Raw genomic sequence first — 115343 nt, forward strand, 5'->3', positions numbered from 1 at the left:
ATCAATCACAGAACGCTTCATGATCAGGCGACCGAATACAGAAGATTCGATATTACGGTCACGGTAGAGGCCACCGATCATCGGCACCATCTGTTCTGCTTTTTCTTCGCGCGCTTTCCAGTCGACGAAAACTTGTTCTTGGCTCACAGGTAACTCCAAATTTGTCAACGCTCAATTTTGGCTGGGCGCATTATCCCCTTTTCCACTGCCTTCGGCAAATCAGCCGTCATAGTCTTTTGGTAGGAAACCCTGACTGCGGTGCGTTTTCGTATTTCAGGCGGTAAACTATGCCGCCTTGCATAACCGTATTGGTTCTATTTTGGAGAGATGCGCGTGATCACACTGGAGTATCCGCTACCTGGCGGCGCTGGCGATATTAAACGGATCGGACAGGTAGAGGGCGCCGCACGCGGCTTACTGGCCAGTGATGCTGCACGGCGTTTCTCCGGCCTGACGCTGGTGATTACCAACGACAGCGACGAGGCGGAAAGACTGCATCAGGAGATCCGTTTCTTTGCGGGCAGGGATCAGGAGATATTGCGCTTCCCGGACTGGGAAACCCTGCCCTATGATAATTTTTCCCCCCATCAGGACATTGTCTCGGACCGGATCACCACACTCAGCCAGTTACCCCAGCTCAAACAGGGCATTCTGGTGCTGCCTTTCAGCACCCTCCTCCACCGCACCGCACCGCCCAGCTTCCTGACCGCCAACAGCCTGATTCTCGATATTGGCCAGACACTTAATATAGACCGTCTCAGAGACAGCCTGAGCGATGCCGGCTATCACGCCGTCGACACCGTACTGGAGCACGGAGAATTCGCTATCCGCGGCGCCATCATCGACATCTTCCCTATGGGCAGCGAGCTACCCTACCGCATAGAGCTGTTTGATGACGAAGTGGAAACGCTGCGCACATTCGACCCGGACAGTCAACGTTCGATCGACAAGATAGATCAGATCAGGGTACTTCCGGCCAAGGAGTTTCCGCTGGATAAAAGCAGCATCAGTGGCTTCAAGCTACGCTGGCGCGACCAGTTCGATGTCGATTACCGTCAATGCCCGACCTATCAGGATATCAGCGACGGCATCTCGCCACCGGGTATCGAGTACTACCTGCCGCTGTTTTTCGATCAGTGCGCCACGCTTTTCGATTACCTGCCGGGCAATACCCAGATTATTGTCGACCGCCAACTGGAAGAGCACTGCAAACGATTCTGGCAGGATGTCGAGGAGCGCTATGAACAGCGCCGCTATGACATCACGCATCCGATCCTGCAGCCCAGACAGATGTTCCTGCCGATTGACGAGCTGTTCTCCTGCCTGAAACGTCACGGCCGCCTGGTGATGCAACCTGACACACAGGAACAGGCAGCCGGCTGCGATAACCTGCCCTGCACTCCGCCGCCGGAGCTGACGGTCGACGCCCGCTCCGCCGAACCCCTGTCACTGCTGAAAAACTATCTCGGTGACAGCAACTGTCCGACGCTTATCTGTGCTGAATCAGCCGGTCGGCGCGAAGCCCTGCTCGAACTGCTGGGCCGCTCGGACATCAAGCCGGCTGAAGCTAAAAGCTGGCAGACCTTCCTCGATACTCAGCCAGAGCTGGCCATTACCGTAGCGCCACTCGAGCGCGGTATACACAGCCCGGACAAACTGCGACTGATCACCGAAACCCAGCTTTTCGGCCACCAGGTATTTCAGCGCCGGCGGCGCTCAAGGGAGCAGGAGAGCGCCGACCAGGTCGTCAAAAACCTCAGCGAACTGGAGATCGGCGCACCGGTAGTGCATATCGACCATGGTGTCGGACGCTATCTGGGCCTGGAGGTCATCGACCTTGAAGGCCAGAGCAATGAATTCCTGATGCTCGAGTATGCCGGCAACGCCAGGCTCTACGTCCCGGTTGCCAGCCTGCACCTGATCAGCCGCTATAGCGGTGCCAGCGATGAAACTGCTCCGCTGCATAAGCTGGGCAATGAAAACTGGGCCAAAGCGAAACGCAAGGCGGCCGAAAAAGCCCGCGATGCCGCCGCTGAACTACTCGATATCTATGCCCGCCGGGCAGCACGGAGCGGCTTCCGCTTCGAACAACCGGATGATCACTACCGCCTGTTTGCCGCCGACTTCCCATTTGAAGAAACTCCGGACCAGGCCACAGCGATCGACGCCGTTATCCGGGATATGACTGCCAGCCAGCCAATGGACAGACTGGTATGTGGTGACGTGGGTTTCGGTAAAACTGAAGTCGCGATGCGCGCTGCCTTTATTGCGGTGCAGAGCAACAAACAGGTCGCTATTCTGGTGCCAACCACCCTGCTTGCCCAGCAACACTATGAAAACTTCCGCGATCGCTTTGCCGACTGGCCGGTCAACGTCGAGCTGATCTCCCGCTTCCGCAGCGGCAAGCAGCAAAGCAGCACTATCAGCAAGCTTGAGAGTGGTAACGCCGATATCGTGGTCGGCACCCACAAGTTACTGCAAAGCGATATTAGCTTTAACAATCTCGGCCTGCTGATCATCGACGAAGAGCACCGCTTCGGGGTACAGCAGAAAGAACGCCTTAAATCCCTGCGCGCCGAGGTCGACATCCTGACCATGACGGCAACGCCGATACCACGAACCCTGAATATGGCGATGTCCGGCATGCGTGACCTGTCGATCATCGCCACACCACCGGCCCGCCGCCTGTCGGTGAAAACCTTCGTACGCCAGCACGACAATCCGACCGTCAAAGAAGCGATCCTGCGCGAACTGCTCCGCGGCGGCCAGGTCTACTACCTGCATAATGAAGTCAAAACGATCGACAAAGTGGCTGCTGAACTTGCCAACCTGGTACCGGAAGCCCGCATCGGCGTAGGCCATGGCCAGATGCGGGAACGCGAGCTGGAACAGGTAATGTCAGACTTCTATCATAAACGCCATAATGTGCTGGTCTGCACCACTATCATCGAAACCGGAATCGATGTTCCAAATGCCAACACCATTATAATCGACCGCGCTGATAAATTCGGGCTGGCACAACTGCACCAGCTACGCGGCCGGGTGGGACGCTCCCACCATCAGGCTTATGCTTACCTGATGACACCCCACAAGAAAGCTATGACCAGCGATGCCAGCAAGCGCCTTGAGGCGATCAGCGCCGCCCACGACCTAGGCGCAGGCTTTACACTGGCGACTCATGACCTGGAGATTCGCGGTGCCGGTGAGCTACTGGGCGAAGAACAGAGCGGCCAGATGCAAACCGTCGGCTTTACACTGTTTATGGAGATGCTCGAACAGTCGGTGGAAGCCATTAAAGAGGGCAAAACCCCGAACCTCGACCAGCCACTGAAACATGGCCCGGAGATCAACCTGCATATTGCCGCACTGATCCCTGACGACTACCTGCCGGATGTCCATAACCGCCTGATGATGTACAAGCGGATCGCCAATGCCAAGAGCGAAACTTCACTCAAAGAACTGCAGGTGGAGATGATTGATCGCTTTGGCCTGCTGCCGGCCAGCACACAAAATCTGTTCCGACTGACTAAACTGAAGCTTAAGGCCGAGCAGATTGGCATCGCAAAACTCGATGCCGCCGACAAAGGTGGTCGACTGGACTTTACGTCAGAGCCAAATGTAAATCCTTTGACGCTGGTGAAAATGGTTCAAAATCAACCACAAATCTATAAACTGGAAGGCGCCGACCGACTCCGCTTCTCTTTGCAGATGGATTCTGCGGACAAACGATTTAACACAATAGAAAAACTGCTTGGCGAATTAGCGGTCAAATAATCATGATTAGACTAGCGTTATTTCTTACAGCCCTGCTCTCATCAGGCATCAGTCTGAACCTGCAGGCAGCGGAAGCCCCATGGTATCAGGTTGAAGTACTGATCTTCGCGAACGAAGACCCTTCGGTGCTTGATGATGAGTTCTGGCCCACCGAGTTAAGCGTGCCTGATTCTCCGAAATCAATCAGCTTAAAAACCCCCACTACAACCGCCCAGTCCTTTTCGGCATTCGAACGCCTGCCAAGCAGCGCCTTACTTTTTAACAATGAAAAACAGCGCATCGGTCGCTATGACAGTTTCCGGGTTCTCTTTCATGCTGGCTGGCTACAGCCGGTAACCTCTGAAAGGTATGCCCGGCAGATACATATAAAATCCGGCGATATCCTTGATAACGGAATGTACGAGCTGGAAGGCTATATTTCGATCGACAAGGGTCGCTATCTCCATTTCCGGCCAGATCTCTACCACAGCCGCCACTTGAGCCCGTCTGAGGCAGAAGTACTGCAACACGCGGAAGAGCAACCCCCGCAGCAGTTTACCGCTCTGAATACAGAAGAAACGCCGCAGCCCCAGGAAGTCTCGACACCGAGCGCAGAGATACCCGGCATCACCAGTCAGGTATCCCCCTTCTCAAGCGAGTTCCTGACCGTCAACATGAACCAGGGACGACGTATGCGCTCGAAGGAGATTCACTACCTTGACCATCCACTGATGGGAATCCTGGTATTAATGATCCCTATCTCTGAAGCTAAAGTGCAGTAACCCCAGACCACCTCCTGCTGAAGCTACAGGCCCGATGCAGATGGCACCCGGGCTTGTAGCGAGTCACCATACCCCCGCCCTTATAAGACTAAACAGGACTGAAGATCTTGCTAGAGGGAATCGGCGATTAACATCGCCGCCAGCTGCCGACTTCGATCCAGGCGCTGATGATCCGGCGTGTTCGGCTGCCCACGCATAGCCGCAAGCCGGGAACTTGGCTCAATATTGTTTTGCTGCAGGTATTCCAGCACCTCGACCGCCCCCTCCCGGTTATTGCAGGGTAGCAGCGCATCACATCCAGCTTTTATTGCCGCTTCGGCACGCTCAGCATAACCGCCCACCACCCGCGCTGCCTTCATCGTAAGGTCATCGCTAAAGATCACCCCCTCAAATGACAAACGCTGCCGGAGTATCTGCTGCAACCAGTATGATGAGAATCCGGCCGGCATTGGGTCACATGCACGGTAGACCACATGGGCAGGCATAACAGCAGCCAGCCCCTGCGCCACCAGCGCCCTGAATGGCACCAGATCACGCTGCCAGATCTCATCAAACGTGCGTAGATCAACCGCCTCAGCCAGATGGCTATCGGTATCAGCCCATCCATGCCCAGGAAAATGCTTACCCGTTGCCTGAAGCCCGGCATCGCTCATGCCGGACATTATGGCTGCAGCTAACGTTGCAACCATAGCGGCATCGTCACCGAATGCACGATCGCCAATCACAGTATTGCGCCCCAGATCCAGATCCAGCACCGGAGCAAAGCTCAGATCCACGCCCAGCTGACCAAGCTCAGACGCTATCAGATAACCAATGTCCGCAGCCGCGATCCGTCCGGCTTCGGCGTCCCTTTGGTAGTACCGCCCCAGCGCAGCCATCGCCGGCAGTCGGGTAACGCCGTTTCTCAGCCGCTGAACCCGCCCCCCTTCCTGATCGATGGCAATGATGATTTCAGGGCGCAATGCGCGAATCTGCCGGGTCAACACACGGAGCTGATCGGCTGATTCAGTGTTTCGGCCAAACAGGATGACACCGCCAATCTGCGGTGCCTGCAATAACTGGACCTCAGCCTGGGTAAGCGAGGTACCATCCAGATCAAGGATCAGGGAAGCGGAATACATAGACTACTCGGTGATATGAACGCTAATACCGGCCTCAACCAGATCAAACAACTCTATCAGATCGTTGTTTCTCATCCGGATGCAACCATGCGAAGCCGGCACACCCATTGGTTCCGAGTCGGGCGTGCCGTGAATATAGATAAATCGCCGCATTGTATCGACTGAGCCAAGCCGGTTAAAGCCGGGCTCACAGCCAGATAACCAGAGGATACGGCTGAGTATCCAGTCTCGTGATGGGAATGCCTGCGCCAGCTCTTCTGAATAGATTTCACCGGTGGCGCGGCGGCCGACAAATACCGAATTAAGCGCTAACCCGGCACCAATCTTCGCCCTGATAATATGCTGCCCGCGAGGCGTACAACCACTGTTCTCCTGCTCACCAACACCATTGGCGGCAGTGGAAACCAGCCAGCTCCGGCAATTTTCATTATTTCGTTGTAAATCCAGTCGCTGATCCTTCACCGACAGATGGAGACTCAATACAGATACAGCACTCATCAGATACGGCAGAAATAGGTTTTTTCCGCACGAGCCTGCAATCCAGCAGCCAGCACAGGCACCATACGGTGCATTACCTGTTCAATCTCAACATCCTTTTCAGATTCCCGCTTCTCCAGCGCTGCGATGGTATGCACATTGGAAAGCGTAAAGGTGATTGATCCCAGCAGGAAATGAATACGCCAGAAAAATTCATCATCTTCCATCATTGCGGAACCATTGCGCATAATCGCGACAAAGGATGTCAGCCGGCCAGCATAACGTTCGATCAAGAAATCACGCAATTCACCCTGGTTCTTCATGTAGGCAAGTTCAAGCAAGCGCATAAATACCGGCAGCGCCTGAATATTGGTTTTATTCACCGCCAGCAACGCCCGCATCAACATCTCCAGCGCCTCTTCGAGGGTTGGTGGCTCATTACTGGTCGCAACATGAGAAACCAGAGCGTTGTCGATATGGTCACACAGGGGCACCAGCAACTTTTCCGCCACCGCCTGAATCAACCCCTTTTTCGAACCAAAGTGGTAGTTGACTGCAGCCAGATTGACGCCCGCAGCGCTGGTAATCTGCCTTACTGTAGTTTCTGTAAATCCTTGTTCAGCAAACAGAACCTCTGCTGCCTCTACTATACTTGCCGAAGTATCCTGCATCGTATCTCCCGAACCGGCGTTTAAAACTGGACGCCGAATCATTATAACCAGATGACCAAACAATGCACCAAACCTTTAACCGCACCACCCTCTTCGCCAGCCATCACAACACCTCGACCTCAGGCGTTCGGATTGCAAAATTCCATGCCCGGCGCGGAAACTATTCCAGCTAAAGAATAGCCCCCAGACACCAGGACTTACTAACCGGCACAAAAAAGCCGGGCTATGCCCGGCTTCTGAGGTAGTGACTACTTCGACGAGTATCGCGTCCTGAATAAACGCGTCGCCCAGCGGGTAGCCACACGATCCCCTGCATCAGCGGTAAAGTCTGCCAGCTTTTCTTGCAGAGATTTCTTCTCTTCGTACCGCACGATAAAGACATCGGCGTCCTCACAGGCCTCTACAAGAAGGTCGTCTGAGGTTGATATCTCATCTACCAGATTATTTTCCACAGCCTGGCGCCCGTACCACACCTCTCCGGTAGCAACCTCTTCAATATTTACCTGAGGCCGGAATTCACCAACGAACTCCTTGAACAGTACATGGGTATCTTCAAGCTCTTCAACAAACTTCTCCCGCCCTTTCTCTGTGTTCTCACCAAACACAGTCATGGTGCGCTTATACTCTCCCGCAGTCAGGATCTCGTAATCCACATCATGCTTTTTCAGCAACCGGTGGAAGTTAGGCAGCTGAGCAACAACACCGATAGACCCCAGTACAGCAAACGGCGCAGCCACCAGGCGGTCAGCAAGACAGGCCATCATGTAACCACCGCTGGCGGCAACCCGGTCCACACAAATCGTCAGCGGAATACCCTTACGCTTGATACGCTCCAGCTGAGATGAGGCCAGCCCATACTGATGAACCATTCCTCCCGGACTCTCCAGGCGCAACACGATCTCGTCATCCTTAGTCGCCATGGTCAGCACGGTTGTGATCTCTTCACGCAACAACTCCACTTCGGATGCACGGATATCGCCATCAAAGTCGAGTACAAACACACGCTTGCGGGTCGGCTCAGCCTGAGGATTCTTCTTTCTCGCTTTCGCTTCGGCCTTGGCCTTTTTCTTTTCCTCTTTATGCAAAGCCTTTAGCTGATCCTTGTCCAGTACAGACTCTTCAAGCGCAGCTCGCATATCCTCCAGCTCTTCATTCAGGCAGGTCACCTCTACATGACCGTCTTTACCGTCTTTCTTTCCTCGTGCTGCAAGCGCTACACTGCCGCCGACCACGATCAGAATCGCCAGTACCACGGTAATGGACTTTGCCAGAAACAATCCGTATTCACTCAAAAACTCAATCACTCAAGGCTCTCCGCAAGGATTCAGGTGTAAACAAAATGCCGGCTAATGTACCATAAACCCCGACACCATTCTTGTTCCGGACCAGTAGTCACTTCATGAGCACACCAGTTACCGTAAATAAAGTTATCGAAAAGCTGCCAGGCCGCTTCATCGCAGAAAATGCAGCGGATATGACTGCAATCTTTCAGTTCCTGATTGAAGATGACAGCAGCTTTTATATAGATATAGCTGATTCCAGCTGTGCAGTTGTCAGTGGTGAGCATATTGACCCGAATATTACGCTCATTACGGACGCTGCAACGGTTATTGACGTAGTCAATGGAGATATCGACGGGATGAGCGCCTTCCTTAAGGGCCGTCTGCGCGCCGAGGGCAATGTATTGCTGGCAACAAAGCTTGGAAAACTATTCTCCAAAGAAAAGCGTGATTAAGCCAACGCCAAGCCTGAGTACAACTAGCGTTGCCTGCCACAGCGGTCCGGCGGACAATCTGAAAGCCCCTGGAGCAACCAGCCCCAGTGAACAGCAGTCGCGATGACTCTCGTGTCAGCCATGCCAGCGGCGGCAGAAAACACCACGCCCGGCCAACACTGAGGCAAAAATCCACTCGCTATTTGTCTACCCAGCCCCCTCCGGTGGTAGCCAGCTGATCAGCCCACAATCTCACCCGAAGAGTAACCTGATACTCCTCTACCCATTCCTGACGGTGGCAGAGAAATACACCATAGATATGCAGCAAAATTTGCCAATTTTACGATTTATGTCACGACTTTAGGCGACATTCTCTCTTTTTCTTTTCCAGGTCAGCTGCTAGGCTATCGGCCGCTTGCGTAACTCAGACATAAAAAAGACTGTTCTGGCATAGGAAGAACAATCGATGACGAATACACTACCTAAGGCATTTGTTCGCAATTTTCTTGGGAACTCGCCCGCTTGGTATAAACAGGCGATTCTGGGATTTTTGATCCTGAATCCAATTTTGCTCTTCACCGCTGGCCCTGTAGTGACCGGCTGGTTGCTGATTTTTGAATTTATCTTCACGCTGGCACTGGCACTGAAATGCTACCCTCTGCAACCAGGCGGATTGCTGGCCATCGAAGCGATCATCATCGGTCTTTCGAGCCCTGAATCCGTTTATCACGAAGTCAATGCCAATCTGGAAGTAATCCTGCTGCTGATGTTCATGGTCGCCGGCATCTACTTCATGAAAAGTATGCTGCTGTGGACCTTTACTAAGATCCTGCTTAAAGTCCGATCTAAGGTCATACTGTCGCTGCTCTTCTCTCTCGCTTCCGCTATTCTTTCTGCGTTCCTGGATGCCCTGACCGTTACAGCCGTACTGATCAGTGTTGCTGTCGGCTTTTATGCGGTATATCACAAAGTCGCCTCGGGTAAGCCCTTTACCTCAAAGAATCACGATCACGCCAACGACGATAATGTAGTAGAAGCCAAGCGCTCAGAGCTGGAAGAGTTTCGCGCCTTCCTGCGCAGCCTGCTGATGCATGGTGCGGTTGGCACGGCCCTGGGTGGCGTATGTACACTGGTGGGCGAGCCACAGAACCTGTTGATTGCACAGAAAGCGGGCTGGGATTTCGTTGAGTTTTTCGTACTGATGGCGCCGATCACCATGCCCGTACTGGCTGCCGGCCTGCTGACCTGCATCCTACTGGAAAAGACCGCCCTCTTTGGGTACGGCTCCCAGCTACCGGAAACCGTACGTAAGATTCTGGAAGACTTCGCTGCGGAAGAAGATGCAAAACGCACCCTGCGGGAAAAGGCAACCCTGCTGGTTCAGGTTGTGGTTGCGATCTTCCTGGTGTTGGCCCTGGCCATGCACCTGGCCTCTGTTGGCCTGATCGGCCTGACAATCATTATCCTGCTGACGGCTTTCAACGGCGTGATTGAAGAACATCAGATTGGCAAAGCGTTCGAAGAAGCGCTGCCATTTACCGCACTGCTGGTGGTTTTCTTCTCGATCGTATCGGTTATCCATGACCAGCACCTGTTCCAGCCGATTATTGCATCCGTACTGGCGATGGATCCGGCGGTCCAGCCTGGTGTTTTCTTTGCCGCAAACGGCCTTTTGTCAGCTATCAGTGACAACGTGTTTGTAGCAACGGTTTACATCAACGAAGTTGTCGACGCTCTCAATGCCGGCGACATCACCCGCGAGCATTTCGAAGCGCTGGCAATCGCGATCAATACCGGTACCAACATACCGAGCGTTGCGACACCAAACGGTCAGGCAGCCTTCCTGTTCCTGCTGACTTCGGCTCTGGCTCCGCTCATCCGCCTGTCATATGGCACTATGGTTTGGATGGCACTGCCTTATACCATCGTGATGAGCAGCGTTGGTTTTTTTGCGGTATATCTGGTGCTGTAAGCACTCTACAGCCCGTTCGACACAATAAAAAAGCAGGCCTCGCTGGCCTGCTTTTTTTACGCCTGAAGATCCCTCTGGCCCCCAGTGCCTTTCAGACACCAGACTGGCGCTAACTCTGCCTTATTGAAGCGGCGTGTCCTGCGTCAGCCAGATACATTCGCCACCGCTTTTCTTATCCAGTACTTTAAGAAAAGCCTGATGAGCTTCCAGATCTGCTTCATCTGCCAGCAGCACAGGCAGATCATCCGCGTCGGTAACCCGGCGCACTTCTACAGGCTGCCCCCCATCATTATCACCATCCGAGGATGCATCCAGCGATAGCGCTCTTTGCCCACCCGTCAGCGCCAGATAAACATCGGCCAGGATCTCGGAGTCAAGTAATGCGCCGTGCAGCTCACGGTGCGAGTTATCGATACCGTAACGCCGACACAGTGCATCCAGGTTGTTCTTCTGACCCGGATGCTTCTTACGCGCCAACATTAATGAGTCGGTTATAGTACAGACATCCTCAACCCGCTGGGGCCAGTTATTACGCTCCAGCTCGGCATTGATAAAACCTACGTCAAAGGCCGCGTTGTGGATGATCAGTTCGGCACCATCGATAAATTCCATGAATTCGCGCATCACTTCGACGAATTTAGGCTTATCTTCAAGATACTCATTGGTAATACCGTGAACGGAGATCGCTTCTTCCTCAACCTCCCGGTCCGGCTTTACGTACTGATGATAGGTGCGTCCTGTCAGCTTACGGCGCTGCATCTCGACACAACCTATCTCGATAATGTTGTGCCCTTCCCTCGGCTCCAGGCCGGTTGTTTCGGTATCAAGTATAATCTGACGCATTGTGCTACTACTTCTCTGTTATCTTCCGTACACCCCGATTCGCCAACTCATCAGCCAGCTCATTTTCCGGATGTCCGCTATGCCCTTTGACCCAGCGCCAGTCGATCTGATGCTTCTGCACTTCAAGATCGAGCCGCTTCCACAGGTCTGAATTCTTTACCGGCTTTTTAGCTGAGGTAATCCAGCCATTGCGTTTCCATCCAGCCATCCACTCAGTTACGCCTTTGCGTAAATACTGGGAATCTGTTGTCAGCACCACCTGGCAGGGCCTGCGCAGCAGTGCCAGAGCCTCGATCGCCGCCAGTACTTCCATACGGTTATTGGTAGTGTTCGCCTCACCTCCGCACAAGCGCTTCTCTGCTTCGCCATAACGCAGAAAAGCCCCCCAACCGCCAGGCCCGGGGTTACCCTTACAGGCACCGTCGGTAAATATCTCAACGACTTTCACGGCTTTGCCCCCGCGCGGTAGGCTTGGCAATAGGCAATGTAATCAAATGCCTTTTACTCCATTCAGGTTTTATTGGCGTCATACCCACGACGTCCTTACGCGCCAGCATCAGATTAAACGCCCCAAACTCCGCAGGCGCATTCTTAAGCACTCGCCCGATATGACGGCTGCGGTGTCGCCACTTAGGACTGATAAAGGGGGCTTCAAAACAGTCAGACTGCTGCTTCAACTCAGTCAGCTCCAGTAGCTTAAACCAGTCGGAGAGGCGCCGATGACTGACAAAATGCCCACACCAGGGCACCAGACCCCGACGCCTGCCAAGACACTTACGATACAACCCCCACATACTCAGCGGATTAAAGCTGATCAGGAGCATATGACCACCAGGTCGCAAAACCCGGGCCGCCTCTCTGAGCACCTGATGGGGGCTTTCGGTAAAATCGAGTGCGTGGTGCAGGATGGCAACATCGATGGAGTGCTGCTCCAACGGTAGCTCGGTGTTGCTGGCGATTACGCTGCTGCCGGACAGTCCGAGCTGAAGCCGGGGAGCGACCATGAACTTCTGCTGCACATGACTTTCGCCGAACAGCACTGTCCGGCTATCCACCCCGATCTGTACCAGACGGTAACCAAACAATGTCGGTACAATCTGTTCAACCATTGCCCTCTCGGCTTCAAGCAGAGCCTGCCCCAGCTCGGAATCGAACCAAAGTTGTAATTCCGAAATCATCTCCGGTAACAGAGGCTGTTGCTGATTGCCCATCTATCACCTCATTGATCCTGTCGAAATTAAAATTTGCCGGAACCTGAGCCCCGGATAACCTCAATAGATTGCGCCAGTACGCAATGACTGCAGTGACCGACTGCTGCCCATTCACAAAGGCACATAGTATAGAGTAACCTCATTAACGAGTGTTGGGTAATTCGGCACCGTCGAAGCAGCGAGAGGATATCATGTTTAAGATCAACCCCATTCCGGCCTTTAATGACAACTACATCTGGATGCTCGGCAAAGCCGATACAAACAGGGTGATCGTGGTCGATCCCGGCGATGCCACACCGGTCCTGCAGCGGCTCGATGAAAACAACCTGGTGCTTGAAGCCATCCTGATTACGCACCACCATCATGACCATACCGGCGGCGTAGCCACACTACTCAGGCACTATGAAGTTCCGGTATATGGACCTGAAAATTCGCCTTTCCAGGGCATCAGCCATCCCCTCGCTTCAGACGACCAGATCAAATTACTGTCAGAAACAATAGAAGTACAAAGTGTCCCGGGGCATACACTGGACCACATCAGCTATTTTATTGACGGCAATAAACCACAATTACTTTGTGGAGATACTCTTTTTCTGGCCGGCTGCGGCCGCCTGTTTGAAGGCAGCGCCAAACAGATGCTGGCGGCCATGGAGTATTTTAAGTCCCTGCCAGAAAGTACTGAAGTCTATTGCACCCATGAATATTCTATATCCAATCTCGAATTCGCCCGTGCGGTTGAACCAGATAATAAGAATGTCTTAAATACGCTAAAAAACTGTAAAGAACTTCGCTCCGGACAAATGCCTACACTACCCTCAAACATAGGGCAGGAGAAAAACATCAATCCATTTATGCGAACTCAGTTTGAGAACGTAATCCGGTCAGCTGAAGCGTTTAAAGACAGTAAACTGAAAACCGAGGTTGAGGTTTTCGCTGCCATACGAGAATGGAAAAATAACTTTTAGTGCAACAATGAACCAAGCCTGAACTGTGACTGAGAATAACCACGGAAGGAATCCTGTCACCAAGTTGACCTGTTTTCACGCGCTACCTAGAATGGTTCGATTTGCCAAAACTCAAAGTAGGCGCGCGAAATTTCCATGCATTTCAGAAGACCCGTAGTTATCAGCGTATTTTTCGGTATGGTTCTATCTGGCTGCCAGGTAATTCCTAAAACGGAGTTACCGGCACCAGACAAAGCTTTCGCCGCCAGCGCAGTCAAACCGATGCCGACAGAGGCCGTTACCGACCTGCCGGACCCTGTCCTTAAAAACGTTTCAAAAGCCGAGCCTGCGCAAGAGCAGCCCGAAGAAACAGATCTGTGGCAACTCACCCGCGACAACTTCGGGCTTGACCTGTCACGTCAGCACCCACGCATCGAAAAGCAACTGCGCTGGTACGCAAAACATCCAAAGTATCTGAGTCGTATCCATAGCCGGATGCAGCGCTACTATCCCTACATACTCAATGAAGTACTGAAACGGGATATGCCCTCTGAAATCGCGCTGTTGCCGATTGTCGAGAGCGCCTATGACCCGTTCGCCTATTCCCACGGACGTGCCGCAGGCCCCTGGCAGTTCATACCCTCGACAGGAAAACACTTCGGCCTGAAAAAAACCTGGTGGTATGACGGCCGCAGAGATATCGTCGCCTCAACAGAGGCGGCCCTGACATACCTGCAACAGCTGCATAAGCGCTTCGGCAGTTGGGAGTTAGCGCTGGCAGCCTACAACGCCGGCGGTGGTACGGTGAATCGCGCTATCCGTAAGAATCGCGCTAATGGCAAGAGCACCGATTACTTCTCTCTGCGCCTGCCAAAAGAAACACAGGCATATGTACCGAAGCTGATCGCAATGGCACGACTGGTGCAGTCCCCGCAAAAATATGCCATCACGCTGAAACCACTCCCAAACAAGCCTTACTTCAGGATCGTGGAGACCGGAGGTCAGCTCGACCTTGCCCAGGCCGCCGATATGGCCGGCACCACTACTAAAGAGATCTATCTGCTTAATCCCGGATTTAATCGCTGGGCGACAGATCCTGCCGGCCCGCACTACCTGTCCATACCCGCCGCCAGTCACGATAAGTTCCAGGCCAGCCTGGCAAAGCTTCCGGCTAACAACCGCATTAACTGGAGCCGCTACAAAATTCAGCCGGGTGACTCGCTGATCACCATTGCACGCAGGCACCACACCACCGTCGATGTCATCAGGAAAACCAACAACATCAACGGCAACCGGATCCGCTCCGGCAAGACCCTGCTGCTACCGACCGCCAGCAAGCGATCCAGTGAGTACGTACTCAGCGAATCACAACGCTTAATCAGCAAACACAAACGCAATCAGAAAAAGGGCAGTAAGCAGAAAGTTGTTCACAAAGTACGCAGCGGAGACAGCTTCTGGACTATTGCCAAAAACTATAAAGTCGGCGTTCGCCAGCTGGCCAGCTGGAATAACATGGCACCGGGCGATCCGCTGGCTGTCGGTAAATCACTGGTTATCTGGAAAAAGGGTAAAGGAGATGGCGGCATCATCCGCCGGGTTGGCTATAAAGTGCGCTCGGGCGATTCACTTGCACGAATCGCCGGCAAATTTAATGTCAGCGTGAAAAACATCCTGAACTGGAACGGACTGGATGCCAAGAAATACCTGCAACCCGGTCAGAGCCTGACTCTTTACGTAGACGTTACCAAAGCAAATTGAGGCTGAAAATGGACCTGACAGCTATAGTAATTATTGTAATTTCGACGCTGGCCGCCATATTTTTTAAATGGTACCTGTTCAGGCGCATCAGGGAATGGATGGATCAGGATCTTATTAAAGGCCTGGCAAATGGAAGTGATCAAAAACTAGCCTATCTGCAACTGAAACTGCAGGGCCTTAAAGATCAGGGAGTGAAACGGCGTGACTACCAGACACGACTGGAACACTTTGCTGAAGAATTTGAACAAAATTGATCGCCACTAGTCTCAATCCGATAAGAGCATCCTCAGACGGGTTGAAACTGACATTATCCTTGCCGGTGAAGGAACACAGATGAAGCTGATTAAATCGATACTTACAGGCACCCTGTTAACCGTTGCCGCTATTGCCGGTACAGCCTATGCCAGCTCATTGACTCAGCATGGCATCGCAATGCATGGCGACCTGAAATACGGCCCAGACTTCCCCCACTTCGATTACGTCAATCCCAATGCGCCAAAGGGCGGAAAGGTTATTCAGTCGACCATCGGTACCTTCGACAGCTTTAACCCCTTTATCGTCAAAGGCAATACAGCTCCCGGACTGGGACTGATGTATGACAGCCTGCTCGCCAGAGCGAACGACGAACCGTTTTCTCTCTATGGACTGATTGCAGAGAGCTTGGAAGTGGCACAGGACCGCAGCTGGGTGATATTCAACCTGCGCCCCGAAGCCCGTTTTAACGACGGCAGCCCGATCACGCCGGATGACATTATCTACACCTTCAAACTGCTGCGTGAGCAGGGCGCGCCGGGATACCGGGCATACTATGCCGATATCAGCAGCATAGAAGCGATTGACGAAGACAGCGTTAAGTTCACCTTTAGCAACAGCAATAATAAAGAGCTGGCGCTGATTGTCGGTGAAGCCAGTATCCTGCCAAAGCACTACTGGCAAAAGCGCGAATTCCAGAAACCCAGCCTCGACATCCCCCTTGGCTCAGGCCCTTATACCATCGAAAAATTTGAGCCGGGCCGCAGCATTACCTTCCGCCGTAACGAGGATTACTGGGCCGAGAACCTGCCGGTTAATATTGGCCGCCATAATTACGATCAGATTCAATACGATGTCTATCTGGACGGCACTGTAGCACTGGAAGCCTTCAAAGCCGGGGAATTTGATTTCACCCAGGAAAACTCATCCAAACGCTGGGCCACAAGCTACACCGGCCCGGGCTTTAAAAGCGGCAAGATCATCAAAACCGAGCTGCCTCACCAGAACCCCACGGGTATGCAGGCATTCGTGATGAACACCCGCCGCCCGCTGTTTACCGACAGCACTATTCGCCAGGCACTTGGCATGGCCTTCGATTTCGAGTGGACCAATAAGAACCTTTTTTACAACGCTTACACCCGCACTCACAGTTTCTTTTCTAACTCAGAGATGGCAGCCACTGCGCTGCCTACACCCGCAGAGCTGGAAATACTCGAACCGATCCGTGACCAGGTGCCGCCAGAGGTATTCACTAAGGTCTATCGCGCGCCTACAACCGATGGCAATGGCAAGATCAGACGCCAGCTAAGGCAGGCACTGCGAATGCTTAAGGCAGCAGGCTGGACGCTGAAACAGGGCAAACTGATCAACACAACCTCAGGCAAGCAGTTTAAGTTCGAGCTGCTGATGTTCCAGCCATCGATGGAGCGCGTTGCGGCACCTTTTCTGCGAAACCTCGAACGCATGGGCATTGAAGTCTCCATCCGCATGGTCGATGTATCCCAGTACATCAACCGACTGCGCAGCACCGACTTTGATATGGTGGTTTACAGCTTCCCGCAGTCCAACTCCCCCGGAAACGAGCAACGGGACTTCTGGTCTTCGGCTGCTGCCGACTCACCGGGCAGCCGAAACCTGATTGGTATCAAAAACCCGGCGGTTGATCATCTGGTGGAAAAGCTGATTCAGGCCTCAAGCCGGGAACAGCTCGTTCTGACCAGCCGGGCTCTGGACCGGGTTCTGCAATGGAATCATTACGTGATTCCACAGTTTCATATCAGTTCCTACCGTATCGCCTATCGCAACATCTTCGGTATGCCCGAGCAACGCCCGGCTTATAGCCTTGGCTTCGATACCTGGTGGATACGCCCTGAAACACTGGCCAGTAAGGACTCTGCGACTGACTGATGCTTGCCTATATAGCACGACGCTTGTTGCTGATTATTCCGACCCTGCTCGGAATTCTCGCCATCAACTTTATAATCATACAGGCCGCTCCGGGCGGCCCCGTTGAGCAAACGATCGCCCAGTTGCAGGGACTCAACACCAGCGCGACAGCCCGGTTTGACAGCAGCGGTGCAGGCGAGGTCTCCAGCCAGTCGGAAAGCGGGTCGCAGTCGCGCAGCTCACGCGGACTGGACCCTGAGCTGGTCAGAGAGATTGAAGAGCTCTATGGCTTTGACAAACCAGCCCACGAGCGCTTCTGGCAGATGCTGAAGAACTATCTCAGCTTCGATTTCGGTAAAAGCCTGTATAGCGACAAACAGGTAATCGACCTGATTATCGAAAAGCTACCGGTCTCGATCTCACTGGGTCTCTGGAGCACCCTGATAATGTATCTGGTGTCGGTACCACTGGGCATAAAGAAAGCGGTGCGCGACGGAACTCCCTTCGATGTCTGGACCAGTTCGGCAATTATCATCGGCTATGCGATCCCGAACTTCCTGTTCGCTATCCTGCTGATCATTGTCTTTGCCGGCGGCACCTATCTGGACTGGTTTCCGCTACGTGGCCTGACGTCACCCAACTTCGACCAACTGTCTCTCTGGGGCAAGATCACGGATTACTTCTGGCATATCAGCCTGCCGGTACTGGCCTCGGTGATCGGTAGCTTTGCTACTCTGACCATGCTGACCAAGAACAGCTTCCTCGATGAAATAAACAAGCAGTATGTGCTAACTGCCCGCGCCAAGGGCCTGAACGAAAATCAGGTGCTCTACGGTCATGTATTCCGCAATGCAATGCTGCTGATTATTGCCGGTATGCCGGCTGCACTGATCGGCATATTCTTTACCGGCTCTATGCTGATTGAAGTGATATTTACCCTCGACGGGATCGGCCTGCTGGGTTATGAGTCAGTGATCAACCGGGACTATCCGGTGGTCTTTGGTACGTTGTTTATCTTTACCCTGCTGGGACTGATATTGAAACTGATCAGCGATATCACCTATACGCTGGTCGACCCCCGTATCGATTTCGAAAGCAGGGAGCAGTAATGATCAAGCTCAGTCCAATCAACCAGCGACGTGTTGAGAACTTTCGCCGTAACCGGCGCGGGCTTTGGTCGCTCAGGCTGTTTCTGTTGCTGTTTGTCCTCAGCCTGTTTGCCGAGTTCATCGCCAACGACAAACCGATCCTGGTCGGCTTCAAAGGCGAGATCTATACGCCGGTTCTCAAAAACTATCCGGAAACCGAATTTGGCGGCGAATTCGAAAGCTGGACCGACTACAAAGATCCCTTTATTCAGGAGCTGATCAATCAGGACGGTAATGGCTGGATACTCTGGCCCCCTGTCCGCTACAGCTTCCAGACCATCAACTATGACCTGCCGGTACCGGCCCCCTCCCCGCCGACCCGCGACAACCTGCTGGGAACAGACGACCAGGGACGCGATGTACTGGCCCGGGTGATTTACGGCTTCCGTATATCCATACTCTTCGCCATCGTACTTACCTTGCTAAGCTCAGTGATCGGCGTGATTGCCGGCGCAGTACAGGGGTTCTATGGCGGCCGGGTCGATCTCTACTTCCAACGCTTTATCGAGATCTGGTCAGGCCTTCCGGTACTGTTCCTGCTGATTATCCTTTCCAGCATCGTCGAGCCGAACTTCTGGTGGCTACTGGGTATAATGCTGCTGTTTTCCTGGATGAGCCTGGTGGATGTGGTCCGCGCCGAGTTCCTGCGCGGCCGGAACCTGGAATATGTCCGCGCCGCCCGGGCCCTGGGCCTGGGTAACCGGATGATCATGTTTCGCCATATCCTGCCCAATGCGATGGTGGCGACCCTGACCTTTATGCCTTTTATCTTTAATGGCTCAGTAGTGACACTGACGGCGCTGGACTTCCTCGGTTTCGGACTCCCCCCGGGCTCGCCCTCACTGGGAGAGCTGGTCGCGCAGGGTAAAGCCAACCTGCATGCCCCCTGGCTTGGGATCTCCGCATTCCTGGTCCTGTCCATCATGCTGACCCTGCTGATCTTTATCGGCGAGGCAGTGCGAGACGCTTTTGATCCACGGAAAAATTAATCATGAGCACACCCCTGATCACTGTTAACCGGCTATCGGTCGACTTCCGGCAAAAAGAAGGTGCTGTGCATGCAGTCAAGGATGTCAGCTTCAGCATACCGCGCGGAAAAACCCTGGCACTGGTCGGCGAATCCGGCTCCGGGAAATCGGTCACCGCGATGTCGATACTGCGCCTGTTGCCCTACCCTAAGGCAAGCCACCCAAGCGGAGAGATTATCTATGACGGCATCGACCTGCTGGGACAGAGCGAAGACCAGATGCGCCAACTGCGGGGTTCCAGGATCAGCGTCATTTTTCAGGAACCAATGACATCGCTCAATCCGTTACACCGGGTAGAGAAACAGATCACTGAGACCCTGCTGATCCATAAGGGCCTGAGCGGTGCCAAGGCCCGCGCAAGGGCGCTGGAGCTGCTGGATCTGGTCGGCATTCCCGATCCCGAGCAACGCCTCAACAGCTATCCTCACGAACTGTCAGGTGGCCAGCGCCAGCGCATAATGATCGCGATGGCGCTGGCCAACGACCCTGAGCTGCTAATCGCTGACGAGCCTACGACCGCCCTGGATGTCACTATCCAGAAACAGATTCTGGAGTTACTGCAGTCACTGCAACAGAGACTGGGAATGGCGATCCTGCTGATTACCCACGACCTTAATATAGTCCGGCAGTATGCGCACCAGGTCTGCGTTATGAGCCAGGGCGCTATCGTAGAGTGTGCCGACACCCACAACCTGTTTACCCAGCCTCAGCATCCCTATACCCGGATACTACTCGATGCAGAGCCCAGCGGCTCACCGAAACCACTGGCAAATGACGCCCCGGAGCTACTGAGCAGTGAAGCGCTGAAAGTCTGGTTTCCGATTCGTAAAGGCCTCTTTAAACGCACCGTCGACCACATTAAGGCGGTAGATGGCGTCGACATCTCCCTGATGCGCGGAGAAACCCTGGGCATCGTGGGAGAGTCCGGATCAGGTAAGACAACAACCGGGCTGGCGCTGCTGCGCCTGATCGGGAGTCAGGGCAGAATCCGCTTTGCCGGCGAGGCAATTGACCACCTCAATCAGAAAGAGGTCAAGCCGCTGCGCCGCCGCATGCAGGTGGTTTTTCAGGATCCGTTCGGCAGCCTGAGCCCCCGTATGTCGGTTGGAGAATGCATCGCCGAAGGACTGGAAATCCATCAGCCTGACGACAAGGCCCGCCACGGCGAGATGATTGAAAAGGTGCTGCAGGAAGTCGGGCTTGATCCGGAAGCCCGCCACCGCTACCCACACGAGTTTTCCGGCGGCCAGCGTCAGCGCATCGCGGTTGCCCGGGCACTGGTACTGAAGCCCGAACTGATCATTCTTGATGAACCCACATCTGCACTGGATCGGACGGTCCAGAAACAGATTATTGAGCTGCTCAGAGAGCTGCAACAACGCTATCAACTGAGCTATATCTTCATCAGCCACGACCTGGCCGTTGTCCGCGCCCTCAGCCACCGGCTGATGGTGATGTACCAGGGACAGGTCGTCGAACAGGGTGACGCTGCCAGCATCTTCAGCCAGCCGCAAGCCGACTATACCCGGCAGCTGCTGGAAGCAGCGTTTAGCGAATAGGCCCCAGCACCTGCACGCCCCTGAGATAGCAGAAGCCCGGCATTAAACAGCCGCGGAATAAACGATCACTGAAGCGGGACTCAAGCCATAAAAAAACCTCAGCCATTGGCTGAGATTTTTTGTTACGACCGTTAAGTGTGACGATCAGAGGCGCTCAATCTCAGCTGCCTTGACAGCCTGAGCGGTAAAGTCACGGTAGTCTGCCTGACCAACCTGAGACCCCAGAATCATGCGCAGGCTATTCAGTTCAGCTTCTGCCAGCGCTGTGGTGTCACCATCCTTGACGGCATGCAAGGCAACGATGATCTGACTTCCGTCGGCCTGTGGTACGGCAGAGTAGGTAGCCTTACCGGATTGCGGATGCGCCAGTTTAAAGACCGCCTGCGTCAGCTCGATCGGCGCTTCGCTCTGTCCCCGGCCAAGGGCTTCAATGCGCTTGACCTCAACCCCTGACGCAACAGCTTCGATAGCGTCGCCGGCGCGCAGACGTTCAACTTTGTCCTGTCCCTGAGCCTCCAGCTGCTTCGCCGTCAGCTCTGCCACCAGAGCATCACGCACCAGATCCCGGACTTCATCCAGCGACTGGTTACGTGGCGGCTGGTGCTGCTTCACGCGTACAACCACGGCAGCATTAGAACTCAGCTCAACGGGCGTACTGTTGACAGACTCCTCAAGCAGCTCTTCACTGAAAGCGACTTTCAGCACCTTAACGTTGGAGCTGACAGGATCGCTGCCACCTTCACGACTAAACAGGCCTGTCGTCTTGATCTCCAGGCCCAGTGCTTCAGCCGGCTCCACCAGATCGCCTGCAGAGAAACTGATATCGGCCAGCTGCTCAAGACGCTCGACATAGAGTTCTTCCGCCTTGTTCTTCAGCAGATCCCGTTCCAGCTCGGCTTTAGCCTCAGTATACGAAGGTGCCGAAGACGCCTGGGTGCCCAACAGCTTAATCAGGTGATAACCAAACTCGGTGCGCACCGGCTCAGATACCTGATCCACCGCCAGCTCATAGAGCGCAGCCTCAAATGCCGGATCAAAGACACCTTTACCATTCATCCCCAGGTCACCACCGCTCTCGGAAGACCCCAGATCATCGGACGCTTCGCTGGCCAGTGCGGCAAAGTCTTCACCTGCCGTCAGACGCTCAGCCAGGGACTGCGCTTTAGCCAGGGCTGCGGCATCGTCCAGCTCTTCGCCGATCTCAACCAGAATATGGGCTGCCTGGCGCATCTCGTCAGCGCTGTAATTATCCAGCATCACCTGGTACTGCTGACGCAGCTCGTCCTCGGTAACCTCAATCTCTTTTGCCAGCTCAGCCTGATCCAGCAGCAGGTATTCCAGCTCGACCTGCTCATCCGTCATATACTGAGCCTGGTCCCGCGCAAAGCGCTCGGCTACCTGTTCATCGCTTACCACCAGTCCTTCACGCACTTTGTCAGCCGACAGGGTGAAGTAACTGATATCACGAGTCTGACGATCCAGCGCAAGAACCTGCTTAACCTCGTCTTCCAGCGCAAATGCCGACATCAGGTAAGCCGCTCGCTGTTGTTCGATCAGCTTTTCCTGACGCAGCAGCTGGCGATAGGTAATGGGTGTAAAACCAGAGCTGCGCAGCGCAAGCTCAAACTGCTCACGACTGAATTTGCCATCCTGCTGAAAGGCAGGAGTAGAAACGATCAACTGATCGATCATTCGATCAGAGAAAGTCATGCCCTGTTCTTCCGCAGCCTGAACCAGAACTGATTGCTCGATCAGACCTTCCAGAACCATGTTGCTGATCAGGCCATCATCCAGAAGCGTTGGGTCAGCGTTTTCGCCCATCTGTGCCAGAATCTGGCGACGCTGCAGCTCAACACCCTGATACAGCTGCTGTTCGCTGATTTCTACCCCATTAACGGTCGCCGGGGCACTGGAACCGCCGGTCAGGCTGACCAGAGATTCGACACCAAATAGCGCAAAGGTAATGACGATCAGGCCAACAATTACCTTGGCAATCATCCCCTGCGAGTTTTCCCTGATGGTTTGAAGCATGTTGCCCTCAACATTCTGGCAATCAAAATATCAAAAAAAAAGCGCATCGAAACTGATGCGCCTTTTCTAATCTGGCGGAACGGACGCTATAGCGCCTCTATCCATTCCGGTGAAAGAAATCAGATAACAATTAACCTGCTTTTCCTTAACCAGTATTGGCGGAACGGACGGGACTCGAACCCGCGACCCCCTGCGTGACAGGCAGGTATTCTAACCAACTGAACTACCGCTCCGATGTATAAATAATTAAGACCGTGACGCGATCAGGTCTTAGCTATTTACAGCGTCTTTCAGCGCCTTACCAGGCTTGAAAGTCGGCAGTGTAGCCGCAGCGATTTCAATCGGCTGTCCAGTCTGTGGATTACGACCGGTGCGCGCAGCACGCTCTTTTACAGAGAAAGTACCAAAACCTACCAATGCCACTGACTCATTCTTTTTCAGTGCTTCAGTAATCGCCTCTAGTGTAGAGTCCAGAGCGCGACCTGCCGCAGCCTTAGGAATGTCGGCGGAAGCTGCGATAGCGTCGATCAGTTCAGACTTATTCACATTGTTCCCCTTATCGAATCAATATAATTTTTTGTACCGTTATCCATACCCAGCAAGATGGTCTGGCACTTTATACCAACTGGCAGAAAGGAGTGTCAAGCTAGTGAAACACCCTTCTACCCCTTGATTTCTCTAGTGCGGCTTTATTTGTTCCCGCTCAGATTTTGCCGCTTTTTCTTTTCCTGCCACTGCTTTTTCTTTTTTTGCAGAAGCGGGTTCCGGATGATATTTGAGCGCTATCTCCAGAACTTCATCAATCCATTTTACCGGACGTATATCGATATCTGCTTTGATATTGTCAGGGATCTCTTTCAGATCACGCTCATTCTCCTGTGGAATTACCACAGTTTTAATTCCGCCGCGATGAGCTGCCAGCAGTTTTTCTTTCAAACCGCCGATTGGCAATACCTGACCACGCAATGTGATCTCACCTGTCATAGCAACATCAGCCCGTACCGGCACGCCGGTCAGCACGGATACCAATGCAGTGCACATTCCAATACCGGCGCTTGGGCCGTCTTTAGGCGTCGCACCTTCAGGAACATGGACATGAATATCATTTTTCTCATGAAAATCCGGTGCTATACCCAGTGCTTCTGAACGGTTACGTACTACCGTCAAAGCTGCCTGGATTGACTCCTTCATTACATCGCCCAGGCTACCGGTAGTAACCTGACGCCCTTTACCTGGAACAACTGCACTTTCGATACTGAGGATATCACCGCCCACCTGAGTCCAGGCCAGACCGGTTACATGACCAATCTGATCCTTCTCTTCAGCGATGCCAAAACTGTGCTTACGCACGCCGCAGTAGTGCTCCAGCTGTTCAGGGCCAACATTGTCGTTCTGTTTTCGCCCCAACGCCAGTTCTTTTACGGCTTTTCGGCAAATTTTTGCGATTTCGCGTTCAAGATTACGAACTCCGGCCTCGCGGGTGTAATAACGGATCAAATCGCGTACAGTTTCGTCCGCTATTTCCAGCTCGTTCGCTTTCAGGCCGTTATCTTTCATCTGCTTAGGCACCAGGTAGCGGCGCGCAATATTCAGTTTTTCATCCTCGGTGTAACCCGGAATGCGGATGATCTCCATACGGTCCAGCAGAGGGCCCGGAATATTCATGGAGTTAGATGCGCAGACAAACATCACATCGGACAGATCGTAATCCACTTCGAGGTAGTGGTCGTTGAAGCTGCTGTTCTGTTCCGGGTCCAGAACCTCCAGCAGGGCAGAGGCCGGATCGCCGCGGTGATCCATTCCCATTTTGTCGATCTCATCCAACAGGAACAGTGGGTTCTTCACACCGACCTTAGCCATCTTCTGGATCAGCTTACCCGGCATAGAACCGATGTAAGTCCGGCGATGACCGCGGATTTCAGCTTCGTCACGCACTCCGCCCAGTGCCATACGGACATATTCACGGTTGGTCGCACGCGCAATCGATCGTCCAAGGGAGGTCTTACCAACCCCCGGAGGCCCCACCAGACAGAGGATAGGCCCTTTCAGCTTTTTCACCCGTTTCTGTACAGCCAGATACTCCAGGATACGATCCTTCACCTCTTCCAGACCGTAATGGTCTTCGTTGAGGATCTTCTCGGCCCGCTTCATATCATGACGGACTTTAGAGCGCTTGGCCCACGGGATCTGCAGCATCCAGTCGATATAGCCACGCACGACGGTGGCTTCGGCAGACATTGGCGACATCATCTTGAGCTTGTTCAGCTCGGCCATTGTCTTGTCGAACGCTTCCTGCGGCATTTTGGCTTCTTCGATTCGCTTCGCCAGCTCCTCGATATCACTGCCGCCGCTTTCATCCATATCGCCGAGTTCTTTCTGAATCGCCTTCATCTGCTCATTCAGGTAGTACTCGCGCTGGCTTTTCTCCATCTGCTTTTTAACGCGGCCACGAATGCGCTTTTCAACCTCAACCAGGTCGATCTCGCCCTCCATCAGAGCCATCAGATGCTCCAGACGCTCACGATTATCGAGCATCTCAAGGATCTTCTGCTTTTCGTCGAGTTTAAGCGACATATGGGCAGCAATGGTGTCAGCCAGGCGACCTACATCGTCGATGTTCTGCAGTGAAGAGAGGACTTCAGAAGGGATCTTCTTGTTAACCTGAACAAAGCGTTCGAACTGTTCCAGCACAGTGCGTTTGTACAACTCGTCTTCTGCGCTTTCCAGCTCAGCAATCGGCAACACACCGATGGTCGCTGTATAACACTCAGCACCATCATTTAATTCTTCAATACGGGCACGATAATCACCCTCTACCAGAACCTTAACCGTACCGTCTGGCAGTTTCAGCATCTGCAGCACGCTGGCCACAGTACCAATAGAAAACAGATCTTCTGCTGAAGGATCGTCTTCCGACGCGTTCTTCTGTGCAATCAGCAGTATTTGTTTATCGCGACTCATCGCTAGTTCCAGGGCCTGAATCGATTTCTCACGCCCGACGAAAAGCGGAATCACCATGTGCGGGTAAACCACCACGTCCCGCAGCGGAAGAACCGGCAGCTCGGTGGTTACCTGATCTTGAATATCATCTGTATGCGCCATGATGAGTGTAGCCTCTTGATGCTCGGCAACCGCCGTTCGCAGTTGCACAAAACTTGAAAAACTCTAAACGATTATTGCTACATGGGGATGCCGTACTTTAAATACAAGCAGTTACGGCAAAAAAACTTAAAGCTAATCCGGGAGTTAGAAGAATAATCGCTAAGCGAACACTTTCACTTATAGCAGCTAGCCAGCAGCTGCACAATGAAATTGTCTCCCCTGGAGACCAGAGATGACGGGCCTTTCAGGCCCGTCACTGCAGATAGGTGGAAAACGGCCTTACTTGTAGTAAGCGTTTTCGGTCTGAGAGTGATCGGTGACGTCGCGTACTGCGACCAGAGAGTCAATCCGTTCTACCAGGGTTTTCTCTACCCCATCCTTCAACGTCATATCGACTGCGCTACAGCCCTGGCAACCACCACCAAAGCGAAGTACGGCAATAGAGCCCTGTTCCTCTTCAATAACTTCGATCAGGGAAACTTCACCACCGTGGGAAGCCAGCCCCGGATTGATCTCAGAATAGAGGATATAGTTGATCTGATCGGCCAGAGGACTGTCTGCGGAAACCTTCGGCATTTTCGCATTCGGCGCCTTAATGGTCAGCTGCCCGCCCATACGGTCTTCAGAGAAGTCGATTGTCGCTTCTTCAAGATAAGGCAGACTGTTGCGCTCGACATAGACCCGGATCTTACTCAGATCGTTGCACTCATCATCTTCCACCACCTCTTCCGGGCGACAGTAGGCCAGACAGGTTTCAGCGTAAGGCGTACCCGGCTGGGTGACGAAGACCCGCACTGCAATGCCTTCTACGTCCTGCTTGGACAGCAGATCAGCAAGATATATTTCGGCGCCTTCTGTAACGGTAATGTTCATATGGATATTGTCCTGTCAGACTCGTTTTTGTCCTGCCTGCAGCATACACGGAATCTAATTCCCAGTAAATTGGTCAGCTATTAAACAAAAGCCAACGAATGGCCTTTCTGATAGACTCTGCGCCTTCTTCAGGACCGGCTGTATCTGCATAGTGAAACGTTACAGGACTATCTTCTCACTGGGTTTACCCATAATCGGCGGGATGCTGTCCCAAAGCGTCATTAATCTGATCGATACCGCGATGGTCGGTTCACTGGGTGAAGCCTCACTTGCCGCCGTCGGCCTGGCCAGCTATCTCAATTTTGTTGCGGTCAGCTTCGTCCTCGGCCTGTCTTCAGCGGTACAGTCGCTGGTCGCCCGACGCCGGGGCCAGCAGCGCTTTGCTGAGATGGCCGTACCGGTTAACAGCGGGCTGCTGCTGTCGCTGCTTTTCGCCCTCCCCCTGTCACTGCTACTGATCCAGCTCTCTGCGCCGCTGACGGCATTGCTGAATCAGGATGAGGCGGTACTGGATATTGCCGAGCAATATCTCGACTATCGGCTGCTGGGGCTGACGGCAATCGCCATGAACCTTTCTCTGCGGGGATGGTGGAACGGCACCCTCAGACCGGGGGTCTATTTACGCACGCTACTGGTGTCTCACTTGCTGAACGTTGCCATCAGCTACTGCCTGATTTTTGGCAAACTGGGCCTGCCCGCGATGGGTGCCGCCGGTGCAGGACTCGGTACTGCGCTGGCCCTTATGCTGGGCGCCGGTATCAATCTGGTGCTGGTCTGGCGGGATGGCAATCAGCAGCGCCTGCTGCGCTTTCAGGGATCGGTCCGGCGCTCTGTCGCCACAGTGCTACGACAGAGCATCCCCCATTCGACCCAGCAGGTGTTTTTTTCTGCGGCACTGATGGTGCTGTTCTGGATTATCGGCAAACTGGGCAGTGACGAGCAGGCGATTGCTCATGTGCTGATCAATCTGGCTCTGTTCCTTATCCTTCCGGCCGTCGGTATCGGCGTGGCAGCAACTTCGCTGGTCAGCGAAGCTCTGGGGAGCGGCGATACCCGGCGAGCCCGGCAGACCGGCTGGGACGCTGTGAACACAGCACTGATGCTGCTACTACTCCTGAGCCTGCCCATGTGGCTGATCCCTGAAGCGCTACTGGGATTATTCCTGCACTCGGCGTCACTGGTAGAACAGGCAGCACCTCTGCTACAGATCACCGGCCTGGCAATCTGCCTGGATTGTGCTGCCCTGGTGCTGACACAGGCCTTGCTGGGTGCCGGGGCGAACCGCCTGGTTATGTTTATTACGACCAGCGGTCAATGGTGTTTTTATCTGCCTCTGGCCTGGCTTGCCGGGCCACAGTTTGGCTGGGGACTGACCGGGATCTGGATAGTACAGCTGATCCACCGCTGCCTGTCGTCGGTCGCCTTCATCTATATCTGGGCCAGGGGAGACTGGAGTAACATCAGGATATAGCAAAGCGGCATAAGGACAGGGCTCTGCCAATCAATGCCAAAGATCGCCTCGGGCTTCCGACGCCAAGCTTTGATAGACTTAGAAATCTGGATGAGGCCTCACAATTAGAATCACACCAGCTTGGCAAGTGATCAGATTCCCCATAATCGGATAGTTTTTCGGGCGCATTGATGGAAGAGCACAACCTGGTTTTTTCGTTTTTTCTGATTTTCACCGGTGCAGCCGTTCTGGCATCGGTCGCACTCTATACCCGCCAGCCACTGCTGGTCGCTTATATAGTCCTGGGGGCCATACTGGGGCCTTACGGTATGGAGCTGGTCACCGACACCCGGCTGCTCTCTGAGATCTCCCATATCGGGATCATTTTCCTGCTGTTCCTGCTCGGTCTCGATATGCAGCCATCGCACCTGGTGCATATGCTGAAAAAGGCTACCCTGGTCGCCGTGGGAAGCTCGGCAGTGTTTCTCGCACTGGGCTACGGTGTTGGTATTGGGTTTGGCTATACCCAAACAGAGTCACTGATTATCGGTGCCGCCCTGATGTTCTCCAGTACCATTATCGGTATCAAGCTGCTGCCGACAACCGTACTGCATCACCGCCACACCGGTGAACTGGTGGTGGGCCTGCTGCTGTTGCAGGATGTGATTGCCATTATCGTGTTGCTGTTCCTTTCCAGCGGAGATAACGGTGACAGCGGTCCGTCCTGGATGATCTATCTGAAGACATTGTTTGCACTGCCGCTCATCATCATCAGCGCCTTCGCCTTCGTTAAATATGTTCTGCTTAAGCTGATTCTGCGCTTCGACCGCTTCCATGAGTATATCTTCCTGCTGGCAATCGGCTGGTGCCTGGGCCTGGCAGAGATCGCACAACTGATGGGACTGTCGGCCGAAATGGGCGCTTTTACCGCAGGCGTGGCATTGGCAACCAGCCCAATATCACAGTACATCGCCACCAGCCTGAAGCCATTGCGTGACTTCTTCCTGATTCTGTTTTTCTTCTCGATCGGAGCCAGCTTCAACCTCGGACTGGTTGAACAGATACTACTGCCATCGATCATTCTGGCGATGCTGGTGCTGAGCCTGAAACCGGTGATCTTCCGTTACCTGCTCAGCAGTATCTCGGAGTCGCCAAAGCTGGCCTGGGAGGTAGGGTTTCGTCTGGGACAGATCAGTGAGTTCTCACTGCTAATCGCCTATATCTCCACCAGCGCCCTGCTGATTGGTGAAGAGGCATCGCATGTTATCCAGGCGACTGCCATTCTGACCTTCCTGCTGTCAACCTACGTGGTGATCTTCAACTACCCGTCGCCTATCGCTGCGTCGGACCGGTTACGCCGGGATTGATACGGTCACCTGCTGGCAACAGGCTCAAGGCGGCAGCCAATGCGGCAACCGCCCTGCCCGTTAATCAGTAGGCGCTGCGATTGCGTTGCTGCCACATCTGTTCAGCCTGGTGCAGCCGCTGCGTGTCGCTGTCATCCCCTCCGCGCAGCAGCTTAAGCGCCAGTGCCAGGGTTGAGACAATCGCCTTTTCACCGTAGGGATGATCCGACTCACCGCGCCAGAGCTTAATCAGCGCCGCAGGGTCCAGTGCTTTCTCATTAAGGAAGCGCCGTTCCACGATCCGCGGCCACTCCTCTTCACTGGCCTCCCCCGCAATGATCCACTGCAGAGTGCTCTCACCATCCGGCTTTGCCTCGGCTTCGCCGCCATCTCCCTTGATAATCAGGTTCCGCTGCATACCCAGAATCTGGGCCGCTTTCTGGCGCATCGGGCCGTAAGGCGGATGGAAGACACCGGCAATGCTGCACTCGCTGTCGAGCGGATTCAGAATCCGGCAAAGCGTATGCACCGGCGAGCGCAGCCCCATAATGGAACGCAACTGAATAATCTCACCCAGCGGTGCACAGAGCTGGTCGATCGACATATAGGCAAAGTTACGCTGCTGCAGCTGCTCAGCGACCTGCCGCCAGTCGTCACAGGTGGTAAGGCCGAACATCGATAGCATATCTTCCGAATACAACCGTGAAGGCGTATGCCCCCGGGCTCCGTGCATAAAGATGCGATAGCCATTCTCTGCAAGGCATAGGGCAACCAGCAAAAACCAGGGATGACGACGCTTCTTACCGGAATAGCAGGACCAGTCCAGATCGGCAGTAAGATCCTGCGGCGCGCTGTAACGTTCTCGCACCGCTTCGGCAAAGCCGGCCAGTTCCTGGGGTTCTTCCTCTTTGACCCGCAGCAGCATCATAAAAGCCCCCAGCTGCTCCGGCTCCACCTGATCATCCAGTATCATGCCCATTGCATCCCGGGCTTCCTCCCGGTTTAGGGAACGACTTCCCTGCTTGCCTTTACCTAAGATACGCACATAGGGCGCGAACGGATGCTCCTGACTCATAGACCTGCCTTATTGATTACACTAGAGTTAGCGTCCTCACTATACACCGATCCGCCACCTGCGATGAAATACCAGCTCAACCTGTTCTTTAACGCCCTGACCTTTTACAGCCGCCTGCCCGCTCCGGGATGGGTCGAGTATTCCGATCGTAACCTGCAACGCAGCGCCCCCTATATCAGCTGGGTCGGTTTGCTGATCGGCGCCCTTGCCGCCTTCAGTTACTGGCTCAGCACCCGGGTACTGCCAGAGGATATCGCCATCGTGCTGTCGATGATGGTGACGCTCTGGGCCACTGGTGCTTTTCATGAAGACGGCCTGGCAGACTGCGTTGACGGCCTGGGAGGCGGCTGGACTACGGAGCGGGTCCTGGAGATTATGAAGGATTCCAGGGTGGGCAGTTATGGCGTCATTGCCCTGATCATCGCGCTGCTGATGAAATTTCAGGCCCTGAGCCATATCAGCCTACTTATTCCTGTACTGCTGCTGAGCCATTGCCTGAGCCGTTTTATCGCCCTCAGCCTGATGTACACCGAACCCTATGTCCGCAGTCACGACAGTAAGGCCGGGCGAGCCACCACAACACCGGATACAGTGACTCTGTTGACCGCGTTGCTGCCGGTAGCCTTCTGTTTTCTGCTATTACAATGGCAGGCTCTGCTGGTGCTGGCACCACTGCTGCTGCTACGCCAGTGGCTGGTCGGGCTTTTCCGCCGCCGGATCGGGGGCTACACCGGGGATTGCCTCGGAGCCTGCCAGCAACTAAGCGAGATCCTGATCTACCTGTTTTTCTGCCTGCCCTGGTTTCTAGTCCCTGCCGGCAGCTGATAGAATGCGCCGCTTGTTATTCCGGAGTCTCCCATGAAGCGAAGTCGAGTGCAGTTTGGCCGCCCCAAGAAAGCCAGCCCTAAAAACATCACCAGCGAACCCTTTCAGCTGGATATTGACGGGCTGAGCCACGAGGGACGAGGCATCGGCCGCCATAACGGCAAGACCTGCTTCGTCACTAATGCGCTGCCTGGGGAGACGGTTATGGCCCGGATCACCCAGACGCACCGCCGCTACGATGAGGCGGAATGCATCGAGGTGATCACCGCCTCAGCGGATCGCATCGACCCGGTTTGCGCGTACTATGGCACCTGCGGCGGCTGTAACCTGCAGCACCTCAAACATGACGCTCAGATTGAAGCGAAACAGGCGCTTGTACTGGATCAGCTGAACCGGCTCGGCAAAGTATCGCCGCTGGAGATTGAGCCCGCCATTGAGTCAACAACGCTGCACTACCGGCGCAGTGCCCGGGTCGGCATCAACCAGCTGCAGCGGGATGGCAGCCCGATTGTCGGCTTCCGTCGCCGCAACAGCAGCAAGCTGGTCCAGATAGACCAGTGTCCGGTGTTACTGCCAGCTGCGGAACGGTTACTGCAGGCGTTGCCGCAGCTACTGGCTCAGAGTGACAATTTCAAGGGCATCACCCACGCGGAAATCACTCTGGGTGACAGAGAATACGCCCTGACCCTGCGCATCAAGCAATCCCCCTCTCCGGCACTGATCGAAAGTATCAGGGTCAAGGCGGAAGCTCTGGGCTTCCGCCTCTATATCGATAACGGTAACAGCACCACGGCAGTGGCAGCAGAGGCAGAACTCAGCTACCAGCTCACCGATCCGGCGCAAACGCTCAGCTTTCGCCCTGGCGATTTCCTGCAGGTCAACGCCGAGGTCAATAAGGCCATGATCAGCCGGGCGATCCAGTGGCTCGCCCCGACGGCAGAGGACCGCATACTGGATCTGTTTTGTGGCATCGGCAACTTCACCCTGCCACTGGCAGCCAGAGCAGGGGCTGTTGTCGGCGTCGAAGGCAGTGCCGAGATGGTACAGCGCGCCACGGACAATGCCGAAAACAACAGTCTGGGCAACTGCAGCTTCTATCGGGCAGACCTCAGTACCGACCTGAGCCGGCACGACTGGTACCAACAGGGATTTACCAAGATCCTGCTTGATCCGCCGCGCACCGGTGCCCTGGAAGCGATCCGCCAGCTCGCGCACTACAATGCCCGCGAGCTGCTTTACGTATCCTGTAATCCCGCCGCGCTGGCAAGGGACGCGGCCGAGCTGGCTGCACTGGGGTATGTGATGGAGAAGTTCTGCGTCATGGACATGTTTCCGCAAACAGCCCATGTTGAGTCTCTGGCCCTGTTCCGGAAAGCCCGATGACGATAGAAGTGCTATACAGCGACAGCTCGCTGGTGGTGGTTAACAAACCCTGCGACATGCTTTCGGTGCCGGGACGCGGGCCTGATAAACAGGACTGCCTGATTAAGCGGATTCAGCAACAGTTTCCCACCGCGCGCATCGTACACCGGCTGGACTACGCCACCTCCGGCGTGATGGTACTGGCCCTGAGTGCAGCCAGCCATCGCGCCCTGAGCATCGCATTTCAGAATCGCCAGACGGACAAGGCCTATCAGGCGGTCGTCGCCGGCGAAGTCCGGGAAAGCCATGGCGAGATTGAACTGCCATTGATCTGTGACTGGGAAAAGCGGCCATTACAAAAGGTCTGTTACGAGCACGGTAAGGCAGCTCTGACCCGCTGGCAACGCCTGGATAGTGAAGCGGGCAATAGTCGCCTGAAGCTTATCCCGGTTACCGGTCGTTCACACCAGCTCAGGGTTCATAGCCTGGAGATGGGGCACCCGATCATTGGCGATCGCTTCTATGCACCGCCGGAGATCCAGCAGCAAAGCCCCCGCCTGTTGCTTCATGCCGAGTACCTGCAGTTTCCGCACCCGGACAGCGGTGAAGCAATATCGATTGAAGCGCCCTGTCCGTTTTAGGCCTCTGTTGCGGACAGGACGAGACCGGCCTCCCGCACAGTGTAGCCGCCGCGGTTAGTTGACCTGGCGGATCGCCTCCCCGTTAAAAAAGGCGCTGATATTCTCCGCAGTCTGCGCCACTATGCGCTCCCGAGCCTGACGGCTGCCCCAGGCACTGTGCGGCGTGATAATCAGGTTGGGAATATCTGCGGCCAGCAACGGATTACCATTGCGAGGTGGCTCCTCGGTCAGTACATCAGTCGCAGCCCCCGCCAGATGCCCCCTGCGCAATGCATCAGCCAGCGCCTCCTCATTTACCACACCACCGCGGGCGGCATTTACAATAAAGCTGCCGGGCTTCATGCGGGCGATGGCATCGGCATCAATGATATCGGCAGTTTCCGGTGTCAGCGGGCAGTGCAGGCTCAGCACATCGACCTGTGGCAGCAATGTATCCAGCGGCACGCGGCCGTCCTGTGCCGCCCCGCCCGGACGCTGCGCCACCAGCACTTCCATCCCGAAGGCTTCAGCGATACGCGCTACCCCCTGCCCCAGATTCCCAAACCCGATGATGCCCAGTTTCCGCCCTGCCAGTTCCTGCACCGGAAAGCTCAGCAGACAGAACTGGGACGCCCTGCCCCAGTCGCCGTTCCTGACCGCCTGGTCATAACTGATCAGATTGGTGTGTAGCGCCAGCATCATCGAGAAAACGTGCTGCACGACGGAATCAACACCGTAGGCAACGCAGTTCGCGACTTTAATACCCCTTTCGCTGGCCGCCTGGAGATCAATATTGTTGGTGCCGGTCGCCACTACACAGATCAGCTTCAGGTTTGAGGCTTGCTGTATCGCTTCGGCACTGATCTTCACCTTGTTGGTAATCACCACATCATAGCCGGCAAGACGCTGCGGCAACTCTTCAGCTGTCGTCGCCATCCAGCTGTCAAGCTGGTCAAACTGAGAGGATATGGCTGAAAGGTCGAGATCTTCCAGGCTTTCCAGGTCAAGTATTACGGCTTTCATTTCGAGCACTCCATCGACAACGATGAGGACAGCGCCGCACATGTGCTGGCACACTGCCCCGAATAGTAAAATGCCGGGCAACGGCCCGGCATCATCAACGCCTAAAACAGCAATCTCAGCTCTGTGGAAGGTTTTCCTTAATATCCCAGAGAATCTCTTCAGCAATCACTTCCGGCGCTTTCAGGCCCTGATCATTCAGGATACTCAGGAATACCCCGGTGCGCGTGCGATTAAGCTTCAGCTGATAACGGCCAGTGAATTCGTAGGCATCGGTTTCCTGGTTATAGCTGCCCTTATTGCTATCCTCTTCACCGAAAACATAGACAACCCGGTTACCCAACCAGATCTTAAAGCCTTCGGCTTCCTGCAACCTTTTCTGGCTGGCCGCCTCTTCATCCAGCACCTCTGCTTCCGGTGCCTGAGCATCAGTGGCATTTGCGCTGTAGTAAACTTTCTCGCCGTCTTCATTTTCAGACTCGAAGCCCAGCGCCTCCGTCAGCCCTGAAGTCGCAACTTTTATGTCGCCACGGTCAGAGTGCAGCCACTCAAAAAAGCCCATCTCGCTGGTTTTCTCGGCCGGTGTCGAGGAGACATAAGAGAGATAGAACAGTCCCTTAGACTGATCCCGGGTGCCAACATCAATCTGCGCGGAATCCAGCGCGCTGTCGACCAGAGACCAGGCCAGGTCAGCATTGGCATCGATCTTCAGGACAGGATTACCGCGTGCGTCACGCCCAAACTGGAAGCTGCCAGGCTTCTTGCTCTGCAAGGCAACCATGCTGGTACCGCTTTGCTGAGTCGACTTACTCAGATATCGCAGCATCTCGTACATCATCTCGGTCTTATAACCAAGATCCTTGGCATCCTTACCCCAGTTTACCTGCGGAGATTCCTCCGCTGCACTCGCCCGATAATGCTGCATGCGGATAAAGGTACGCTCGGCATCACCCGGATAAGGCTTCAGGGTCACCCGGAGCTTATCCTTAAAGTCATTGTTAATATCGCGGAAGGTCAGACGCTTGGCCCAGGTCTCGACCATGCCAGGCTCTTTTCCTTTGGTATCGATCCATTCGGTTTCCATGGCGCGAATGACCGGATCGGTCTTTGCCAGTTTCACATCATTAAACTGCCAGAAGTCCCGTAGCGCACTCCAGACCTGGTCTGCCGGCTCATCCACAACGATCATCCGTTCGCCATCCTGACGCTTCAGATTCACCTTCTCGCTGCTTCCGTCGGCGTAGAAGAATTCCGGTCTGGGCACCTGATATTCCTCACCAGTACGCGATGCCGTAATATCGATCGGCGGTACCTTCAGCTGCTCTTTCATCGAGCGGCTCTGCAGATGTGGCGGGATCTCCAACCGCTTACTCTCACGCTCTGCCTCATAGTCCTGAGACCGGTCACGAATATAGCCGCTGTCACCATACACCGGGTTATTATCCAGCAGACTACAGCCCGATACCGAAGCACAGGCCAGCAGGGTCAGAGATACAACCTTCTTCATTTTAACGAGTCACCAAATTGGGGGAAGTTTTAAACACCGGATGCTTTAAGTGCTGCGCGTACTTCATCATGGTACTGCTCAGCCAGTACTGTCAGCGGCAGGCGGATACCATAGTCGATCAGTTGCATATCAGCCATCAGCCACTTAACCGGAATCGGGTTGGACTCCATAAACAGCTTTTCGTGCAATGGCATCAACCGATTATTCATCAGCTCAGCCGCTTCACTTTCGCCATTACGGGCTATCGCACAAAGCTGGGCCATCTCGGCCGGTGCCACGTTAGCGGTGACCGAGATATTACCAGCGCCACCGGCCAGCATCAGCTGATAGGCGGTCGGGTCATCTCCGGAGTAGACAGCAAAGTCCTCAGGGGCGGCGGCAATCAGCGCCTTACCGCGCACCACGTCGCCGGTAGCATCTTTAATGCCGACAATGTTATCGATTTCAGCCAGTCGCAGCACGGTATGGTTATCCATATCGCAGGCGGTGCGCCCCGGGACATTGTAGAGAATCTGCGGTACGTCGACAGCTTCGGCGATCGTCCTGAAGTGCTGGTACATACCTTCCTGGGTTGGCTTATTGTAGTAAGGCACGACCAGAAGGCAGGCATCAGCCCCAGCTTGCTTCGCTTCGGCAGTAAGATGAATGGCCTCAGCGGTTGAATTCGCACCGGTACCGGCAATCACCGGGATACGTCCGGCTACACGTTCGACGACCGCCCGGATCACCTGACAATGCTCTGTCGGATCCAGCGTGGCCGATTCACCCGTGGTACCCACTGCCACAATCGAATCAGTACCCTTCTCCAGATGAAGGTCGACAATCTTGTTCAGTGCGTCCCAATCAACGCTGCCATCGGTTTTCATCGGCGTCACAAGCGCAACAAGGCTGCCAGTAATCATTACGTATCTCCATCATGCAAATGCCAGGGCAGAAGGCCCTATGAATACCTGTTTTTTCAGCTATTTACCAGCGAAAGCTCGGCCTGATACGGGATCAACATCAAGGCCTTTAAATCCGCTTTGCATTTGTTATCGTATAAAGGGAGATCATTCTAAACGATTTCTCCAAGCATTGAGTAGCGCTCAGCCTTTGACAGCACAGGAAGCAAGATGACATCTGTAACTCTCGACCACCCAGTACCGGACTTTACCGCCCAGGCCACCAGCGAAACTGAAGTACGCCTGTCGGAGCTGAAAGGCAAAAACGTGGTAATTTACTTCTATCCCAAAGACAGCACGCCGGGTTGCACAACCGAAGGCCAGAACTTTCGGGATCTCTACAGCGAATTCCAGGCGCTGGATACCGAAATTTTTGGCGTCTCACGCGACAAAATCCGTTCCCATGAAAACTTCAAGGCAAAGCAGTCCTTTCTGTTCGAGCTGATTACCGATCCGGAAGAGGAGCTGTGCAAACTGTTTGACGTTATCAAACTGAAGAAGATGTACGGTCGCGAATCCCTCGGTGTCGAACGATCGACTTTCCTGATCGATAAGGAAGGCATTCTGCGACAGGAGTGGCGCAAGGTAAAAGTAAAAGAACACGTCAACGAAGTGCTGGAAGCGGTTCGCTCACTCTGACCGCCTGTAACGGACGCATTAAAAAGCCAGCATCGTTGCTGGCTTTTTTATTCAGATCCGGGGCGCTGTCAGGCAGACGGCGCCACCACCCCGCCGCCTTTCGGCCAGGCATTGAGAATCGCCTTAATCAGGGTCGCCAGCGGAATTGCAAAGAAGACTCCCCAGAACCCCCAGAGCCCGCCAAAGAACAATACCGCTACAATAATCGCCACCGGATGCAGGTTAACCGCCTCAGAAAACAGCAGCGGCACCAGTACATTCCCATCCAGTGCCTGAATAACCGCATAAACGATCATAAGCCAGAGGAACTCATTGCCCCAGCCCCACTGGAAGAAAGCGATCAGCGCCACCGGGAGCGTCACCAGCGCCGCACCAATGTAGGGGATCAGGACCGACAGACCGACCATGATTCCCAGCAGTGCAGCATAATTAATCCCCAGAAACACAAAGGCGATATAGGTGACCCCGCCAACGATCACGATCTCGATTACTTTTCCGCGGATGTAGTTCGCGATCTGGTCATCCATCTCATTCCAGATCTTGGTCATCATATCCCGTTTTTCCGGCAGGAAAGAGAGCCACCAGCCTGCCAGCATCCGCCCGTCCTTAAGGAAGAAAAACACCAGTATCGGCACCAGTACCAGATACACCAGCAACGTCATCACACCGGTAATTGAGTTCAGAGAGAATGTCAGCACCCACTGACCTGCCTGGGTCAGCTCACTGGCAGCCTGGTTAAACAGCTCGTTCACCTGAGATGCGGAGATCAGCTCCGGATAGCGCTGCGGCAACCACAGCAGCAACTGCTGTACCTGAGAGAGAATCCCCGGCAACTCATTAAACAGATTGCCCAGCTGTCGCCAGGCCAGGGGCATTACAAACAGTAGTATCGCCAGCAGGACACTGACAAAACCAACGAACACCACCGCCACTGCGGCCAGATGTGGCATCCGGCGTTCTTTCAACCAGACTACCGCCCCATCCATCAGAAATGCCAGAATCACCCCGGCGAACACCGGCGCCAGCGTCTGACCAAGCGTCAGGATAACCAGTAAAGCCACGCCCAACAGCACGAAAAACAGCAGTGCTTCTTCGTCAGAAAAATAGCGTTCAATCCATTTACTGAAAATCTCGCGCATTACAACTCCTTAACGCCTGTTAACCACGACGGATAATATAGACATAGGGTTCATTCTCGGTGAATGAATCCAGCATCTCGTGGTCAGACTGATCGGTATACACCTTAAAATCACGCACAGAACCGCCGTCTGTGGCGATCAGTTTCAGTACCTGCCCAGGCAGCATTTTGTTCAGAGCCTGTTTCGCCTTCAATAAAGGCAATGGACAATTTAATCCTGAAGCATCTAGCTCCAGATCGATCTTATAATCAGACATTAACTAAACTTAACACTCAGAAGGTTGTCGTCATGGTGTGAGTTCCGCACTATATACTAAAAGACCCTACTTGAGCACTGCAGAGGGAAACTGTCTTATTCCTATGCGACCAATGATGAACAGAATCGGAAGCTACCTCAGCTCCGCCGCGCTTTGCATCAGCCTGACACTATCAGCACCAGCCGGGGCTGCATCCCATTACGGCGATGAGCTGGGCGACCAGATGCGGGTACAGTTCTTTGATGAGAACATTGCTAGGCTGTTTCGCGGCTCCGTACCGATCAGCCAGGACCCTTTCGTTACCAGTTATCTGGAAGAGGTGCTCTGGTTTATGGCCCCCTTCAGCCAGCTGGAAGATCCGCAACTGGAACTGATTGTGGTGGATACCCCGATCCTGAACGCCTTCGCTGCCCCGGGCGGCATTATCGGCATCCACACAGGCCTTTTACTCTATGCCGAACACGAGGACGAACTGGCCTCTGTCGTAGCACACGAGCTGGCCCACCTTAGCCAGCGCCACTATGAACAGAGCCGGGAACAGCAGGCACGCAATCAGCCACTGCTGATAGCCGGCGTCATCGCCAGCATGATCGCAGCATCGGCCAGCGGAGACGCCGCCACTGCGGGTATAACGTCCAGTCTGGCACTGGCAGAGCAGTCCCGCCTCAGCTTCAGCCGACAACACGAAAAAGAGGCAGATCATATTGGCATGCAGAGCCTGTCGGCCTCCGGATTTGATCCCTTTGCCATGCCCCGGATGTTCCAGCGCATGCAGCATGCTGCACGCTTTGGACAGAAGCCACCGGAGTTTTTACTGACCCACCCGGTTACCGAGAGCAGGATTGCCGACTCACAATCAAGGGCCGAGCAGCTGGGCAAGGGCAGCCGGGAACCACGTTCAGAAGACTTTTACCTGATGCGGGCACGTATCCAGGCTGACAATAGCAACAACCAGCAGCTGTTGAACCAGGCCCTTAAGGCATTGCAGAAGACCCCCGGCCTGATCAATCGCTATAGTGCCGCGGTTGCAGCCCTGGGACTGAATGACTTCGACCAGGCGCGTAAACTGGCCTCAGCATTTACACCAGAACAACGCCAGAACCCCACCATCGGCCTGCTTGAAGCAGAAATCGACCTGGCCACAGAGCAATACCAGTCAGCCCGCCAGCGAATTGAGCAGGTCCTTCAGTACAGCCCGCGGAGCTACGCCGCCAGAATGCTGCAGGGACAGGCACTGACAGGACTTGGCATGGCAGGAGACGCCGTCGAGGTATACCGCGAGCTGGCCCTGGAACGCCCCCATGACCCTAATATTCAGTTTCAGCTGGCCGAGACAGAAGGCCTGACCGGCAATACTGCCGGGGTTCACCTGGCACGTATAGAGTACTTCCTGCTGACCGGACAGATTGATATGGCGCTAAGGCAGGTTGAATTCGGGTTACGTACCAAGCGCCTGAATGATATCGACAAAGCTCGCTTTGAACGCTATCGCGAAGAAGCCGAACAGATCCGCCGGGAACTGGATGAAATGTTCTGAAGGATCTCTTCTCTGACACAAAAAAGCCAGTGACTGTTTGCACAGCCACCGGCTTTTTCAGCAATCGCTGAAGCAAGCGATAAATCAGTTGTTCAGGCTGGCCGAGAAATCCAGCATACGCTGCAGAGGACGACGCGCCTGATCGATCAGCTGATCACTGACAAAGATCTCATCGGTACCATTTTCCAGCGCGTTCAGGACGTTCTCCAGGCCATTCATCGCCATCCACGGACAGTGTGCACAGCTACGGCAAGTCGCGCTGTTACCGCCGGTTGGAGCCTCTAAAAACTCTTTCCCCGGTGCAGCCTGCTGCATCTTATAGAAGATCGCACGGTCAGTCGCGACGATAAAGCGCTTGTTCGGCAACGTCTGTGCCGCCTTAATGATCTGCGTCGTCGAACCAACAGCATCCGCAATCTCAACCACGGAAGCAGGAGACTCGGGGTGCACCAACACAGCCGCATCAGGGTAAACCTGCTTGAGATCCAGAATGCCCTTAGCTTTAAACTCTTCGTGAACGATACAGGCGCCATCCCACATCAGCATCTCAACACCGGTTTGCTGCTGGACGTAGGAACCCAGGTGCTTATCCGGAGCCCAGATGATCTTCTTACCCTGCTCAGCCAGATGCTCTGCTACCTGGAGTGCAATACTGGAAGTCACCACCCAGTCCGCACGGGCTTTCACGGCTGCAGAGGTGTTCGCGTATACCACGACTTCATGATCCGGATGAGCATCACAGAAGGCACTAAACTCATCGATCGGACAGCCAATATCCAGAGAACAGGTCGCCTCCAGCGTCGGCATCAGGATGCGCTTCTCCGGACTGAGAATTTTTGCAGTTTCGCCCATAAAGCGAACGCCGGCGACAATCAGCGTGGAAGCCTCGTGGTTTGCACCAAAACGGGCCATCTCCAGTGAATCGGAAACACAGCCACCGGTCTCATCCGCCAGTTCCTGCAGAATGCCTTCAGTGTAGTAGTGAGCGACCAGACAGGCATCCTTCTCCTTAAGAAGCTGCTTGATGCGCGCTTTATAGTCCGCGACCTGATCCGCAGTCATATCCAGAGGCAGGTGCTCTTTGGCGAAATGCTCCTGAACCAGAATCCGGTCAGAGATATCCTGTTTATTTAACATAGGTGCAAATAGTTTTTATAAATGAAGCAATTAGCGTATCCGGCTTAACGCGGGAACCACAACCACCAACCGCAGGTGGCGCAACTAAGATTCTACCACAGCCAGGTCAAATACTGATGACCATTTTTAATAGCCAAGCGTCTGATCAGAAACGAAAAAAGGAGCAACAAGTGCTCCTTTTTCAGAATTGGTGGGTCGTATAGGATTCGAACCTATGACCAATTGGTTAAAAGCCAACTGCTCTACCGACTGAGCTAACGACCCATAGTGTATCGGGAAGTGGTGGGTCGTATAGGATTCGAACCTATGACCAATTGGTTAAAAGCCAACTGCTCTACCGACTGAGCTAACGACCCGCCCCGATGGAGTGCGTATATTACGGATCTCCCGAAAAAACACAACCCCGAATTTCAATTATTTTTGACTATATCTCGTTGGATCAGGCACACCCGCATCTGCAAAGCCTTTCGCCCGTAAAATACAGCTATCACAGTGCCCGCAGGCCCCACCATCGTCATCCGCCTGGTAGCAGGAAACCGTATTGGCATAATCCACATTCAGGCGATTACCCTCTTCGATAATCTGCGCTTTGGTCAGGTCGATCAATGGGGTTTCGATCGTGGTGCGGTTGCCTTCGATGCCCGCCTTGGTGGCCAGGTTAGCCATAGTCTCAAAGGCCTGAATATACTCCGCCCGACAATCAGGATAGCCTGAGTAATCAACAGCATTGACACCGATAAAGATCGCCCTGGCACCCAGCACTTCAGCCCAGCCCAGCGCCAACGACATAAACACCGTATTGCGTGCAGGCACATAAGTAACCGGCACTCCCTCATCGTCATCTTCCGACACATCTTCGGGTACATCGATGCTGTGATCAGTCAGCGCCGATCCACCGAAATCCTCCAGATGGAGACGAATAACACGATGCTCGGCAACGCCGACCTGAGCAGCAATATTGCGGGCAGCATTCAACTCGGTCAGCGAGCGCTGTCCATAGTCAAAGCTGAGAACATAGCATTCATAACCGCGGTCTTTGGCTATTGCCAGCGCCGTTGCCGAGTCAAGGCCGCCCGACAACAACACAACCGCTTTTTCGAGTGGTTGATTCATTCAGTTCAGAGGAAGTTTATTAGGATGGACTAACGTCTCTGCTCTTTCACCAGACCCGCCACATCGGAGTCAGGGTGATTAGTCAGTACATAGTCAAAATACTTATTGGATTGCGCAGTATCCTTAAGCTCACGATAGATCACGCCAAGCTTATAGGCCGCATGCGCCGCCTTGCTGTGATCCGGATACTGATTCAGGACCAGCGCGAATGATTCACGTGCCTTTTCAAGCACCTGCTGTGCAAGATACACCTCACCCAGCCAGTAATGGGCATTTGCCATTCGCGGGCTTTTTGGATAGTCCCGAACAAACGCGGAGAAGGACTCAACGGCCCCGTCAAAATCACGCGAACGCACTTTAGCAAATGCTTCACGGTAAGCCTGCAAATCAGAGACGCCCGGAGCGGGCTGCGGAGTGCCTGATACGGCCTGACCGTTTGCTGCAGCCGCTGCAGAAACAGCCGACTGAGCTGATGCTGAACCTACATTGCCGCCGTCAATCTGAGAACCCGGACCATTGCCCGCAGTCGCGGTATTTCCGGCTGCAGCCGCACCTGTCATCAAAGCAGAAACCCGCCGATCGAGATCCCGATAACGGTCCTTCTGATCAGCCTCCATCCGCTTCAACTTGAAATTAAGTTCTTCTACCTGTCCACGCAGAAAGCGGATCTCGTCCTGTAACTGCTGCACAAGCAATACCGTCTGACTGTCATTTCCCCGCAGAGAAACGCCATTGGGACGATTCACAACTACGCCATCACCAGCCCGCTTCGCCCCGGTATCAATTTCAATCACCGGAGGCTGCTGGGCCAGGGCAGCAGCACTGGAAAATACCAGTGCTGCTACAGCTGTTCGCTTCAAGACAACCATCGCTTAGCGGCTGTACTTCAGCTCAACGCGACGGTTTTCAGCCCAGGACTGGTCGTTGTGACCCAGCACTGCAGGCTTCTCTTCGCCGTAGCTGATTGTTTCGATCTGAGAAGCAGATACACCGTTTACCATCATTACGCGGGCAACAGCCTTAGCACGACGCTCGCCCAGGGCGATGTTGTATTCACGGGTACCGCGCTCATCTGCGTGACCTTCCAGGCGCACACCAACTGCCGGGTTAGCGGCCAGGAACTGAGCGTGACGCTCCAGATCAGCCAGGCCCTGAGCCTGTACTGAAGACTTGTCAAAGTCGAAGTAGAAGACGGTCTGCAGGTTAGCTACGTTCTGCAAATCCTGAGCAGCCTGCTGAGCTGCACGCTCGGCAGCAGCTGCTGCAGCGGCAGCCGCATCATCTGCACCCCGGGATACACCCGTATCGGTAGCACCCTGAGTAGAAGCTGTATCGACTGCACCTTCAGCACCCGCATCGGTTTTGCTGCCTGAAGTACTACAACCGGCGACCCATGCCATGGACAGCGCCAGCGCAACAGCTTTGGTTACATTGGAAGCACGCATTAAAAACTCCTGTTTCTATCCTGAAATTGGGCCTTGCCGGCTCAAATTTATGTTTTTCCTTTGAAAACAATGAGGCATAAGTTAATTCCTGCCCTGACTTATTGCAAGACGGAAAATCATGTTTAACTGCAGCTTCATCTATTGCAAGGCCCGAAAGCCACCTTTTCTGGGGTGGTTTCATCTTTAAAAGGCATTCCGGCGACAATACGCAGCATCGATAAATGCCTGCGCCTGCCACTCGGCAATCCCACCATTACCGTTCCGTACCTCCACTCTACCCCTCAGCAGAGCATCCCAGAGGCGAATTCTACGGACTTTAGAACTCACCTTCAACGGACCAGTGATGGCCCGCTTAAGTGACCACTCACTCGCCAACTAAGTTCCATGAGATTTAAAATTATTTATAAACCACGGATAACAGCCATTCAGACAATAAAAAAGCCGGCCATACAGGCCGGCCTTCTAAGCAGTAAGGAATCAGTTCAGGTAAGGCGACCAGGCCGGCTCACGCACATCACCCTGAGACTCCGGCAACAGGAAACGCACTCCGCCATCCAGGGTAACGCCCCCCAGAACACCCTGCGTCCCTACCTGAGTCGCATACATGATGATTGAACCATTCGGCGCGATTGTCGGCGACTCATCCAGTGACGTTTCAGTCAGGATATCGATGCGCCCCGTCTCCAGATCCTGCACCGCAATATGGAAGATATTGTCATCGCCACGGTGCACCATCGCCATGAAACGGCCGTCAAATGTAAAAGAGCCACGCGAGTTATAGTTGCCGCTGAAAGTCAGTCGCTCCAGATTTCGGCTGGCCACGGTAAAGCGATAGATTTGTGGCTGCCCGCCCCGGTCCGAGGTAAAGATCAGTGAACGCCCATCCGGGGCCCAGGCCGGTTCCGTATCGATACCATAGTGGTGAGTCACCCTATCGAGTCGACGACTGGCGAGGTCGAGTATATAGACCTCCGGGTTACCATCCTTCGACAACACCAGTGCCAGCTTCTTGCCATCAGGCGACCAGGCCGGGGCACCATTCAGTCCCGGGAATGACTGCACCCGCTGACGCTGACCATTTTTCAGGTCCTGAATGTAGATTACCGGACGCGTGGTTTCAAATGACACGTAGGCCAGCTTGGATGCATCCCGCGACCATACCGGAGAGAGGATCGGCTCTTTCGATTTCAGGATCGCCGTCGCACGGGCGCCGTCGGAGTCCGCCACTTTCAGCTTATAGAGCTTCTGGTTGCGGCCAATATCTTCTGCCGTCACATAGGCGATACGGGTATAGAAAGCCCCGCGGATACCGGTTAGCTGCTCATAGATATCATCGGCAATCGCATGCGCCACGCCACGTAATCCGGTGCGGTCGCCTACGACATTCGAGCCCTTGATACGCTGCTGCTTAATCACATCAAACAGCTCGTAATCTACCCGCACCTGATTGCCATCCTGCTGACTGATACGCCCTATCACCAGATAGTCCATTCCGGAGACACGCCAGTCACGATAGTTGACGGCATCAGCCGATGTCGGGGTGCTCAGCATATTGGCAGGCGCCATCACCGAGAACAGGCCACTACGCGCCAGATCTGCCGATATCACCGAAGCAACATCTTCCTGCAGGCCATAGTTGCCATCCCATGAAAACGGCACTATTGCCACCGGGGTGGGTTTATCAGCCCCCTGGGTAATCTCAATTTTCAGTTCGGCATGGGCTGTCACTGTGATAAGCAGCGCAGCCAGAGCCATCATTAGTCTTCTCATAATCACCGTCTCAGGTCCTCAGGTCTGAATGCCAGCGTAAACTCCCGCCAATGAGCATCAAAGGCGATCGGATCCAGCTGCTTGAGCTTCTCAAAACGACCTACACGCATTACAGCCTGTACCGCATCCCGATCAAAACGGCTATCACCGCTTGCTCGGCTCACTACCGCGTCATCCACCTCTCCGGTCGGAAACAGGCGCACCTTCACTTCTACCAGCATGCCGTTACGGGCATTCGGCGAACGACGCCATTTACTGGTGATCAGGTCTCTGACGTAGCCCATATAGCTCATCGCCTGTTCACGATAGAGCTCCTCTTCCAGAGACTCCTCTTCAGCCGCCATGGCGGCCTCCAGAGCAGCTTCACGGGCTTTCTTTGCCGCCAGAGCTTCTTGCTTACGTGCTTCTTCAGCTTTTCGTTTCTGCTCAGCCTTACGCTTCTCTTCCGCCAGCCTCCTGGCTTCAGTTTCCTTACGTTTACGCTCTTCTTCAGCCTTTTTCTTTCTGGCCAGCTCCTGCTGGCGCTTACGCTCTTCGGCTTTCTTCTTCTCAGCCAGCGCCTGTTTTCGTTTCTGCTCAGCTTCCTGTCTGCGCTTCTCTTCTGCAGCCTTCTTCTTGCGCGCCAGTTCCTGCTTCTGCTTTTCAGCTTGTTGCTTGGCCTGTTCCTGCTTACGCTGCTTGTCGCGTTGTTTCTGCTCGCGTGCCAGCTTCTGCTGCTTGGCTTCCGCTTGCTGTTTACGCTGCTCGGCCAGCTTTTTCTTTCGCTCGGCTTCAGCTATTTTGCGCTGTGCTGCCTGCTGCTGTCGCTCGGCTTCAGCCTTCTGCTTTGCTCGGCTCTGGGCCGCCTTAGCGTCCGGCTTGCTCTTAATCGACTTCAGGTCAACGATAGTTGCCTGAACATGGCGCGGCTGAATTTTCCGCTCTTCGCGATGATCAAACCAGCTTTCAGCCAGCAACAGTACAACGACAACATGAAGCGACAGCGCGAGCAGCGTGGGTATCAGATAACCTTTAGCTTTCACACTGGATTCCCGTTATTCAGTTACCAGACCTACGCTCTTGGCACCGGCCTGCTGCAGCAACACCATCAGCTGTACAACTGCATCATAGTTAACATTCTTATCACCGCGTACCAGCAACATCTTGCCGGGATTAGCGGCCAGGATCTTCGCGATACGCTCTTTCACCGCCAGGGCATCCACCGCGTCTTCCGGATCGCCCCCTACATCAATGTAGTAGTTCTGATCTGAATCCACCGTCACGATAACCGGTTCGCTGTCCTTGTCATCCACCGGGTCCGCAGCGGCCTGAGGCAGGTCGACATTAACCCCCTGGGTCAGCATCGGCGCGGTGATCATAAAGATGACCAGCAGCACCATCATGACATCGATATAGGGCACCACGTTGATTTCGGCGTTCAGCTTACGCCCTTTACGTCGCCTTCTGGACATAAATGCCTCCGTTATTCAGCCGAGTGGATACGTCGGTGCAGCACGGACGAGAACTCATCGGAGAAGGTTTCGTAGTTCCCCATCAGCCAGTCAGCCTTGGCAGAATAACGGTTGTAGGCAATAACAGCGGGAATCGCCGCGAACAAGCCGATCGCCGTGGCGACCAGCGCTTCGGAGATACCCGGAGCCACCGATGCCAGCGTAGCCTGGTGCACATTAGCCAGCCCCCGGAAAGAGTTCATGATGCCCCACACAGTACCGAACAGCCCGATGTAGGGACTGACGGATCCGACTGACGCCAGAAACGGCAGATGACGATCAAGCTTTTCCTCTTCACGGGAGAGCGCGACACGCATACTACGCTGAACCCCTTCCATCACGGCATCCGGATCCACCCGACGCTGCTGACTGAGGCGGGTAAACTCTTTCAGACCGGCACGGAAAATATTCTCCGCCCCGCTATCAGGATTGGGGGACTGACTGACCTCGCGAAACAGCGATCCCAGATCGACACCAGACCAGAAGCGCTCTTCAAACGCGGCCAGGGCTCGACGGGTGCGGCTCAGGAAGAAGTATCGCTGAAAGATCATGATCCAGGAGAGCAGGGACGCCAGCATCAACAGTAACATTACGATTTGAACAACCACACTGGCATTAACTACCAGGCTCCAGATCGACATTTTCTCGACCACTATAAAATCCTCAATATCGACGACCGGGCAAAAAGCTCCGGTTCATATAAGTTGACTCACTTGAATGACATCCCCTTCGCAGCAGCGTCCCCATCCGGATGCCATCTACTCAACAGGTTTACGACCGGCCCCCATAACTGGCGTAACAGGCTGAGCTACTAGGATCAGAAATCAGGTTACTAGTTCACTCTTTTTGCCTGTACCTGCAAGCAGGCACAACAATAACAGTCAGCAGGGGGGAAAAAAAGCAAACCGGCAAAAAGCCGGTTTATAGGGACAGGTCAGGAGATGAAACAGATCTGGCAGGCGTCAGGCCTGGCGCTCCAGTCGACCGAAAGCGCTGCAGCTAAGACAAAGCTCAGTCAGGGGGTTACCACGCAGGCGGTTGACCTCCAGCTCTTCGCCACACTCAAGACAGACACCAAAGTCTCCATTCTCTATACGCTCAAGCGCCCGTTCGCAGGCCCTGAGTTCCACCAGCTGGCGACGAATCGCCGCATCGTGGGGCATGATCTCAAAGTTATTCTCCCGCAGAGCCGCCAACAACACCCTTTTCTCAGGTCTGGACTGGTCATTAGGAAATGCTTCATAGAGCAGATCAACAGCTTCCTCTACGATCTGCTGCTGTAGCAGCTCTATCTCGCTGCGAAACGCAATGACTTGCGTCGCGGTTAGCCCGGTTGCCATGATAAACCCTTCACGCCTTAAGTTATCCGTCGAAATCTACCAAAAATCATAGTGACTCCGGACGAAAAGGTGTGATGATATCGATCAGTCACAGATCAAAACCACATAAAGGTCATGGTTTATTGATCTGAGTCGGGTTTCTCCAGCCCAAAGTGGGCATAGGCGTGATCAGTCACCACCCGCCCCCGCGGAGTTCGCATCAGGTATCCCTGCTGAATCAGGAATGGCTCTAGTACATCCTCGATGGTATCCCGCTCCTCACTGATTGCGGCGGCCAGACTTTCCACACCTACCGGACCACCACCAAATTTTTCGATCATTGCCAGCAACATGCGCCGGTCCATATGATCAAAGCCGTGCTCATCAACATTCAGCATATTCAGCGCCCGGTCTGCAATATCCGCACTGATCCGGCCATCCCCTTTGACTTCGGCATAATCCCGAGCGCGACGCAGCAGCCGATTGGCGATTCGCGGCGTCCCCCTGGAACGCTTGGCGATCTCCCGGGCACCTTCGATCTCGATTTCTGAACCGGACAGATTGGCCGAACGGGCGACAATACTGGTCAGGTCTTCAATATTGTAAAACTCAAGCCGCTGGACAATACCGAAACGATCTCTCAGTGGCGAGGTCAGCAACCCGGCCCGGGTGGTGGCACCAACCAGAGTAAATGGCGGCAGATCCAGCTTTATCGAACGGGCGGCCGGGCCTTCACCGATAACTATATCGAGCTGGTAGTCCTCCATCGCCGGATACAGCACCTCCTCCACGTTAGGGCTGAGACGGTGGATCTCATCGATAAAGAGCACATCTCCGGGTTCCAGATTGGTCAGAAGCGCCGCCAGATCACCCGCTTTCTCCAGCACCGGCCCCGAGGTCGTGCGTATCTCGGCCCCCATCTCATTGGCAATGATATTGGCCAGCGTCGTCTTACCCAGCCCCGGCGGACCAAAGATCAGAGTGTGATCCAGCGCTTCACTGCGGGCGCGGGCAGCACTGATAAAGATATCCATCTGCTCGCACACAACCGGCTGACCGACATAGTCTTCCAGCATCTTCGGCCGGATCGCGCGATCCTGCACCTCCTCCCGGGGCGTGCTCAGCGGAGTTACAAAGCGATCCGCTTCTATCATCTTTTGTACCTATTCAGAAAAACAGTTTTATCAGCACCCACTGAAAGTCCGATCACAGCTTAACCCGAGACCATCGACTTCAGTGACTGACGGATCAGATCCTCACAACCTGTACCGGCTCCCAGCACTTTCTCTGCTGCCGCAATCGCTTTGGTTGCCTGCACCGGCTTATAACCCAACGCCACTAGAGCACTTTCAGCTTCGGCACGATGATCCACCGCAGGTGCCATATCCGCCACAGCCTCGCTGCCACCGCCATCGAGACGAAACTCTCCGACGTCGGCCATCTGCAGACTGGCCAGTTTATCCTTCATTTCTACAATCAGGCGCTCAGCCGTCTTCTTACCGACTCCCGGCAAACGTACCAGTGCAGCCGTATCCTGATCATGAACGCAGCGCACAAACTCCTGACTATTGATGCCTGAGAGAATCGTCAACGCCAGTTTAGGCCCGACACCGTTCACCTTAATCAGAGTCCGGAACAGCAAACGCTCCTCCTTGTCCGCAAAGGCATAGAGCAACTGAGCGTCCTCGCGCACCACAAAGTGGGTATAAAGCACCGTGATTTTGCCCATTTCCGGCAACTTATAGAAGGTATTCATCGACGCTTCCAGCTCGTAGCCGACGCCATTCACATCCAGCAAAAGCTGAGGTGGCTGCTTCTCCACCAACTCCCCTTTCAGACGACCTATCACTTAGTCTCTCTCCTTATCACGCGCTTCCCGGGCAGACTCCAGGCGATGCCCGGCCATAACAAACTGAGGCAGTCGCAGGCGCGCAAATACTGTTGCCAGGCGCAACAAAAAAATCAGTAACATGGCGGCCAGCGCCACAAAGCGCGCATCCATGTAATCGTAAAACATGACATAGAAACAGCCGCCGGCAACGGCACAGGTGGCATAGAGTTCACTGCGCAGTATCGACGGTATTTCACCGGTGAGCATGTCGCGAATCATTCCGCCGGCACAGCCGGTAATCACGGCCATCATCACCACAATCAATGTCGGCAGCTCTGCCGCCATCGCCTTTTCGGCACCACCAATCGCAAACAGCGCCAGCCCCATCGCATCCAGCACCAGCATCAGTCGGCGCGGGTATCGCAGATAACGGCAAAGGATAAATGCCAGCACAGCCGAGATAATTGCGGTCCACAGCAAACTGACATCCGATATCCAGATAAGCGGATGACTGTCGAGGGTAATATCCCGGATAGTACCACCACCCAGCGCCGTCACGATTGCCAACACCACGACGCCGAAAATATCCAGCTGCTTGCCCTGGGCGGCAATTGCGCCAGTGACGGCAAACACCGCCACCCCCAACAGTTCTGCCAGATAGAGTAGGGTTGCATAATCCATCAGCGCCACCGGCCATTACGGGTATGACCACGGGCCCCCGCCATCGCCACCAGGCTGTTACGGGTATGGGCATGACAGAGCGCAATCGCCAGGGCATCGGCCGCATCCGCCTGCGGCAGACCGGGCAACTTGAGAATACTGGCCACCATATGCTGAACCTGCACCTTGTCTGCTGAGCCTTTACCCACCACAGACTGCTTCACCTTGCGGGCCGCATATTCATGCACCGGCAGATCACAGTTGGCGCCGGCCACGATGGCTACGCCACGGGCCTGGCCAAGCTTCAGTGCCGAGTCGGCATTTTTGGCCATAAACACCTGCTCGATCGCCATCTCCTGAGGGCAGTACTGTTCGATGATCTGCGTCACCCCCTCATATACCTGACGCAGGCGGTCGGGCAGCTCATCGCCTTTGATGCGAATACAGCCGCTGGCGACATATTCATTTCTGGCACCAACAACATTGATAACACCAAAGCCGGTAATACGGGAGCCGGGGTCAATTCCGAGGATCAGCATGGCTTAACACCTGAAAGTGGGCTGACTATCATAAAAAAAGCCGAGACAGAGGTCTCGGCTTTCTTAAAGAAAGAGAGAAGAATCAATCTTCCATCGCCTCTTCCGGGATCTCAGCGTTGTGATAGACATTCTGGGAGTCATCGAGATCTTCCAGTACGTCGATCAGCTTGAGGATCTTCCGACCAGCCTCGACATCCAGTTCTACGGAGGTCGACGGGATCATCGCGATCTCCGCATGCACCGGCTCCAGCCCGGCCTCTTCCAGGCCCTGTTTGACATCCATAAAGGACTGCCACTCGGTGAAGACATCGACCGAACCATCAGCATTGGCAACCACGTCATCGGCACCCGCCTCCAGCGCAGCTTCCATCACGGTGTCTTCATCCACACCGTCAAAGGTGATCTGGCCTTTCTTTTCAAACAGGTAAGCAACCGAACCGCTGGTGCCGAGATTGCCGCCAAACTTATTGAAAGCGGCACGAACACCGGCAACGGTGCGGTTTACGTTGTCAGTCATACATTCAACGAGAATGGCGACACCGTTAGAGCCGTAGCCTTCATAGGTCAGCTCATCGTAGTTATCACCTTCGCCACCGCCGGCTCCACGTTGGATCGCCTTATCAATGGTGTCCCGTTTCATGTTGGCGCCCAGCGCCTTATCTACCGCTGCACGCAGGCGAGGGTTATCGTCAGGGTTCCCACCGCCCTCTTTCGCAGCCACCACCAGCTCTCGAATCAGTTTGGTAAAAATCTTACCGCGCTTGGCATCCTGTGCCGCTTTGCGGTGTTTGATATTGGCCCATTTAGAATGACCTGCCATGTGTCACCTCGGTTTCTGTACAAAGGGCCGCGCCAGAGCTCACAAAAACTGTGCCCCGGCTGCAGCCCTTTTATTCAACACATCTGCAACTTCGTCTACTTACGGAGTTTTACGCAGCTTGATATTCAGTTCACGCAGCTGGGCAGCACTTACCTCACCCGGCGCTTCTGTCATCATGCAGGATGCGCTCTGAGTTTTAGGGAAGGCGATGACTTCACGGATAGAGTCAGTACCGGTCATCAGCATGATCAGACGATCCAGGCCAAATGCCAGACCACCGTGCGGAGGCGCACCGTACTTCAGGGCGTTCAGCAGGAAGCCAAATTTCTCTTCCGCTTCTTCGTCGCTGATACCCAGTACTTCGAATACTGTCTTCTGCATTGACTGATCGTGAATACGAACAGAACCACCGCCCAGCTCACAGCCGTTCAGCACCATATCATAGGCACGGGACAGCGCGGTCAGCGGGTTGGCTTTCAGCTCTTCGGCAGAACAGCTCGGAGAAGTGAACGGGTGGTGCAGCGCCGTCATACCGCCGTTATCGGTCTCTTCAAACATCGGGAAGTCCACAACCCACAGCGGTGCCCATTCGCACTGCGCCATGTTCTGATCTTCACCGACTTTGATACGCAGCGCGCCCAGGGCTTCGCTGACGACCTTCTCTTTGTCTGCACCGAAGAAGACGATATCGCCGTTCTGAGCACCCAGACGTTCCATGATCTGCATGGCAACATCTTCGCCCAGGAACTTAACGATAGGAGACTGCAGGCCTTCAACACCTTTCTCCAGTTCGTTAACCTTGATCCAGGCCAGACCTTTAGCACCGTAGATACCGACAAACTTGGTGTACTCGTCGATGATCTTACGGGTCAGCTGGGCGCCGCCAGGGACTTTCAGGGCAGCAACACGGCCTTTAGGATCTTTCGCAGGACCGGCGAAGACCTTGAACTCGATCTCTGCCATCAGGTCAGCAACATCTACCAGCTCCATCGGGAAACGCAGGTCAGGCTTATCTGAGCCGTAACGCTGCATTGCTTCGGAGTATGGCATACGCGGGAATTCGCCCAGATCAATGTTAAGCATGTTCTGGAACAGCTCACGGATCATGGACTCAGTCATACCCATAATCGCTTCCTCATCCATAAATGAGGTCTCGATATCGATCTGGGTAAATTCCGGCTGACGGTCAGCACGCAGGTCTTCGTCACGGAAGCACTTTGCGATCTGGTAGTAACGGTCAAAGCCGGACACCATCAGCAGCTGCTTGAACAGCTGTGGAGACTGAGGCAGGGCAAAGAAGCTGCCTTCGTGGGTACGGCTCGGCACCAGATAGTCACGCGCGCCTTCCGGCGTCGCACGGTTCAGAATCGGAGTTTCGATATCAAGGAAACCGTTGTCATCCAGGTAGTTACGGATGGCGTTTGTCACCTTGGAACGAAAACGCAGCTTGTCCTGCATCTCGGGACGACGCAGGTCGATATAGCGGTGGCGCAGACGTACGTCTTCACCAACCTGCTGGTGTTCGTCCAGCTGGAACGGAGGTGTTTCCGCTTTATTCAGGATAACCAGACCTTTACCCAGCACCTCGATCTCACCTGTTGGCATCTCTGCATTGACAGTGCCTTCAGGACGCGCGCGGACAGTACCTTTGATCTCGACAACGAATTCATTACGGCAGCTGTCTGCCAGCTGGAAGCTCTCTTCACGATCCGGATCGAATACCACCTGTGTCAGACCTTCACGGTCACGTACATCCAGGAAGATCACTCCACCGTGGTCACGACGGCGGTGAACCCAACCGTTCAGAACCACATCATCACCGATATGTTCTTTTCTAAGATCGCCGCAATAATGGCTGCGCATAGTTTACTGTTCCTGTATCTGGATCAGGCCCCGGATGGGACCAGTCTGAAAATTTGTTACTTATCTGAAGAGCCGCTGTCACCGGCAAGGTTTTTCTTCTTACCGGTTTTAAAATCTGTCTCGTACCAGCCACCGCCGGAGAGACGAAACCCGGGTGCAGACACCTGCCTGGTTACATTATCACTGTCACATGCTTTGCAATTGGGTGCCGGGGCATCAGAACGCAGCACGAGTTTCTCGAAATCGTGACCGCAAGCATTACACTGAAAATCATATATAGGCATGAAAACCGCTTTCCCATATAGCCAAGTATCAGAAAACGGCCGATTATAACTGATTTGCCGGGGCCTGACAGGCCCCTGTGAGAGGAACCTGAAAGCCCGGATCAAATCTTCCTCAACTCTCCGGCTCCAGCTCAATCTCACCACTGTGGGAAAGCAACGTTTCCAGCTTATGCCGGATATCGTGTAACGCCGCATCCGTATAGGGAACCGCAGGCACCTTGCCCCAGATCGGCCCTGGCCAGGCGGCGTCATCTTCCTGCCGCACCACATGGTGCAAGTGCAGCTGCGGCACCATATTACCCAGCGTAGCAACATTCATCTTCTTAGCCGCGAAGATATCGGCCAGATTTTCTGCCAGAAAAGAGCTTTCGTGCATCAGCTGGCGCTGATCCTCCTCCGACAGGTGATAGATCTCCGACACTTCCGCGCGCCGTGGTACCAGAATAAACCAGGGATAGTTGCTGTCATTCGCCAGCAACAGGGTGCTGAGCGGAAACTCTCCCAGCACGATACAGTCGTTTACCAGCTGAGGATGCAACTCGAATTCTAGTTCCAGTTCGTCCATTTTCCGCACTCCTGTTCAGATCCAATAGACCGTCTTGCGACGTACAACCCGGGCTACCCCGGTAATAGGCTGAAAACACACAGCGCTGCAGTTTAAATGCAGCGCCTTCTTATTTTTAGTCAAAAATTGCGGTAGCGTTCAAAAAGAATCCCTAACGATGACCCTGCCGATGCCTGAAGTTAAGTTGCACAACACCATAGAAAGTATAGGTGCCGATCTCTGGAACAGGCTCTGCGGCACCGAATACCCCTTTCTGCGCTACGAATTCCTGCATGCCCTGGAGCACTCCGGCAGCGTTGGGCGCGGCACCGGCTGGCAACCTTTGCACCTGCAGATTATCGAAGCCGGAGAGACGCTCGCCCTGATACCGCTCTACCTTAAGACGCACTCTTACGGCGAATATGTATTCGACTGGAGCTGGGCCGAGGCCTATCAACGTAACGGCCTGGAATACTACCCCAAGCTGGTGAACGCAATTCCTTTTACGCCGGCATCGGGACCGCGCTTTGGCAGCAGCATTGACGATCGCGACCTGATTCCGCTGCTCAACAACGCGCTCTCACAGGTCAGTGAAAAACTCCGCTGCTCATCATGGCACTGCCTGTTCCTGCCACAGCCTCAGAGCGAGCTGTTGTTCCAACAGGGATGCCATCTCAGGCTGGGCACCCAGTTTCACTGGTTCAACCGTGACTACCGCAGCTTTGATGACTTCCTGCAGCAGATGACGTCGCGCCGGCGCAAGAATCTGCGTAAGGAGCGCGAAAAGATCGGCCGCCAGGATGTCATTCTCAAAACCCTGCAGGGAGCGGAGATCAGCGATGAGGTACTGCAACACTTCTACCACTGTTACCAGCTGACCTACGCCAAGCGCGGCCAGCGCGGATATCTGACCGAGTCATTCTTTCGCCAGCTACGCGACACTATGCCGGAGCAATTAATTATGGTGACCGCATGGCACCAACAGAACATGGTCGCAGGCGCCCTTTCCCTGCGCAGCTCAGATACGCTCTACGGTCGATACTGGGGTTGCCTGGATGAGTTTGACAGCCTGCATTTTGAAGCCTGTTATTATCGCGGCATCGACTACTGCATCGCGCATGGCCTGCAGCGTTTTGATCCGGGTGCACAGGGCGAACATAAGGTACAGCGCGGCTTCGAACCGGTTGAAACCTGGTCGGCGCACAGCATCAGAGAAGCCGGTTTCAGGGACGCCATCCGCGATTTTTGCGCCGAGGAAGCCGAACATACCCGTCGCTATATGGCGGAACTTAGCCAGAATCTGCCATTCCGGCAACCGGAAGAATAAGGTCAGCGAAACAGTTGGCATGAAGGGATGAATGCCCGAAAGAGAATATCAGGATATATGTATTGAAATTTTAATTTCCTTTTGGAATAAAACATAAAAAAACGATCTTAGCCCCCAAGCCCATTATCCGTATAATTGCCGCCCTTCAAGCCAGCCAGATCCCATTCCATCTGCGCCAGCTCTAAGGCAGGCGCCCCCAAAAGGAACGCCGCCACTGAACCCAGCGCCCGATCGGCGTCGAAACGGAACACTTACAGATGAAATCCTCACCTCTTGCCCTGCTCCCGCTGGCAATGTTTCTGGCGATGTTTATCGGCAGCGGCCTCTACTACCAAAGCCAGGCGGTTGAATTCGCCTTCTACCAGATCTCAGCACCGGTGGCGATCCTTCCGGCCATCGCGCTGGCTGTGCTGCTCGGCAAAGATTCACTGAACAGCCGTATTGATACCCTGATGAAAGGCATAGGCGACCAGACCATTATCACCATGGTGGTGATCTACCTGCTGGCCGGAGGCTTCGCCAGCGTCGCCAAGGCGATTGGCGGTGTTGATGCCACGGTGAACCTCGGACTCAGCCTGGTACCTGCATGGATGATCTTGCCAGGCCTCTTTATCATCAGCGCCTTTATCGCCACGTCGATGGGCACCTCTATGGGCACTATCGCAGCCGTCGCACCAATAGCTGTCGGCGTGAGTGAAGCGACCCAGATTGATCTGGCGCTGGCCATCGGCACCGTAGTTGGAGGCGCGATGTTTGGTGACAACCTGTCGATCATCTCCGATACCACCATCGCCGCCACCCGCACCCAGGGGTGCGAGATGCGCGACAAGTTTCGCCAGAACTTCCGCATCGCCATGCCCGCGGCCATCGCAACCGTTGCCCTGCTGTTTCTGCAGGGAGAGAGCGGTGTCGTAGCCGCTCCCGGCGAGATCGACATGCTGCTGGTGATGCCCTATCTGGCGGTGCTTGTACTGGCGCTGAGCGGCCTGAATGTCATGGTCGTACTGTTCAGCGGCATTGTGCTGGCGGGAATCACCGGTCTGCTGCAATTGCCGGATTACAGCGTGGCGCAGCTATCCAAAGATATTTATGCCGGCTACAGCGGCATGCAGGAGATCCTGATCCTGTCGCTGCTGATCGGCGGTCTCGGAGCATTGATGAAATCTCAGGGCGGGCTGGAGTTTATCGCCCGCCAGATTGACAAGCTGACCAGCCGTAAGCAGACGGAACCCTCGCCCCGCGCCGGCGAACTGAGCATTTCAGCCGCCGTAGCCCTGACCAACGTCTGTACCGCCAACAATACCGTAGCGATCATTATCAGTGGCGGCCTCGCCAGAGATATTGCCTGCCGCTACGGCGTCGACCCGAAGCGCAGCGCCAGTCTGATGGATATATTCTCCTGCGTGGTGCAGGGTATGCTGCCTTATGGCGCTCAGGTTCTGCTGGCCGGCTCCATCGCCGCGCTATCCCCCCTGGAGATCGTTGGCTCAATCTACTACTGCCTGCTGCTGGGCGTAGCGGCCTTGTTCTCGATCGCTATCAGCAAGCCCGCACTGTCCAGGGTTCAGCCGGAAGCACTCTGAAACGGCTATAAAAAAACGGAAGCCAAGGCTTCCGGTTTTTTTATCTGATATCGGCGCCCGGGATCAGAGCGTCACCGCCGCGACCCAACCGGCCACCAACAACGGCAGGTTATAGTGGATAAAGGTCGGCACCACCGTATCCCAGATATGGTTGTGCTGCCCGTCAACATTCAATCCCGCCGTCGGTCCCAGGGTGGAATCTGAAGCCGGCGAGCCTGCATCCCCCAACGCCGCAGCAGTACCTACCAACGCCACAATCGCCAACGGACTGAAGCCCAGCTGCAGAGCCAGCGGTACGTAGATGGCAGCAATGATCGGAATCGTAGAGAAGGAAGAGCCGATCCCCATGGTCACCAGCAAGCCCACCACCAGCATCAGCAACGCCGCCAGTGGCCTATTCTGACCGATCAACTCCGCCGAACCGGATACCAACGCTGCAATATCGCCGGTCTCACGCAGCACCTGGGCAAAGCCCGCAGCCGCAATCATGATAAAGCCGATAGTGGCCATCATCTTCATGCCATCCACCAGCAGGCCATCAGACTCGTTCCAGCGTACCACTCCGGTGACGGAGAACAACAAAAAACCGAGCATCGCCCCCAACACCATCGAGTCGGTATAAAGCTGTGTCACAAACGCCAGCAGGATCGAAACCAGCGCCACAGCGATACTCTTACCGCTGTAATTCGCCTCTATATGCTCAGAGCGTTCAATCCGGCTGAGATCATACTCGCGCTTTCCCCGGTAACTGATAAATACCGCTACCAACAGGCCACTGATCATACCGATCGCCGGAATCCCCATCGCTTCAATCACATTGATACCCGCCGTATCCAGCCCGGCACCGGCGATATTCTTCAGCAGAATTTCATTCAGAAAGATGCCGCCGAAACCAACCGGAAGAAACATATAGGGCGTCACCAGACCAAAGGTCAGCACGCAGGCGATCAGGCGACGGTCCAGCTTCATCTGACTCATCACCAGCAATAGCGGTGGAATCAACAGCGGAATAAATGCGATATGGATCGGCATTATATTCTGCGACGAGATCGCCACCAGCAGGATCACCAGCAACAGCAGGTTGCGCACCCAGCGCACCCGCTTTGGATCATGCTGACCACCCAACACGATCACCACACGATCTGCCAGCAGGTGCGGCAGTCCAGACTGGGAGATCGCCACAGCAAAGCCCCCCAGCAAGGCATAACTCAGAGCAACTCCGGCGCCACCACCGATACCTTCGTTAAAAGCGTCGATGGTACCCGTCACACCCAGACCTCCGGCCAGGCCACCGGCCAGGGCTCCGACAATCAGAGCGATCACGACATTTGTTCGCACCAGACTGAGCAGCAGCATCAGCAGCACTGCAATAACCACAGCATTCATCAGTAGATTTTTGCCTCAAAAGAAAAGTGTCCAAACGGACCAAAGAGATACCGGAAAAAACCTGTTGCCACATAGTTCGAGTCCATCCGGAATGAGCTGAATTCCCGGTCCTGCCGGAAAGGCGCGTACTGTGCCGCCAGATACGGCGAAAGTCAAAAACCCGATAGAACTTATCTGACCGGGGTCAGTTAAGCAGTTTCTGAGCGGAAGAATGCAATAGCAAAAAAGAGCCGGTTGGTGGGCAACCGGCCGAATAGGTGAGATTTTCAAACAAGAGTCGGGCCTGGGACAGCGAGGGGAGTTGCTGTGCCTCAGCCCTGTTATCAACTACATAGCGGGGATCAGGCGACTCCGTGTCCCGGCAGCGGCAATATCGATTCCGTACTAAGCAACCGGTAGCTGCGCAATAGCCTTCGGGTAACACAGCTAAAGCAGCGCCCTTTGGTCTCGCCACAAAAACTATCGGCGCAGGCGGTCAGAAGCAGCTCCTGTGCCACCCGCTGATTTACCGCACGGTCACCGCTGCTAAGCTCTGCTACCGTTACCACGCCATCTTCAATCAGGCGTCGCGCCTCCTGATCCTGCCACTGTGCGATCAACTTACCGGTACTACGATTCAACAACCGGATAGAGGGCTCTATGCTGTCGATCCATGCATCCACAATAAAGGCACCCATCACCATCCTCCCTGCTGCAATTGATAATGATTTGCATTATTGATGATAATGATTCGCATTTCAATAGCGAAATGAAGTTTTTATTGCGACCGCAGCCAAGCGATTGACTTGAGCGTTCAGATTCATAATATATGGATATCCACATATACAGATAAGCATACTAACCTGATGCAACCTTCCCAATTACTCAAATGCATGGCCGATGAACTGCGTCTGCGCATACTTGCCTTAACCCAGAGCGAGCAGGAACTTTGTGTCTGCGAACTGACAGAAGCACTGCAACAGAGCCAGCCTAAAATCTCCCGGCACCTGGCACAGCTTCGCAGTTGCGGCATGCTGCAGGATCGCCGTCAGGGCCAGTGGGTGTTCTACAGTCTCAGTCAGACTCTGCCGGACTGGGTCGGCACTACCCTGCAACAGATTAAGTCGGCCCATCCGGAAACATTTCAGGCCGATACATACGCACTAAAGAGCATGGGCGACAGGCCCGAACGCAGCGCCCGCTGCTGTTAATCAGACACTAACAAGGAGACTTATCAGATGACTATTAAAGTCGGTATTAATGGCTTTGGCCGTATGGGACGCCTGGCACTGCGGGCCGCTTGGGAATATCCGGAGCTTGAGTTTGTCCATATCAATGATCCGGCGGGAAACGCTGAAACTCTGGCGCACCTGCTGAACTACGACTCGGTACACGGCACCTGGCAATATTGCGCCGAGGCTGACAATGATCTGATCCGCATCGGTGATAAGAGCATCAGCACCAGCGCCAATAGCGCCATTGCCGATACCGACTGGTCCGGCTGCGATATAGTGATCGAAGCCAGCGGCAAGATGCGGCAGGTCGAGCTGCTTGAAGCCTACCTCGAACAAGGCGTACAGCGTGTCCTGGTCACCGCGCCGGTCAAAGACGAACGCGCCCTGAATCTGGTGATGGGCATCAACCACCAACTGTTTGATCCGGCACAACATCGCATTGTCACCGCCGCGTCCTGCACCACCAACTGCCTGGCACCGGTGATCAAGGTGATCCAGCAGCACTTCGGTATTCGCCACGGCTCTATGACCACGATTCATGACCTGACCAATACCCAGACCATCCTCGATGCGCCACACAAGGATCTGCGCCGTGCCCGTGCCTGCGGCATGAGCCTGATCCCGACCACTACCGGCTCAGCCAAAGCGGTAATCGATATCTTTCCGGAACTGGAAGGCCGTCTCAATGGCCACGCCGTGCGCGTACCTCTGGCTAACGCTTCCCTGACCGATATGGTATTTGAACTGGAACGTAACACCACCGCTGAAGAGGTGAACGCACGCTTCGCCGAGGCAGCTGCCGGCGAGCTGGCCGGGATTCTGGGATATGAGGAAAAGCCTCTGGTATCGATCGATTACCGTACCGATCCACGCTCCGCGATTATCGACGCCCTCTCCACCATGGTCGTGAACGATACCCAGCTCAAACTGTACGCCTGGTATGACAACGAGTGGGGTTATGTGAACCGCACCATGGAACTGGCCCGTTACATTATGGCGGAGTAACTATGCTTTCGGCACTTTCTCCGGCGGTACGCCAGTACCTGCTGGTCACCGGAAACTACTGGGCCTTTACCCTGACCGATGGCGCATTGCGGATGCTGGTGGTACTGCACTTCCATCAGCTCGGCTACAGCCCGCTGGATATTGCCCTGCTGTTCATCTTCTATGAGTTCTTCGGCGTAGTGACCAATCTCGTTGGCGGCTGGCTCGGCGCACGGATCGGCCTGAACCGTACCATGAATATCGGGCTTGGCCTGCAGGTTATCGCTCTGGGGATGCTGTTAGTGCCGGCAGCGATGCTAACCGTGCCCTGGGTGATGGCTGCCCAGGCCCTCTCAGGCATCGCTAAAGACCTGAATAAGATGAGTGCCAAGAGTGCCATCAAGCAACTCACCCGGAGCGGCGCTGATTCGCAGCTGTTCAAGTGGGTCGCGCTGCTGACCGGCTCAAAAAACACCCTCAAGGGTGTTGGCTTCTTTATGGGCGGCGCACTGCTGGCAGCACTCGGCTTTGGCGGTGCCGTTCAGGCGATGCTGGTGTTACTGGTGGCAGTACTGATCGGCAGCCTGCTGTTCCTGCACCAGGAGTTAGGCAAGGCCAGGTCAAAACCTAAGTTCAGCGAAATATTCTCCACCAGCCCGGCGGTCAACCGGCTCTCTGCCGCCCGCTTGTTTCTGTTTGCCTCAAGGGATATCTGGTTTGTCGTGGCGCTGCCGGTCTATCTCAGCAGCAGCTTTGGCTGGGACTTCTGGCTGGTCGGCGGTTTTATGGCCAGCTGGGTGATCGGTTACGGCTTTGTCCAGGCCGCAGCCCCCTGGCTGACCGGCAGGCGGCGAGGTATTGTCCCGGATGGCAAATCCCTGACCCTCTGGGCCTTACCCCTGGCACTGCTTCCGTTGTTGATTTCGGCCGGACTGGAGATTGATGCAGGGATTGCACTGATCGGCGGACTGGCCCTGTTTGGCGTACTTTTCGCCGTAAACAGTTCATTGCATAGCTTCCTGATCGTCAGCTATGCCAAAGCAGACGGCGCTTCGATGGATGTCGGGTTTTACTATATGGCGAATGCCATGGGACGCCTGATCGGCACCCTTCTGTCAGGCTGGGTGTTCCAGGTTTGGGGACTGCAGGCCTGTCTTTGGCTGTCCGCCCTGATGCTGGCGACCTCAGGCATCATCGCCCTGACCCTGCCACGGCAGGCCGCTGCCGTCAGTGACTGATCAGGCCTGCCGCTGAAGCAATCCCCGCGACACCCGGCCTCAACCTGCCACCGGTTGAGGCCGGGAGGCCAGCGCCCCTTCCTTCGCACGCTGGCGGGCAGATGAAAGCGCCAGCGTGATCGCCGCTGCCACCACCAGGCCAGCCCCGATCAGGTTAGCCGCGCTCAGTGGTTCGGCCAGCAACAGCCAGGCAAAGAACAGTGTCGCTACCGGCTCAAACGTCGAGACGATCGAGGCATCCGTTGCCCGGCCCATCTTAGTCACTCCTTTCATCAGCAGGTACATCGCTGCCACGGATGAGATAAACCCAAGCGCCAGCGCCGCCACGTAGCCACTGGCCGTCTGAGGCAGCGCCGCCTCACCGAACACCACCGGCACACTGAAAACCAGTGCGCAGCCCACCATGACGTAGCCGGTCGCGGCCAGCCCCGCCTTATTACCCAGCACCTTGGTGCTGAGCATGATATAGGTACCGTAGCAGACCGCCGAGCCCAGCCCCCAGACGATGCCGGTTACAGAGCCTTCGCTCCCCCCCTGAATACTCAGGAAAACGCCACACATCGCCGCCAGCAATGCCAGCATCTTCACCAGCGTGACCCTTTCCTGACGCAACAGCGCCGCCACTAGGAAGATGTAAACAGGAAAGAGATAAAGCAACATTGCTGTAATGCCGGCCGAGACATGCTGCAGGGCGCTGTAGTAACAGATCGCTGTGGCGGAATAAAGCACTCCCATCGCAACCGCAGGCAGCACCCTGAAGCCTTCCGGCCGTTTAACCAGCAGCACCAGCAACAGGGAAGGCACCAGGAAACGCAGCCACATCAGGCCACTGACACTGGCACCATCAGCATAGGCATAACTGGCAAATACCGGCTGCACGCTGAAACAGACAGCCGAGGCAATAACCATCAACATACCGGACAGATACTGACGCTGATCCATACCCTTAATCACCCTGTGTGTTAAAACGCGGAGTGTGGCAACAGAGTAAAAGCTTGAGAAGCCTGACCGGCAGTATCAGATATAAAGAGGACGCTCCCGGATACGTCCCGGGTCATAAACGAAAATAAACAACCGTTCACTCAACAACCAGCTAACCACCATGCAGCTGCCAACCCTGCTGCTGATAGATCGCCAGGCGCTTACGGTGACTTGAAATGCTGAAGCCACAGGGCTCAAACACATCGGCGACAAAACAACGCCCCTTACCCTCCCTGGAACGGATCACCCGCCCCACCGCCTGCAACAGCCGGGTTTCGCTGCTGATCGGAGTTGCCAGAATAAGGTTAGTCAGCCCCTTAATGTCCAGCCCCTCACCCAGCAGTCCGGTGGTACCTATCACCAGCCGGGCCTGATCAATCTGTTCAAAGCGGCGACGTCGTTCCGCCACCGACAGACTGCCGTATAGCACCAACGCTTCCGGTAACAACTGCCCCAGCAACTCGGCATGCTCGGTGCGATCGGTCAGCAACAGGGTAGGATTCTTTTCTGCCGCCCTGGCCGCCAGGGTCGCCAACCACTGGTTTCGCTCGGGTGAAGCGGTTATCTGATCCAGATATTCTGCCCAGCTATCCATTGGAGGAAAGTCCATTTCAAACTGCAATGGCCGCACCACCACCGGTACTATCCCTCCCAGGCTGCGCACCGCATCCGCTTCGATTCGGTGGCAGATCGGCCCCAGGTGATGCTCGATCAAGGCCCCCAGGCCATCCCTGCGTTCCGGCGTAGCCGTCAGGCCTAGCCTATGGCCGACATTCAGGCTGGAAGAGACGGCGGCAAATGACTGACTGGGGATATGGTGAGCCTCGTCGACCAGCAAGGCACCGTAGTTCAGCTCGGCAGCACGCTGCGGGTTGCGGCTCAGGGTCTGCAGCATCGCCACCGTAATCTGCTCTCCTTCCCGCCACTTACCGCCACCTATAAACCCGGGCTCGACGCCGACCAGTTTACGGATCTCTTCACACCACTGGTTGGCCAGTTCACGGTTGTGCACCAGCACCAATGCCCGCTCGCCCCAGCGCTGCAGCACAGACAAGCCAATAATGGTCTTTCCGGCTCCTGTCGGGGCGACCAGTGTTGCCTGCTCAACCTTTGCCGCACTCTCGACAGCCGGCGTCTGGTAATCCCTCAGACATACTGCTGAAAGCTCGGGAATACTCACGGAATGACGGCCGCGCAGGTCCTGAATGACCAGCTCGGGAAACATCCTGGCCACTGCAGCAGCCATACCGGCCGGGACCTCAAAGCAGTCGTCATGCTGCCGGAAAGCAGAGATATACTGGGGCTGGTCCGATGCGGGGCGCTTACCTGCTTTCATAGCCGAGGCCCAGAGCGGATTGAAGTAGGTCAGTTGACTGCGCAATTCATCCAGTCGCAACTCATCATCCACATAGATTTTTATTGAGGCAGTCAGCTCAATCATCATCAGACCCGATTTGTCATTCCGAAAGTACGCAAGTCTAACGCCCTGATCCGCTGCTCGACAGCCCCCTGCCAGCACTTCTGTATAGCAATCATCCAATGCTGTTCAAGCAACAATCAATCCGCCCTGCTGCGGCAAAAAAATCACAGAAATTCACACTTTATGCAGAAAACCTGTTGACGCTTCAACGGAAGCACTCTAATATTCGCGCCCACATCGCCGGTATAGCTCAGCTGGTAGAGCAACTGACTTGTAATCAGTAGGTCCCGAGTTCGACTCTTGGTGCCGGCACCATGTTCCTCGATAGCTCAGTTGGTAGAGCAGTAGACTGTTAATCTATTGGTCGCTGGTTCGAGTCCAGCTCGAGGAGCCATTCACTCATCATCGCGATGAGTAGCGTCGGAGTGTAGCGCAGCTTGGTAGCGCATCTGCTTTGGGAGCAGAGGGTCGGGGGTTCGAATCCCTCCACTCCGACCATTCACGACAACATAATCTTCATCACTGTTTGCTGACAGATTCAGCTTATCGTCGGAGTGTAGCGCAGCTTGGTAGCGCATCTGCTTTGGGAGCAGAGGGTCGGGGGTTCGAATCCCTCCACTCCGACCATTCTTTCTTTGAACAACATCCATAGCAATTTACCCTGCCAGCCAGCCTGACAACTTCGTTCTGGCGTCTCCGCCTTATCCCCGATTGCAGCACCTTTACAACAGCTTCAGTGCACACACCCGACCAAACCGCATAAAAAAAGCGGTAACCCTTATTGGTCACCGCTTCTATTTAACAACCACTACGCACGCCTAACAACAGCCGGACAATCAGCCTTCCCCGGCTTCGCTTTCAGCTATTAGCTGAGCCTGACTTCGACGCTGCGCCCGCTCCGTGAGCTTTTTCAGTAGTCGCGCCACAGCAACAAAACCAAAACTGGCCGTCACACAGGTCGCCGCACCAAAGCCACCACTGCAATCAAGCCGGGTATTTCCATCCTCGACCGATTTCTGCTGGCAGACTGAACCATCAGGTTGCGGATAGACCAGCTGCTCGGTAGAGAAAACACAGTCAACGCCCCACTTTTTCTTACTTTTACTGAAGCCATAGTGACGCCGCAAAAATGAGCGCACGGACGCAGCCAACGGATCCTGACTGGTCCGGGAGAGATCCCCCACCTCAATCCGGGTTGGATCGATCTGACCGCCAGCACCACCAATCGTAATCAGCGGAATCTTATTACGCTTACAGTGGTTAATCAGCGCAGCCTTCTCCTTCACGCTATCAATGGCATCCACAACATAGTCAAAGCCGCTATCGATCAACTCGGGAATATTGTTACGAGTCACGAAATCCTCAACCTCTTCGACCACGATACCCGGATTAATCAGACGGGTGCGCTCCGCTATGACCTCAACCTTGGAACGATCTATATTGTCATCGACAGCATGAATCTGACGATTGGTATTGGTAATACAGATATCATCCAGGTCCACCAGAGTTATCCGACCGATCGCCGTCCGGGCAAGCGCTTCCACCACCCAGGAACCGACACCACCTATTCCCACCACACATATATGGGCGCGGCGATACACCTCTACCGCCTCTGAACCATAGAGGCGGCGAACGCCACCAAAGCGAAGATCAAAATCCGAAGCCAAGGCTATATCTCTTGTTTATTCAGCACACAGGTAGACCCGAACGACTAAAAGTCATCCTCGGTAATCTCAGTCAGGACAACAGCACCGCAGCGCTTGCACTTACCCTCAATGAATACCGTATTTTTCAGCTCATACTCGGCCGGCTCTTCCATCCCCAGGTTGACCTCCATACAGCTATCACACCAGGTCTGCTCGAGAAAAGCCTTCTGCTCTTCAGGATCACGCTGAAAGAAGTCCCGCTCAATTCGCTCACTCATAGACTACTCCGGGATAGACAGGCCTCACCGACCCTTAGACAAAAACAGGCCGCATCATAGCGGCATAACCTGACACACTCAACGCTTAGGCCAATCCTGCAACCAGGGCTCTGCAAAGCGCTCCGATAGCAGCTGATTCAGCGACTCATCAAAGCGCTGACCAATCGTCGGCGGACACAGATAACGGTGCCAGCGACCGCGAAGCTGAAAGCCCAGGCTATAAGCATGAAGGTAGGTACGGTCCTCACTGCCCTGCTCGCCGTAAAGCGGATCACCCAGAATAGGTGCACCGATACTCTTAAGGGCAACGCGGAGCTGATGAGTTTTCCCCGTCAGTGGATGCAGCAAGTACAGCCGCGTTCCGGGCGCAGCCGCACAGCTGAAAAACTGCGTGACCGCCGGACGCACCCGCGTCTGGGTCAGACGCCAGCTGCTGCGACGCGATTTAACCATATCACCGCTAATGGTCCCCTGCTTTTTACGCGGCTTGCGATCGGAAAGCGCGATATAGTATTTCTCGATACGGTGTTCACGAAACTGATCGGCCAGCACCGCAGCCACTTCAGGCCGCTTGGCAAACAACAGCAGCCCTGACGTGACCTTATCCAGGCGATGCACCGGCAGTAACTCTGCAAGCCCCAGATCCGCTTTCAGCTGCATGGCCAGACCAGACTCCTCCTGATCCTTATGCAGGGCAAAACCCGGCATCTTGTCAATCAGCACAAAATCGCTGCAATCCTCAATAATCTGGTACACCCTCAGCACTCCGGCCAAAAGAAGGCATCTTGCGTCAGCCGCCGGGCGAAATCAATCTCCGCAAGCGGCATCTCCCCCAGAGCCAACACCAACCCCTTCACGACGCCAGACCACACCACAGCCCCCACCTCACTTTCCGCAACAGAACCAGCCCCCAGCAGCCTGAGAAAAAAAACAACTCAAATCCCCGGCGACAGGTCTAAGCTAAAAACAAGCTAAGCGTTTACAGGAGGGAGATTATGTGGCAACAACTGGATGTCGGCGCAACAGACCCTATCCTACAGATGCTGGCCGCTTATCACGCTGACCCGAACCCGGACAAAATCGATCTGGGCATTGGTGTATACAAAGACAGCGCCGGAAACACACCGATTTTTAAAGCCGTCAAGAAAGCCGAAAAGTGGCTATTGAAGCATGAGAGCAGCAAGGCTTACCTGGGCCCTGCGGGTGATGTTGAATTTAATACCGAGATCAGCCGCCTGCTACTCGCTGAAGACTACAACCCCGAAACAACACTCTGCCTGCAGACACCCGGAGGTACCGGGGCCCTGCGCGTGGCTGGCGACCTGATCAGCCGGGCACGCACACATGGCTGCATCTGGCTATCGAATCCCCCCTGGGTGACGCATCGCTCTATATACCAAAGCGCAGGCCTGAGACTGCAATACTACCGCTATTTTGACCCCGCCACACAGAGCACCGACTTTACCGGCATGAAGGAAGACCTGAAAGAGGCGATGCCCGGAGATGTCGTCCTGCTGCAGACAACGGCCCACAACCCAACCGGCTGCAACCTGAGCGCAGAGCAGTGGGAGGAGATTGCTCTGCTATTGCGAGATCGAGAGGCTCTGCCTCTGCTCGATATCGCCTATCAGGGACTGGATGAAAGCCTGCATGCGGACCTGAGCGCCACGCGCATTATCAGGCAACTTTGCCCGGAATGGATAATCTGCTATTCAGCCTCGAAAACATTCGGCCTCTACAACGAACGCGCCGGCGCACTGCTGATTAAGACCAGCAACAGCCTAAGCGCAGTACGCCAGGAAGCCCTTAACAGGATCTGCGCCAACTATTACATGCCCCCTGCACACGGGGCTGCCATTATCAGGACGATATTGCAAAGCGAAGAATTAAAAAACCAGTGGCAACAGGAGCTCGCCGATGCACGTGAACAGCTGAAGAGCAATCGTATGTTATTTTGCAACAGGCTGAATGCGATCAGCGCCTGGCAATATCGATTACTCGGTCAACAAAAAGGGATGTTCAGCTACCTTGGCCTGAGCGAACGTCAGCTGCAATACCTGCGCAGCGAGCACTCAATCTACGCCGGCAGCGGCGGCAGAATCAATGTAGCCGGCATCAGCCAGAACAATGTACGCACCATTTGCGATGCAATCCTTCAGTGCAGCAAGGCCACGGCCCTTAAAGCCCCGTAACCTCTTTAACAAACGGGATGGTCACTTTTCGCTGAGCACTCAATGAAGCGCGGTCAAGCGCCTCCAGCAAGCTAAACAGATCACCCATGTTGCGACTGGCATGATGAATCAGGAATCGCACCACCTCATCGCTGAGCTTAATTCCGCGCGCCTCGGCACGCATCTTGATCACCGCCGCCTTTTCAGCATCATCCAGCGAATGCACCTGGAAGATAATTCCCCAGCTCAACCTGGAAAGCAGATCCGGCAGCTTAATTCCGGCCTGCTTCGGCGGCGCCGAAGCGGCGACTACAAGATGATTTTCTTCTGCACGAATACGATTAAAGAAGTGGAACAGCGCCTCTTCCCACTTTTTCTCACCACTGACCGCCTCAAGATTATCCAGGCAAACCAGATCGAGATGCTCCATTCCCTCAAGCACTCCCGGCCCCATAAACTTGAGTTCATCCAGCGGCAGGTAGGCGGCACTGCGGCGAGCCGGCTCAGCCTCGTGACAAGCCGCCTGCAACAGATGGCTACAGCCCACCCCCGGGTGCCCCCAGATATACAACAACTGCTCTCCATCACCGGCAGCACAGGCACGCAGGGTCGCGCACGCCAGCTCATTACCTACGGCATGGAAATTTTCAAAACGGGCATCGTCACGCAGACTGATGCTAAGAGGAATCTGAAACGGCACGTATTTACTCATTCAGAGTCTGGAGAATCCTGAGCGACATCAGTGGCGTAGAGAGCACTTCCCTTATAACCCTCGTGCAGATGACGTAACAACACCATCACAACAGCTGCCACTGGCAACGCCAGTAGTACTCCAACAAACCCAAACAACTGGCCACCGGCCATAATTGCGAAAATAACAGCGACCGGATGCAAACCAATCCGGTCCCCCACCAGCATCGGCGTAAGCACCATCCCTTCGAGCATCTGCCCGATAGCAAAGACGGCACCCACCCATGCAAGGATAAAAGGATCGTGAAACTGCACGAAAGCAGCCACACTGGCGACACCGATACCAATAATAAAGCCCATATAGGGAACGATACTGGCAAGGCCCGCCAGCATACCAATCAACAGCGCGAGATCAAGCCCTACTATCCACAATCCAAGAGCATAGACAGTGCCAAGCGCCACCATGACCAGCAGCTGGCCTTTGACAAAGGCGCCCAGCACCTCATCACATTCCCGCGCCCAGAGACTGACGCGAGGCTCGACATTAAGCGGCAACAAGCGTTTGATGCGCGCCATCATCAGATCCCAGTCCCGCAACAGGTAAAAAGTCACAACCGGGATTAACACCATATTGGCAACCCAGCCGATCAGCGCCAGACCTGAAGCCGTTATATTCCGAGCAAGCTGCGCCATGATATTGCCGGTCTTTTCCCAGTCCCGCAGCACCAGCTCCTTAAAGTAGGCCAGATCAAAAGCCGCCGGGTCCACTCCGAGATTTACCTGCAACCAGGGCAAAAGTTGATTTTCGATCAACTGCAGCACAACAGGCACCTGTCGCAACATCACCTGTATCTGCTGCCCCAGCTTGGGCAAGAGAAGAAGAATCAGCAACACGACGACAATGGTCATCAGCAGAAATACAACTGAAACGGCCATTGTCCTGCTGCAACGATGCTCTTCAAGCCAGTCCGCCATCGGATCAGCCAGATAAGCAAGCAACGCGCCCGCAAGAAAAGGCGTCAGAATCGGTGCCAGCAGGAACAGCACTCCTGCGGCGATCAGAGCAATAATCAGAAAAAACCAGCGCTGCGATTCGGTAATCATTTAACGGCGCCAGCTATAGGACAAACCCGCGACGGCATCCAGACCAGGCTCCGGCGCAAACCTTGGCTGCAATCCCATAGACTGGGTGAGCTGATCCACCCCCCCATCGATGGACAGACGCAATACCAGTGAGTCCTGCGTAATAGAGGCCGGCACTGCCTGCTCGACAACCGGAATAGCTCTTATATATCCGAGAATCTCGGCATAGTCGGAGAGAGAATCCACGTTAGCAATCTGCAACCGTATCCCTTCATCAGCCTGCGCAGACGGCTCGCCACTCAAGCTGGCAAACAGTGAGTCAGCCGCTGTATCCACGACCTGCGCCAGTAGCTGTTTCAGCTCACCCCCGCTGGAGATACGCTGCTGCTCCTCCCCCCTGACCAAGACCCACTCCGACTGCCAGCGGGTACCGGAACGCACCAGGCGCCCGGCCAACACCGCATCAGTGCGATAGCGACGGGAACCATCCTCCAGAGAATCTGCAAATAGTCCCCATACATCGGCCACTGGCAGAGCCTGCTGATCGGTTAGATCCAACAAGGGAAACTGTAGCGGCAGCCCACGACGCTGCGCCTCACTGCGCAACAAGCGATAAATTTCACTGCCCGGTGCAAGATAGTCTCTCGGCCCCTCATCCTGTACAGCAACCCAGATCATCAGGGTTGGCCGATTGACGCCCAACGGCTTACGATCAGCCGCGGCGAGCAGGCTTCTGACGGCACGGGCATCATATTCCAACAACAGCCTGTATCCCCGGACTGCCTGCCCATTCTCATCCTTGACAACTTGCTGCGTCGGCGTAAAGCCAAACCGCTGCAGATAAACCCGGGAACGCTCGAGCTCCGCTATAACCTCTTCATGCTCCAGCAGCGCTCTGTCGCCCGACACTTTCAACAGCACCTGCGCCAGCCCCTGCTTCACATCCGACTCATCCGGCTGCCCTCCCTGCCCTGCAACCAACATCTCTGCGCTGTACAGTTTACCGACTCCGCCCGCTAACGCCGGGCCTGCAATAAGCACCAGCAATGCGAGCAAAACAATACGAACACTATCCATGAAACGTCCTATGCAATCAGAGTAGCGGGAAATCGGGGTAAACTTTATCACAACATAGCCCGCCTACCATCAAGCTGTTAGAATACGCTCAAAATTTATTTCCTTTCTCAGCATGCAATTAAGGTTTAGTGCTCCATGTCTACTGGTTCCGACAAAACTTCCCTGAGCTACAAAGACGCTGGCGTTGATATTGACGCAGGCAACGCCCTGGTTGAACGTATTAAAGGTGTCGCCAAACGCACAGCCCGCCCTGAAGTCATGGGTGGCCTGGGTGGTTTCGGCGCACTGTGCCGTATCCCTCAGGGTTATAAAAAGCCGATTCTGGTGACTGGCACCGACGGCGTAGGCACCAAGCTGGCGCTGGCGAAAGACCTGAACAAGCACGACACCATCGGTATCGATCTGGTAGCAATGTGCGTGAACGACCTGGTAGTCGCGGGCGCAGAACCTCTGCAGTTCCTCGATTATTACGCCACAGGCAGCCTGAACGTTGATATGGCCGCCGACGTCGTTGCCGGCATCGGTGCGGGCTGCGAACTGGCTGGCGCCGCTCTGGTAGGGGGCGAAACTGCTGAGATGCCGGGCATGTACGACGGCGACGAGTACGATCTGGCCGGCTTCTGTGTCGGCATCGTTGAAGAAGACGAAATTATCGACGGCAGTGCCGTTAAGACCGGTGATACCCTGATCGGCCTGGCCTCTTCCGGCCCTCATTCCAACGGCTACTCACTGATCCGTAAGATCATCGAAGTCAGTGATGCCGACCTGTCCCAGGACCTGGATGGCCGCCCACTGGGCGAAGCCCTGCTGGAGCCGACACGCATCTACGTAAAATCCCTGCTGAAACTGATCAAAGAGAGCCAGGTTAACGCCCTCTCCCACATCACCGGCGGCGGTCTGCTGGAAAACATTCCACGCGTACTGCCAGACAACGCCAAAGCGGTGATTGACATCAACTCCTGGAAGATGCCGGCCGTTTTCGATTGGCTGCAGGCGCAGGGCAATGTTGACGGCCGTGAAATGTACCGCACATTTAACTGCGGCGTAGGCATGATCATCGCAGTTCCGGCCGATAAAGCTGACGAAGCAATGAAGATGCTGTCCGAATCCGGCGAAGATGCCTGGGTAATCGGCCAGATCGAAGCCGCAGCCGAAGGTGAAGAACAGGTAGAACTGCGCGGTCTGGGAGCCTAAGGCGTTGCCAAAAAGCATTGTTGTACTGATCTCCGGCAGCGGCTCAAACCTGCAGGCAATCATGGACAGCATCGATAGCGGCCGCATCAACGGCCGCATCAGTGCAGTTATCAGCAACAAGGATGGCGTTTTCGGATTGGAGCGCGCCCGCAACGCAGGCATCGCGACCGAAGTACTGGATCACAAGCAGTTTGACAGCCGCAAACAGTTCGACGCCGCCATGGCTGAACTGATCGATAGCTATGCAGCAGATCTAGTCGTACTCGCCGGCTTCATGCGCATCCTGACCCCTGAATTTGTACGACACTTTCAGGGCCGCATGCTGAACATCCATCCGTCCCTGCTACCCAAGTATAAAGGCCTGCACACCCATCAGCGCGCGCTGGAAGCGGGCGACAGCCAGCACGGCTGCACGGTACACTTCGTCACAGAAGAGCTCGACGGCGGCCCGCTTCTGGTTCAGGGTGCAGTCAGCATAGACCCGGATGATACAGAGGAAAGCCTGCAGCAGAAGGTTCACAAGGTTGAGCATCAGATCTACCCTCTGGCGGTTGAATGGCTCTGCGCAGATCGCGCAAAGTGGACCAGTGAAGGTGTAATACTCGACGACAGCAACCTCGGCGAGCGAGGCTTTCAGTACCAACAGAATTGAGGTAACCACATGATACGCACGATTAACCGTAAGCCGCCTCGCCATGCAGCCATCGCCCTAATCGTGCTTTCAGGCACCTCCGGGGTGATTGCAGCCGAGTCCGCTGCCAACACCCCACTTATCCCCCCTTACGTCGCCACGTTCAAGGCCGACAGCAAGGGCAGCATCTCAGCCAGCGGCACCACAACCCGCCAACTCAGTCAACTCAACAATCTCAGCTGGAAGCTCAGCTCAGAGTCTTCTGCCCTGTTCGCACGCATTGACGAGAACAGCACATTTACCCATAGCCAAAACCTGATAGCCCCCCATAGCTATTACTACAAACGCAAGGTATTGGGCAAAACCCGTGAGGCAGCCCTCAGCTTCGACTGGCAAAAAAACAGCGTCACCAACAACGTCGCCAACCAACCCTGGCAGATGCCGATCAGTGATGGCGTGCAGGACAAGCTCAGCTACCAGCTCCAGCTGCGACTTGACCTGATCAATGGCAAAGAGCTGCTGGAATATAAGGTTGCGGACGGCGGCCGACTTAAAGAGTATCGATTTGAGATCATAGGCAAGGAGCATATCGAAACTCCGGCCGGCAGCTTCGACAGTATCAAGGTCAGACGCCTGCACGACAGCAACGACAAGAAAACACTGATCTGGTTCGCCCCCTCGCTGAACTACCAGATGATTAAACTTTACCGCCAGACCAAGAAAGACAAGGCCTTTGCCCTGTCCCTGCAGACCCTCAAGACCCGCTGAAGCACAAACAAAAAAAAGGCGATGAGACAGCCGCCTCATCGCTTTTTTTCTTCCTGACTTCCTTATTCAATCAGGGCCCATACAACACCTCAGGCAACCAGAGCGTAATCTCCGGAAATGCAACCAACAATCCAAGACCCAGCATCTGCAGCAGTATAAACGGTATGGCAGCCAGATAAAGGTCATAGATAGTTACCTCAGGCGGCGCTACCGATCGCATGTAAAAGAGGTTGTAGCCAAACGGCGGCGTCAGATAGGCCGACTGCATACTTACGATAAACAGCACCGCAAACCAGATCGTATCAAACCCCAGGGATTCCACGATCGGCACAAACAATGGCACTGTAATAAAGACAATCGCAAAGTCATCCAGAAACATCCCCAGCACGAAATAGCACGCCAGCATAGCCAGAATAACCAGCATCGGCGACAGCTCATTGTCCTCGATAATATCCTGCAGAACAAAGCCCGCATCCAGACCGATATACACCTTACTAAAGAAGATCGCCGCGAGGGTAATCCAGATCAGCATCCCCATTAGCTTGGTAGTATCGAGCAGCACCCGCCGCATAAGATCAAATGTCAGCGTTCGATATATGGCAGCACAGATAATAGCGCCGAAAGCGCCGATAGCCGAGGCCTTAGAAGGCGACGTAATACCCGAGATAATACAGAACAGCACTGTGGTGATCAGCGCTCCGGGCAAAATCAATGCCTTCAGAGAAATCAACTTGCCTTTCCAGTCCACTTGCTCCGAATCAGAAATCGGCGGCGCCAGCGAAGGCTTGATACGACTGAGAATCAGGATATAGACAATATAGATACCCGCCAGCATTAACCCAGGCACTAGCCCAGCCGCAAACAGTTTTCCGACCGACTCCTTAGCCAGAAAAGCATAGAGGATCATCAGCACGCTCGGAGGGATCAGGAAGCCCAGCGCCCCGCCTGCCATGATCGTTCCGGTTGCCAGACGCTTATCATAACCACGCTTCAGCATCGCAGGCAGCGCAATCACACCGAGACTCACGGTTGCCGCACCGGAGACTCCCGCCATCGCTGCGATCAGGGCACAAATAATGATCGTTCCGATTCCCAAACCGCCGGGCACCTGCCCCATCAGCTTGTTAATCATCTCAAACAGGTCATCCGTGATTCCGGATTTCTCCAGCATCAGACCCATAAATATAAACATTGGCAACGCGACAAGAAGGAAGTTATCCATCGCAGCGAACGAACTGATCGTCAGCAGCTCAAGCGCTCCCGGCCCCCACAATGCGTACGCAAAACCAACACCAACCGTCAGGAGAGACCAGGCCAGCGGCGCCCCCATCATCAGCATGGCGAACATCGCCCCGAACATCCCGAGGGTGACAATTAGCGGATCAAGTTCCGACACGTCATATACCTTTCTAATTCTTATCAGGAAACCCCGAAAGCGCCGCTTTCCCCTATCAGCGCATACGGGTTATTACGAGCGGCCCTCTGCAGGCACAAGATTAAAAGCCACCTGGATATCCCTTACCAGATGGACGAGGGTCTGCAACCAGATCAGCCCTACCGCCAGAGGAAGAATCGATTTAAACGGATAGATAGGCGGCGCCCAGGTACTCTTAGAAGACAACTCGCCCCTCTGCCAGGACTCAAGAGCAAACTCCACGGCCGCAAAAAAGAAGACACCGAACATAACCAGTACGATGCAGTTGGTCAGCACATCAAGTACCGCACGCCCCCGCACCGGAAACAGATGATAAACCACTTCGCTGCGCACATGCGCATGATGTTTATGGGTATAGACGCCACCCAGAATGCAGAAAGTACCATAGAGCATCGTGGTACTTTCATGCGCCCAGGAGGTCGGGCTTAAGAACAGATATCGCGCGGCAATTTCAAATAACAAAACGCCAATCATGACAAGGCACATCCAGGAGACGGCCTTGCCAATCATTTCGGATATCCCGTCCTGAATTTCAAGAAGTCGAGATATCCCGGCCATTACGCTCTCCCGGTTGCTTTAGCAGCCGCTTCCAGGATACCGATAGCCTTTTTATTGCGATCAGATTTCGCCGCTTCCTCAGCCCAGATCACTTTAGCCGCATTACGCAGACGCGCAGAGTCCTCAGCACTCAGTGAGTTCAGCTCAAACAGACCGCTGTTACCGGCATCGATAGAACCGCTCACCATCCAGGTGTGCATCTTGCTTGCATGCTTGGCAAAAGAGGTTTCAATAATGGCGCGCTGATCATCAGTCATCGCTTTCCACTTGTCCATATTGATCAGCATCTGATCGGTATAACCCGGGCTCACCATATTCAGAGAAGTATAGTGCTTAGCCGCTTCATACAGCTTCATGGACATATACTCATTGGTACCGGCATAGATAACACCGTCGATCGCACCCGTACTCAGACCGATATACAGCTCGGACCCAGGCAGGAATACAGTCGGGATACCAAACTGGTCGAGGATTTTTGCCACACTCGGTGTCGCACGGATCTTCATCTTTTTCAGATCATCGAGGCTGTTCACCGGCTTCTTGGTCAACAGATCAAATGGGCCACCCATAATCGGGCCCAGGTAGTGCACATTCTGCTCCGCATAACCTTCTCGGATCAGGTCGATCAGGCCCTTGGTTTCCATGATGTACATCGCTTCATCATAGTTAGTCCAGGCACCTGGCAGACCGGCCTCAATAGAAGCAATATCCAGCTGACCAGGCCAGTAACCTGCATAGCCCTGACACATATCGATGGTACCTTTACCAACAGCCTGGAACATCTCAGCATCCGGCACCAGAGAACTACCAGTGTAGCGGCGAATACGCAGAGATTTTTTTGAAGCTGTCTTCACATCATCAGTAAAGGATTTGAATATATCGTTTGCCTCCTTACCCCAGTAAGTCTGCATGCGCAAACTGGTCGCAGCCTGAGCAGAAGTAGATGTCACGGCAAGTGGTGCCGCAGCCAGACCGGCTGCCGCTGCTTTCAGAAGATTACGACGATTCATAATTTAGTACTCTCTTTGTACACGCTTTTATTTTTATCTAAAACAGGCTAGCCAATCAGAAAAGTGATCTGCGTCAGCGCGCAGAACTCTCCCACATGGCAGCCAGTCCTGCTTTAAATCCAATCTGAAACAACGCCTAGTTAAGCGGTTAAAACTCTATCTTATATAACGCAAAGCGACATCCGTATATCAACGTACGACCGGTTTACAAATCATTACATCCGCGTACATTTTTCAGCCAATGCCAGAGAACATGGCAGCTCCTGACATAAAACCATTCAGCGCCCACCAACAACACTGAATCAAAGATAGCTGATAATCCAAACGATGACAGAGCAAACAGGCTATAGACAGAAGCGAAAGCGGGGATTCAAATAATAAAAGCAGAAAGGGAATTGCGATAGCAATAGCAGGATAGAGCAATAGATGAATGGCGTCCCATAGGGGGTTCGAACCCCTGTTACTGCCGTGAAAGGGCAGTGTCCTAGGCCACTAGACGAATGGGACGCACAGGCTTTTCATAGAGAATAATGAAAAGTAAAGATTGGTGGAGCCTAGCGGGATCGAACCGCTGACCTCAACACTGCCAGTGTTGCGCTCTCCCAGCTGAGCTAAGGCCCCACACACAATAAGGATGGCGTCCCATAGGGGGTTCGAACCCCTGTTACCGCCGTGAAAGGGCGGTGTCCTAGGCCACTAGACGAATGGGACACTACATACTCAATGCAATCTTTTGGTGGAGCCTAGCGGGATCGAACCGCTGACCTCAACACTGCCAGTGTTGCGCTCTCCCAGCTGAGCTAAGGCCCCTCAAAAGACGTGCGCTATAATAATCACCGGCCCAGGCACTGTCAAGCAATAAACTCCCAACAAATTCAAAAAAAGTCCTTTTATATTCAACCGGTTATCTATTGCACAAAAAAGCCCGCACAAGCGGGCTTAATACCAGTCAGAAGCAGCCCTTTATCAGGAAACCGCCTCCCGTACCGCACGAAATTCTTTTTCCCAACGCTTGGCTTCTTTCTTCGAAGGTCCACCTAATACGTTAAGGGCATGACGCAGGCGGGCACGGCTCATATCCGGCCCCAGTATCGCCATCGAGTCCATAACGGAGACAGTCTGATTGGTGCCAGCAATAGCAATAAACAGTGGGAACAGCAGGTCACGAATTTTCAGCCCCATGACATCAGCTAATTGCTTCATCACTGCAAACAAACGATCTTTATTCCACTGATTTTCGGTATCCAGTAACCAGACGGCAAACTGCAATACACGGCGCATCTCATCTTTCTCGATCGACTTATGCTCGAAATCCGCCTCAACCAGCTCCAGCATGCCCGACATAAAGAATCCGGCCAGTGGAGCCACATCGGAGAATTTCTCTACGCGCTGCTGAATCAGCGGCACAATCTGCATCAGATATTCCGGATTCAGCGCCCACTGCTGGAACTGTGCGGCAAACTGCTCAGGCGAGAGATCTTCACGAAGCCAGAGACCATTCAGCCAGCTCAGCTTCTCCTGATCGAAAACCGGCCCGCCCAGTGAGACGCGATGAATATCGAATTTCTCGATCATCTGCGCCAGACTGAACTTCTCCGCCTCACCCGGCATCGACCAGCCCATTCGACCGAGGTAGTTCAGCAACGCCTCCGGCAGATAGCCCATACGCTGATAGTAGAGAATACTGGTTGGATTCTTACGCTTGGAAAGCTTGGACTTATCCGGGTTACGCAGCAATGGCATATGACAAAGCTTAGGCATATCCCATCCGAAGTACTCGTACAACAGCTTATGCTTAGGCGCTGACGAGATCCACTCCTCACCACGAATCACGTGAGTAATCCCCATCAGGTGATCATCCACCACATTCGCCAGATGATAGGTAGGCATACCGTCAGACTTCAACAGAATCTGGGCATCGACCATTCCCCAGTCCAGCTCTATCGGGCCACGCAGCATATCATCGACGACGCAGGCGCCCTCCTCCTCCGGAACAGCCATACGCACAACGTATGGAGCCCCGGCAGCCTGGCGACGCTCAACCTCATCTGCCGGTAATGCAAGATCACTCTGCTTCAGCGCTGTGTGCTTACCATCGGCCCGGCGCGCTTCACGCAACTGATCCAGCTCTTCGGTAGTCCGATAGCAAAGAAAGGCTTTACCCTGCTCGACTAACTGCATGGCGAAATCTTTGTAGGAATCCTTGCGCTCACTCTGACGATAAGGCCCGTGAGGCCCACCCACGTCCGGCCCCTCATCCCAGTCGAGACCAAGCCAGCGCAGTGAATCCAGAATCTTTTGTTCCGACTCTGCTGTACTGCGGGTCTGATCAGTATCTTCGATACGCAGAATGAACTGGCCACCATGCATACGGGCAAACGCCAGATTAAACAACGCAATATATGCTGTGCCTACGTGAGGATCACCTGTCGGTGACGGAGCAACTCGGGTACGAACAGTCATCGGATTCCTTAGAGTCTGAGATTACCAAATCAAAGCCGGATTATACCCGCTATCAGCCGCTATAAACTATGCTCTGGCAGGGATAAATAGCAGCCCTATCCGAGATAGTTTTCCACCAGAACCGCCCCCTAGGTCAGAGCGGTAAACAAAAGCATAAAGAAGACGGCTGCAGACCCCACATCCTTGGCAACGCCAGCCAGCTCGTGATATTCAGTACCGGCACGATCCACTACCGCCTCCAAGCCTGTATTCACCAGTTCAAAGGCCAATACCAGCAAGCAGTTTCCCACCAACAGAGACAGCTGCACTGCGGAAACCGCCACAAAGAACGCAGCCGGAATCAGCACCAGCGCCGCATAAGCCTCATAGCGGAATGCAGGTTCATTACGATAGGCTGCCCTTATTCCTTTGAAAGAGTACTGAGTCGCATAATAAAAACGCTTCAGTCCGGTTATCTTTCTTACACCCACATCCATCTCCATACCCTCTGTTACCACCACCCCGATATTTGTCGATATAGCGCTCTCTGTCGCTACCTTCCTCATTTGGATACAATAAGCACTTTCCTACAGACGGGCCAGCGGCCCTCCAATCTCCAGTACCTTTAATGCAAGATTTTACTCAAGAAAGCCGTCCCGATCCTGTGAATCTTAAGCCCGTTTCTGTAAATCGCCGCTTTTGCGTCGCCCCCATGCTGGACTGGACAACCAGTCACTGCCGTGTCTTTCACAGAAGGATCAGCCAGCATGCCGTACTTTATACGGAAATGGTTACAACCGGCGCATTGATCCATGCGGATGAAGCCCGCTTCCTCCGTTACGACCCCAGCGAGCAACCGGTCGCCCTGCAGTTGGGAGGCAGCAATCCCTCAGAGCTGACTAAGTGTAGCCAAATGGCCGAACAATGGGGTTACAACGAGGTTAATCTGAATGTGGGCTGCCCCAGCGACCGGGTTCAGAACAATATGATCGGCGCCTGCCTGATGGCCCACCCGGAACTGGTCGCCGAATGCCTGAGCCAGATGCAGCAGGCTGTCAGCATACCGGTCACGGTTAAGCACCGACTTGGCATAGATGATATGAACAGCTATGAAGAGCTGCATCACTTTGTCGATATAGTGCGCCAGTCGGGATGCAGAACCTTCATTATCCATGCCCGCAAGGCCATCCTGCAGGGACTGAGCCCAAAGGAAAACCGCGATATCCCGCCACTAATATATGACTGGGTCTACCGTATAAAGCAGGCATTTCCGGAACTGGAGATTATCATTAACGGCGGCATTAAAACTCTTGATGAATGCGAACAACATCTGCAACATATCGATGGTGTAATGCTGGGCCGGGAAGCCTACCAAAACCCCTACATGATGGCAGAGGTTGATCAACGCCTTTATGGCACCGAATCGCCCACCCCAGACAGAAAGCAGATCGCTACTGAACTGATCCCTTATATCGAAACCCAGCTGGAGCAGGGCGTGTACCTGAACCATATGCTGCGCCATATACTGGGGCTGTTTCATGCACAAAGAGGCGGCAGACAGTTCCGCCGCTACATCAGCGAGAATGCACACAAGCCAGGCGCTGGCGTGGAAGTACTCAGATCTGCACTTGATCTGATTCCAGACTAATTTTTATGCTAATGGACTAAGACTATGGCCACTCAGCTCGACCAACTTAAAGCAATCACTACCGTTGTCGCCGACACCGGAGACATCGAAGCGATTCGCACCTTTAAACCGGTTGATGCCACGACCAACCCATCACTACTGCTTAAAGCAGCGGGTATCGCCGAATATCAACCACTGCTGACCAGTGCCAAAGAATGGGCACAACGCCAGGGTGGAGATAGCCAGTCGTTGCTGAGCAATATGACCGATCGCTTTGCCGTTGAGATTGGCCGCGAAATTCTCAAAATCATTCCAGGCCGCATCTCCACCGAAGTAGATGCCCGCCTTTCATTTGATACCACGGCAACGATCAACCAGGCCCGCAAGCTTATCGCCATGTATGAAGAGCTGGGCATTGGTCGTGAGCGCATATTAATTAAGATCGCATCCACCTGGGAAGGCATCAGCGCTGCCAAGACACTCGAGCAGGAAGGGGTTAACTGCAACCTCACCCTGCTTTTCAGCTTTACCCAGGCCGTTGCCTGTGCCGATGCTGGCACATACCTGATCTCCCCCTTTGTTGGCCGCATCCTGGACTGGCACAAAAAGAGTACCCCGGATGCAGACCTCTCAGGCCCAGCCGATCCCGGCGTACAATCAGTAAGCAAGATATACAACCACTATAAAGCCAGCGGCTATAACACGATCGTTATGGGTGCCAGCTTCCGCAACATTGAAGAGATTCGTCAGTTAGCAGGCTGCGATCGACTCACGATTGCTCCAGCCCTGATGCAGGAACTGCAACAATGCGAGTTACCACTACAAAGAATGCTAAACCCGGAACAGGGCAGCATTAGCCAGGAGACTCCCCTCAGCGAGGGTCAGTTCCGCTGGGGCATGAATGAAGACCCGATGGCCACAGAGAAGCTGGCTGAAGGGATCAGAAAGTTTGCCGAAGACCAGATCAAGCTGGAACAACTCCTCAGCAAACCGCAATAATCCATATTGCTCTATTTAGTGACACAAGCCCTGCCAGCCAGGGCTTTTTAGCTCTTTATTTTAAGCCCAGAAGCTCAACGCTTCTTTCAGGCATTAAAAAGGCCCGATAACTATCCCGTTATCGAGCCTTATCCCAGCCTCCCTGCCGGACACCACATCATTCCGTGAGCGGTGTAGAGCCTGATCTACTCATCCTGAGTTTATTCGCTCCTGCGCCTCAAGCTCTGGGGAATATTCTACCAATCCGGCTCTGAATTTATATAAGACAAATTCTTAATTTTCAGCGAGCAGCCTCAAGCGTCAGCACCAGATCCTTAAACGCCTCGCGATTCACCTCATTCAGCTCCATCAGTACTCGGTGAGCAGCAATAATTCGTTCTCGCATAAGCTCTTCTGATTCCAGCATCATTGGCAGCTGCTTCAGATCAGAGCAGCTGGTTGGAAGCTCGGTAAGCAAAACAAATATATGATCAAACCCCATACTCATCAGAATATGGGTAATATCGGAGTTCGTTGAAACCACCGCCGGATCTGGCAAGCCTGAGCGCCTGGCCTTGATAGACAACTTTGCAATCAGACCCAGCGAGGTACTATCGATCGCCTCGGTTTCGGTGAGATCAACAAGTATCTCGCCAACCGCATTCCCCTGCAGAGCCTGCTCAATATGACTATCCAGCGTAGCACACAAGGTCAACCGGACATCACCAACAAACTTAAGAACGTAGTGACCATCAAGGCAAGCTGAATAAATAGAGCCTTCTTTCATACTACTATCTGGAAATCGTCATTATCGCTATATCATCCGGCGCCATACTGACACCGCCCGAAATAAGCGCCCGCTGCAAATCATGGGCCGAACCACCTTGCAGACGATGCACCAGAGACATAAGCGAAGCCTCTTTAGCTTCCATGCCATGATCCGGGAGCACCTCAAGGACACCATCTGAGAACAACGTTAACTGAAAAGACTCAGGTAACTCAATGCTTCTTTCATCAAATACCGGCTCTTCAAACAATCCTACCGGCATCCCCCGCCCCTTCAGGAAATCTATCTGCTCCCCACTTTGAAGCAATGGCATCGGATGCTGACCACCAATGGCATAGGTCAGCCGATTCTCATCAAGATCTATTATTCCAGCAAAGATACTCAGGTGCTTACCCAGGGCGGCCTCAAGAAGCTCCTTATTAATACGCTTCAGAAACTGAAGGGGCGACAAAATATCATAGCTGGAACCGCGCCGGAAATTGCGCAACAGCCGCCCGGTCATATTTTTTAGCAGCACCGTCACCAGTGCAGATGAGGCCCCGTGCCCTGAAACATCAGCAAGATAGAAAACCACACGATGCTTATCTAAAGCAATAGCATCCACAAAGTCCCCACTCAGATAAAGCGATGGTAGCAGGGTATAATCCACCGTCATACCAGCCAAGACCTGCTGTTCCGGCGGCAACATATTCTGCTGAACCTTCAGCGCAGCTTGCTGATCGTCCTTCAACTCGGCCAGACGCTGCTCCAACTCTTCACGATAGCGCTGATTGTCTTCCAATAACTGCGCCTGCCTCAATGCGGAGGAGACCAGTTCAACGAATTCTTCAGATTGACTATGCAGCGAAGCCACTGGAAACAGGTCGGACGCCCCCGACCTTAAAGCCCCGAACAACAGGGAGGAGTCATCTTCATCCAGCAGAACCACAAGAGGCTTACAACGATGGCGACAAGCAATATCCTTTACTGCAGCCAACACACCCTCAGCGCCCGGCCTGAAAATCACTACCGAATAAGCCCGCTCCTCAAGTGCAACCAACGCCTCACCGAGTGAAAACCGGGTGACAACCCGAAAGGCAGGCAGCTCAGCCTCATTGAGCATTTCAAATACTGTATCAATCACCTGCGATGGACGATCAATCAATAGTACAGCCTGATCCGCATGCCCCATTTGGGACCTCCCACCTGCCAGAACTTCAGCCCCGCCCAGAATTCATCTTCACCAACGAAAGCTAGAAATCATCGTCATCAAATGACTCTAGCTGCCCGTCGTTCACCTGAAATTCCCGACGCTGCAGATATAGATTTCTGATAAAAAGGTACTTGTCACCGGAAATAAGCCTTTCAGCTTCCAGCAACCCAGCCCGCTGATCGATAGCACGTAATGCCGTCAGGCTATAACGCAATGTATCATCTTCCAGGTTGTTGTATGGAGAGGTGACGCTCTCCGCAACAAAGCCGACACCATCCCGTACCGTTGACGGGCCAAAGAAAGGCAACATCAGGTAGGGGCCACTTTCAAAACCCCAGTAGCCCAAGGTCTGACCAAAATCCTCGTCTGTCTCAGGTAACCCCATCGGGGTTGCCACATCGATAAACCCCGCCAGGCCAATTGTGGTATTGAATGTCAGGCGAGCAAAATCATTCAATGCAGGTTCGAATTTTGCCTGAAGCACATTATTGACGAAGGAACCAATATCACTGATATTGCCAAAGAAGTTGGAGACCCCTGTCTCTACAACATCCGGTGTCACAGCTTTATACCCCAGGGTGGCAGGCTTCAATAAATAGCGGTCAAAGCCTTCATTGAATGCAAAGATACTGCGGTTCATCCCCTCCCAGGGATCTACCTCTGCCTCTTCCGCAAACACGGGCACAGAAACCGCTGAAGCTATCACACCGACAGCAACCAGCTTAAGTAACATCTGCTTCATAACATCCTCATTCAATATCAGGCTCCGTGCAATTTTATACCCCTTACAACTCAACAATAAACACTCGGAGAAAAATAACCGGCAATTCAGCCGCAGAAAACATCGCACGCTAAAAACCGGGCACAAAAAAGGGCCCCCTAAGGAGCCCTTCTCTCAAACCTGACTAGTCAGATCAGAACTTAGAAGTCTACGCGGTAGCCAACTTCCAGAGTATCAGCTTTACCAGCTGTTTCTGCATCGCTGTCAGCCAGAGTGTAAGCCGCGAATACGCGTGCTTTTTTACCCAGTTTCTGCTGAACTTCCAGTGCGGTCAGAGAACCTTCGTTGTCGAAATCCAGGTACTGACCGATCAGCTTGGTGTTACCCATAGCGTAAGAACCAACAACTTCGTAAGTATCAGAGTCAGCAGAGCCGTCTACAGAATCGTTAGTTTCGTAACGAGCAGCAACATACAGAGCGTCAGCGCTGTAAGAAACAGCTACAGCAGAAGTGCTGTCAACTGCAGCGCCAGTAGCTTCTTCCAGCTGAACAGTAGAGAGACCGAAGCCCAGACCGCCCATGCTGTAAGTAGCAGCCACGTTGTAGCCAGCTACGTCTTCCTGAGTTGGATCAGAATCGTCGCCACCATCCAGTACAGCTACAGCTGCAGCCTGGAAGCCGGACATGTTTGGAGTGATGTAAGCAACAGTGTTGCCCAGACGGAAGTACTTCTGAGTACCACCAGTAGCACCGTTATCACCGATATCAGTAGCGCCACCAGTCCAGTTGTAGTGAGGAGTCCACTGCTGACCGATTGTAGCAGTACCGAAATCACCAGTTGCACCTGCGTACCACAGACGACCGTCGCCGAAACCAGCGTCGTCGTTGTTACCTACTTTCCACTCACCCTGGAAAATACCTTTAGCGCCGGAGAACAGCTCAGTAGAACCCTTGATACCAACACGGGAAGAGTTGTCTGCTACATCCAGAGTTTTGTCGTCAGCAGAAACAACTTTCAGACGTACGGAACCGTACAGAGTAGCGTCAGCCTGTGCAACCATTGGAGCAGTCAGAGCACCGGCAACAGCCAGAGCGATCAGTGACTTTTTCATTAACATTTCCCCTTCAATATTCAACGTACTAGTAGTGAATTCTAGTTTTTCGTCGCCCCTGTTATGCAGGGCTTCTAGAAAAATACTATAAAACGAACTTATTTCAAACAGATGAAAGTATTTTTTTCACGCTGCCTGTTTTACCCCGAAACAAAGATTATCGCCCGGAGTATTAACTCAAACTTAATGCCCTTATTTACAGGCTCCCCAGCCATAAATAAGTAGCGTCAAATCTAAAATTGACGGCATTACAGCATACCCCGCTAAGCAGTGCAACCACCTGAGGGGAGATTCACCCTTCACGGTCGCATCAAGGCAACATATGGCTTGACCTGTATCAAGCGGTGGCTTGTAACCATTGCTGTTTCAGGCGTTTCTCCGAAACTGTCATCTCGGTACCCAATTGCTGAGCGAATAACGAGACCCGATATTCCTCCAGCATCCAGCGATAGTTCTCTAGTTCACGACTATACAATCCCTGCTTATCCAGCTGGGCCTTCTTCGCCAGATACTGAGACCAGTTCGCCGAAAGCTGCTCACTTAACATACGCTCATGATTAATTTCGCGACGGAATTTTTCCAATCGTTTATCTATTGCACTCAGATACCGGGGGAAGTGCTGCAATCGGGACCAGGGTGTATTACGCAGATAATCAGGAGAAATCAGATAGGTCAATTGCTGCTTAACATCATTTAACACCGGCACAGCCGCCAGATCCATTTTCCCTTTTAATTGCTTTTGAATTGAGTGATAAGACTGATGGCATTCAAAAACAAAAGCTGATAAAGCTGCAACAGTAGAAACCAACTCAGCCTTTGCTGCGCTGACCCGCAGTTGAAACTCCGCTTCATCTCCCGGCAATGCTTCATCCAGTTTTAAAACCTGTCGAAGCGCCTGGGTAATGCATTGAGATTCAAGCTGCTGCTTGTTCATTACCCGCGGGGCCAGCATGACACTTTTATCCAACTCCGGCATAGCACGCTTTGCCGCCCGAATCTGATCCTTCATCGCCTTCTCTGCCAACCTGCAGATTCCGAACACCGACTGATACTGGGCATCTTCGGCGCTACTCAGCACTTTCAGCACCACCTGATCCCCCTGGTCGATCAATGCTGGATATGCTTCCACCTCGATACCACCAGCCTGGCGCAGCGTAATCACCCCCGGCAGCTGACCGAAGTCCCACCGGGTAATACCGTCCCGGCCCCAGCTTTCTCCAGGACCACGCTGTAGCACAGCCTCTAGCTGATCCGCATACTTTTCGCTTAGTGCAGCCCAATCCCTTGATTGTTCAAGTATTTTTCCATCCTCATCCAGCAGACGGAGATTAAAATAGCTATGCTTTTCCAGCGAGGAGGCTCGCAGCATCTCGACATCGGCCGCCACGCCCGTCATTCTCTTCAGCTGCAGGGCGATCGCTTCGTACAGATCCCCCTCAGCAAAGACCACTTTCTGCAGTATTGCCTCAACATAATCGGGAATTGGTACATAGTTCTTGCGCTGCTGCTTCGGCAGGCCCTTGAGGATCGCGACACACTTCTCTTTCAGCATACCGGGCACCAGCCATTCCAGACGGAGCTGCGGCAGCTGGTTAAGCAAAGCCAGCGGCAGGTGCAGTGTGACACCGTCATCGACTGCACCGGGTTCAAAGTTATAGCTCAACCGCAGCTTAGCTCCGCCTATATCCATCTGATCCGGATACTGGCGGGCATTGACGTGATCGGCCGAGCGCTGAAGGATATCTTCCTCTGTCATAAACAGCGCTTTGGCATCGCCCTGTTCAATATCCTGACGCCACTTCTCGAATCCCGCACCGTTGATCACACCCTCTCCACCATGGGAGTTCAGCTTCAGACGATAAAACTGGTATAGCTGCTCTTCATCGACCAGCAGGTCACGCCGGCGAGACTTCGCCTCAAGCTTTTCAATACCTTTTAACAGCGACCGATTGTGGCGGAAAAACTCACCCCGGGTATGGAACTCCCCCTCTACCAGCGCCTGGCGGATAAAAATGTCGTGACTGGCAACCGGGTCGACCTGCCCGTAATGTACCTTGCGGCGGTTCACGATCACCAGCCCATATAGCGTGACCTGTTCCAGAGCTACCACCTGGGCGCGCTTTTTCTCCCAGTGCGGTTCGAGATAATTGCGTTTAACCAAGTGCCGGGCTAACGACTCTGCCCACTGCGGTTCAATTTTTGCCACCATGCGAGCATAAAGACGCGCCGTCTCCACCAGCTCTGCCGCCATAATCCACTTAGGCGCTTTTTTGAATAACATAGAACCGGGGAAGATAAAGAAGTGCTTATTCCTTGCACCGAGATACTCTTTATTCTCCTGCTTGAAGCCCATCTGACTCAGCAGGCCGGCCAGAAGCGCTTTATGAATCGCTTCGTAACCGGCCTCATCGCCATTTTCCTTTAATCCCAGCTCCTTACACACCAGATGCAACTGGCGATGCACATCACGCCATTCCCGCATACGCATATAAGAGAGGAACTGCTTTTGACAGAACTTGCGCAGCTGACTTTGACTTAGTTCCTGCCGCTGCTCTTCATATAGCTTCCACAAGTTAAGCATCGACATAAAATCAGAGTCTTCATCCGCATATTCCCGGTGCTTCTGGTCGGCGGCCTGTTGCTTATCAGCCGGGCGCTCACGCGGATCCTGCACACTCAGGGCGCTGGCAATCACCAGCACCTCACTCAGACTTCCCTGCCGCGCGGCCTCCAGCACCATCCGACCTATACGCGGATCAACCGGCAGTTTGCTGAGATTACGCCCCAACTGAGTCATCAGGCGCTTGGCATCGACCGCACCCAGCTCCTGCAACAGCTTAAAGCCATCATTAATAAAGCGGCTGTCGGGTGGATCGATAAACGGAAACTCAGATATGTCGCCCAACTTCAGGTTGAGCATCTGCAGGATAACGGAGGCCAGATTTGTGCGACGGATCTCCGCGTCAGTAAACTGCGGCCGGCCAGCAAAATCCTCTTCACTATAAAGACGGATGCAGATCCCCTCGGCGACACGACCACAGCGCCCTTTCCGCTGGTTGGCACTGGCCTGAGAAACCGGCTCGACCGGTAAGCGCTGTACCTTGGAGCGGTAGCTGTAGCGACTGATCCGGGCATAACCAGGGTCAATTACGTAGCGAATGCCCGGTACAGTCAGCGATGTCTCTGCCACATTGGTTGCCAGCACGATACGACGCCCGGCCCTTCCGGAAAGATGGAATATCCGGTTCTGCTCCGCCACGCTGAGGCGCGCATATAGCGGCAGGATTTCGGTATCTCTCAGTTGTGCCTTACGCAGGAAGTCGGCGGTTTCGCGGATCTCCCGCTCACCACTGAGAAATACCAGTATATCTCCCGGCGCACTTCTTTTTTGCTGTCGCTCTAGCTGCCGGAGCTCTTCAACCGCCAGTAAAATACCTTGAGCCTGGCCGATATCCCCCTCATCGTTCTCATTCAGCGGACGATACAGCGTTTCTACCGGATAGGTCCGGCCCGATACTTCGATAATCGGCGCATCATTAAAGTGCTTAGAAAAACGCTCCAGATCGATGGTGGCAGATGTGATAATAATCTTAAGATCGGGGCGCTGTGGCAGAATCCGTTTCAGATAGCCCAGCAGGAAGTCGATATTGAGGCTTCGCTCATGCGCCTCATCAATAATCAACACTTCATATCCACTCAGGAGGCGATCCCGCTGGGTTTCAGCCAGCAGAATTCCGTCGGTCATCAGCTTAACCAGGGTATGATCCGTTACCTGGTCGGTAAACCGCACTTGATAGCCCACCGTGCCACCCAGCTCTGAACCAACCTCTTCGGCAATACGGGCAGCGACGGTTCTGGCAGCCAGCCTTCGGGGCTGGGTATGACCGATCAGCCCCCGCACGCCCAATCCCAGCTCCAGACAGATTTTCGGCAGCTGAGTTGTTTTACCGGACCCGGTTTCACCCGCCACCACAACCACCTGATTTTCGGCAATAGCTTGTTTAATCTCGTCTTTCTTCTGACTGACCGGCAGATCGGGATACTTTATCTCGCCCAGCTGAGCAGCGCGCCGCTCAACGACTTTCAGCGACTCAGCGATCTTACGTTCAACCTCCTCCAGCATGCGACTGGCGGGCTGATTGTTACGCAAACGTTGCTCAGCCTGATTTAATCGGCGCTGTAATGGAAAAACATCCGCAAACAGGCACTGACTGAGGCGGGATTTCAGATTGGCTATTGATGAATTCACGACTAACTGTATATCCGAAAACAGAAGACAAGCCGGCGATTATACGCAGGCTGAAAAAAGATCATAAGTGGCGGCGGGGTTTAAGCTGCTTGCTCAGCTCCTCCTCGCGAAGGACCCGTCGCAACAGTTTACCGATATCATTTTTCGGCAGACTCTGACGAAATTCAAGCTGCTCCGGCACCTTGTAGGAGGTCAGACGTTCACGGGCATAATCGCGCACCTGCTTGAGCCCCAGGCGCGGATTCTCCGTAACAATAAACAACTTTATAAAAGCCCCTTTCTCTTCGCAGGGAACACCGATCACGCAGCACTCCATCACATCGGGATGGCTGCAAATAATATTTTCCACTTCGCTGGGGTAGACCGAAAACCCCTGGGTCTCGATCACATCGACCTTACGATCCAGAATCCGGATTCCGCTCGCAGATAAGCGGGCCATATCGCCGGTGGATAACCAGCCGGTCTCCGGATCTTTTTCCAGCGTGCTTACCTGAGGCCCTTTGACCTGCAACTCCCCGGCCTCACCGTGCGAGAGCAGATTCCCCTCCTCATCCACCACCCGAACCTGGGTCAGAGGTAGGGGAAGGCCAGCCCCGCTGAGCTGCTCTTCGGGTAAGTTTACCGAAACGATGGGGGAAGCCTCTGTCAGCCCATAACCTTCTGTGATACGGCAGCCAGTGACTCGCCACCACTGTTCAGCGGCTGATGCGGTCAGAGAGGTTCCACCGGAGATCGTTAGCCGCAGATGAGAAAAATCCAGCTGCCTGAACTCAGAGGAGCGGCATAGCCCCACAAACATAGTGTTAAGCCCGGCCAGCACAGAAAAATGCCAGCGAGATAGCGTCTTCACGACACCTTTGGTATCTGCCGGATTAGTAATCAGCACAAGATGATGACCTTTACCCAGCATGGCCAGCAGGTTCAGGGTGAAGCTGTAAATATGATAGAGGGGCAACAGGGTCACGACGACCTGGGGCAGATCCCCTAACCGGGCGATGATCAGCTTATCCGTCTGGACAAGATTAGCGATCAGGTTACGGTGACTCAGCGCAACCAAACGGGGCTTGCCTGTGGAGCCACTGGTGAATTGAATAACCGCGTCATCAGCCGGCGATGACTGTACCGGGCTGAGTGTCAGCCGCGCGCCAAGCTGCAGACACTTAGTCAGGCTATACGCTTTCGGGATTGAACTGCGGGGCACTATTTTTCTGATATAGCGCGCCTGAAAGTTGATTGTCTGCCGCTTTGGAAAAGGATGCAGGTCGGCCAGTTCGGTAACAATGACATCAAGCGGCGGCAAAACCGGCAGTACAGCTTCCAGTAGCTTCACCGAGTTCGCCAGTACAATAATGGCTTTGGCGCCGGCCGCTTTCAGCTGGCGGTACAGCTCATCTTCAGACAGCAACGGGTTGATATTTACAACCACAAAACCAGCCCGGAGCAATGCCAGTACAGCCACAGGATACTGCAACAGGTTAGGCATCATCAGGGCAACCCGGTCTCCCGGGCGCAGCTGACTCCGGCTCTGCAACCAGGCGGCAAGGTCCCGACTCAGAGAGAGTAACTGACTATAACTGAGACTGGACCCCATATTGGAAATGGCCGGATTTTCCGGATTACGAAGAAGGCCGCTCTCCAGATAGGAAAACAGATCGACCGTATTATCGATTTCAGCCAATAACTCCCGTTCATTGCAGTCCAATGGTTCCCCCTGCGTTTCAATCGGCAATAGCGGAACGGGACCAGCTGGGATCACCATCAACAAAGACTATCATCTCGCCAGTTTTCAGCGCACTCCAGTCTTCGTTTTCTGTTAGCGGATCGGTTGCAATGACCGTCACAACATCCTTGGGCGTGGTTTCCTTATAAAAATCCACCGCCATCTCATAATCCTTCAGGCTGGCTTCACCAAAGGGTGCGCGCCGGGTCAGCCAGGAGAGTTTGGTCGTGCAGTAGCAGTAAAGATGGGTCGACTCACTTAGCAGCATATTGTAGACCCCCAGAGCCCGCAGCTGCTCGCAACAACTGTGGATAAAGCTATTGAGCTCAGCAAAGTCATCTGGCCGCGTTGGGAAACGTTCACGGATCTGTCCCAGCAGCCAGCAGAAAGCATACTCACTGTCGGTGGTACCAACAGGACGATACTCTCCCAGAGGCATATCAAACAAGGCGGGATCAAGCTGGCCGTTGTGAGCAAAGGTCCAGATATAGCCCCAAAGTTCCCTTGAAAAGGGATGGGTATTTTCCAGATTCACGGCCCCTACATTGGCCTGCCGGATATGGCTGATAACGACATGACTTTTGATCGGGTAGTCTTTAATCAGCCTGGCGATCTCGGAATCAACACTGGGAGCCGGATCATGGAAACTGCGCACGCCTTTTCCCTCATAGAACGCGATACCCCAGCCATCCCGGTGCGGTCCGGTGCCCCCGCCTCTCTGCATCAGGCCACAGAAGCTGAAGCAGATATCGGTTGGCACGTTCGCACTCATTCCCAGCAATTCACACATTTATTTCTCCTGCTCAGTCCAGGGCGCGATCAGTTTTCAATCAGATCAGGTAGCGCCATGACATCTTTAACCCTGCGTTCACCCTCAAAGCAACCTTTCGGGCTGATGGACATCTCTTTGCTGACAACTGTAGCACGGACCCGGCCACCGGCCTCCACATGCAGCTCATCACAGTAAACCTCCCCTTCGAGGATACCACTGACAATAATCTGCCGGGCACGGGTAACACCGCTGATATGGCCGCTCTTACCGATAGAGATATAGTCCATAGAGGATATGGTACCGTCAAAAATCCCGTCGACGTGCATCTTACCGACGATACTCATCTCACCACTGAACTTATTTCCCTCTGCGATAATAGTTATGGCAGAGCGTTCTGATTTAGCGGATACATTTCTTTTAAGGATGCCCATTTCAGATGCTTCACTTCAGTAAACAGAGATTCAAAATTATTCAGTCCCCAGGCGATAAACGGCTCGGGATTAATCGGAGTATGCAGGTGGCGAACCTCATAATGCAGGTGCGGCCCGGTTGAGATACCCGAGTTGCCGCTCAAGCCAATCAACTGACCTTTCTTAATCAGCTGCCGACTGCTTACTTTTACTTTACTCAGGTGAGCAAAATAGGTTTTAAAACCGAGATTGTGCTGAATGATCACCAGATAACCATAGCCGCTCTTCTTATGGTACCCGGCAAACTCAACCACGCCATCAGCCGTTGCATAGACCGGCGTACCTGTTTTGGCCTTAAAGTCGATCCCGGCATGCTTAATCCGTTTCTTTGCTACCGGATGTATACGGTAGCCAAAGCGATCTGTAATTCTGGGCGATGTAATCGGTTTACCATTCGGGATGCTGTGCAGAAAAAACAGCCGTTTCTGGGCGATCACTTCCAGTTCCTGCGCCCTCTCGCGGTCGACCTTATCTGAAGCAGGCAGGCCCAGTAGTGACTCCACAGCAGAAAATGATTTATCCAGCGATTGATTTAACTCACCGATACGGAGATTCTCCTGCTCCAGCAACTGCTTTTCACTGGTTATCTGGCTCAACGACAGGGTCAGGTGCTCCAGCTGTTGCTGGTAGGACTGCTGCGAATCGGCGATCGATGCATAGTCAGCTTCCAAACGCTGATGATTCTGCTCCAGTAACTGATGGTTTTGCTCAAGTACCGCCAGATCGTCTGATGTCTGGAATAATAAAACGTTGGATATGAAAAAGCTGGCTGCAGCCGCCAGTAGAAATGCCAGTAAAACGTATTTGGCAATCTGTCCCAATGAATACTGACGTGAGCCACGTACGGTGGTCAACGTGACAATCAAGCGGCCTTTCAAAATATAACCCTGTACTTCCTGTCTACATGCGGCCGCTAATATACCGCAAATGAAGGTATTGTCATAAACCCCGTGCGCTTGCCAGTCAGTTTCCGGCCAGTTTCAGCTTTCTGATCAGCCAGGGGGTTGTCGGCGCCTGCACAATCAATGTAAATAGCACCACGCCATAGGCTATAGACTGAATAGTAAACCAGGACTCGACTTCCAGCGGCAGTGAAAGCGCCAGCGCGACGGTCACCGCTCCCCGCACGCCTCCCCAGTAGATCACCAGACTGTGGCGCCAGCCCATTTTTTCACCGGGCAGCAGAGCCACCAGCGGCATAAACACCGTCATTGCCGCCGCCCGGGATATAAGAATCGCGCCGATCCCTATCAGCATTGCCAGCCATTGCTGCTCAAACATGGTCCAGGTCACCGTGACTCCCAGCAAAAGGAATATCAAAGCATTGGCCAGTTCACCATTAAAGGCCCATACCGCGCCCAGCTGATCATTATCACGATCAGCAAAACGTCGTTGCAGCTCGCCAAAAATCAATCCACTTACCAGTACCGCCATCACTCCGGAGACATGCAATACGGCTTCAGCCAGCAGATAGCTTCCATAAGCTGCAATCAGCGTAATCAAAATCCGGGTGAAAGGCGTCGAGAATAACCGGTACAGCAGGCCTAAGAGCGCCGATACGCCACAGCCTACCAGCATGCCACCAAAGAAAATCATCAGGAATCGCTGCAATACAACGTCTGCCGTCAGCGTGTCCGTCGCCATTAGCAACAGTCCCGATAGCAGGGTAAATAATACGATCGCAGTGGCATCGTTAAACAGGCTCTCACCATCCACTAACAGAATAAGTCGCTCTGATACCCCTGAGCTACGGAAAAGATCCAGCACGGCAGCAGGGTCTGTTGCCGACAGCAGCGCACCGGTCAGGAAGGCCGCGAGCAGCGGGAAATAGGCCGGATAACCAATCCCGTAGTAGAGCAGGAACGAAGTGATGCTGGCAGCCAGTAACATCATCGGCGTCGACATCAGCAATATGGCCAGCAGGTTACGCCACAGCGAGCGCCCGTCCATATGCAAGGCAGACTCAAAGACCAGCGCCGGCAGAAAAACGTAGAACACCAGCTGGTGAAAGTGCTGCCACCGCAAACCCAGATCAACCCCGGCCATGGTCACCAGTTCTGAACCGACAAATCCCCCCAGCACCAGCACCAGGCTATAGGGCAGATGAAGCTTTTGGGCCAGCGGAGCCAATACCACCGCAAATAACAGCATTCCCATAAACATCAGTACGATACTGGCGATATCCAAAACAGCCCTTCCTTTATATAGAAGCAGTATCATCAAATCGTGGCAGAGACGCCCGAAAGATCAAGCAATTCGCACCCTGTATTGTGATGTGCACGCAAAAGCTGTTGTCAATTCAACCAATAGGCAACCCCGCATACATGTAGACTTCACATTAAACTGCTAGCTTAGGAGATCCGGGCAGTTTTGAAGTCGCCCGCAATTTGAGCGGGGAGTTTAAAAGACGGGTAACAGGTCTGATGCCCGTCACTGCAGTTTTTGAAAGCCTCGGTGTATGGCGATAAAAAGCAAAAAGGAATCAAAATGAGCCAGAGAGATATCGTAGTTGTTAGCGGCGTGCGCACAGCTATAGGTGGTTACAATGGTAGCCTGAAGGACAAATCACCCTGCGAACTGGCAGCCGCCTGTGTCGCTGAAGCGGTCTCCCGCTCCGGCATCAACCCTGAAGATATTGGTCACAGCGTTTTCGGTAACGTTATTCATACGGAACGCCGTGACATGTACCTTTCCCGCGTTGCCGCTATCGAAGGAGGCCTGCCCCAGGAAACACCGGCACTGACTGTAAACCGCCTCTGTGGCAGCGGCCTGCAGGCGATTGTAACTGCAGCCCAGCAACTGGAACTGGGTCATTGCGATGCCGCGGTGGCCGGAGGCGCTGAAGTAATGAGCCGTGCTCAGTACTGGATGCCATCCGCGCGTTTTGGTCAGCGCATGGGTGATACTACCCTGATTGACGCGATGGTGGGGGCACTGACTTGTCCGATCGATAATACCCACATGGGAATCACTGCCGAAAATATCGCCGAGAAATGGGGTATCAGCCGTGAAGAACAGGATCAGCTGGCCGTCCTGAGCCATCAGCGTGCCGAAGCGGCGATCAATGCAGGTCACTTTAAAGACCAGATCATGCCGGTCGAGCTGAAAAGCCGTAAAGGCACTGTGATCTTCGATACAGATGAGCACACCCGTCTGGGCTGCAAGATTGAGGATATGGCGAAACTGCGCCCGGCCTTTAAGAAGGACGGCTCCGTCACGGCGGGGAATGCTTCCGGCGTCAACGACGCAGCAGCCGCCGTGACCCTGGCCACTGCCGACCTGGCTGCCGCTCAGGGCCTGAAGCCAATGGCGCGTCTGGCCGGTTACGCCTTTGCCGGTGTCGAACCTAAATATATGGGGATTGGCCCGGTTCCGGCCGTACGTAAACTGCTGGCGCAGGCAAACCTGGCGATCGGTGATATCGATGTGTGGGAAGTAAATGAGGCATTCGCAGCACAGGCGCTGGCGGTAGCGCGAGATCTGGAGCTGCCGGCAGATAAGGTCAATCCGAACGGTTCAGGTATCTCTCTGGGACATCCTATTGGCGCTACCGGTGCGATTATCACCGTCAAAGCGCTGCATGAGTTACAGCGCACTGGCGGTCGTTACGCGGTGGTCACTATGTGTATCGGAGGCGGCCAGGGCATTGCAGCTCTGTTCGAGCGCGTTTAATTCGACTGAAGTCGTCCTTTGAGACGTCCTGAAAGCTCCTTTTTCGGGGAGAGCTCCGGCTCTCCCCTTTTTTTGAGCAAGCTAATCCAGATCGGAAAAGCTGTAATCAGGATTGATCATCACAGGCAGCGGTTTCCGCCAGTGGCGTTATCCTGTAGCAAGGCTGGTACTCCTGATAGTTAATCTTCATGCGACGCTGGGCAACAAAAGACTCCAGTAACGCATCCAGTGCTTCCATAATGGCCGGCTCGCCCTGCAGCTCAAAGGGCCCATGGGTTTCGATCGCGCGAATACCGGGTTCTTTTACGTTCCCGGCAACAATACCGGACAGACCACAACGCAAGCTTGCGGCCAGCTGACAATCAGACTGGTTACGGGACAGCTTCAGATCCGCCATATTCTCATGGGTCGGCTCAAACGGCTCCTGAAATGCTTCGGGAATATGTAGCTGCCAGTTGAAATGGAACGATTCGCTGGTGGCCTTACGGTAAGTAGTCACCGCCTCCAGCCCCTCTCTCATCTTCAGCGCCACTTCATGCGGGTCTCCGACGATGATCTGATAGCGCTCCGCTGCTTTATCTCCCAGCGTCGAGCGGATAAAGCGGTCAACCGTTTCAAAGTAGGCTTCGCTACCCTCAGGTCCGGTAAATATCAGTGGATAGGGCAGGTCATGGTTCTTCTCATGCAGCAGGATACCCAGCATGTAGAGAATCTCTTCCGTAGTACCCGCCCCTCCGGGGAAGACAATGATGCCATGCCCCAGGCGCACAAACGCTTCCAAGCGTTTCTCGATATCAGGCATGATGATCAGTTCGTTCACAATAGGGTTCGGGCTCTCTGCGGCAATAATACCGGGCTCGGAGATACCAACATAGCGGGCTTCTGAAATCCTCTGCTTGGCATGAGCTATCGTGGCCCCCTTCATCGGCCCTTTCATCGCGCCGGGGCCACAGCCGGTGCAGATATTGAGGCCACGCAGCCCCAACTCATATCCTACCTTTTTGGTGTACTCGTATTCATGGCGGCCGATTGAGTGCCCCCCCCAGCAAACCACCATATTCGGCTTAACATGGGGGCGAATCGCACCGGCATGGCGCAGAATATGAAACACCATGTTGCTCAGGTTCTCGCCCTCCCGGAGCCCTTCACAACGCTTTTCAAGCTCGTCCCCTACATAGAGCAAGTCCCGCACCACTGTAAACAGATGTTCGCGGATACCGGTAATAATCTCACCATCAACAAAGGCCGAAGCTGGTGCATTCACCAGTTCCAGCTGGATTCCCCGGTGTTTGTGACTCACGCGGATATCGAATTTTCGATACTTTTCAAGAACCTGTTTGGTGCTGTCCAGTTCACTGCCGCAATTAAGTACGGCAAGACTGCACTGACGAAAAAGACGATAAAGACCACCCTGGTTAACATCCTGCAGTTTGGCTACTTCATTGGGTGACAAGCTGTCCAGGTGATCCAGCGGCGTAACATTCGCTGTTACAAAATGTTCGGTAATCATGCATTACCACCTCCTGCGGAAGCCGGTACAGGGGTCAGGCGTTATTTTTCTGTTCTAAAGCCCGAACGTATTTCCTGTCCGACCGTTATTGTACAGCCCCTACTGTTGAACAAACCTGTGACGGTTTCGTGAAGCAGCAGGGGGCGGAGTTCACCCCGAAAACCGGTCCGCTTAAGCATCACCGGATACCGGTTCGTCACGCCGGTTCAGCTTTCAAGGCCACTCCCATCCATAGCTTCACTATAGGCTATAGATCTGACTCGCGCACAAACCGTATAAAAATCAAACAGTTCAGCCAACCAACAGCTGCCTGACGAAGGCTGGCACTACCTCGCTCGCCGGGCCATAGCAATGTTCTTCGAAGGCGGAACGCACCTTAGACGGCTCCAGGTTCAACTCGACAGTCCGGGCACCGGCTGCGGCTGCAACCTCGACAAAGCCGGCGGCAGGATAGACGTGCCCGGAGGTACCGATCGACAGGAACAGCCCACAGTTCTCCAGCGCATGGTAGATACGTTCCATCTGCATTGGCATTTCGCCAAACCAGACGATATCCGGCCGCAATGTGCCCGGTCTGCCGCAACAGGGGCAGCGGCTCTCCGTATCGCAATCCTCATGGTGGTTGTGGATTTCACCACTCCGGGTACAGCGCAGATTGAGTAATTCACCATGCATATGGATCAGTTTGTGACTCCCGGCCCGCTCATGCAGATTGTCTATATTCTGCGTTACCAGTAGCACTTCGCCCGGGTACCTCTGCTCCATTTCGGCCAGCGCGCGGTGTCCTGCATTCGGGTTGATCTGCGGAGAAAGAAGGTGCCGGCGGCGCTGATTATAGAAACGGTGAACCAGCGACGGATCACGTTCAAATGCCTCAGGCGTCGCCACATCCTCAATACGGTGATCTTCCCAGAGTCCATCTGCGGCACGGAAAGTACGAATACCCGACTCGGCAGATATTCCGGCGCCGGTAAGAATAACGATCGGCGGTAACGACATAGCGACTCCTTTTTCAATATTCGGATGTCATACAACAGCAACATCCTTTCTGGACTATTCTAGAGTGTATGGGAACCTGAGACCGGATCGTTGTATATCCTGCAATAAATTCATTTGCTGGCAGGCTATAACGATCAGTCAGGGATTCCGGCCAGTATCAGTCAGTCGTAGCGGAAAGAGGATCCCGTTGACAACATGCTTCCGGTATTACAGCCGACCGTTGAAGGATACGACGGTGCCAATGGCCTGCCGCCAAAGGCTTTTCGGGTATTCCCCCGAGCTGTCGTTATGCCACTGGTTACCAGCCTGTTCAGGCCTGGTAACAACACTCCTTCCGGCACGGCTTACGCCTGTTGTCGTCAGCTACCGCCATGCCTGCACCGATATATCCAAAGTTCACGGCGCTGCCGTAACGCCCTTTCTGTCTGCTGCATAGGGAAAACGCTATGACTGCATCCAAACTCTACATACTCGATACCAACGTCCTGCTGCATGACCCAAAGTGTCTTCATGCGTTTAAAGAGCAGGATATCTCTATCCCCATGACCGTGCTGGAAGAGCTGGATGACATAAAAGATCGCAAGAAAAACGTGTCTCAGGAAGCACGCTATGCGATCCGTGCTATCGATAAGATTCTTTCCGAAGCCCAGACGCCTTCCCAGATTACCAAGGGCGTCAGAATCAGAATTCCGGGGACAGACGGCCAGCAGGAGATCAGCCTGGGTAAGCTGAGCATCTTTCCGGACCATGAGCTCACCATGCAGCGGGGCTTTCTGCCAAACCAGCAAAACAAGGACAACCAGATAATTAACTGTGCCCTGCACCTGCAGTCCACCAACCCCCACCGCAAAATCATCCTGGTCACCAAAGATATCAATATGCGCCTCAAGGCCCTCGGCGCGGGCCTGGAGAGGGTCGAGGATTACCGCACCGACCAGCTGGTCTCTGACCTCGACCTGCTGCCCTCTGGCCATGAGTATATTGAAGGCCTGTTCTGGGAACAGGTTGAAGAGGTGAAAAGCTATCAGGTCGGCAGCCATACTTATCACGATGTGGACCGCAGCCTCCTGCCCAAAGCGTTCCCCGGCCAGTATATATTCGATGAAGGCGAGGAGTTCGCCGCCCGCGTCAGCTCAATCAGCGACGATAAAGTCACCCTGCTCGATCTGGGTAACCAGCACCTGATGCAGCAGAACTGCTGGGGCATTGAGCCAATCAATATATTCCAGGCCTTCGCCATGCACTCCGTACTCGATCCATCGGTTGATCTGGCGATTCTGAACGGGGCGGCAGGCTCCGGTAAAACCCTGATTGCACTGGCCTGCGCCCTGGAAATGGTGATCGAAGAACGCCGTTACAACAAGATCATTGTCACCCGTTCAACGCCGCCTGTGGCGGAAGATATCGGCTTCCTGCCGGGAACCGAAGAGGAGAAGATGACACCCTGGCTCAGCTCGATCCACGACAACCTGGAAGCCATGCATGAGCATGATGAGCGTCCGCAGAGCAGCGTGAAATACGCCATCGAAAAAGCCAATATTCAGTTTAAATCGCTGAACTTTATTCGCGGCCGCAGTATTCAGGATGCCGTGCTGCTGATCGATGAGGCTCAGAACCTGACGCCATCCCAGTTGAAAACCATTATTACCCGCTGTGGTAAAGGCACAAAAATGATCTGCCTGGGTAACCTGGCCCAGATCGACTCCAACTACCTGACAGCGCTCACTTCAGGCCTGACCTACGTGGTTGAACGCTTCAAGCCGTTTGAAGGCGCCTGCACCGTGCACCTCGAAGGCATATTCCGCTCCCGACTGGCCGAATACGCTGAAGAACATCTCTGAATGGGATAACAGGATCTCGCGGGGCGGCTCAGGCCGCCCTGTTTGGTATCAGGCTCCAACCGATTTACAATGGGCAAAAACTACAATTCCGTCGCCACCTGCCCGTAACCGAAACCATGCGCCTTGCCAAAAAATGCCTGATCCTGCTGGTCAGATGCTATCAGTTGCTGATCAGCCCGGTACTGGGCAACAACTGCCGCTTTTACCCCAGTTGCTCCCATTACATGATCGAAGCGATCGAGTTACACGGCCCCCTGAAAGGCGTATGGCTGGGCCTGCGCCGGTTGTCACGCTGCCATCCGTACAGTGACGGAGGCTTCGATCCCGTGCCCGGTCATTGCGACTGTGCGTCAGGGCCAAAAGATACAGGCGATCCCCCCGCCTCCCGCGAACAGTCAGACCATCGATAGCTTGGACATCGCCTCAGGGTAGGCCATACTCCATTGATATAAGAACAATTTTCCGGAAGTCGGTAGCGGTCACGGCGATTGCTGGCAGTCGCGCCCTGGCCCGCCAGAACGTCCGTCTATATCAGGAAGATAGAAGCCGCGCCTATGTTCAGTACCTATAGCGTTATTATGCTGGTTATCGGCTATATGGCCGTTCTGTTCGGGATTGCCCAATGGGTGGAAAAACGGCTGGAAGGCTCCGGCAATACCTTTAAGAGCCCCTGGATTTACGCCCTTTCGCTGGCAATCTACCATACGTCTTGGACCTTTTACGGCAGCGTAGGCTTCGCAGCTACCTCCGGCTTGCTGTTTTTCTGCATCTACATAGGCTCACTGATCAGCATCGCATTCTGGTGGAGCACCCAGCGCCGGATGGTACAGGCGAAGGAAACCTTCCATATCACCAGCATCGCCGATTTTATCTCCACCCGCTACAACCGCTCCCAGAAGATTGCTGGTGTCGTTACGCTGATCGCGATCATCGGGGTTATGCCCTATATTGCGCTTCAGCTCACCGCGATTACCAGTAGCTACAACCTGATCACTCATGAAGTCACCGCATCTCAGGATTGGGAGCTCTCCGGTATCCTGACAACCGGCATGATGATCGCCTTTACCATCCTGTTTGGCGCCCGCCGTCTCGACCCCACCGAACGTCATCAGGGGATGGTTATTGCACTGGTGGTGGAATGCCTGGTTAAGTTGGCGGCCTTTCTTGCGATTGGCATCTTCGTCACCTATCACCTCTATGATGGATTTGGCGATATCATTAACCGGCTGCACGAACAGCAGCTCAGTCACGTGATATCGATCAGCGGCGATAACGGATATACCATTGCGGTCACCCTGATCGTGCTGAGTTTTTTTGCTGTGCAGTGCCTGCCCCGCCAGTTCCATATGGGGGTGGTCGAAAATACCGACCAGAACCATATCAAAACGGCTATGTGGGTATTCCCGCTGTATATCATCGCTATCAATATCTTCGTCTTACCGATCGCAGGCGCCGGGCTGTTGAGCGGCTACGATATCGCTCAGGCCGATTACTTCGTGTTGCTGCTGCCTCAGCTGGCGGGTCAGAACGAGCTGACCCTGGTTGCCTTTATCGGTGGTTTTTCCGCCGCAACCGGTATGATTATCGTCACGACGATGACCCTCTCGACCATGGTCTCGAACCACCTGGTACTGCCGCTGATCGAACGAATTAATCTGCTCTCGGCCGGGCGCGCCTATCTGCTGCAGATCCGCTGGGCGGTGATCACACTGATCCTCACCGGTAGCTACTGGTTTGCAAATGAGTTCTCCGAATCCCATATCCTGGTCGCTATTGGCCTGATCTCTTTTGTCGCTGTATTTCAGTTCGCTCCGGCCATGTTTGGCGGTATATTCTGGAACCGGGGTAACAGCGCTGGCGCGCTGATCGGGCTCGCAGGGGGCGCACTGGTATGGTTCTACACCATGGTACTGCCCACCTTTGTCCGACAGGGCTGGTTCGACGCCCAGTTGATGACGGAAGGCCCTCTTGGAATTAGCCTGCTCAGGCCTGAAGCACTGATGGGCGTCGAAGGACTGCCGGCGGTCACTCACAGCCTGCTATGGAGTGGCCTTGCTAATATAAGCCTCTATGTTATCGGCTCACTGATCTACAAACCGCATAAGAACGAGCGCAACCTGACCACCGAATTCATCTATACCATGCAGCCGAAGTCACGCCCGCATCGTGCACGGCCAACCGGGCTGGATGCTTATATCGTACTGGAACACAAACTGGCCGAAGCCCAGTCCCTGCTGTCCAGCTACCTTAGCGACGACAAGGCCAGCAGCGCCATCCATACCATCGCAGAAGACCTTCAGGTACTGAAGAAAGCGCACATCACCATCATCGAACTGGTGGAATTTCACCGTATGGTAGAGCATACCCTGGCAGGTTCAATCGGGGCCGCCAGTGCCCACAGTACGATGGAAAACAGCATTCGTTACACCGAACGCGAAGCTGCAGACTTGCAGGCCCTGTACAGCCATATCGTCACCGAGCTTGGCGGCCAGAATATTGTGGACGCAGAACCCAGCGTGCCAGCTCAGGAGCAGGGCAGCTTCGGCCTGATTGAAGATCTGCAGTCACAGATCGACAAACTCCAGACCCGGGTACAGAAACAGGATCGCATGATCCAGGAGATGGAGGAAAAGCTGGAACATCGCTATGAAGAGATTTTCCGCTATCGGCTGGAAGCCCAGAAGGCCCAGCAGGAGAATAAAAACCTACAGAAAGAGCTGGAAGAGCGAATCCGCCTGAATATGTAGTCCACTCTACAGACATAAAAGAAGGGGCTTACGCCCCTTCCCTGCTTCCAGCTCTATCAGGCCTGTGCGGCCGGTTCTCGCTGCAGATGCACCTCCATCTGCGGGAACGGGATAGTGATACCTTCGGCATCAAAGCGCAGTTTTACCTTTTCAGTGGTATCCCAGAGTACCGGCCAGTAGTCGCTGCTACGGACCCAGGGACGCACCACAAAATTAACGCTGCTATCGGCCAGCGCACCCACGGCTATTGTCAACTCGGGCGACTTCAGTACGCGTTCATCCTCTTCCATAATTTCAGTGAGGATGCGCTTGGCTTTCAGCAGATCATCACCATAGCTAATGCCAAAAACCATATCGACACGACGGGTCGGGCGTTTGGAATAGTTGACGATCACACCATGGTAGATCTCTCCGTTCGGTACAATCAGTTCTTTGTTATCCACTGATCGCAATACTGTTGTGAAGATCGACACCTTCTCAACAATACCTTCAGTACCGGCTATCTTGACGTAGTCTCCATCTTTAAATGGACGGAAAATCACCAGCATCACACCTGCAGCAAAGTTCTGCAGTGAGTCTTTCAGGGCAAGGCCAACCGCCAGACCCGCAGCACCCAGCAAGGCGATCAGGGAGGTTGTGTTAACCCCCAGCTGATCCAGTGATGCCACGACTACCAACAGTAAGAATATCGTACTGATAATTGAGGTAATGAAGTCGATCAGGATCTGATCCATCTTAGATCGGGACAACCCCTTCTCAATCAGTTTCACCAGCTGCCGGGCGACAAAACGGCCTACGATAAATACAGCAAGCGCCATGGCAATGTTAATTGCCCACGGCAGCACGTAGAGATCGAGGTATTCCTGATACTCACTCATTCAATCTTTCTCCATAATGATCTGTCAGCGTGAGGATATTAATAAGCTATAAAACTGTAGCCAACTGGCGACAAAAACCCACTAAAACACATGATTGAGTCAAAAGTTGACTTGTATTCCCACATTTCATGCAAACTTTATCACATTACCCCTTAACACCCATCGAAAAATGATTTACAACCCCCTAGAATAAGTTTCCTCCTGAAGACCAAATGACTGTATCGATGAAAAAACTGCTAATTGCTCTGCTCATCAGCCTGCCCCTGACTGCACAGGCTAAGCCCGGCCACATCGCCGATGATGTCTTCACTTTCTACCATGGAGGTCCGGGCAACCAGTATCGCATCACGGGTCGTATCCGAAGCGGCGACCCGGTGGAGATTCTGAAAGTAGATGAAGCCAGCAAATATACTCAGATCAGAACCTCAAGCGGTCGTACCGGCTGGGTTCCAAACGACAACGTACGACCAGGAGCCAGCCTTGCTGTACGCCTGCCGGAACTGGAGTCCAATCTCGAAAGCAGCCGCAGCTCTGTCGAGACCCAGCGCGAAGAACTCCAGAACCTGCAGCAGGAACTGGCCGCCGTCCGCGATGAGAAGGAACTGCTGGCGGAAGAGACCCGTAAGTTGCAATCAACCATCAAGGATCTGAACTTCCGCATCGACTCGATGGATGAAAGCAATATGATGCGCTGGTTTACCCACGGCGGCCTGGTCGCGCTGGGTGGCGTTATACTGGGACTGGTACTGCCGATGTTCCGCGGACGTCGCAAGACCCGCAGTGAGTGGGTCTGACCCGCTGTCACCACTCACGCCCCCTACTCTCTCACACTACTCAAAGCCTGCAGGGTCTGACCGAATCCTGCAGGCCATTCTCACCAGCAGTTTTAAGTCCCGCCCGACAATTACCCCGCCCGCCTTAGCATGCAGTTCCCGTTAATTTTCTAACCAATATTCACAGTCAATACTTGACTCAGGCTTATCCCGTTTTTTTTACACAAATTTGTCACGACTGACATAAATAGCGGCTTGACTATATTTTTTTACTTAAAAATCAACGACATAAATATATGTGCATTTTTTGACCAATTCGCTGAATCGCTGTATTTATGCGGAACAGAGCATCTTTCCCAAAACTTAATCACAAAGTTATCCACAGGATATGGGGGCACTTGGCTGCAGCCATTGTAAACTCTGGTTTACACTTGTTCCGGGGCCCTATTGAGTCGATTTATCGTTCAGATTTAGAGTTCCAATTGGAAGCATCAACCGTACAACTGGTTAAATAGCGCTATTCAATTCAGGAGTATCCAAGATGCAGCGTGTAACTATTTTTGGCCGGGAAGGTTGTGGCTTTTGTGTTCGGGCAAAGGAACTTTGTGAAAGCAAAGAGTTCAACTATCGGTACATCGATATCCACCGCGAGGGGATCAGTAAGGCTGACCTGGAAAAGACCGTGGGCAAACCGGTAGAAACAGTACCTCAGATCTTTATCGGTCAGACCCATGTCGGTGGCTATACAGAGTTTGCAAAACATGTTGAACAACAGGGTCTATAATCTGTATAGGATCCAATACGCCGATCAGGATTTGCCAAACAGTCGCTGATCGACTTTAATAGCCGTTCGCCGAGCATATTCGGCTAAGGAGTATTGAATGATTATTGAGACATCTTTAGTAGCAATGGCGGCGGTAGCGATCATCTTTATGCTGGCAGGCCGCAATCAGGACTCCCTGAAGCCTATCCGCATTCGCAGCGAAGATCAGCAGCGCCCGCGCCGCAGACGCTGATTCTATTCCTGATGTGTAATGACGGGAGAGATCACCCTCTCTCCCATAGCCTCTCCCGTAATCCCCCTACCCGCTCGGTTCTGCGCTGTACACTCAGGCGCAGGGACGGCAGCGTGGCGTATAGATCAAACTGCTCTTTTGCCCGGGTAATACCGGTATAGAGCAACTCCCGGGTCAGCAGGGGGTTATCTCCCGGTGGCAGCACCAACAAGGTGTGGCGGAACTCCGAGCCCTGGCTCTTATGAACAGTCATGGCAAACACTGTCTCATGATCCGGAAGGCGGCTTGGCAGCACCGGGCGCACCTCCCCAGCCTGCTCAAACCACACTTTCAGCGCCCCCTCGTCATCGGGCAAGGCAATGCCTACATCTCCGTTATACAGCTCCAGTGCAGGCTCGTTGCGGGTCACGATCACCGGGCGGCCGCTGAACCACTGCCCCTCGCTGCTGACCAGTCCACGTCGCGCCAGCCCCTTACGGATCGATTCGTTCAGGCCCGCGACACCGAAAGGGCCTTCCCTGAGGGCGCAGAGCAGCTGGATTTCACTGAACAGCGCCAGCACAACCGCCGGTGAGGATCCCTGCTGCATCGCCTTCAGGTAAGCACTGTAGCCATCGACACAACTCCCGATCAGCTTTTCATAGCTGGCCTTATCCAGCGCATTGAAAGCGATGTCCGACCAGCCCCGGTGCAATACCTGGTTTACCGCAAAGGGTTCGCCGGCATTGACCGCACGGGCCAGATAGCCAATACCGCTGTTTTCGTGGAAACGATAACTCTTGCGTAACTGCGCCACACTGTCGGCAATGGCGGCGGAATAGTCCTGCTGCAACGCTTCAACAGGCAGATCACACAGCGGCGCCAGTCTGGCGGCCTGCGCAGCCGAGTAACCCGGTTCACCCGGCCAGCTGCAGATATCGCCCAGTACGCTACCCGCCTCGACAGAGGCCAGCTGGTCCCGGTCACCAATCAGCACCAGCCGGGCGCTGTGAGGCAGCGCCTCAAGCAAGCGCGCCATCATCGGCAGGTCGACCATCGAAGCCTCATCCACCACCAGCAGGTCCAGGTGCAGCGGATTTTCCCGATTATGGCGAAACCGGTGGCTGTTTGGGATCACTCCCAGCAGTCGATGCAGGGTGGAGGCATCTTCGGGAATCAGCGTATCCACTGCATCCGGCAAGCCCAGCTTCTGACGCGCGCCAGAGATCGATTCGGACAAACGCGCAGCCGCTTTGCCTGTTGGTGCCGCGAGGCGTATCAGGGGGGCCCGCCCCTCCTCCATCATCTGATGGATATAGAGTGCCAGCAACTTGATAACCGTAGTGGTTTTACCGGTACCCGGCCCTCCGCTGATCACCGCGAAGCGTCGCTGTACTGCTACCGCGGCGGCAACCTTCTGCCAGTCTATCTCGCCATCCTGTGGCGGGAACAGCTCGCGGATAGTGGGTTTAAGCGCTAACAGATCCTGCGCCACCGGTCCGGCACGCAGGCACAACTCTTCACTGACATCACGCTCGAAGCGCCAGTAGCGATACAGGTAGTAACGCCCGGCATCCAGCACCAGTGGTGTTACCGCGCCATCGCCATCGGGCCCGCTGCCATCGCCAAGAATATGTCCATCGGGTTGTGGGACAGCTTCCATCCAGCCAGCCAGCAGCGCCTTAATCTCCGGTGCCAGTCCCCCCGATGCCAGCAGCTGCGCGGCGGGCAGGCAGACATTGCCCTGCATCAGCTGGGCGCTGACCAACGCTCCCAGCAGGGCCTGAGACTTGCAGGCCCCCTGAACCGCAAGAAAACGGGCAAACTGATAATCAAGCGCACGGATCAGGCGCTGCTCCTGCAGCTGCTTCAGCTCATCCCAGAACGTATCCACCATTACCCAGCCTCCCTGAACATCTGATCCAACGCTTCGACCAGCGCATGCGGTGGCCGGTTAAAGAAAATCCCGCTGTCACTGCCGGTTTTCATACCCCGCAGGAACAGGTAGTAAACACCGCCAAAATGGCGTTCGTAATCATAATCTGGTAACCGGCTGGCAAGTAAGCGGTGCAGCGCCAGCGCATACAGCTGGTATTGCAGATCATAGCGATGCCCGGTCATGGCGTTGGCCAGCGCATCTGCCTGGTACAGTTCGGGCTGATCGCCCAGATGATTGGATTTGTAATCGAGGATGTAATAGCGCCCCTCATAACGGAACACCAGATCGATAAAGCCCTTCAGCATCCCCTTTACGGCATCGAAGTGGAGGCCCTGAGCCTGGGCTGAGAGTGGATCATAGCGGCTGATCAGTTTGTTCAGCGCGGTCGCATTCAGCCCCTCAACCGGCAGCATAAACTCCATCTCCACCTGCTTATCCTCTGCTGACAGATTGCGCAGTGCCAGCCCCGGTGCCAGTTCGGTATCCAGCACATCCGCCACCAGCTGGTCCAGCACGCCCAGCCAGTGCTCAGGGTATCCCTCGACTTCCAGGCTTTCGGCGATCTGCGCCTGCAGTTCCGCACCACGTGCCTGCGGGAAATCAATCTCCTCAAACAGACTGTGCAGAAAAGTCCCTGCCCGCGCGCCCTTGGGGAAGGTGAAGATGCTGTGCTCTTCGGTTACGTGCTGGTCTCTCTCTTCAATTACTTCAAGATCCAGCCCCGGCAACTCCACCACCGCCTGGCCGCCATGACGGGCCAGTGCCGAGTAGCTGGTGATACGCCAGCCGCGCGGTACCTGCGCCGTAAACTGGCGCGCCTGCAGTGTTTGCTCAGCAGCGTCCTGATGCCCCTGATCGCCAAACATATCGACCTGCGCGACATCCTGCGGCGGCGACATCAGATCGATACCACAGTCACTTTGCTGCAGCAGCGCCAGCTTGTCGTCCAGCTCTGCACCATCGCCCAGCAGCAGATAACCGAGTGCGCCCTGGTCCAGTACACTCTTCTTGCTGTTACCGATTTTCAGGTGGGAAAGTCCCAGGTAGCAGCGATAGACAGAACGGGTCAGGGCTACATAGAGCAGACGAATCTCTTCCGCCAGCCGCTCCCGATCAGCCAGCCCCATCGCTTCGTCCTCTTCATCCAGGTCGAGGATCGCCTGTCCGTCATCATCGTGATAAAAGGCGTTTCTGGCTTGCCGCAGGTCGGCCGCGAAAGGCAGGAATACCACCGGATACTCAAGCCCCTTGGATTTGTGTACGGTGACCATAGTTACCAGATTGCGGTCGCTCTCCAGCCGCAGCAGCTGCTCTTCTGACCCGCCATTCGGCGCCATAATATGATCGGCAAACCAGCGCAACAGACCTGCGTGCCCTTCGACCTCGGTACTGGCCTGCTGCAACAGCTCGGCAATATGTAACAGGTCGGTCAGACGACGCTCACCACCCGGCATGGCCAGCAACTGCTCAGCCAGGTTTCGGCGTTGCAACAGGCGGTGCAGCATCGGCAGTACACCGTGGCGGTGCCAGCTCTGCTGATAGTCGCTGAACTCAGCCACCGTGGCTTCCCAGGTGCGCTCATCATGGTTGAGGCGATCCAGCGCCTCCACATCCAGCTGCAATAGCTCGGTCGCCAGTGCGGCGCGCAGCGCCCGTTCCCGGCCCGGCTCCTGGACGGCCTGCAGAATCAGGTAGAAGTCAGCCGCCTCCTGGCTGGCAAACACGCTTTCGCGGTTACTGAGGTATACACAGGGGCGTTCAAATTGCGCCAGCGCACTGCGCACCGCATCCGCCTCATAACGGTCGCGCACCAGTACCGCGATATCACCCGCCTGCAAGCAGCGCTCGCCGATCCGGCAGTCACTGCTGAGCAGACGGTCGATCTCGACGGCGGTCGCGCGGGCAAAACACCTGCGATAATCCGTGCGCGAGAGCGGCTCTCCCGGTTGATGCCAGAGCGCCATCGCCGAGAGCTTTTTACCTTCCAGTGTCAGCGGCGTCTTGTCGGACTTACCGGCCGCCTTTACCGGCTGAAACAGGATATCCTGATCATAGATAAAGGGGCTTTGCGCCGACTCAAACAGACGGTTTACCGATGCCACCATCTGACCGGTACTGCGCCAGTTGGTATCCAGAGTATAGGGTGTCCCAACCTGACGCCGGGCGGTAATATAGGTAAAGATGTCGGCGCCGCGGAAGGCATAGATCGCCTGCTTCGGATCACCGATCATAATCAGTGCGGCGTCATCCCGATCGCCATAGAGGGTGCTGAAGATACGGTACTGCAGCGGATCGGTGTCCTGAAACTCATCGATCATCGCCACCGGAAACTGCTGGCGTATCGCTTCAGCCAGCCGCTCACCACCTTCACGCTGAATAGCGCTATCCAGTCCGGATAGCAAGTCGTCGAACGTCAGCAGGTTATGCTGCTGTTTATGTTGCTGCAGGCGCAGCTTCACCTCCGCCATTGCCCGGGCCAGCATCGCCTGCCGCAGCGGTACTTCACTGTCGGCTAACCGATCGATCTGACGAAACAGTGCGTGTTCTGGCGGCGCGCCCTTTTTAGTCTTACTGATCAGGGTTTCCTGAGAGAAGCGCTGTAGCTGCTTCGCCACCTCTTTCGAGGGTTCGGCTTGTTCGGAACTGACCCAGGCAGCGATCTGAGCTATCCACTTCGGTACAAAATCCTTGCGGTAACTGCTTTTATTCACACCGGAATCACGAATCAGCGCTTCCAGATCGTCGCTATTCTGCAGCCACGTCTGGCGGAACTGGTCGATCTCCTGCTGGCGCAACTGAAAGCTGTGCTCCAGATCCAGTCCGGACAGGTCGGGCTGCAGCCGGAGTTCGTGGGTACTGAGCCAGGAGCGGATATCGGCCAACAGCGCATCCGGCGTTTTCCACTGGTTTAGCACCGCATCAGCCAGTGCCGGCGACATGGTATAGATCTGGCTGCGCCAGAAATCCAGCACCGCATTGCGCACCAGTGGCTGGTCGTCCTGAGTCAGCTCACTCTCAAACAACGCACCACTTTCAAAGGCATGGCGGCGCAGCATCCGCTGACAGAAGCCGTGAATGGTAAAGATCGCCGCTTCATCCATCTGCTGCGCCGCCTGCTCCAGCAATCGGGCCGCCGCAGGATGATCTTCTGTATCATCCAGAAGACGCTGCAGCAGCGGGTCATTGCTGGCCCCCAGCAGAAATGCCAGGCGCGCTTCACCGATACGGTTGCGGATACGGTCACGCAGCTCTTCGGTTGCCGCCTCGGTAAAGGTCACTACCAGAATCTGGTCTGGCCCGGGCAATGGCCGTCCGGCCTCGGCACCATGCCCCAGCAGCAATCTCAGATAGAGTGCGGTAATGGTGTAGGTCTTGCCCGTGCCGGCACTAGCCTCAATCAGGCGCAGTCCGTGCAGGGGAAAGGTGATCGGATCCAGCGGCAATGGCTTAGTCATCGCGATTCTCCTCCATCCATGGCTGCATTGGCTGGATCAGCTGATCTACCAGGATTTTCAGTTCAGTCTCAAACATATTCAGTTGCGGGTAGATACGGCGGATATAGGGGTCATCCAGTGCACCGAAGTTACGGGGGCCGCCGTTAAAGCGGTTCTCCAGTGCGGTCTGAGCTTTGTCTTCACCTTTTTCCAGCTGCTTGTAGTATTCCCAGGCACACCCCGGATCAAAGGCGATCGGCCGGCACCGGCCCTCTTTATAGAGTTCAACCAGTTGTGTCAGCTGCTCTGCGGCTTTATCCCGTGGTAGCGGCCTGAAGCTGACCAGCCCGGACAGTCCCCGGTAGTAGCTTACTTTCAGATCGGGGAAAGCAAGTGAACAGGCCAGATGTTCGATCCAGCAGTTTATACGATCGTGAGCCTGGACCTGAGAGGGTCGGTATCGCAGCAAGGTATCTTCATAAAAGCCATCGATCCAGGCGGTCAGGCTAAGACCTGCAATATCAAGGCGCAGCTCACGTCGCTGCGGCTCTCCCTCCTTCAGGGCATTCACCTTTTCCGCCAGCTCCTCGCAGTCATGGCGCAGCTTTGCCAGCAGGCGCTGGCCTCCCATCGCCACCGGCAACAAGCCTTCGGCATACACCTGCGCGTCCACCCGGTCCAGCGGCCCCTGCTCTAACGCGACCTTGAGATAGCGATTCTTCAGCAGGTAATCATCCAGACGCTCCAGATCGAAAGGCTCCTCATCCAGGGTCTGACTGTCGCCATCACGGAAATACACTTTCAGGCGCTGATTTAGGAAGTAGCGGCAGGGGTTACGGAAGAACGCCTGCAACTCGCTCAGCTCAAGGGATTCCGGCAGATCCGCCTCAAGCCGCTTGACCAGGAAACCCGCGCTGGCATCGGCCTGAGGGGCCGCGGCACCGAGCCACTCACGGGCATAGCTGAACAATGCACTCCCCTGACGGAAGTAAGCGGCGCTGAAAGGTGCCAGTGGATGCTCGGTGGTCAGGCGACGGCGCAGGGCATCGGTACTATCAAGACCGTTCAGTGTCAGATGTTCCGGCAGCACATATCCCTGGCCACAGTATTCCATCAGCTCACTCACCAGCACCGAGGGGACTTTTTCGCTGTTATCCTGGATCGAGCGCCCGACATAACTGATATAGAGTGTTTCCCGGGCCGACAGCAGCGCCTCCAGAAACAGGTATCGGTCATCGTCGCGCCGGGAGCGATCTCCCCGGCGCGGCTGATCGGACATCAGGTCGAACCCCAACGGCGGCATGCTGCGCGGATAGTCGCCATCATTCATCCCCAGCAGGCACACGACCCGAAACGGGATCGAGCGCATCGGCATCAGCGTACAGAAGTTGATTGCCCCGACCATAAAGCGCTGACTGGAACGCTGCGATGACAGGCCGTTACTGAGATAGTCGTGCAGGATCTCAGCAGAGATCGGCTGATCAAAAGCGGCATCTGCAGTTTGCTCCGCCAGCCGCTTGAGCAACTCTCTCACCCGCTCCATCGCCACTTCATCATCATCGTCGGCCAGGTAGGTGTCCTGCAGCAGCTGGTTAATTTCCAGTATCCACTGGTTCAGCGGCTTATCGCCACTGAAGCTCTGCTGGCAGCGCTCCAGCAGATCGATAAACTCCAGCAACTGTCCCAGCAGGGCCGCCTCCAGTCCCTCTACCTCGCTGTACGGCGCAATGCTATCCCAGAGCTGATCCAGCTCGCCCATGGCATAGCCAGCCAGCATCCGCTTCAGGCCAAAGCGCCAGCTGTTCTGCTCAAACAGCGGCAGGTCCAGCAGGCTGCGATGCTCGCTGTTCAGTCCCCAGCGGATATTCACCGCCGAGATCCAGCGTCGCAGGGTGTGATAGTCCTCTTCATCCAGCTCAAGGCGGCGCAATACGGCCGGCACTTCCAGCAACTCCAGCATCTCCGAGACGGTAAAGCGGCTCTGGCGCAGGGAGGTGAGCTTCAGCAGGCTGAGCAGTAGCGGATTCTCCTGCTGTGCAGAACGGTCGGAGATCGAAAACGGCAGGTAGCGCTCAGCCGGGGCATTGGCAAATACCGCTTCGATATAAGGCGCGTAGGCTGCCACATCCGGCACCATGACGATGATATCCCGT

At 54.3% G+C, this 115343-nt stretch carries 102 protein-coding genes and 11 tRNA genes (2 of these 113 running past the window's edge); 40 read left to right on the plus strand and 73 right to left on the minus strand.

The window, feature by feature from the left end:
* A protein-coding gene (locus Q354_RS0107140; RefSeq protein WP_027857006.1) for a glyceraldehyde-3-phosphate dehydrogenase crosses the window boundary here: on the minus strand, positions 1-147 show its start. 1287 nt of this gene lie to the left of the window's left edge; the window shows 147 of its 1434 coding nt (coding positions 1-147); it begins with the start codon at positions 145-147; the stop codon falls past the left edge of the window.
* A 180-nt stretch (positions 148-327) separates the two neighbouring features.
* On the opposite strand from Q354_RS0107140, the gene mfd reads away from it, so the two are divergent.
* Positions 328-3774 (plus strand): transcription-repair coupling factor, encoded by a 3447-nt coding sequence (gene mfd / locus Q354_RS0107145; RefSeq protein WP_027857007.1) that lies wholly within the window; start codon positions 328-330, stop codon positions 3772-3774.
* Between the two features lie 2 nt (positions 3775-3776).
* A complete protein-coding gene (locus Q354_RS0107150; RefSeq protein WP_027857008.1) occupies positions 3777-4535 on the plus strand; it encodes a CsiV family protein in 759 nt (252 codons plus the stop codon).
* 110 nt (positions 4536-4645) lie between these two features.
* Here the strand turns inward: Q354_RS0107150 and nagZ are convergent, their stop codons facing one another.
* From nagZ to sohB, 4 genes are all read right to left on the minus strand, one after another.
* Positions 4646-5656 carry a beta-N-acetylhexosaminidase gene (nagZ, locus tag Q354_RS0107155; protein WP_027857009.1) on the minus strand — a complete coding sequence of 337 codons (1011 nt, stop codon included), beginning with the start codon at positions 5654-5656 and terminating at the stop codon, positions 4646-4648.
* Positions 5657-5659: 3 nt separating this feature from the next.
* Entirely contained in the window at positions 5660-6154 is a 495-nt protein-coding gene (locus Q354_RS0107160) for a L,D-transpeptidase (protein ID WP_211252225.1), read from the minus strand.
* Positions 6154-6867 carry a TetR/AcrR family transcriptional regulator gene (locus tag Q354_RS0107165; protein ID WP_245601004.1) on the minus strand — a complete coding sequence of 238 codons (714 nt, stop codon included), beginning with the start codon at positions 6865-6867 and terminating at the stop codon, positions 6154-6156. Before Q354_RS0107165 ends, Q354_RS0107160 begins: the two co-directional genes overlap by 1 nt.
* A gap of 185 nt (positions 6868-7052) precedes the next feature.
* A complete protein-coding gene (sohB, locus tag Q354_RS0107170) occupies positions 7053-8108 on the minus strand; it encodes a protease SohB (RefSeq protein WP_027857012.1) in 1056 nt (351 codons plus the stop codon).
* Positions 8109-8203: 95 nt separating this feature from the next.
* Between sohB and Q354_RS0107175 the strand changes: the two genes are divergently transcribed.
* Together Q354_RS0107175 and nhaB are read left to right on the plus strand one after the other, a co-directional pair.
* On the plus strand, positions 8204-8539 hold the full coding sequence (locus Q354_RS0107175; RefSeq protein ID WP_027857013.1) for an SCP2 sterol-binding domain-containing protein: 336 nt from the start codon (positions 8204-8206) through the stop codon (positions 8537-8539).
* 445 nt (positions 8540-8984) lie between these two features.
* Positions 8985-10490, plus strand: a complete 1506-nt coding sequence (gene nhaB, locus Q354_RS0107180; protein ID WP_027857014.1) for a sodium/proton antiporter NhaB — start codon at positions 8985-8987, stop codon at positions 10488-10490.
* A gap of 120 nt (positions 10491-10610) precedes the next feature.
* Here the strand turns inward: nhaB and dnaQ are convergent, their stop codons facing one another.
* From dnaQ to Q354_RS0107195, 3 genes are read right to left on the minus strand one after another with little or no spacing between them, the layout of a single operon-like run.
* Positions 10611-11333 (minus strand): DNA polymerase III subunit epsilon, encoded by a 723-nt coding sequence (dnaQ, locus tag Q354_RS0107185; protein WP_027857015.1) that lies wholly within the window; start codon positions 11331-11333, stop codon positions 10611-10613.
* A 7-nt stretch (positions 11334-11340) separates the two neighbouring features.
* Positions 11341-11781 carry a ribonuclease HI gene (gene rnhA / locus Q354_RS0107190; RefSeq protein ID WP_027857016.1) on the minus strand — a complete coding sequence of 147 codons (441 nt, stop codon included), beginning with the start codon at positions 11779-11781 and terminating at the stop codon, positions 11341-11343.
* Positions 11768-12544 carry a class I SAM-dependent methyltransferase gene (locus Q354_RS0107195; protein WP_027857017.1) on the minus strand — a complete coding sequence of 259 codons (777 nt, stop codon included), beginning with the start codon at positions 12542-12544 and terminating at the stop codon, positions 11768-11770. Before Q354_RS0107195 ends, rnhA begins: the two co-directional genes overlap by 14 nt.
* 191 nt (positions 12545-12735) lie before the next feature.
* Here Q354_RS0107195 and gloB point away from each other — a divergent pair, with 191 nt between their 5' ends.
* From gloB to Q354_RS0107230, 7 genes are all read left to right on the plus strand, one after another.
* Positions 12736-13509, plus strand: coding sequence for a hydroxyacylglutathione hydrolase (gene gloB / locus Q354_RS0107200; protein ID WP_027857018.1), 774 nt, complete (start codon positions 12736-12738; stop codon positions 13507-13509).
* Between the two features lie 261 nt (positions 13510-13770).
* Complete coding sequence (locus tag Q354_RS0107205) at positions 13771-15246, plus strand: lytic transglycosylase (protein WP_245601005.1); 1476 nt, start codon at positions 13771-13773, stop codon at positions 15244-15246.
* Positions 15247-15254: 8 nt separating this feature from the next.
* Positions 15255-15500, plus strand: coding sequence for a hypothetical protein (locus Q354_RS0107210; RefSeq protein ID WP_027857020.1), 246 nt, complete (start codon positions 15255-15257; stop codon positions 15498-15500).
* Between the two features lie 79 nt (positions 15501-15579).
* Positions 15580-17406 (plus strand): extracellular solute-binding protein, encoded by a 1827-nt coding sequence (locus Q354_RS24930; RefSeq protein ID WP_036228875.1) that lies wholly within the window; start codon positions 15580-15582, stop codon positions 17404-17406.
* A complete protein-coding gene (locus tag Q354_RS0107220) occupies positions 17406-18494 on the plus strand; it encodes a microcin C ABC transporter permease YejB (protein ID WP_027857021.1) in 1089 nt (362 codons plus the stop codon). Before Q354_RS24930 ends, Q354_RS0107220 begins: the two co-directional genes overlap by 1 nt.
* Complete coding sequence (locus tag Q354_RS0107225; protein ID WP_169828865.1) at positions 18494-19522, plus strand: ABC transporter permease; 1029 nt, start codon at positions 18494-18496, stop codon at positions 19520-19522. Before Q354_RS0107220 ends, Q354_RS0107225 begins: the two co-directional genes overlap by 1 nt.
* Positions 19523-19524: 2 nt before the next feature.
* A complete protein-coding gene (locus tag Q354_RS0107230; protein ID WP_036228878.1) occupies positions 19525-21120 on the plus strand; it encodes an ABC transporter ATP-binding protein in 1596 nt (531 codons plus the stop codon).
* Positions 21121-21264: 144 nt separating this feature from the next.
* Here Q354_RS0107230 and Q354_RS0107235 read toward each other — a convergent pair whose 3' ends face one another.
* From Q354_RS0107235 to nfuA, 5 genes are all read right to left on the minus strand, one after another.
* Positions 21265-23151 carry a SurA N-terminal domain-containing protein gene (locus Q354_RS0107235; RefSeq protein WP_027857024.1) on the minus strand — a complete coding sequence of 629 codons (1887 nt, stop codon included), beginning with the start codon at positions 23149-23151 and terminating at the stop codon, positions 21265-21267.
* Positions 23152-23307: 156 nt separating this feature from the next.
* Positions 23308-23384 (minus strand) — tRNA-Asp (locus Q354_RS0107240).
* A 37-nt stretch (positions 23385-23421) separates the two neighbouring features.
* Positions 23422-23697 (minus strand): HU family DNA-binding protein, encoded by a 276-nt coding sequence (locus Q354_RS0107245; RefSeq protein WP_027857025.1) that lies wholly within the window; start codon positions 23695-23697, stop codon positions 23422-23424.
* 132 nt (positions 23698-23829) lie between these two features.
* On the minus strand, positions 23830-26253 hold the full coding sequence (gene lon, locus Q354_RS0107250; protein ID WP_027857026.1) for an endopeptidase La: 2424 nt from the start codon (positions 26251-26253) through the stop codon (positions 23830-23832).
* A gap of 279 nt (positions 26254-26532) precedes the next feature.
* Positions 26533-27126: a Fe-S biogenesis protein NfuA gene (nfuA, locus tag Q354_RS0107255; RefSeq protein ID WP_027857027.1), complete on the minus strand. Its 594-nt coding sequence runs from the start codon at positions 27124-27126 to the stop codon at positions 26533-26535.
* Between the two features lie 151 nt (positions 27127-27277).
* Here nfuA and Q354_RS0107260 point away from each other — a divergent pair, with 151 nt between their 5' ends.
* Complete coding sequence (locus Q354_RS0107260; RefSeq protein WP_322786140.1) at positions 27278-28597, plus strand: MATE family efflux transporter; 1320 nt, start codon at positions 27278-27280, stop codon at positions 28595-28597.
* 170 nt (positions 28598-28767) lie between these two features.
* Entirely contained in the window at positions 28768-29943 is a 1176-nt protein-coding gene (locus Q354_RS0107265; RefSeq protein WP_027857029.1) for a cation:proton antiporter domain-containing protein, read from the plus strand.
* Positions 29944-30007: 64 nt separating this feature from the next.
* Here Q354_RS0107265 and Q354_RS0107270 read toward each other — a convergent pair whose 3' ends face one another.
* The gene (locus tag Q354_RS0107270; RefSeq protein WP_027857030.1) at positions 30008-30997 is read right to left on the minus strand and encodes a glycosyl transferase family protein; all 990 of its coding nucleotides are present in this window, start codon (positions 30995-30997) and stop codon (positions 30008-30010) included.
* A gap of 63 nt (positions 30998-31060) precedes the next feature.
* Here Q354_RS0107270 and Q354_RS24935 point away from each other — a divergent pair, with 63 nt between their 5' ends.
* From Q354_RS24935 to Q354_RS0107285, 3 genes are read left to right on the plus strand one after another with little or no spacing between them, the layout of a single operon-like run.
* Positions 31061-31822 (plus strand): adenosylcobinamide-GDP ribazoletransferase, encoded by a 762-nt coding sequence (locus tag Q354_RS24935; RefSeq protein WP_036228881.1) that lies wholly within the window; start codon positions 31061-31063, stop codon positions 31820-31822.
* A 33-nt stretch (positions 31823-31855) separates the two neighbouring features.
* Positions 31856-33205: a 23S rRNA (uracil(1939)-C(5))-methyltransferase RlmD gene (gene rlmD / locus Q354_RS0107280; protein WP_027857031.1), complete on the plus strand. Its 1350-nt coding sequence runs from the start codon at positions 31856-31858 to the stop codon at positions 33203-33205.
* On the plus strand, positions 33202-33825 hold the full coding sequence (locus Q354_RS0107285; protein WP_027857032.1) for a pseudouridine synthase: 624 nt from the start codon (positions 33202-33204) through the stop codon (positions 33823-33825). Before rlmD ends, Q354_RS0107285 begins: the two co-directional genes overlap by 4 nt.
* Positions 33826-33879: 54 nt before the next feature.
* Here the strand turns inward: Q354_RS0107285 and Q354_RS0107290 are convergent, their stop codons facing one another.
* From Q354_RS0107290 to dapA, 3 genes are all read right to left on the minus strand, one after another.
* A complete protein-coding gene (locus Q354_RS0107290; protein ID WP_027857033.1) occupies positions 33880-34827 on the minus strand; it encodes a 2-hydroxyacid dehydrogenase in 948 nt (315 codons plus the stop codon).
* A gap of 115 nt (positions 34828-34942) precedes the next feature.
* Positions 34943-36331 carry an outer membrane protein assembly factor BamC gene (gene bamC / locus Q354_RS0107295; RefSeq protein ID WP_027857034.1) on the minus strand — a complete coding sequence of 463 codons (1389 nt, stop codon included), beginning with the start codon at positions 36329-36331 and terminating at the stop codon, positions 34943-34945.
* Positions 36332-36360: 29 nt separating this feature from the next.
* A complete protein-coding gene (gene dapA, locus Q354_RS0107300; protein ID WP_027857035.1) occupies positions 36361-37233 on the minus strand; it encodes a 4-hydroxy-tetrahydrodipicolinate synthase in 873 nt (290 codons plus the stop codon).
* Between the two features lie 210 nt (positions 37234-37443).
* Here dapA and Q354_RS0107305 point away from each other — a divergent pair, with 210 nt between their 5' ends.
* The gene (locus Q354_RS0107305) at positions 37444-37911 is read left to right on the plus strand and encodes a peroxiredoxin (protein ID WP_027857036.1); all 468 of its coding nucleotides are present in this window, start codon (positions 37444-37446) and stop codon (positions 37909-37911) included.
* Between the two features lie 68 nt (positions 37912-37979).
* Here the strand turns inward: Q354_RS0107305 and Q354_RS0107310 are convergent, their stop codons facing one another.
* Positions 37980-39050: an AI-2E family transporter gene (locus tag Q354_RS0107310; RefSeq protein ID WP_027857037.1), complete on the minus strand. Its 1071-nt coding sequence runs from the start codon at positions 39048-39050 to the stop codon at positions 37980-37982.
* 19 nt (positions 39051-39069) lie between these two features.
* A complete protein-coding gene (locus tag Q354_RS0107315) occupies positions 39070-39306 on the minus strand; it encodes a sulfurtransferase TusA family protein (protein ID WP_027857038.1) in 237 nt (78 codons plus the stop codon).
* 115 nt (positions 39307-39421) lie between these two features.
* Here Q354_RS0107315 and Q354_RS24940 point away from each other — a divergent pair, with 115 nt between their 5' ends.
* A complete protein-coding gene (locus Q354_RS24940) occupies positions 39422-40843 on the plus strand; it encodes a M48 family metalloprotease (protein ID WP_169828866.1) in 1422 nt (473 codons plus the stop codon).
* Positions 40844-40927: 84 nt separating this feature from the next.
* Here Q354_RS24940 and nadA read toward each other — a convergent pair whose 3' ends face one another.
* From nadA to Q354_RS0107415, 19 genes are all read right to left on the minus strand, one after another.
* Positions 40928-41980, minus strand: coding sequence for a quinolinate synthase NadA (nadA, locus tag Q354_RS0107325; RefSeq protein WP_027857039.1), 1053 nt, complete (start codon positions 41978-41980; stop codon positions 40928-40930).
* A 188-nt stretch (positions 41981-42168) separates the two neighbouring features.
* Positions 42169-42244: transfer RNA gene (locus tag Q354_RS0107330), tRNA-Lys, on the minus strand.
* Positions 42245-42260: 16 nt separating this feature from the next.
* Positions 42261-42336, minus strand: a tRNA-Lys gene (locus Q354_RS0107335).
* Between the two features lie 58 nt (positions 42337-42394).
* Positions 42395-43093: a 7-cyano-7-deazaguanine synthase QueC gene (gene queC, locus Q354_RS0107340; RefSeq protein ID WP_027857040.1), complete on the minus strand. Its 699-nt coding sequence runs from the start codon at positions 43091-43093 to the stop codon at positions 42395-42397.
* A 29-nt stretch (positions 43094-43122) separates the two neighbouring features.
* On the minus strand, positions 43123-43953 hold the full coding sequence (gene ybgF, locus Q354_RS0107345; protein ID WP_169828867.1) for a tol-pal system protein YbgF: 831 nt from the start codon (positions 43951-43953) through the stop codon (positions 43123-43125).
* A gap of 12 nt (positions 43954-43965) precedes the next feature.
* Positions 43966-44538, minus strand: coding sequence for a peptidoglycan-associated lipoprotein Pal (pal, locus tag Q354_RS0107350; RefSeq protein ID WP_027857042.1), 573 nt, complete (start codon positions 44536-44538; stop codon positions 43966-43968).
* 477 nt (positions 44539-45015) lie between these two features.
* On the minus strand, positions 45016-46308 hold the full coding sequence (tolB, locus tag Q354_RS0107355; protein ID WP_036228885.1) for a Tol-Pal system beta propeller repeat protein TolB: 1293 nt from the start codon (positions 46306-46308) through the stop codon (positions 45016-45018).
* Between the two features lie 2 nt (positions 46309-46310).
* On the minus strand, positions 46311-47330 hold the full coding sequence (tolA, locus tag Q354_RS0107360; RefSeq protein ID WP_027857044.1) for a cell envelope integrity protein TolA: 1020 nt from the start codon (positions 47328-47330) through the stop codon (positions 46311-46313).
* Positions 47331-47342: 12 nt separating this feature from the next.
* A complete protein-coding gene (gene tolR, locus Q354_RS0107365) occupies positions 47343-47759 on the minus strand; it encodes a protein TolR (RefSeq protein WP_027857045.1) in 417 nt (138 codons plus the stop codon).
* Positions 47760-47770: 11 nt separating this feature from the next.
* The gene (gene tolQ / locus Q354_RS0107370; protein WP_027857046.1) at positions 47771-48451 is read right to left on the minus strand and encodes a protein TolQ; all 681 of its coding nucleotides are present in this window, start codon (positions 48449-48451) and stop codon (positions 47771-47773) included.
* A gap of 309 nt (positions 48452-48760) precedes the next feature.
* Entirely contained in the window at positions 48761-49138 is a 378-nt protein-coding gene (locus Q354_RS27840; protein WP_084332509.1) for a TraR/DksA family transcriptional regulator, read from the minus strand.
* Positions 49139-49257: 119 nt separating this feature from the next.
* Complete coding sequence (ruvB, locus tag Q354_RS0107380) at positions 49258-50271, minus strand: Holliday junction branch migration DNA helicase RuvB (RefSeq protein WP_027857048.1); 1014 nt, start codon at positions 50269-50271, stop codon at positions 49258-49260.
* 59 nt (positions 50272-50330) lie between these two features.
* The gene (gene ruvA / locus Q354_RS0107385) at positions 50331-50966 is read right to left on the minus strand and encodes a Holliday junction branch migration protein RuvA (RefSeq protein WP_027857049.1); all 636 of its coding nucleotides are present in this window, start codon (positions 50964-50966) and stop codon (positions 50331-50333) included.
* Positions 50967-51629, minus strand: coding sequence for a trimeric intracellular cation channel family protein (locus tag Q354_RS0107390; protein WP_036228890.1), 663 nt, complete (start codon positions 51627-51629; stop codon positions 50967-50969). It lies immediately after the preceding gene.
* Entirely contained in the window at positions 51629-52147 is a 519-nt protein-coding gene (gene ruvC, locus Q354_RS0107395) for a crossover junction endodeoxyribonuclease RuvC (protein ID WP_027857051.1), read from the minus strand. Before ruvC ends, Q354_RS0107390 begins: the two co-directional genes overlap by 1 nt.
* A gap of 82 nt (positions 52148-52229) precedes the next feature.
* Positions 52230-52967 (minus strand): YebC/PmpR family DNA-binding transcriptional regulator, encoded by a 738-nt coding sequence (locus Q354_RS0107400; protein WP_027857052.1) that lies wholly within the window; start codon positions 52965-52967, stop codon positions 52230-52232.
* Positions 52968-53066: 99 nt separating this feature from the next.
* Positions 53067-54830 (minus strand): aspartate--tRNA ligase, encoded by a 1764-nt coding sequence (gene aspS, locus Q354_RS0107405; RefSeq protein ID WP_027857053.1) that lies wholly within the window; start codon positions 54828-54830, stop codon positions 53067-53069.
* A gap of 56 nt (positions 54831-54886) precedes the next feature.
* Positions 54887-55309 carry an FmdB family zinc ribbon protein gene (locus Q354_RS28945; RefSeq protein WP_322786141.1) on the minus strand — a complete coding sequence of 141 codons (423 nt, stop codon included), beginning with the start codon at positions 55307-55309 and terminating at the stop codon, positions 54887-54889.
* The gene (locus Q354_RS0107415; protein ID WP_027857055.1) at positions 55227-55679 is read right to left on the minus strand and encodes an HIT domain-containing protein; all 453 of its coding nucleotides are present in this window, start codon (positions 55677-55679) and stop codon (positions 55227-55229) included. Before Q354_RS0107415 ends, Q354_RS28945 begins: the two co-directional genes overlap by 83 nt.
* 157 nt (positions 55680-55836) lie before the next feature.
* Between Q354_RS0107415 and Q354_RS0107420 the strand changes: the two genes are divergently transcribed.
* Both Q354_RS0107420 and Q354_RS24945 read left to right on the plus strand, forming a co-directional pair.
* Entirely contained in the window at positions 55837-56985 is a 1149-nt protein-coding gene (locus Q354_RS0107420) for a GNAT family N-acetyltransferase (protein ID WP_245601006.1), read from the plus strand.
* A 257-nt stretch (positions 56986-57242) separates the two neighbouring features.
* Entirely contained in the window at positions 57243-58568 is a 1326-nt protein-coding gene (locus Q354_RS24945; RefSeq protein WP_036228894.1) for a Na+/H+ antiporter NhaC family protein, read from the plus strand.
* Positions 58569-58631: 63 nt separating this feature from the next.
* On the opposite strand, the gene Q354_RS0107435 is transcribed toward Q354_RS24945, so the two are convergent.
* Positions 58632-59954 carry a Na+/H+ antiporter family protein gene (locus tag Q354_RS0107435; RefSeq protein WP_027857057.1) on the minus strand — a complete coding sequence of 441 codons (1323 nt, stop codon included), beginning with the start codon at positions 59952-59954 and terminating at the stop codon, positions 58632-58634.
* 341 nt (positions 59955-60295) lie between these two features.
* Positions 60296-60631 carry a hypothetical protein gene (locus Q354_RS0107440; protein ID WP_156948264.1) on the minus strand — a complete coding sequence of 112 codons (336 nt, stop codon included), beginning with the start codon at positions 60629-60631 and terminating at the stop codon, positions 60296-60298.
* 168 nt (positions 60632-60799) lie between these two features.
* Between Q354_RS0107440 and Q354_RS0107445 the strand changes: the two genes are divergently transcribed.
* Genes Q354_RS0107445 through arsJ form a run of 3 tightly spaced genes read left to right on the plus strand, consistent with a single transcriptional unit; the run spans position 60800 to position 63390 of the window.
* Complete coding sequence (locus Q354_RS0107445; protein WP_036228897.1) at positions 60800-61144, plus strand: ArsR/SmtB family transcription factor; 345 nt, start codon at positions 60800-60802, stop codon at positions 61142-61144.
* A gap of 27 nt (positions 61145-61171) precedes the next feature.
* Positions 61172-62173, plus strand: coding sequence for an ArsJ-associated glyceraldehyde-3-phosphate dehydrogenase (locus Q354_RS0107450; RefSeq protein WP_027857060.1), 1002 nt, complete (start codon positions 61172-61174; stop codon positions 62171-62173).
* A gap of 2 nt (positions 62174-62175) precedes the next feature.
* Positions 62176-63390 (plus strand): organoarsenical effux MFS transporter ArsJ, encoded by a 1215-nt coding sequence (arsJ, locus tag Q354_RS0107455; RefSeq protein ID WP_027857061.1) that lies wholly within the window; start codon positions 62176-62178, stop codon positions 63388-63390.
* A 39-nt stretch (positions 63391-63429) separates the two neighbouring features.
* On the opposite strand, the gene Q354_RS0107460 is transcribed toward arsJ, so the two are convergent.
* Positions 63430-64332: a DMT family transporter gene (locus Q354_RS0107460; RefSeq protein WP_027857062.1), complete on the minus strand. Its 903-nt coding sequence runs from the start codon at positions 64330-64332 to the stop codon at positions 63430-63432.
* Between the two features lie 151 nt (positions 64333-64483).
* On the minus strand, positions 64484-65812 hold the full coding sequence (locus Q354_RS0107465; protein WP_169828868.1) for a DEAD/DEAH box helicase: 1329 nt from the start codon (positions 65810-65812) through the stop codon (positions 64484-64486).
* Positions 65813-66030: 218 nt separating this feature from the next.
* Here Q354_RS0107465 and Q354_RS0107470 point away from each other — a divergent pair.
* The 4 genes from Q354_RS0107470 (at position 66031) to Q354_RS0107485 (ending at position 66418) form a co-directional block, all read left to right on the plus strand.
* Positions 66031-66106 (plus strand) — tRNA-Thr (locus Q354_RS0107470).
* Between the two features lie 3 nt (positions 66107-66109).
* Positions 66110-66185: transfer RNA gene (locus tag Q354_RS0107475), tRNA-Asn, on the plus strand.
* A gap of 27 nt (positions 66186-66212) precedes the next feature.
* Positions 66213-66289: transfer RNA gene (locus tag Q354_RS0107480), tRNA-Pro, on the plus strand.
* 52 nt (positions 66290-66341) lie between these two features.
* Positions 66342-66418 (plus strand) — tRNA-Pro (locus Q354_RS0107485).
* 209 nt (positions 66419-66627) lie between these two features.
* Here the strand turns inward: Q354_RS0107485 and tcdA are convergent.
* The 3 genes from tcdA to Q354_RS0107500 all read right to left on the minus strand — a co-directional run bounded on the left by tcdA (position 66628) and on the right by Q354_RS0107500 (position 68471).
* Positions 66628-67458: a tRNA cyclic N6-threonylcarbamoyladenosine(37) synthase TcdA gene (tcdA, locus tag Q354_RS0107490; RefSeq protein ID WP_027857064.1), complete on the minus strand. Its 831-nt coding sequence runs from the start codon at positions 67456-67458 to the stop codon at positions 66628-66630.
* Positions 67459-67502: 44 nt separating this feature from the next.
* Entirely contained in the window at positions 67503-67715 is a 213-nt protein-coding gene (locus Q354_RS0107495; protein ID WP_027857065.1) for a hypothetical protein, read from the minus strand.
* Between the two features lie 78 nt (positions 67716-67793).
* A complete protein-coding gene (locus tag Q354_RS0107500) occupies positions 67794-68471 on the minus strand; it encodes a TIGR01621 family pseudouridine synthase (RefSeq protein ID WP_027857066.1) in 678 nt (225 codons plus the stop codon).
* Between the two features lie 239 nt (positions 68472-68710).
* On the opposite strand from Q354_RS0107500, the gene Q354_RS0107510 reads away from it, so the two are divergent.
* The gene (locus Q354_RS0107510) at positions 68711-69907 is read left to right on the plus strand and encodes an amino acid aminotransferase (protein WP_027857067.1); all 1197 of its coding nucleotides are present in this window, start codon (positions 68711-68713) and stop codon (positions 69905-69907) included.
* On the opposite strand, the gene hda is transcribed toward Q354_RS0107510, so the two are convergent.
* The 3 genes from hda to Q354_RS0107525 are packed head-to-tail and all read right to left on the minus strand — an operon-like array spanning position 69894 to position 72736.
* Complete coding sequence (gene hda, locus Q354_RS0107515) at positions 69894-70598, minus strand: DnaA regulatory inactivator Hda (RefSeq protein ID WP_027857068.1); 705 nt, start codon at positions 70596-70598, stop codon at positions 69894-69896. The genes Q354_RS0107510 and hda overlap by 14 nt on opposite strands.
* Entirely contained in the window at positions 70595-71680 is a 1086-nt protein-coding gene (locus tag Q354_RS24950; protein WP_322786142.1) for an AI-2E family transporter, read from the minus strand. Before Q354_RS24950 ends, hda begins: the two co-directional genes overlap by 4 nt.
* Positions 71681-72736 carry a DUF2066 domain-containing protein gene (locus Q354_RS0107525; RefSeq protein ID WP_027857069.1) on the minus strand — a complete coding sequence of 352 codons (1056 nt, stop codon included), beginning with the start codon at positions 72734-72736 and terminating at the stop codon, positions 71681-71683.
* 135 nt (positions 72737-72871) lie between these two features.
* Between Q354_RS0107525 and purM the strand changes: the two genes are divergently transcribed.
* Genes purM through Q354_RS0107540 form a run of 3 tightly spaced genes read left to right on the plus strand, consistent with a single transcriptional unit; the run spans position 72872 to position 75329 of the window.
* Positions 72872-73930, plus strand: coding sequence for a phosphoribosylformylglycinamidine cyclo-ligase (purM, locus tag Q354_RS0107530; protein WP_036228902.1), 1059 nt, complete (start codon positions 72872-72874; stop codon positions 73928-73930).
* Between the two features lie 4 nt (positions 73931-73934).
* The gene (gene purN, locus Q354_RS24955; protein WP_036228906.1) at positions 73935-74582 is read left to right on the plus strand and encodes a phosphoribosylglycinamide formyltransferase; all 648 of its coding nucleotides are present in this window, start codon (positions 73935-73937) and stop codon (positions 74580-74582) included.
* A 9-nt stretch (positions 74583-74591) separates the two neighbouring features.
* Positions 74592-75329 (plus strand): DUF3108 domain-containing protein, encoded by a 738-nt coding sequence (locus Q354_RS0107540; RefSeq protein WP_051559971.1) that lies wholly within the window; start codon positions 74592-74594, stop codon positions 75327-75329.
* 70 nt (positions 75330-75399) lie between these two features.
* Here the strand turns inward: Q354_RS0107540 and Q354_RS0107545 are convergent, their stop codons facing one another.
* The 9 genes from Q354_RS0107545 to Q354_RS0107585 form a co-directional block, all read right to left on the minus strand.
* Positions 75400-76725, minus strand: a complete 1326-nt coding sequence (locus Q354_RS0107545; protein WP_027857072.1) for a TRAP transporter large permease — start codon at positions 76723-76725, stop codon at positions 75400-75402.
* Positions 76726-76797: 72 nt separating this feature from the next.
* Positions 76798-77322: a TRAP transporter small permease subunit gene (locus Q354_RS0107550; protein WP_027857073.1), complete on the minus strand. Its 525-nt coding sequence runs from the start codon at positions 77320-77322 to the stop codon at positions 76798-76800.
* Positions 77322-78332, minus strand: a complete 1011-nt coding sequence (gene dctP, locus Q354_RS0107555) for a TRAP transporter substrate-binding protein DctP (RefSeq protein ID WP_027857074.1) — start codon at positions 78330-78332, stop codon at positions 77322-77324. The genes Q354_RS0107550 and dctP overlap by 1 nt, the downstream gene beginning before the upstream one ends.
* Before the next feature lie 431 nt (positions 78333-78763).
* Positions 78764-78839 (minus strand) — tRNA-Glu (locus Q354_RS0107560).
* A gap of 38 nt (positions 78840-78877) precedes the next feature.
* Positions 78878-78953, minus strand: a tRNA-Ala gene (locus tag Q354_RS0107565).
* 14 nt (positions 78954-78967) lie between these two features.
* Positions 78968-79043 (minus strand) — tRNA-Glu (locus Q354_RS0107570).
* Positions 79044-79066: 23 nt separating this feature from the next.
* A tRNA-Ala gene (locus Q354_RS0107575) sits at positions 79067-79142 on the minus strand.
* 156 nt (positions 79143-79298) lie between these two features.
* Positions 79299-80795: a glutamate--tRNA ligase gene (gene gltX, locus Q354_RS0107580; RefSeq protein ID WP_027857075.1), complete on the minus strand. Its 1497-nt coding sequence runs from the start codon at positions 80793-80795 to the stop codon at positions 79299-79301.
* Between the two features lie 128 nt (positions 80796-80923).
* Entirely contained in the window at positions 80924-81340 is a 417-nt protein-coding gene (locus Q354_RS0107585; RefSeq protein ID WP_245601007.1) for a diacylglycerol kinase, read from the minus strand.
* Between the two features lie 62 nt (positions 81341-81402).
* Here Q354_RS0107585 and dusA point away from each other — a divergent pair, with 62 nt between their 5' ends.
* Both dusA and tal read left to right on the plus strand, forming a co-directional pair.
* A complete protein-coding gene (gene dusA, locus Q354_RS0107590; RefSeq protein ID WP_051559972.1) occupies positions 81403-82422 on the plus strand; it encodes a tRNA dihydrouridine(20/20a) synthase DusA in 1020 nt (339 codons plus the stop codon).
* Between the two features lie 24 nt (positions 82423-82446).
* A complete protein-coding gene (gene tal, locus Q354_RS0107595) occupies positions 82447-83400 on the plus strand; it encodes a transaldolase (RefSeq protein WP_027857078.1) in 954 nt (317 codons plus the stop codon).
* A gap of 280 nt (positions 83401-83680) precedes the next feature.
* Here tal and Q354_RS0107600 read toward each other — a convergent pair whose 3' ends face one another.
* The 10 genes from Q354_RS0107600 to Q354_RS0107645 form a co-directional block, all read right to left on the minus strand.
* Positions 83681-84166: an STAS domain-containing protein gene (locus Q354_RS0107600; RefSeq protein WP_027857079.1), complete on the minus strand. Its 486-nt coding sequence runs from the start codon at positions 84164-84166 to the stop codon at positions 83681-83683.
* A gap of 4 nt (positions 84167-84170) precedes the next feature.
* Positions 84171-85337 carry a PP2C family protein-serine/threonine phosphatase gene (locus Q354_RS24960; protein WP_027857080.1) on the minus strand — a complete coding sequence of 389 codons (1167 nt, stop codon included), beginning with the start codon at positions 85335-85337 and terminating at the stop codon, positions 84171-84173.
* A 61-nt stretch (positions 85338-85398) separates the two neighbouring features.
* Positions 85399-86100, minus strand: a complete 702-nt coding sequence (locus Q354_RS0107610; protein ID WP_027857081.1) for an MlaA family lipoprotein — start codon at positions 86098-86100, stop codon at positions 85399-85401.
* Between the two features lie 179 nt (positions 86101-86279).
* Complete coding sequence (locus Q354_RS0107615) at positions 86280-87191, minus strand: porin (RefSeq protein ID WP_027857082.1); 912 nt, start codon at positions 87189-87191, stop codon at positions 86280-86282.
* Between the two features lie 337 nt (positions 87192-87528).
* Positions 87529-91440 carry an ATP-dependent RNA helicase HrpA gene (hrpA, locus tag Q354_RS0107620; RefSeq protein ID WP_051559973.1) on the minus strand — a complete coding sequence of 1304 codons (3912 nt, stop codon included), beginning with the start codon at positions 91438-91440 and terminating at the stop codon, positions 87529-87531.
* A gap of 61 nt (positions 91441-91501) precedes the next feature.
* Complete coding sequence (locus Q354_RS24965; RefSeq protein ID WP_169828869.1) at positions 91502-93118, minus strand: AMP-binding protein; 1617 nt, start codon at positions 93116-93118, stop codon at positions 91502-91504.
* A 40-nt stretch (positions 93119-93158) separates the two neighbouring features.
* The gene (locus tag Q354_RS0107630) at positions 93159-93950 is read right to left on the minus strand and encodes a class II glutamine amidotransferase (protein WP_027857084.1); all 792 of its coding nucleotides are present in this window, start codon (positions 93948-93950) and stop codon (positions 93159-93161) included.
* A gap of 29 nt (positions 93951-93979) precedes the next feature.
* On the minus strand, positions 93980-94363 hold the full coding sequence (locus tag Q354_RS24970; protein WP_084332511.1) for a bactofilin family protein: 384 nt from the start codon (positions 94361-94363) through the stop codon (positions 93980-93982).
* Complete coding sequence (locus Q354_RS0107640; RefSeq protein WP_027857085.1) at positions 94312-95280, minus strand: peptidoglycan DD-metalloendopeptidase family protein; 969 nt, start codon at positions 95278-95280, stop codon at positions 94312-94314. The genes Q354_RS24970 and Q354_RS0107640 overlap by 52 nt, the downstream gene beginning before the upstream one ends.
* 85 nt (positions 95281-95365) lie before the next feature.
* Entirely contained in the window at positions 95366-96589 is a 1224-nt protein-coding gene (locus Q354_RS0107645; RefSeq protein ID WP_051559975.1) for a cation:proton antiporter, read from the minus strand.
* 300 nt (positions 96590-96889) lie between these two features.
* Between Q354_RS0107645 and bktB the strand changes: the two genes are divergently transcribed.
* Positions 96890-98074, plus strand: a complete 1185-nt coding sequence (gene bktB, locus Q354_RS0107650; RefSeq protein WP_027857087.1) for a beta-ketothiolase BktB — start codon at positions 96890-96892, stop codon at positions 98072-98074.
* Between the two features lie 106 nt (positions 98075-98180).
* Here the strand turns inward: bktB and ppnN are convergent, their stop codons facing one another.
* Both ppnN and cobB read right to left on the minus strand, forming a co-directional pair.
* Positions 98181-99584, minus strand: coding sequence for a nucleotide 5'-monophosphate nucleosidase PpnN (gene ppnN / locus Q354_RS0107655; RefSeq protein ID WP_027857088.1), 1404 nt, complete (start codon positions 99582-99584; stop codon positions 98181-98183).
* Positions 99585-99875: 291 nt separating this feature from the next.
* Positions 99876-100583, minus strand: coding sequence for a Sir2 family NAD+-dependent deacetylase (gene cobB / locus Q354_RS0107660; protein WP_027857089.1), 708 nt, complete (start codon positions 100581-100583; stop codon positions 99876-99878).
* Between the two features lie 446 nt (positions 100584-101029).
* Between cobB and Q354_RS0107665 the strand changes: the two genes are divergently transcribed.
* The 3 genes from Q354_RS0107665 to Q354_RS24975 all read left to right on the plus strand — a co-directional run bounded on the left by Q354_RS0107665 (position 101030) and on the right by Q354_RS24975 (position 105171).
* A complete protein-coding gene (locus Q354_RS0107665; RefSeq protein WP_027857090.1) occupies positions 101030-102424 on the plus strand; it encodes a PhoH family protein in 1395 nt (464 codons plus the stop codon).
* Positions 102425-102540: 116 nt separating this feature from the next.
* Positions 102541-102834: a membrane protein insertion efficiency factor YidD gene (yidD, locus tag Q354_RS27845; RefSeq protein ID WP_084332513.1), complete on the plus strand. Its 294-nt coding sequence runs from the start codon at positions 102541-102543 to the stop codon at positions 102832-102834.
* 144 nt (positions 102835-102978) lie between these two features.
* Positions 102979-105171 (plus strand): sodium:solute symporter family protein, encoded by a 2193-nt coding sequence (locus Q354_RS24975; RefSeq protein WP_036228912.1) that lies wholly within the window; start codon positions 102979-102981, stop codon positions 105169-105171.
* A 56-nt stretch (positions 105172-105227) separates the two neighbouring features.
* On the opposite strand, the gene Q354_RS0107680 is transcribed toward Q354_RS24975, so the two are convergent.
* On the minus strand, positions 105228-106049 hold the full coding sequence (locus Q354_RS0107680; RefSeq protein WP_027857091.1) for a mechanosensitive ion channel family protein: 822 nt from the start codon (positions 106047-106049) through the stop codon (positions 105228-105230).
* Positions 106050-106273: 224 nt separating this feature from the next.
* Between Q354_RS0107680 and Q354_RS0107685 the strand changes: the two genes are divergently transcribed.
* From Q354_RS0107685 to Q354_RS28860, 3 genes are all read left to right on the plus strand, one after another.
* Positions 106274-106843, plus strand: coding sequence for a TIGR04211 family SH3 domain-containing protein (locus Q354_RS0107685; RefSeq protein ID WP_027857092.1), 570 nt, complete (start codon positions 106274-106276; stop codon positions 106841-106843).
* 520 nt (positions 106844-107363) lie between these two features.
* On the plus strand, positions 107364-107606 hold the full coding sequence (locus Q354_RS0107690) for a GrxA family glutaredoxin (protein ID WP_027857093.1): 243 nt from the start codon (positions 107364-107366) through the stop codon (positions 107604-107606).
* Between the two features lie 97 nt (positions 107607-107703).
* Positions 107704-107838: a hypothetical protein gene (locus Q354_RS28860; RefSeq protein WP_281174717.1), complete on the plus strand. Its 135-nt coding sequence runs from the start codon at positions 107704-107706 to the stop codon at positions 107836-107838.
* 31 nt (positions 107839-107869) lie between these two features.
* Here Q354_RS28860 and recD read toward each other — a convergent pair whose 3' ends face one another.
* The 3 genes in view from recD to recC are tightly spaced (each overlapping or abutting the next) and all read right to left on the minus strand, a layout consistent with a single transcriptional unit that may run on beyond the window.
* Complete coding sequence (gene recD / locus Q354_RS0107700) at positions 107870-109714, minus strand: exodeoxyribonuclease V subunit alpha (RefSeq protein ID WP_051559976.1); 1845 nt, start codon at positions 109712-109714, stop codon at positions 107870-107872.
* Positions 109714-113211 (minus strand): exodeoxyribonuclease V subunit beta, encoded by a 3498-nt coding sequence (gene recB, locus Q354_RS0107705; RefSeq protein ID WP_027857095.1) that lies wholly within the window; start codon positions 113209-113211, stop codon positions 109714-109716. The genes recD and recB overlap by 1 nt, the downstream gene beginning before the upstream one ends.
* Positions 113204-115343 carry the 3' portion of an exodeoxyribonuclease V subunit gamma gene (gene recC, locus Q354_RS0107710; protein WP_027857096.1) on the minus strand. It continues 1154 nt past the right edge of the window, so only the last 2140 of its 3294 coding nucleotides appear in the window; its start codon lies beyond the right edge, outside the window — the gene reads right to left on this strand; it ends in the stop codon at positions 113204-113206. The genes recB and recC overlap by 8 nt, the downstream gene beginning before the upstream one ends.

The organism is Marinobacterium jannaschii DSM 6295, assembly GCF_000620085.1.
GTDB lineage: Bacteria > Pseudomonadota > Gammaproteobacteria > Pseudomonadales > Balneatricaceae > Pontibacterium > Pontibacterium jannaschii.

Bases quoted from the DNA above. Each gene is read 5' to 3' on its own strand.
- mfd (WP_027857007.1), top strand. From the start codon at position 328: ATGCGCGTGATCACACTGGAGTATCCGCTACCTGGCGGCGCTGGCGAT.
- Q354_RS0107150 (WP_027857008.1), top strand. From the start codon at position 3,777: ATGATTAGACTAGCGTTATTTCTTACAGCCCTGCTCTCATCAGGCATC.
- nagZ (WP_027857009.1), bottom strand. From the start codon at position 5,656: ATGTATTCCGCTTCCCTGATCCTTGATCTGGATGGTACCTCGCTTACC.
- Q354_RS0107160 (WP_211252225.1), bottom strand. From the start codon at position 6,154: ATGAGTGCTGTATCTGTATTGAGTCTCCATCTGTCGGTGAAGGATCAG.
- Q354_RS0107175 (WP_027857013.1), top strand. From the start codon at position 8,204: ATGAGCACACCAGTTACCGTAAATAAAGTTATCGAAAAGCTGCCAGGC.
- nhaB (WP_027857014.1), top strand. From the start codon at position 8,985: ATGACGAATACACTACCTAAGGCATTTGTTCGCAATTTTCTTGGGAAC.
- dnaQ (WP_027857015.1), bottom strand. From the start codon at position 11,333: ATGCGTCAGATTATACTTGATACCGAAACAACCGGCCTGGAGCCGAGG.
- Q354_RS0107195 (WP_027857017.1), bottom strand. From the start codon at position 12,544: ATGGGCAATCAGCAACAGCCTCTGTTACCGGAGATGATTTCGGAATTA.
- gloB (WP_027857018.1), top strand. From the start codon at position 12,736: ATGTTTAAGATCAACCCCATTCCGGCCTTTAATGACAACTACATCTGG.
- Q354_RS0107205 (WP_245601005.1), top strand. From the start codon at position 13,771: ATGCCGACAGAGGCCGTTACCGACCTGCCGGACCCTGTCCTTAAAAAC.
- Q354_RS0107210 (WP_027857020.1), top strand. From the start codon at position 15,255: ATGGACCTGACAGCTATAGTAATTATTGTAATTTCGACGCTGGCCGCC.
- Q354_RS24930 (WP_036228875.1), top strand. From the start codon at position 15,580: ATGAAGCTGATTAAATCGATACTTACAGGCACCCTGTTAACCGTTGCC.
- Q354_RS0107220 (WP_027857021.1), top strand. From the start codon at position 17,406: ATGCTTGCCTATATAGCACGACGCTTGTTGCTGATTATTCCGACCCTG.
- Q354_RS0107225 (WP_169828865.1), top strand. From the start codon at position 18,494: ATGATCAAGCTCAGTCCAATCAACCAGCGACGTGTTGAGAACTTTCGC.
- Q354_RS0107230 (WP_036228878.1), top strand. From the start codon at position 19,525: ATGAGCACACCCCTGATCACTGTTAACCGGCTATCGGTCGACTTCCGG.
- Q354_RS0107235 (WP_027857024.1), bottom strand. From the start codon at position 23,151: ATGCTTCAAACCATCAGGGAAAACTCGCAGGGGATGATTGCCAAGGTA.
- lon (WP_027857026.1), bottom strand. From the start codon at position 26,253: ATGGCGCATACAGATGATATTCAAGATCAGGTAACCACCGAGCTGCCG.
- nfuA (WP_027857027.1), bottom strand. From the start codon at position 27,126: ATGAACATTACCGTTACAGAAGGCGCCGAAATATATCTTGCTGATCTG.
- Q354_RS0107265 (WP_027857029.1), top strand. From the start codon at position 28,768: ATGGAAGAGCACAACCTGGTTTTTTCGTTTTTTCTGATTTTCACCGGT.
- Q354_RS0107270 (WP_027857030.1), bottom strand. From the start codon at position 30,997: ATGAGTCAGGAGCATCCGTTCGCGCCCTATGTGCGTATCTTAGGTAAA.
- Q354_RS24935 (WP_036228881.1), top strand. From the start codon at position 31,061: ATGAAATACCAGCTCAACCTGTTCTTTAACGCCCTGACCTTTTACAGC.
- rlmD (WP_027857031.1), top strand. From the start codon at position 31,856: ATGAAGCGAAGTCGAGTGCAGTTTGGCCGCCCCAAGAAAGCCAGCCCT.
- Q354_RS0107285 (WP_027857032.1), top strand. From the start codon at position 33,202: ATGACGATAGAAGTGCTATACAGCGACAGCTCGCTGGTGGTGGTTAAC.
- Q354_RS0107290 (WP_027857033.1), bottom strand. From the start codon at position 34,827: ATGAAAGCCGTAATACTTGACCTGGAAAGCCTGGAAGATCTCGACCTT.
- bamC (WP_027857034.1), bottom strand. From the start codon at position 36,331: ATGAAGAAGGTTGTATCTCTGACCCTGCTGGCCTGTGCTTCGGTATCG.
- dapA (WP_027857035.1), bottom strand. From the start codon at position 37,233: ATGATTACTGGCAGCCTTGTTGCGCTTGTGACGCCGATGAAAACCGAT.
- Q354_RS0107305 (WP_027857036.1), top strand. From the start codon at position 37,444: ATGACATCTGTAACTCTCGACCACCCAGTACCGGACTTTACCGCCCAG.
- Q354_RS0107310 (WP_027857037.1), bottom strand. From the start codon at position 39,050: ATGCGCGAGATTTTCAGTAAATGGATTGAACGCTATTTTTCTGACGAA.
- Q354_RS0107315 (WP_027857038.1), bottom strand. From the start codon at position 39,306: ATGTCTGATTATAAGATCGATCTGGAGCTAGATGCTTCAGGATTAAAT.
- Q354_RS24940 (WP_169828866.1), top strand. From the start codon at position 39,422: ATGAACAGAATCGGAAGCTACCTCAGCTCCGCCGCGCTTTGCATCAGC.
- nadA (WP_027857039.1), bottom strand. From the start codon at position 41,980: ATGTTAAATAAACAGGATATCTCTGACCGGATTCTGGTTCAGGAGCAT.
- queC (WP_027857040.1), bottom strand. From the start codon at position 43,093: ATGAATCAACCACTCGAAAAAGCGGTTGTGTTGTTGTCGGGCGGCCTT.
- pal (WP_027857042.1), bottom strand. From the start codon at position 44,538: ATGCGTGCTTCCAATGTAACCAAAGCTGTTGCGCTGGCGCTGTCCATG.
- tolB (WP_036228885.1), bottom strand. From the start codon at position 46,308: ATGAGAAGACTAATGATGGCTCTGGCTGCGCTGCTTATCACAGTGACA.
- tolR (WP_027857045.1), bottom strand. From the start codon at position 47,759: ATGTCCAGAAGGCGACGTAAAGGGCGTAAGCTGAACGCCGAAATCAAC.
- Q354_RS27840 (WP_084332509.1), bottom strand. From the start codon at position 49,138: ATGGCAACCGGGCTAACCGCGACGCAAGTCATTGCGTTTCGCAGCGAG.
- ruvB (WP_027857048.1), bottom strand. From the start codon at position 50,271: ATGATAGAAGCGGATCGCTTTGTAACTCCGCTGAGCACGCCCCGGGAG.
- Q354_RS0107390 (WP_036228890.1), bottom strand. From the start codon at position 51,629: ATGGATTATGCAACCCTACTCTATCTGGCAGAACTGTTGGGGGTGGCG.
- ruvC (WP_027857051.1), bottom strand. From the start codon at position 52,147: ATGCTGATCCTCGGAATTGACCCCGGCTCCCGTATTACCGGCTTTGGT.
- Q354_RS0107400 (WP_027857052.1), bottom strand. From the start codon at position 52,967: ATGGCAGGTCATTCTAAATGGGCCAATATCAAACACCGCAAAGCGGCA.
- aspS (WP_027857053.1), bottom strand. From the start codon at position 54,830: ATGCGCAGCCATTATTGCGGCGATCTTAGAAAAGAACATATCGGTGAT.
- Q354_RS28945 (WP_322786141.1), bottom strand. From the start codon at position 55,309: ATGCGGCGTTACACGATATCCGGCATAAGCTGGAAACGTTGCTTTCCC.
- Q354_RS0107415 (WP_027857055.1), bottom strand. From the start codon at position 55,679: ATGGACGAACTGGAACTAGAATTCGAGTTGCATCCTCAGCTGGTAAAC.
- Q354_RS0107420 (WP_245601006.1), top strand. From the start codon at position 55,837: ATGACCCTGCCGATGCCTGAAGTTAAGTTGCACAACACCATAGAAAGT.
- Q354_RS24945 (WP_036228894.1), top strand. From the start codon at position 57,243: ATGAAATCCTCACCTCTTGCCCTGCTCCCGCTGGCAATGTTTCTGGCG.
- Q354_RS0107435 (WP_027857057.1), bottom strand. From the start codon at position 59,954: ATGAATGCTGTGGTTATTGCAGTGCTGCTGATGCTGCTGCTCAGTCTG.
- Q354_RS0107440 (WP_156948264.1), bottom strand. From the start codon at position 60,631: ATGGGTGCCTTTATTGTGGATGCATGGATCGACAGCATAGAGCCCTCT.
- Q354_RS0107445 (WP_036228897.1), top strand. From the start codon at position 60,800: ATGCAACCTTCCCAATTACTCAAATGCATGGCCGATGAACTGCGTCTG.
- Q354_RS0107450 (WP_027857060.1), top strand. From the start codon at position 61,172: ATGACTATTAAAGTCGGTATTAATGGCTTTGGCCGTATGGGACGCCTG.
- arsJ (WP_027857061.1), top strand. From the start codon at position 62,176: ATGCTTTCGGCACTTTCTCCGGCGGTACGCCAGTACCTGCTGGTCACC.
- Q354_RS0107460 (WP_027857062.1), bottom strand. From the start codon at position 64,332: ATGGATCAGCGTCAGTATCTGTCCGGTATGTTGATGGTTATTGCCTCG.
- Q354_RS0107465 (WP_169828868.1), bottom strand. From the start codon at position 65,812: ATGATTGAGCTGACTGCCTCAATAAAAATCTATGTGGATGATGAGTTG.
- Q354_RS0107495 (WP_027857065.1), bottom strand. From the start codon at position 67,715: ATGAGTGAGCGAATTGAGCGGGACTTCTTTCAGCGTGATCCTGAAGAG.
- Q354_RS0107510 (WP_027857067.1), top strand. From the start codon at position 68,711: ATGTGGCAACAACTGGATGTCGGCGCAACAGACCCTATCCTACAGATG.
- hda (WP_027857068.1), bottom strand. From the start codon at position 70,598: ATGAGTAAATACGTGCCGTTTCAGATTCCTCTTAGCATCAGTCTGCGT.
- Q354_RS24950 (WP_322786142.1), bottom strand. From the start codon at position 71,680: ATGATTACCGAATCGCAGCGCTGGTTTTTTCTGATTATTGCTCTGATC.
- Q354_RS0107525 (WP_027857069.1), bottom strand. From the start codon at position 72,736: ATGGATAGTGTTCGTATTGTTTTGCTCGCATTGCTGGTGCTTATTGCA.
- purM (WP_036228902.1), top strand. From the start codon at position 72,872: ATGTCTACTGGTTCCGACAAAACTTCCCTGAGCTACAAAGACGCTGGC.
- Q354_RS0107540 (WP_051559971.1), top strand. From the start codon at position 74,592: ATGATACGCACGATTAACCGTAAGCCGCCTCGCCATGCAGCCATCGCC.
- Q354_RS0107550 (WP_027857073.1), bottom strand. From the start codon at position 77,322: ATGGCCGGGATATCTCGACTTCTTGAAATTCAGGACGGGATATCCGAA.
- dctP (WP_027857074.1), bottom strand. From the start codon at position 78,332: ATGAATCGTCGTAATCTTCTGAAAGCAGCGGCAGCCGGTCTGGCTGCG.
- gltX (WP_027857075.1), bottom strand. From the start codon at position 80,795: ATGACTGTTCGTACCCGAGTTGCTCCGTCACCGACAGGTGATCCTCAC.
- Q354_RS0107585 (WP_245601007.1), bottom strand. From the start codon at position 81,340: ATGAGGAAGGTAGCGACAGAGAGCGCTATATCGACAAATATCGGGGTG.
- dusA (WP_051559972.1), top strand. From the start codon at position 81,403: ATGCAAGATTTTACTCAAGAAAGCCGTCCCGATCCTGTGAATCTTAAG.
- tal (WP_027857078.1), top strand. From the start codon at position 82,447: ATGGCCACTCAGCTCGACCAACTTAAAGCAATCACTACCGTTGTCGCC.
- Q354_RS0107600 (WP_027857079.1), bottom strand. From the start codon at position 84,166: ATGAAAGAAGGCTCTATTTATTCAGCTTGCCTTGATGGTCACTACGTT.
- Q354_RS24960 (WP_027857080.1), bottom strand. From the start codon at position 85,337: ATGGGGCATGCGGATCAGGCTGTACTATTGATTGATCGTCCATCGCAG.
- Q354_RS0107610 (WP_027857081.1), bottom strand. From the start codon at position 86,100: ATGAAGCAGATGTTACTTAAGCTGGTTGCTGTCGGTGTGATAGCTTCA.
- Q354_RS0107615 (WP_027857082.1), bottom strand. From the start codon at position 87,191: ATGAAAAAGTCACTGATCGCTCTGGCTGTTGCCGGTGCTCTGACTGCT.
- Q354_RS0107630 (WP_027857084.1), bottom strand. From the start codon at position 93,950: ATGTGTGAATTGCTGGGAATGAGTGCGAACGTGCCAACCGATATCTGC.
- Q354_RS24970 (WP_084332511.1), bottom strand. From the start codon at position 94,363: ATGGGCATCCTTAAAAGAAATGTATCCGCTAAATCAGAACGCTCTGCC.
- bktB (WP_027857087.1), top strand. From the start codon at position 96,890: ATGAGCCAGAGAGATATCGTAGTTGTTAGCGGCGTGCGCACAGCTATA.
- ppnN (WP_027857088.1), bottom strand. From the start codon at position 99,584: ATGATTACCGAACATTTTGTAACAGCGAATGTTACGCCGCTGGATCAC.
- cobB (WP_027857089.1), bottom strand. From the start codon at position 100,583: ATGTCGTTACCGCCGATCGTTATTCTTACCGGCGCCGGAATATCTGCC.
- Q354_RS0107665 (WP_027857090.1), top strand. From the start codon at position 101,030: ATGACTGCATCCAAACTCTACATACTCGATACCAACGTCCTGCTGCAT.
- yidD (WP_084332513.1), top strand. From the start codon at position 102,541: ATGCGCCTTGCCAAAAAATGCCTGATCCTGCTGGTCAGATGCTATCAG.
- Q354_RS24975 (WP_036228912.1), top strand. From the start codon at position 102,979: ATGTTCAGTACCTATAGCGTTATTATGCTGGTTATCGGCTATATGGCC.
- Q354_RS0107680 (WP_027857091.1), bottom strand. From the start codon at position 106,049: ATGAGTGAGTATCAGGAATACCTCGATCTCTACGTGCTGCCGTGGGCA.
- Q354_RS0107685 (WP_027857092.1), top strand. From the start codon at position 106,274: ATGAAAAAACTGCTAATTGCTCTGCTCATCAGCCTGCCCCTGACTGCA.
- Q354_RS0107690 (WP_027857093.1), top strand. From the start codon at position 107,364: ATGCAGCGTGTAACTATTTTTGGCCGGGAAGGTTGTGGCTTTTGTGTT.
- Q354_RS28860 (WP_281174717.1), top strand. From the start codon at position 107,704: ATGATTATTGAGACATCTTTAGTAGCAATGGCGGCGGTAGCGATCATC.
- recD (WP_051559976.1), bottom strand. From the start codon at position 109,714: ATGGTGGATACGTTCTGGGATGAGCTGAAGCAGCTGCAGGAGCAGCGC.
- recB (WP_027857095.1), bottom strand. From the start codon at position 113,211: ATGACTAAGCCATTGCCGCTGGATCCGATCACCTTTCCCCTGCACGGA.